Annotated in this window: 111 protein-coding genes (2 of these 111 running past the window's edge); 83 read left to right on the forward strand and 28 right to left on the reverse strand. The window is 56.3% G+C overall.

The annotated features are described in order from the left end of the window. From AC2Q8J_RS15745 to AC2Q8J_RS15790, 10 genes are all read left to right on the forward strand, one after another. Window positions 1–1,114, forward strand: partial view of an insulinase family protein gene (locus AC2Q8J_RS15745; RefSeq protein WP_486451764.1) — the 3' portion only. The gene continues 1,730 nt to the left of window position 1, outside the view; the window shows 1,114 of its 2,844 coding nt (coding positions 1,731–2,844); its start codon lies beyond the left edge, outside the window; its stop codon occupies window positions 1,112–1,114. A 335-nt stretch (window positions 1,115–1,449) separates the two neighbouring features. Beyond that, window positions 1,450–4,095: a pyruvate dehydrogenase (acetyl-transferring), homodimeric type gene (gene aceE / locus AC2Q8J_RS15750; RefSeq protein ID WP_286696203.1), complete on the forward strand. Its 2,646-nt coding sequence runs from the start codon at window positions 1,450–1,452 to the stop codon at window positions 4,093–4,095. 15 nt (window positions 4,096–4,110) lie between these two features. Then, window positions 4,111–5,790 carry a dihydrolipoyllysine-residue acetyltransferase gene (gene aceF / locus AC2Q8J_RS15755; RefSeq protein WP_486451765.1) on the forward strand — a complete coding sequence of 560 codons (1,680 nt, stop codon included), beginning with the start codon at window positions 4,111–4,113 and terminating at the stop codon, window positions 5,788–5,790. Between the two features lie 92 nt (window positions 5,791–5,882). After that, window positions 5,883–6,743 carry an SDR family NAD(P)-dependent oxidoreductase gene (locus AC2Q8J_RS15760; RefSeq protein WP_286695926.1) on the forward strand — a complete coding sequence of 287 codons (861 nt, stop codon included), beginning with the start codon at window positions 5,883–5,885 and terminating at the stop codon, window positions 6,741–6,743. Between the two features lie 148 nt (window positions 6,744–6,891). After that, entirely contained in the window at window positions 6,892–7,725 is an 834-nt protein-coding gene (locus AC2Q8J_RS15765) for an alpha/beta fold hydrolase (protein WP_204996000.1), read from the forward strand. Between the two features lie 3 nt (window positions 7,726–7,728). Beyond that, the gene (locus tag AC2Q8J_RS15770) at window positions 7,729–8,514 is read left to right on the forward strand and encodes a fumarylacetoacetate hydrolase family protein (RefSeq protein ID WP_204995999.1); all 786 of its coding nucleotides are present in this window, start codon (window positions 7,729–7,731) and stop codon (window positions 8,512–8,514) included. 73 nt (window positions 8,515–8,587) lie between these two features. Continuing rightward, window positions 8,588–9,496, forward strand: coding sequence for an acetaldehyde dehydrogenase (acetylating) (locus AC2Q8J_RS15775; protein ID WP_027873548.1), 909 nt, complete (start codon window positions 8,588–8,590; stop codon window positions 9,494–9,496). Between the two features lie 10 nt (window positions 9,497–9,506). Then, a complete protein-coding gene (gene dmpG, locus AC2Q8J_RS15780; RefSeq protein WP_027873549.1) occupies window positions 9,507–10,535 on the forward strand; it encodes a 4-hydroxy-2-oxovalerate aldolase in 1,029 nt (342 codons plus the stop codon). A gap of 190 nt (window positions 10,536–10,725) precedes the next feature. After that, window positions 10,726–11,850: a hypothetical protein gene (locus AC2Q8J_RS15785; RefSeq protein WP_204995998.1), complete on the forward strand. Its 1,125-nt coding sequence runs from the start codon at window positions 10,726–10,728 to the stop codon at window positions 11,848–11,850. A 33-nt stretch (window positions 11,851–11,883) separates the two neighbouring features. Beyond that, window positions 11,884–12,264: a hypothetical protein gene (locus tag AC2Q8J_RS15790; protein WP_486451766.1), complete on the forward strand. Its 381-nt coding sequence runs from the start codon at window positions 11,884–11,886 to the stop codon at window positions 12,262–12,264. 52 nt (window positions 12,265–12,316) lie between these two features. On the opposite strand, the gene AC2Q8J_RS15795 is transcribed toward AC2Q8J_RS15790, so the two are convergent. Together AC2Q8J_RS15795 and AC2Q8J_RS15800 are read right to left on the reverse strand one after the other, a co-directional pair. After that, entirely contained in the window at window positions 12,317–13,165 is an 849-nt protein-coding gene (locus AC2Q8J_RS15795) for a methylated-DNA--[protein]-cysteine S-methyltransferase (protein WP_486451767.1), read from the reverse strand. Window positions 13,166–13,330: 165 nt separating this feature from the next. After that, window positions 13,331–14,266, reverse strand: coding sequence for a sensor domain-containing diguanylate cyclase (locus tag AC2Q8J_RS15800; RefSeq protein ID WP_486451768.1), 936 nt, complete (start codon window positions 14,264–14,266; stop codon window positions 13,331–13,333). 283 nt (window positions 14,267–14,549) lie between these two features. Between AC2Q8J_RS15800 and AC2Q8J_RS15805 the strand changes: the two genes are divergently transcribed. The 6 genes from AC2Q8J_RS15805 (at window position 14,550) to pyk (ending at window position 21,179) form a co-directional block, all read left to right on the forward strand. Then, complete coding sequence (locus AC2Q8J_RS15805) at window positions 14,550–15,614, forward strand: 3-ketosteroid-9-alpha-monooxygenase, oxygenase component (protein WP_204995994.1); 1,065 nt, start codon at window positions 14,550–14,552, stop codon at window positions 15,612–15,614. Between the two features lie 46 nt (window positions 15,615–15,660). Beyond that, the gene (locus AC2Q8J_RS15810) at window positions 15,661–16,572 is read left to right on the forward strand and encodes a VOC family protein (RefSeq protein ID WP_286695919.1); all 912 of its coding nucleotides are present in this window, start codon (window positions 15,661–15,663) and stop codon (window positions 16,570–16,572) included. Window positions 16,573–16,665: 93 nt separating this feature from the next. After that, entirely contained in the window at window positions 16,666–17,814 is a 1,149-nt protein-coding gene (locus AC2Q8J_RS15815; protein ID WP_486451769.1) for an acyl-CoA dehydrogenase family protein, read from the forward strand. Window positions 17,815–18,031: 217 nt separating this feature from the next. Beyond that, the gene (pomA, locus tag AC2Q8J_RS15820) at window positions 18,032–18,802 is read left to right on the forward strand and encodes a flagellar motor protein PomA (protein WP_486451770.1); all 771 of its coding nucleotides are present in this window, start codon (window positions 18,032–18,034) and stop codon (window positions 18,800–18,802) included. After that, window positions 18,802–19,659, forward strand: a complete 858-nt coding sequence (locus AC2Q8J_RS15825) for a flagellar motor protein MotB (protein WP_204995990.1) — start codon at window positions 18,802–18,804, stop codon at window positions 19,657–19,659. Before pomA ends, AC2Q8J_RS15825 begins: the two co-directional genes overlap by 1 nt. 98 nt (window positions 19,660–19,757) lie before the next feature. Next, window positions 19,758–21,179 carry a pyruvate kinase gene (pyk, locus tag AC2Q8J_RS15830; RefSeq protein WP_424144716.1) on the forward strand — a complete coding sequence of 474 codons (1,422 nt, stop codon included), beginning with the start codon at window positions 19,758–19,760 and terminating at the stop codon, window positions 21,177–21,179. A 37-nt stretch (window positions 21,180–21,216) separates the two neighbouring features. On the opposite strand, the gene AC2Q8J_RS15835 is transcribed toward pyk, so the two are convergent. Beyond that, a complete protein-coding gene (locus tag AC2Q8J_RS15835) occupies window positions 21,217–21,996 on the reverse strand; it encodes an SDR family oxidoreductase (protein ID WP_486451771.1) in 780 nt (259 codons plus the stop codon). Between the two features lie 279 nt (window positions 21,997–22,275). Between AC2Q8J_RS15835 and npdG the strand changes: the two genes are divergently transcribed. From npdG to AC2Q8J_RS15870, 7 genes are all read left to right on the forward strand, one after another. After that, window positions 22,276–22,950, forward strand: coding sequence for an NADPH-dependent F420 reductase (npdG, locus tag AC2Q8J_RS15840; RefSeq protein ID WP_204995987.1), 675 nt, complete (start codon window positions 22,276–22,278; stop codon window positions 22,948–22,950). Between the two features lie 9 nt (window positions 22,951–22,959). Then, complete coding sequence (gene cofE, locus AC2Q8J_RS15845; protein WP_027873559.1) at window positions 22,960–23,730, forward strand: coenzyme F420-0:L-glutamate ligase; 771 nt, start codon at window positions 22,960–22,962, stop codon at window positions 23,728–23,730. Next, entirely contained in the window at window positions 23,730–24,686 is a 957-nt protein-coding gene (gene cofD / locus AC2Q8J_RS15850; protein WP_486451772.1) for a 2-phospho-L-lactate transferase, read from the forward strand. Before cofE ends, cofD begins: the two co-directional genes overlap by 1 nt. A 3-nt stretch (window positions 24,687–24,689) precedes the next feature. Further along, the gene (gene cofC / locus AC2Q8J_RS15855; protein ID WP_486451773.1) at window positions 24,690–25,412 is read left to right on the forward strand and encodes a 2-phospho-L-lactate guanylyltransferase; all 723 of its coding nucleotides are present in this window, start codon (window positions 24,690–24,692) and stop codon (window positions 25,410–25,412) included. Next, the gene (gene cofH / locus AC2Q8J_RS15860; protein WP_486451774.1) at window positions 25,412–27,862 is read left to right on the forward strand and encodes a 5-amino-6-(D-ribitylamino)uracil--L-tyrosine 4-hydroxyphenyl transferase CofH; all 2,451 of its coding nucleotides are present in this window, start codon (window positions 25,412–25,414) and stop codon (window positions 27,860–27,862) included. Before cofC ends, cofH begins: the two co-directional genes overlap by 1 nt. A gap of 24 nt (window positions 27,863–27,886) precedes the next feature. Further along, window positions 27,887–28,648, forward strand: a complete 762-nt coding sequence (locus AC2Q8J_RS15865) for an SDR family oxidoreductase (protein WP_286695912.1) — start codon at window positions 27,887–27,889, stop codon at window positions 28,646–28,648. Between the two features lie 83 nt (window positions 28,649–28,731). Further along, a complete protein-coding gene (locus AC2Q8J_RS15870) occupies window positions 28,732–29,619 on the forward strand; it encodes an AEC family transporter (protein WP_486451775.1) in 888 nt (295 codons plus the stop codon). A gap of 34 nt (window positions 29,620–29,653) precedes the next feature. Here the strand turns inward: AC2Q8J_RS15870 and AC2Q8J_RS15875 are convergent, their stop codons facing one another. Next, on the reverse strand, window positions 29,654–30,439 hold the full coding sequence (locus tag AC2Q8J_RS15875; RefSeq protein ID WP_486451776.1) for an enoyl-CoA hydratase: 786 nt from the start codon (window positions 30,437–30,439) through the stop codon (window positions 29,654–29,656). A gap of 118 nt (window positions 30,440–30,557) precedes the next feature. Continuing rightward, on the reverse strand, window positions 30,558–31,043 hold the full coding sequence (locus AC2Q8J_RS15880) for a DUF3806 domain-containing protein (protein ID WP_204995981.1): 486 nt from the start codon (window positions 31,041–31,043) through the stop codon (window positions 30,558–30,560). A 184-nt stretch (window positions 31,044–31,227) separates the two neighbouring features. On the opposite strand from AC2Q8J_RS15880, the gene dapA reads away from it, so the two are divergent. The 9 genes from dapA to AC2Q8J_RS15925 all read left to right on the forward strand — a co-directional run bounded on the left by dapA (window position 31,228) and on the right by AC2Q8J_RS15925 (window position 41,530). Next, window positions 31,228–32,103, forward strand: a complete 876-nt coding sequence (gene dapA / locus AC2Q8J_RS15885; protein WP_027873567.1) for a 4-hydroxy-tetrahydrodipicolinate synthase — start codon at window positions 31,228–31,230, stop codon at window positions 32,101–32,103. A gap of 40 nt (window positions 32,104–32,143) precedes the next feature. Then, window positions 32,144–33,151 (forward strand): NlpB/DapX family lipoprotein, encoded by a 1,008-nt coding sequence (gene bamC / locus AC2Q8J_RS15890; RefSeq protein ID WP_288362229.1) that lies wholly within the window; start codon window positions 32,144–32,146, stop codon window positions 33,149–33,151. Next, a complete protein-coding gene (locus AC2Q8J_RS15895; protein WP_486451777.1) occupies window positions 33,151–33,909 on the forward strand; it encodes an MBL fold metallo-hydrolase in 759 nt (252 codons plus the stop codon). The genes bamC and AC2Q8J_RS15895 overlap by 1 nt, the downstream gene beginning before the upstream one ends. 18 nt (window positions 33,910–33,927) lie before the next feature. Beyond that, complete coding sequence (purC, locus tag AC2Q8J_RS15900) at window positions 33,928–34,647, forward strand: phosphoribosylaminoimidazolesuccinocarboxamide synthase (protein WP_486451778.1); 720 nt, start codon at window positions 33,928–33,930, stop codon at window positions 34,645–34,647. 161 nt (window positions 34,648–34,808) lie between these two features. Continuing rightward, entirely contained in the window at window positions 34,809–35,201 is a 393-nt protein-coding gene (locus AC2Q8J_RS15905; protein WP_286695906.1) for a putative signal transducing protein, read from the forward strand. A 96-nt stretch (window positions 35,202–35,297) separates the two neighbouring features. Continuing rightward, complete coding sequence (locus tag AC2Q8J_RS15910; RefSeq protein WP_486451779.1) at window positions 35,298–35,996, forward strand: VIT1/CCC1 transporter family protein; 699 nt, start codon at window positions 35,298–35,300, stop codon at window positions 35,994–35,996. Between the two features lie 67 nt (window positions 35,997–36,063). Then, window positions 36,064–37,164, forward strand: coding sequence for an efflux RND transporter periplasmic adaptor subunit (locus AC2Q8J_RS15915; RefSeq protein ID WP_486451780.1), 1,101 nt, complete (start codon window positions 36,064–36,066; stop codon window positions 37,162–37,164). Continuing rightward, window positions 37,161–40,217, forward strand: coding sequence for an efflux RND transporter permease subunit (locus tag AC2Q8J_RS15920; RefSeq protein ID WP_486451781.1), 3,057 nt, complete (start codon window positions 37,161–37,163; stop codon window positions 40,215–40,217). Before AC2Q8J_RS15915 ends, AC2Q8J_RS15920 begins: the two co-directional genes overlap by 4 nt. Next, window positions 40,214–41,530: a dicarboxylate/amino acid:cation symporter gene (locus AC2Q8J_RS15925; RefSeq protein WP_486451782.1), complete on the forward strand. Its 1,317-nt coding sequence runs from the start codon at window positions 40,214–40,216 to the stop codon at window positions 41,528–41,530. The genes AC2Q8J_RS15920 and AC2Q8J_RS15925 overlap by 4 nt, the downstream gene beginning before the upstream one ends. 290 nt (window positions 41,531–41,820) lie before the next feature. Here AC2Q8J_RS15925 and AC2Q8J_RS15930 read toward each other — a convergent pair whose 3' ends face one another. Next, on the reverse strand, window positions 41,821–42,870 hold the full coding sequence (locus AC2Q8J_RS15930) for an AraC family transcriptional regulator (protein WP_486451783.1): 1,050 nt from the start codon (window positions 42,868–42,870) through the stop codon (window positions 41,821–41,823). 230 nt (window positions 42,871–43,100) lie between these two features. Here AC2Q8J_RS15930 and AC2Q8J_RS15935 point away from each other — a divergent pair, with 230 nt between their 5' ends. The 10 genes from AC2Q8J_RS15935 (at window position 43,101) to AC2Q8J_RS15980 (ending at window position 53,896) form a co-directional block, all read left to right on the forward strand. Next, complete coding sequence (locus AC2Q8J_RS15935) at window positions 43,101–44,384, forward strand: DSD1 family PLP-dependent enzyme (protein WP_286840028.1); 1,284 nt, start codon at window positions 43,101–43,103, stop codon at window positions 44,382–44,384. A 40-nt stretch (window positions 44,385–44,424) separates the two neighbouring features. Continuing rightward, entirely contained in the window at window positions 44,425–44,790 is a 366-nt protein-coding gene (locus AC2Q8J_RS15940) for a c-type cytochrome (RefSeq protein WP_286840031.1), read from the forward strand. A gap of 2 nt (window positions 44,791–44,792) precedes the next feature. Then, a complete protein-coding gene (locus tag AC2Q8J_RS15945; RefSeq protein WP_204995969.1) occupies window positions 44,793–46,184 on the forward strand; it encodes a D-arabinono-1,4-lactone oxidase in 1,392 nt (463 codons plus the stop codon). A gap of 50 nt (window positions 46,185–46,234) precedes the next feature. Continuing rightward, entirely contained in the window at window positions 46,235–48,562 is a 2,328-nt protein-coding gene (locus AC2Q8J_RS15950; RefSeq protein WP_204995968.1) for a TonB-dependent receptor, read from the forward strand. Window positions 48,563–48,648: 86 nt separating this feature from the next. Further along, a complete protein-coding gene (locus tag AC2Q8J_RS15955) occupies window positions 48,649–49,224 on the forward strand; it encodes a Tll0287-like domain-containing protein (RefSeq protein WP_204995967.1) in 576 nt (191 codons plus the stop codon). 154 nt (window positions 49,225–49,378) lie between these two features. Next, window positions 49,379–50,455, forward strand: a complete 1,077-nt coding sequence (locus AC2Q8J_RS15960) for a 3-ketosteroid-9-alpha-monooxygenase, oxygenase component (RefSeq protein ID WP_286695896.1) — start codon at window positions 49,379–49,381, stop codon at window positions 50,453–50,455. Beyond that, the gene (locus AC2Q8J_RS15965; protein WP_486451784.1) at window positions 50,455–51,348 is read left to right on the forward strand and encodes a VOC family protein; all 894 of its coding nucleotides are present in this window, start codon (window positions 50,455–50,457) and stop codon (window positions 51,346–51,348) included. Before AC2Q8J_RS15960 ends, AC2Q8J_RS15965 begins: the two co-directional genes overlap by 1 nt. A 21-nt stretch (window positions 51,349–51,369) precedes the next feature. Next, window positions 51,370–52,554, forward strand: coding sequence for an acyl-CoA dehydrogenase family protein (locus tag AC2Q8J_RS15970; protein ID WP_204995964.1), 1,185 nt, complete (start codon window positions 51,370–51,372; stop codon window positions 52,552–52,554). Window positions 52,555–52,565: 11 nt separating this feature from the next. Further along, window positions 52,566–52,943, forward strand: a complete 378-nt coding sequence (locus tag AC2Q8J_RS15975; protein ID WP_372878327.1) for a globin domain-containing protein — start codon at window positions 52,566–52,568, stop codon at window positions 52,941–52,943. 92 nt (window positions 52,944–53,035) lie between these two features. Further along, window positions 53,036–53,896: an acid phosphatase gene (locus AC2Q8J_RS15980; protein ID WP_486451785.1), complete on the forward strand. Its 861-nt coding sequence runs from the start codon at window positions 53,036–53,038 to the stop codon at window positions 53,894–53,896. A gap of 23 nt (window positions 53,897–53,919) precedes the next feature. Here the strand turns inward: AC2Q8J_RS15980 and AC2Q8J_RS15985 are convergent, their stop codons facing one another. The 3 genes from AC2Q8J_RS15985 to AC2Q8J_RS15995 all read right to left on the reverse strand — a co-directional run bounded on the left by AC2Q8J_RS15985 (window position 53,920) and on the right by AC2Q8J_RS15995 (window position 58,750). Then, window positions 53,920–54,777: an alpha/beta fold hydrolase gene (locus tag AC2Q8J_RS15985; protein WP_204995961.1), complete on the reverse strand. Its 858-nt coding sequence runs from the start codon at window positions 54,775–54,777 to the stop codon at window positions 53,920–53,922. A 71-nt stretch (window positions 54,778–54,848) separates the two neighbouring features. Next, on the reverse strand, window positions 54,849–57,146 hold the full coding sequence (locus tag AC2Q8J_RS15990; protein ID WP_424143026.1) for a TonB-dependent receptor: 2,298 nt from the start codon (window positions 57,144–57,146) through the stop codon (window positions 54,849–54,851). Between the two features lie 167 nt (window positions 57,147–57,313). Next, a complete protein-coding gene (locus AC2Q8J_RS15995) occupies window positions 57,314–58,750 on the reverse strand; it encodes a sodium:solute symporter family transporter (RefSeq protein WP_486451786.1) in 1,437 nt (478 codons plus the stop codon). 150 nt (window positions 58,751–58,900) lie between these two features. Here AC2Q8J_RS15995 and AC2Q8J_RS16000 point away from each other — a divergent pair, with 150 nt between their 5' ends. From AC2Q8J_RS16000 to AC2Q8J_RS16010, 3 genes are all read left to right on the forward strand, one after another. Then, the gene (locus AC2Q8J_RS16000) at window positions 58,901–59,554 is read left to right on the forward strand and encodes a TetR/AcrR family transcriptional regulator (protein WP_036256060.1); all 654 of its coding nucleotides are present in this window, start codon (window positions 58,901–58,903) and stop codon (window positions 59,552–59,554) included. A gap of 21 nt (window positions 59,555–59,575) precedes the next feature. Next, window positions 59,576–60,349: a 3-hydroxybutyrate dehydrogenase gene (locus tag AC2Q8J_RS16005; RefSeq protein WP_486451787.1), complete on the forward strand. Its 774-nt coding sequence runs from the start codon at window positions 59,576–59,578 to the stop codon at window positions 60,347–60,349. 106 nt (window positions 60,350–60,455) lie between these two features. Further along, window positions 60,456–61,268, forward strand: a complete 813-nt coding sequence (locus AC2Q8J_RS16010) for a class I SAM-dependent methyltransferase (protein ID WP_486451788.1) — start codon at window positions 60,456–60,458, stop codon at window positions 61,266–61,268. Here AC2Q8J_RS16010 and dapE read toward each other — a convergent pair. Continuing rightward, window positions 61,265–62,401, reverse strand: a complete 1,137-nt coding sequence (gene dapE, locus AC2Q8J_RS16015; RefSeq protein WP_486451789.1) for a succinyl-diaminopimelate desuccinylase — start codon at window positions 62,399–62,401, stop codon at window positions 61,265–61,267. The two genes, AC2Q8J_RS16010 and dapE, sit on opposite strands and share 4 nt — an antisense overlap. Window positions 62,402–62,596: 195 nt before the next feature. On the opposite strand from dapE, the gene AC2Q8J_RS16020 reads away from it, so the two are divergent. Beyond that, the gene (locus AC2Q8J_RS16020) at window positions 62,597–64,210 is read left to right on the forward strand and encodes a class I adenylate-forming enzyme family protein (protein ID WP_486451790.1); all 1,614 of its coding nucleotides are present in this window, start codon (window positions 62,597–62,599) and stop codon (window positions 64,208–64,210) included. A gap of 172 nt (window positions 64,211–64,382) precedes the next feature. Then, window positions 64,383–64,571, forward strand: coding sequence for a hypothetical protein (locus AC2Q8J_RS16025; RefSeq protein WP_027873588.1), 189 nt, complete (start codon window positions 64,383–64,385; stop codon window positions 64,569–64,571). Here the strand turns inward: AC2Q8J_RS16025 and AC2Q8J_RS16030 are convergent. From AC2Q8J_RS16030 to AC2Q8J_RS16040, 3 genes are read right to left on the reverse strand one after another with little or no spacing between them, the layout of a single operon-like run. Further along, window positions 64,548–65,078 (reverse strand): CYTH domain-containing protein, encoded by a 531-nt coding sequence (locus AC2Q8J_RS16030; protein ID WP_486451791.1) that lies wholly within the window; start codon window positions 65,076–65,078, stop codon window positions 64,548–64,550. The two genes, AC2Q8J_RS16025 and AC2Q8J_RS16030, sit on opposite strands and share 24 nt — an antisense overlap. Then, window positions 65,078–65,401: a hypothetical protein gene (locus AC2Q8J_RS16035; protein WP_486451792.1), complete on the reverse strand. Its 324-nt coding sequence runs from the start codon at window positions 65,399–65,401 to the stop codon at window positions 65,078–65,080. Before AC2Q8J_RS16035 ends, AC2Q8J_RS16030 begins: the two co-directional genes overlap by 1 nt. A 27-nt stretch (window positions 65,402–65,428) precedes the next feature. Continuing rightward, on the reverse strand, window positions 65,429–65,875 hold the full coding sequence (locus AC2Q8J_RS16040; protein ID WP_486451793.1) for a DUF1499 domain-containing protein: 447 nt from the start codon (window positions 65,873–65,875) through the stop codon (window positions 65,429–65,431). A gap of 133 nt (window positions 65,876–66,008) precedes the next feature. Here AC2Q8J_RS16040 and AC2Q8J_RS16045 point away from each other — a divergent pair, with 133 nt between their 5' ends. Next, a complete protein-coding gene (locus tag AC2Q8J_RS16045) occupies window positions 66,009–67,517 on the forward strand; it encodes a transglutaminase domain-containing protein (protein WP_486451794.1) in 1,509 nt (502 codons plus the stop codon). Window positions 67,518–67,524: 7 nt separating this feature from the next. On the opposite strand, the gene AC2Q8J_RS16050 is transcribed toward AC2Q8J_RS16045, so the two are convergent. From AC2Q8J_RS16050 to map, 15 genes are all read right to left on the reverse strand, one after another. Further along, window positions 67,525–67,725, reverse strand: a complete 201-nt coding sequence (locus tag AC2Q8J_RS16050) for a hypothetical protein (RefSeq protein WP_486451795.1) — start codon at window positions 67,723–67,725, stop codon at window positions 67,525–67,527. A gap of 165 nt (window positions 67,726–67,890) precedes the next feature. Next, window positions 67,891–68,307, reverse strand: a complete 417-nt coding sequence (locus tag AC2Q8J_RS16055) for a VOC family protein (RefSeq protein ID WP_486451796.1) — start codon at window positions 68,305–68,307, stop codon at window positions 67,891–67,893. 27 nt (window positions 68,308–68,334) lie between these two features. Beyond that, window positions 68,335–68,889, reverse strand: a complete 555-nt coding sequence (locus tag AC2Q8J_RS16060) for a YaeQ family protein (protein ID WP_486451797.1) — start codon at window positions 68,887–68,889, stop codon at window positions 68,335–68,337. Between the two features lie 18 nt (window positions 68,890–68,907). Further along, a complete protein-coding gene (locus AC2Q8J_RS16065) occupies window positions 68,908–69,336 on the reverse strand; it encodes a YqaA family protein (RefSeq protein ID WP_286695881.1) in 429 nt (142 codons plus the stop codon). Next, window positions 69,333–70,010, reverse strand: a complete 678-nt coding sequence (locus AC2Q8J_RS16070) for a gamma-glutamyl-gamma-aminobutyrate hydrolase family protein (protein WP_486451798.1) — start codon at window positions 70,008–70,010, stop codon at window positions 69,333–69,335. The genes AC2Q8J_RS16065 and AC2Q8J_RS16070 overlap by 4 nt, the downstream gene beginning before the upstream one ends. A 29-nt stretch (window positions 70,011–70,039) precedes the next feature. Continuing rightward, complete coding sequence (locus tag AC2Q8J_RS16075; RefSeq protein WP_486451799.1) at window positions 70,040–71,056, reverse strand: amidoligase family protein; 1,017 nt, start codon at window positions 71,054–71,056, stop codon at window positions 70,040–70,042. Then, window positions 71,037–72,122: an AI-2E family transporter gene (locus AC2Q8J_RS16080; RefSeq protein WP_374973026.1), complete on the reverse strand. Its 1,086-nt coding sequence runs from the start codon at window positions 72,120–72,122 to the stop codon at window positions 71,037–71,039. The genes AC2Q8J_RS16075 and AC2Q8J_RS16080 overlap by 20 nt, the downstream gene beginning before the upstream one ends. Further along, window positions 72,115–72,567, reverse strand: coding sequence for an MgtC/SapB family protein (locus AC2Q8J_RS16085; protein WP_239547693.1), 453 nt, complete (start codon window positions 72,565–72,567; stop codon window positions 72,115–72,117). The genes AC2Q8J_RS16080 and AC2Q8J_RS16085 overlap by 8 nt, the downstream gene beginning before the upstream one ends. 9 nt (window positions 72,568–72,576) lie before the next feature. Next, window positions 72,577–72,765: a PLDc N-terminal domain-containing protein gene (locus AC2Q8J_RS16090; protein ID WP_027873600.1), complete on the reverse strand. Its 189-nt coding sequence runs from the start codon at window positions 72,763–72,765 to the stop codon at window positions 72,577–72,579. Between the two features lie 132 nt (window positions 72,766–72,897). Continuing rightward, on the reverse strand, window positions 72,898–73,935 hold the full coding sequence (gene dapD, locus AC2Q8J_RS16095; protein ID WP_286695879.1) for a 2,3,4,5-tetrahydropyridine-2,6-dicarboxylate N-succinyltransferase: 1,038 nt from the start codon (window positions 73,933–73,935) through the stop codon (window positions 72,898–72,900). A gap of 20 nt (window positions 73,936–73,955) precedes the next feature. Then, window positions 73,956–74,315, reverse strand: a complete 360-nt coding sequence (locus AC2Q8J_RS16100) for an ArsC family reductase (RefSeq protein WP_286840069.1) — start codon at window positions 74,313–74,315, stop codon at window positions 73,956–73,958. A gap of 96 nt (window positions 74,316–74,411) precedes the next feature. Further along, a complete protein-coding gene (gene nth, locus AC2Q8J_RS16105; protein WP_027873603.1) occupies window positions 74,412–75,092 on the reverse strand; it encodes an endonuclease III in 681 nt (226 codons plus the stop codon). After that, window positions 75,089–76,279, reverse strand: coding sequence for a succinyldiaminopimelate transaminase (gene dapC, locus AC2Q8J_RS16110; RefSeq protein ID WP_486451800.1), 1,191 nt, complete (start codon window positions 76,277–76,279; stop codon window positions 75,089–75,091). Before dapC ends, nth begins: the two co-directional genes overlap by 4 nt. After that, window positions 76,279–78,942, reverse strand: a complete 2,664-nt coding sequence (locus AC2Q8J_RS16115; RefSeq protein ID WP_486451801.1) for a [protein-PII] uridylyltransferase — start codon at window positions 78,940–78,942, stop codon at window positions 76,279–76,281. The genes dapC and AC2Q8J_RS16115 overlap by 1 nt, the downstream gene beginning before the upstream one ends. 5 nt (window positions 78,943–78,947) lie before the next feature. Then, window positions 78,948–79,739: a type I methionyl aminopeptidase gene (gene map / locus AC2Q8J_RS16120; protein WP_286695874.1), complete on the reverse strand. Its 792-nt coding sequence runs from the start codon at window positions 79,737–79,739 to the stop codon at window positions 78,948–78,950. Between the two features lie 289 nt (window positions 79,740–80,028). On the opposite strand from map, the gene rpsB reads away from it, so the two are divergent. From rpsB to bamB, 35 genes are all read left to right on the forward strand, one after another. Then, a complete protein-coding gene (rpsB, locus tag AC2Q8J_RS16125; RefSeq protein WP_027873607.1) occupies window positions 80,029–80,775 on the forward strand; it encodes a 30S ribosomal protein S2 in 747 nt (248 codons plus the stop codon). A 108-nt stretch (window positions 80,776–80,883) separates the two neighbouring features. Next, window positions 80,884–81,747, forward strand: coding sequence for a translation elongation factor Ts (gene tsf / locus AC2Q8J_RS16130; RefSeq protein ID WP_027873608.1), 864 nt, complete (start codon window positions 80,884–80,886; stop codon window positions 81,745–81,747). Between the two features lie 83 nt (window positions 81,748–81,830). After that, a complete protein-coding gene (pyrH, locus tag AC2Q8J_RS16135; RefSeq protein WP_286695873.1) occupies window positions 81,831–82,562 on the forward strand; it encodes a UMP kinase in 732 nt (243 codons plus the stop codon). Window positions 82,563–82,627: 65 nt separating this feature from the next. Further along, the gene (frr, locus tag AC2Q8J_RS16140; protein WP_239547723.1) at window positions 82,628–83,149 is read left to right on the forward strand and encodes a ribosome recycling factor; all 522 of its coding nucleotides are present in this window, start codon (window positions 82,628–82,630) and stop codon (window positions 83,147–83,149) included. Window positions 83,150–83,169: 20 nt separating this feature from the next. Further along, window positions 83,170–83,928 (forward strand): polyprenyl diphosphate synthase, encoded by a 759-nt coding sequence (gene uppS, locus AC2Q8J_RS16145; protein WP_239547692.1) that lies wholly within the window; start codon window positions 83,170–83,172, stop codon window positions 83,926–83,928. Between the two features lie 20 nt (window positions 83,929–83,948). Further along, the gene (locus AC2Q8J_RS16150) at window positions 83,949–84,785 is read left to right on the forward strand and encodes a phosphatidate cytidylyltransferase (RefSeq protein ID WP_374972870.1); all 837 of its coding nucleotides are present in this window, start codon (window positions 83,949–83,951) and stop codon (window positions 84,783–84,785) included. Beyond that, a complete protein-coding gene (ispC, locus tag AC2Q8J_RS16155; protein ID WP_486451802.1) occupies window positions 84,785–85,960 on the forward strand; it encodes a 1-deoxy-D-xylulose-5-phosphate reductoisomerase in 1,176 nt (391 codons plus the stop codon). The genes AC2Q8J_RS16150 and ispC overlap by 1 nt, the downstream gene beginning before the upstream one ends. Before the next feature lie 11 nt (window positions 85,961–85,971). Then, window positions 85,972–87,330 (forward strand): RIP metalloprotease RseP, encoded by a 1,359-nt coding sequence (gene rseP / locus AC2Q8J_RS16160; protein ID WP_486451803.1) that lies wholly within the window; start codon window positions 85,972–85,974, stop codon window positions 87,328–87,330. A gap of 84 nt (window positions 87,331–87,414) precedes the next feature. Continuing rightward, a complete protein-coding gene (gene bamA / locus AC2Q8J_RS16165) occupies window positions 87,415–89,997 on the forward strand; it encodes an outer membrane protein assembly factor BamA (protein ID WP_486451804.1) in 2,583 nt (860 codons plus the stop codon). 30 nt (window positions 89,998–90,027) lie between these two features. Next, the gene (locus AC2Q8J_RS16170) at window positions 90,028–90,537 is read left to right on the forward strand and encodes an OmpH/Skp family outer membrane protein (protein ID WP_027873616.1); all 510 of its coding nucleotides are present in this window, start codon (window positions 90,028–90,030) and stop codon (window positions 90,535–90,537) included. Beyond that, window positions 90,537–91,598, forward strand: coding sequence for a UDP-3-O-(3-hydroxymyristoyl)glucosamine N-acyltransferase (gene lpxD / locus AC2Q8J_RS16175; RefSeq protein WP_486451805.1), 1,062 nt, complete (start codon window positions 90,537–90,539; stop codon window positions 91,596–91,598). The genes AC2Q8J_RS16170 and lpxD overlap by 1 nt, the downstream gene beginning before the upstream one ends. 2 nt (window positions 91,599–91,600) lie before the next feature. Further along, window positions 91,601–92,041, forward strand: coding sequence for a 3-hydroxyacyl-ACP dehydratase FabZ (gene fabZ / locus AC2Q8J_RS16180; RefSeq protein WP_027873618.1), 441 nt, complete (start codon window positions 91,601–91,603; stop codon window positions 92,039–92,041). Continuing rightward, complete coding sequence (gene lpxA / locus AC2Q8J_RS16185) at window positions 92,041–92,838, forward strand: acyl-ACP--UDP-N-acetylglucosamine O-acyltransferase (protein ID WP_486451806.1); 798 nt, start codon at window positions 92,041–92,043, stop codon at window positions 92,836–92,838. Before fabZ ends, lpxA begins: the two co-directional genes overlap by 1 nt. Before the next feature lie 42 nt (window positions 92,839–92,880). After that, window positions 92,881–94,053 carry a lipid-A-disaccharide synthase gene (gene lpxB, locus AC2Q8J_RS16190; protein ID WP_486451807.1) on the forward strand — a complete coding sequence of 391 codons (1,173 nt, stop codon included), beginning with the start codon at window positions 92,881–92,883 and terminating at the stop codon, window positions 94,051–94,053. Next, on the forward strand, window positions 94,040–94,666 hold the full coding sequence (gene rnhB, locus AC2Q8J_RS16195; protein ID WP_288362468.1) for a ribonuclease HII: 627 nt from the start codon (window positions 94,040–94,042) through the stop codon (window positions 94,664–94,666). The genes lpxB and rnhB overlap by 14 nt, the downstream gene beginning before the upstream one ends. A gap of 80 nt (window positions 94,667–94,746) precedes the next feature. Next, complete coding sequence (gene dnaE, locus AC2Q8J_RS16200; RefSeq protein ID WP_486451808.1) at window positions 94,747–98,229, forward strand: DNA polymerase III subunit alpha; 3,483 nt, start codon at window positions 94,747–94,749, stop codon at window positions 98,227–98,229. Between the two features lie 83 nt (window positions 98,230–98,312). Continuing rightward, on the forward strand, window positions 98,313–99,263 hold the full coding sequence (gene accA / locus AC2Q8J_RS16205) for an acetyl-CoA carboxylase carboxyl transferase subunit alpha (RefSeq protein WP_286695866.1): 951 nt from the start codon (window positions 98,313–98,315) through the stop codon (window positions 99,261–99,263). Between the two features lie 19 nt (window positions 99,264–99,282). Continuing rightward, window positions 99,283–100,602 (forward strand): tRNA lysidine(34) synthetase TilS, encoded by a 1,320-nt coding sequence (gene tilS / locus AC2Q8J_RS16210; protein WP_486451809.1) that lies wholly within the window; start codon window positions 99,283–99,285, stop codon window positions 100,600–100,602. A 53-nt stretch (window positions 100,603–100,655) separates the two neighbouring features. After that, entirely contained in the window at window positions 100,656–101,438 is a 783-nt protein-coding gene (trmJ, locus tag AC2Q8J_RS16215) for a tRNA (cytosine(32)/uridine(32)-2'-O)-methyltransferase TrmJ (RefSeq protein WP_036255995.1), read from the forward strand. Window positions 101,439–101,583: 145 nt separating this feature from the next. Further along, complete coding sequence (iscR, locus tag AC2Q8J_RS16220; RefSeq protein WP_027873625.1) at window positions 101,584–102,060, forward strand: Fe-S cluster assembly transcriptional regulator IscR; 477 nt, start codon at window positions 101,584–101,586, stop codon at window positions 102,058–102,060. A 57-nt stretch (window positions 102,061–102,117) separates the two neighbouring features. Continuing rightward, a complete protein-coding gene (locus AC2Q8J_RS16225; RefSeq protein ID WP_486451810.1) occupies window positions 102,118–103,332 on the forward strand; it encodes an IscS subfamily cysteine desulfurase in 1,215 nt (404 codons plus the stop codon). A gap of 24 nt (window positions 103,333–103,356) precedes the next feature. Then, window positions 103,357–103,740, forward strand: coding sequence for a Fe-S cluster assembly scaffold IscU (gene iscU / locus AC2Q8J_RS16230; RefSeq protein ID WP_204995927.1), 384 nt, complete (start codon window positions 103,357–103,359; stop codon window positions 103,738–103,740). 20 nt (window positions 103,741–103,760) lie between these two features. Then, a complete protein-coding gene (iscA, locus tag AC2Q8J_RS16235) occupies window positions 103,761–104,084 on the forward strand; it encodes an iron-sulfur cluster assembly protein IscA (protein WP_027873628.1) in 324 nt (107 codons plus the stop codon). Between the two features lie 92 nt (window positions 104,085–104,176). After that, complete coding sequence (gene hscB, locus AC2Q8J_RS16240) at window positions 104,177–104,713, forward strand: Fe-S protein assembly co-chaperone HscB (protein WP_486451811.1); 537 nt, start codon at window positions 104,177–104,179, stop codon at window positions 104,711–104,713. Window positions 104,714–104,744: 31 nt separating this feature from the next. Then, complete coding sequence (hscA, locus tag AC2Q8J_RS16245) at window positions 104,745–106,595, forward strand: Fe-S protein assembly chaperone HscA (protein ID WP_486451812.1); 1,851 nt, start codon at window positions 104,745–104,747, stop codon at window positions 106,593–106,595. 10 nt (window positions 106,596–106,605) lie between these two features. Continuing rightward, window positions 106,606–106,944 (forward strand): ISC system 2Fe-2S type ferredoxin, encoded by a 339-nt coding sequence (fdx, locus tag AC2Q8J_RS16250; RefSeq protein WP_204995925.1) that lies wholly within the window; start codon window positions 106,606–106,608, stop codon window positions 106,942–106,944. A 28-nt stretch (window positions 106,945–106,972) separates the two neighbouring features. After that, a complete protein-coding gene (gene iscX, locus AC2Q8J_RS16255) occupies window positions 106,973–107,173 on the forward strand; it encodes a Fe-S cluster assembly protein IscX (protein WP_027873632.1) in 201 nt (66 codons plus the stop codon). Between the two features lie 126 nt (window positions 107,174–107,299). After that, complete coding sequence (gene ndk / locus AC2Q8J_RS16260) at window positions 107,300–107,728, forward strand: nucleoside-diphosphate kinase (protein WP_027873633.1); 429 nt, start codon at window positions 107,300–107,302, stop codon at window positions 107,726–107,728. Between the two features lie 12 nt (window positions 107,729–107,740). After that, on the forward strand, window positions 107,741–108,889 hold the full coding sequence (rlmN, locus tag AC2Q8J_RS16265; RefSeq protein ID WP_027873634.1) for a dual-specificity RNA methyltransferase RlmN: 1,149 nt from the start codon (window positions 107,741–107,743) through the stop codon (window positions 108,887–108,889). Between the two features lie 12 nt (window positions 108,890–108,901). Further along, entirely contained in the window at window positions 108,902–109,690 is a 789-nt protein-coding gene (gene pilW, locus AC2Q8J_RS16270) for a type IV pilus biogenesis/stability protein PilW (RefSeq protein ID WP_486451813.1), read from the forward strand. Window positions 109,691–109,695: 5 nt separating this feature from the next. Continuing rightward, window positions 109,696–110,472 carry a helix-turn-helix domain-containing protein gene (locus AC2Q8J_RS16275; protein ID WP_486451814.1) on the forward strand — a complete coding sequence of 259 codons (777 nt, stop codon included), beginning with the start codon at window positions 109,696–109,698 and terminating at the stop codon, window positions 110,470–110,472. Then, entirely contained in the window at window positions 110,469–111,581 is a 1,113-nt protein-coding gene (gene ispG, locus AC2Q8J_RS16280) for a flavodoxin-dependent (E)-4-hydroxy-3-methylbut-2-enyl-diphosphate synthase (protein ID WP_204995921.1), read from the forward strand. The genes AC2Q8J_RS16275 and ispG overlap by 4 nt, the downstream gene beginning before the upstream one ends. 30 nt (window positions 111,582–111,611) lie before the next feature. Next, window positions 111,612–112,886, forward strand: a complete 1,275-nt coding sequence (gene hisS, locus AC2Q8J_RS16285; RefSeq protein WP_486451815.1) for a histidine--tRNA ligase — start codon at window positions 111,612–111,614, stop codon at window positions 112,884–112,886. 25 nt (window positions 112,887–112,911) lie between these two features. Beyond that, window positions 112,912–113,598: a YfgM family protein gene (locus AC2Q8J_RS16290; protein ID WP_204995919.1), complete on the forward strand. Its 687-nt coding sequence runs from the start codon at window positions 112,912–112,914 to the stop codon at window positions 113,596–113,598. An 8-nt stretch (window positions 113,599–113,606) separates the two neighbouring features. Then, on the forward strand, window positions 113,607–114,013 hold the 5' portion of the coding sequence (gene bamB, locus AC2Q8J_RS16295; protein WP_204995918.1) for an outer membrane protein assembly factor BamB. 745 nt of this gene lie beyond the right edge of the window; 407 of the gene's 1,152 nt are visible here — the first part of the coding sequence; it begins with the start codon at window positions 113,607–113,609; its stop codon lies off the right edge, out of view.

Consider the following 114,013-nt stretch of genomic DNA (forward strand, 5'->3'; position numbering starts at 1 on the left):
GCTGAACGAAGAGGCCTATGCCGCGCAATTGGCGGGCTTAGATTACAGCTTGTCGAGCAGTTGGCGCGGTGTTGAGTTGCGCTTGGGAGGGTTTGATCAGAAGCAGGCAGAGCTGCTGTCTCAGGTGCTGAATACCCTGCGTCACGTCGACTGGGATGAGCAGCGTTTTGCCCGCATTAAGCAGCAGCGCCTGCGCGAGTTGCAAAATGTTCGGCGCCGTTCACCCTATCAGCAACTTTTTGCCGAACTGCCGCGCTTGCAGCAGCGACAGGAGCCCGCCCTCGAGTCTCTGCTATCAGAGACCGAAGCGCTGGGGCTTGCCGATGTTGCGCGCCAGGCTGAGCGGGTGCTGGCGGCCTTCCGCTATCAGGTGTTGCTCCACGGTAACTTCACCCAAGCGGACGCGCTGGACACGGTTGCGCAAATGATGCGAGCGCTCCCGCAAACGTCGCTGAGCACACGGCCGCAGCAACAGATTGTTAAGCTACCTGCGGGGAACGCGCTGGCGATTGTGCCCGCCGAGCACAACGATGCTGCGCTACTTCAGTATGTGCAGGCGCCTGACCAGGGAAAAATGGCCAGGGTTGCTTTGGGCTTGGCGGCGCAGATCATGAGTGCTGACTTTTATCATCAACTGCGCACGGAGAAGCAGCTCGGCTACATTGTTAATGCGGGTGTATACCCTCAGCGAAATGTGGGTGGCTTATTCTTTCTGGTGCAGTCACCGGTTGCTGACGCGGCGATGCTGGCCAAGGAAGTCGACGGGTATATCGACGCCTGGCTTAAAAATGGCGTTGATGAACAGACTTACGAACAGTTCCGGGCGACATTGATAAGTAAGTTAGCGGAGCAGCCGGAAAACCTGTGGGAGGCGGCAGACCGCGATTGGCGGGATCTGTTGGAAGGGTATTCGGGTTTTGACAGTCGAGACCAGTTAATCGCTGCGCTGAGGGGGCTGGAGTATACGCAGTGGTGGTCGCTTATGCGTCAAACCCTGCACGATGCAAACCGTCGCAGCTTGCTAGTGACGGTGCCAGGGCAGTGGCCGTCGGCATTGCCTGCTGGGGAGTCGCGCGCAGTGCTTGATAGGGCGGGAGTCTATTCCTTCGACTAGTATAAGTACTTGTTTTTATAGAGGTGAAACTATTTATTCATAATAAAAATATCTAGATTTTCTTGATTTATGGCGACAGGGCTGCGATGATTTCCGCGGCTCTGAAAGTGCATAGGCTTTCAGGGGCCCGAATTCTCATCGGCAGTTCTGCCCGACCCACAAGGTGGGGCAGCGCCAGATAGGCCAGGTGATCACCGTCACCAACGGCAGGCACACCCCGATTATTGATCATGGTCGGTGCGCCCGTTGACGCGGAACACATTCGAGCAAATCGCTTGCTGGTCTAGGCAGCCCACGGTATTGATAAGGACTGTGATATGTACCAAGACCCTGATTTGCGTGAAGATCTCGATCCACAGGAAACCCAAGAGTGGCTGGAAGCACTGGATGGCGTGCTTAGCCATGCGGGTAGAGCACGCGCCGCTTTTCTCCTGAAATACTTGGCAAAGCATGCTGCGCGCCAGGGAACCCAACTTCCGGCGGCCATCACCACCTCATTTCGCAATACCATCGAACCTCGCGATGAAAAACGCATGCCCGGCGACTTGTTTATGGAGCGCAAAATTCGCTCGTTAATACGCTGGAATGCGCTGGCAATGGTAATGCGAGCCAACGACAACGATGAGGGCTTGGGTGGCCACATCTCCAGCTTTTCCTCTTCCGCGACCCTTTACGATGTGGGCTTTAACTACTTTTTCCGCGGCGGTGATAAGGCCGATCTGATCTATTATCAGGGCCATAGTTCGCCGGGTATGTATGCGCGCTCATTCCTGGAAGGGCGCCTCTCGGAGCAGCAGCTCGACAGCTTCCGCCGCGAGGTCGACGGCGATGGCTTGTCATCGTATCCGCACCCCTGGTTAATGCCGGACTACTGGCAATTCCCCACCGTTAGCATGGGCCTGGGTCCCATTCAGGCAATCTACCAAGCCCACGTAATGAAGTACCAACAGAGCCGAGGGCTGGTCGATCACGGCGATCGGAAAGTGTGGTGTTTTATGGGCGATGGCGAGTGCGACGAGCCTGAGTCTCTCGGCGCAATTGCTCTGGCGGGGCGCGAGCAGCTCGATAATTTGTGCTTTGTGATCAACTGTAACCTTCAGCGCCTGGACGGCCCAGTGCGCGGCAATGGCAAAATTATCCAGGAACTGGAAGGGGTGTTCCGCGGCGCGGGCTGGAATGTCGTCAAGGTCATTTGGGGGCGCCACTGGGATCAGCTGCTGGAAAAAGACAAAACCGGCCTGTTGCGCCGTCGCATGAATGAAGTGTGTGATGGTGAGTTGCAGAACTACAAAGCCAACGGCGGGGCCTATACTCGCAAGCACTTCTTCGGGAAGTATCCAGAGTTGCTGGAGCTGGTTGAAGACCTCTCTGACGACGAAATTATGTACCTGAATCGCGGTGGCCACGACCCTTATAAAGTCTACGCTGCTTACGCCAATGCCCGAGAAACCAAAGGCCAGCCTACCGTGGTACTGGCAATGACGGTTAAAGGCTACGGCCTGGGTAGCGGCGGCGAAGCGCAAAACGAAGCGCATTCAGTGAAGAAGCTCGACTTGGATGAGCTGAAAAAATTCCGCGACCGCTTTGCCGTGCCGATTCCCGACGATGAACTGAAAAATGTCCCCTACTATCGGCCGCCGGAAGACAGCCCGGAAATGGTGTATATGCACAAGCGCCGCGAGGAGCTGGGGGGGTATTTGCCGGCGCGACAGGCTGACTTCGATGCCTTGGATGTACCGTCGCTGGAGAAATTTTCCGCGCAGCTGAAAAACACCGGCAAGCGAGAAGTGTCGTCGACAATGGCCTTTGTTCGCATGCTATCGACCCTGGTTAAGGACAAGGCGGTGGGCGAGCGTATTGTGCCGATTGTGCCAGACGAAGCGCGCACCTTCGGTATGGAGGGTATGTTCCGCCAGCTGGGCATATATTCTTCTCAGGGGCAGCGCTACACCCCCCACGATGCCGACCAAATTATGTATTACAAAGAGTCCAAGGACGGGCAAATTTTGGAGGAGGGCATCACCGAGGCCGGCGCCTTCTCTGCGTGGTTGGCGGCGGCAACCTCCTATGCGAATCACCGCTATCCAATGGTGCCGTTTTACATTTTTTATTCCATGTTCGGCTTTCAGCGCATTATGGATTTGGCTTGGGCCGCCGGTGACTCTCAGGCGCGCGGTTTCCTGATCGGTGCAACATCGGGGCGTACCACCCTCAATGGTGAAGGCTTGCAGCACCAGGATGGTCACAGCCACTTAATGGCCAATATGATCCCTAACTGTGTGTCCTACGACCCAACGTATTCTTACGAGTTGGCGGTGATTATTCAGGACGGCATGCGGCGCATGTATGCCGAGAAGGAAAATGTTTTCTATTACATCACCACGATGAACGAAAACTACTACCACCCCGATATGCCCGAAGGCAGTGAAGAGGGCATTATCAAGGGAATCTACAAACTCAAAGGCAGCACCGTTAAGAAGCCCAAGCTAAAGGTTCAGTTATTGGGCAGTGGCACCATCTTGCGTGAAGTTGAAGCGGCCGCTGAGCTGCTGAAATCCGATCACAAAGTGGAAGCGGATATCTGGAGCGCCACCAGCATTAACCAGCTGTATCGCGACGGCATGGAGTGTGACCGATGGAATTTGCTTCACCCTGAAGAGTCGCCACGCAGTGCGTATGTTAGTCAGCAGCTCAATGCGCAGTCCACGCCGGTTATTTGTGCAACGGATTATATTAAAGCCTACGGTGAACAGCTGCGCCCATATATTGATGGCCGCTATGTGGTGCTGGGTACCGACGGCTATGGTCGCTCTGACACGCGAGCGAAATTGCGCGAGCACTTTGAGGTGGACCGTTATTACGTGACGGTCGCGGCCCTAAAGGCGCTGAGTGATGAGGGCAAAATTGCTGCCTCTGTCGTGAGCAAGGCCATTGCAGACTACGGCCTGGATGCTGAAAAAATTAGCCCGATGCACCGCTAATACGAGGAGTTTTCTGTGACAAAAGAAACGATCAAAATTCCAGATCTCGGCGGTGGTGAAGGCGTTGAGGTGATAGAAGTCTGCGTTGCTGTTGGCGATGTTGTCGAGCAGGAAGACTCCCTGCTGGTTTTAGAATCTGATAAGGCGTCGATGGAAGTGCCTGCGCCAAAGTCTGGCAAAGTCGTGTCGATTACTATGTCGGTAGGCGATAGCGTTTCCGAAGGGGATGCCATTCTCGAGCTGGAAGTGGCTGAGGGCAGCGATGAGCCTGCTTCGGAATCAGCGGCCGAGTCTGCATCTGAGCCCGACGCGGCAGCCGAGCAAACGTCAGCCGCTGACGACGATACTGACGGTGGTAACGATACTGTTGGCGCTGCGCAGTCTGCGTCGACAGCGGAGCGCACCGAAACCGTTAAGGTGCCAGATGTTGGCGGTGGTGAAGGTATCGAAGTTATCGAACTGTGCGTTGCCGAAGGCGATGAGGTGAATGAGGGTGATTCACTGATCGTGCTGGAGTCAGACAAGGCCTCCATGGAGGTTCCTGCACCGTTCACGGGTGTGGTCAGCGCGATGTTGATCAAGGTGGGTGACGCTGCCAGTGAAGGTACGGCGATCGCAGAAATGCGTGTCGCAGGGGCGAACTCAGCGAGCGACGCGAAGGCTGAGCAAACAGCCGCGCCAGCGGAAAAGGCCGATGCACCGGTGAGTGCCGAGCCCGAGCCAAAAAACGAAGCCTCGACCGCTGCGCGCGAGGGCGCCAGCACCAGCTCACCGTCGCCTGCGCCAGCTGCACCAGGGGAGCAAGTATATGCTGGCCCCGCGGTGCGTAAATTGGCGCGCGAGTTTGGTATTGATCTGAGCAAAGTGTCCGGCAGCGGCCCGCGCAAGCGCATCGTTAAGGAAGACCTGCATGCCTATGTTAAGCAGTTGGCGAAAGCGCCCGCAGCGGCAGCTGGCGGCGGCATTGCGCCGATTCCTGATGTGGATTTTGCCAAGTTTGGCGAGGTGGATATTCAGCCTTTAAGCAAGCTAGATAAACTGACCGCGGCCAATATGCACCGCAGCTGGTTGAATCTTCCTCATGTGACGCAGTTTGATGATGCAGATATCACTGAGCTTGAGGACTTCCGTCGCGAGATGAAAAAAGAGGCTGAGCAGCGCGGTGTGAAGTTAACGCCTCTGCCCTTTTTATTAAAAGCGGCGGCGGCTGCGTTGCGCGGCAATGCCAAGTTCAACGCCTCCCTCAGTGCCGATGGTGAGAGCATTGTCTACAAGCACTATGTTCATATTGGTATGGCCGTGGACACGCCAGCAGGGCTTGTTGTGCCGGTGATTCGCGATGTCGATAAAAAGTCGCTTTGGGAGCTGGCAGAAGAAACCGCTGAGCTGGCCAAGAAAGCCCGAGAGCGGAAGCTTAAACCTGCGGAAATGCAGGGCGGCTGCTTCACCATTTCCAGCCTGGGCAATATCGGCGGTACTGGTTTTACTCCCATTATCAATGCGCCGGAAGTCGCGATCCTGGGGGTTTCCAAGCTGGCCGTAAAACCCGTTTGGGATGGTGATAGTTTCCAGCCGCGCAAAATGCTGCCGCTGTCCCTGTCATATGACCACAGGGTGATAAACGGCGCGGATGCCGGCAAGTTCTTTACCGAATTGGCGCAAATGCTGGCTGATATTCGGCGGCTGCTGCTGTGACACGCCCGCTCTAGTCATTTCGGAGGATGCATCTGCCGCCGCGGTCTGTCAGCCTATGCGGCCGTTGGTAGACACAATAATAGGAATCCATTGTGAAGCAGGATAAACGCATCATTCTCGTTACTGGCGCCAGTCGCGGCGCGGGCAAGGGCATTGCGCTGGCGCTGGCCAAGCCGGGGTCGACAATCTACGTGACTGGCCGCACTCAGTCCGAGGGCGATGCGGCCTTGCCGGGCACTGTCTATGCCACTGTCGAAGCCATAGAGGAGAGAGGTGCAAAGGCCATCCCCTTAATTTGTGACCACCGGGACGATGAGCAGGTACGCAAAGCGCTGGCTGTGATTGAAGCCGAGCAGGGACGTTTGGATATTCTCGTCAACAATGCCTTGCTGGTGCCCGAGGGCTTGACCCTGCCGGGGCCGTTTTGGGAAAAGCCGCTGGCTTTGCAGGATATTCTCAATGTTGGGCTGCGCTCTAGTTATGTGTCGTCGTACTACGCGGCGCCACTGCTGCTAAAGAGCGCAAAGGGGCTGGTGGTGAATACCTCCTCAGCGGGAGGGCGCTGCTATATGCACGGCCCGGCCTACGGTGCCGGGAAGGCGGGTGTGGATAAAATGGCCCATGACATGGCCGTGGATTTTCGCTCACATGGCGTCGCCGTTGTGTCGCTGTGGATGGGGTTGCTGAAAACCGAACGCAGTATGCAGGTCTTCGACGCGCAACCCGAACTCTACGCCGATGCGGTGGCGGCGGCCGAATCGCCTGAGTTTCCCGGTTTGGTGATAGACGCGCTGTACCGCGATGCAGCATTGATGTCGCGCAGTGGCAAAGTCTTCTACGCGGCAGAGCTGGCCGAGGAATACGGGCTGGTGGACATTGATGGCAAGCTGCCCCCGTCGCCGCGTGCCATGTTGGGTAAGCCCCCCAAGTTTAATGACGCGATCGTGGAGTGAGCCCGAAAAAGCTGTCATCCGTTTGGGGGATTAGTGTCTCGAAGGCCCTTCTATAAAATTTACACCACAAAAATAGCTCTCGGCAGGCGCTTTCTCTGCGCCTGCTCGGGCACATCATGTTTTTCTGTTTACCTGGGGGCGGGCAGCCATGAGTCAAATCGTAGCAGGATTACCCGAGGGGCAGTATGTCACCCTCGACAATGGCCACCGCATTCACTACCTGGATCAGGGTGACGGGCCTGTCGTGGTATTTCTGCACGGCAGCGGCAGCGGCGCCAGTGGGCACAGCAACTTCAAATACAACTACCCGTGGTTTGTTGAGCAGGGCTTCCGAGTGGTGGTGCCCGACCTGATAGGTTATGGGTATTCCGATAAGCCTGATGACGTTGACTACCCGCTGGACTTTTTCGTCGAGTGTGTTCACCAAACGCTGCGCCACATTGGCGTGGAGCAATACTGCCTGATCGGTAATTCCTTGGGTGGAGCCATTGCGCTGAAATACACCCTCGACTACCCAGAGCGGGTTAGTAAGCTGGTGCTGATGGCGCCCGGCGGAATAGAGCAACAGGCCGACTACTTTCATATGCCTGGCATGCAGATTATGAAAGAGGTTTTTACCTCTGGGCCGATGGCACCAGAGCGCTTGGAAGACTTTATTCGTCGCGGCCTGGTGTTTGATGATGCCGTCGTCGACGAGCAGTTGGTCAACGAGCGCTGGGGAATTTTTCAGCAACAGAACAGCCAGGTTATCACCACTATGACGGTGCCCGATATGACAGAGAGGTTGGGTGAAATCACCTGTCCAACCCTGGCATTCTGGGGCGTTAATGAGCAAATGATGCCCGAGACCGGCATTATGAAATTGGCGAAAGGCATCGCTGATATTCGCCTTACGTTGGTGTCTCGCTGCGGGCATTGGGTAATGGTGGAGCACCGCGAGCTTTTCAATCGCCAAACCCTCGACTTTTTGCAGAACGGATAAATTATGGATAGCGCCAAGATCAATGCATTGGGTGATGAGCTCTACAACGCCCTGCGCAGCCAGCAAAGCATTGCCCCGCTGACCGAGCGTGAGCCGGACATTACCATTGACGATGCCTACTACATCTCCCTGCGCATGCTTAACCGCCGTCAAGAAGACGGGGAGAAAGTGGTGGGAAAAAAAATCGGTGTTACCAGTAAAGTGGTGCAGGAAATGCTCGGCGTACACCAGCCGGACTTTGGTTTTTTAACCGACGCCATGACCTTTGCCAATGGTGCAAAAGTGCCGGTAGCCGGTCATTTGATTTCCCCCCGTGCCGAGGCGGAGATCGGTTTTCGGTTGAAGAAAGACCTGCAAGGCCCCGGCGTTACGGAGGCGGATGTATTGGCCGCAACCGACGCCATTATGCCCTGTTTTGAGATTGTTGATTCGCGTATCGACAATTGGAAAATTGCCATTCAGGACACCGTGGCGGACAACGCCTCCTGCGGTGTTTACGTGCTGGGTGAGCAAGAGGCAGACCCCAAAGACTTCGACCTGCCCGCATTGAAAATTCGCGTATGGAAAAACGGTGAAATTCTCAGTGAAGGCTTGGGCAGTGCGGTGCAGGGTAACCCACTAACCGCGGTGGCGTGGCTGGCAAATACGCTGGGGCGCTTCGGTATTCCGTTCAAAGCGGGAGAGGTGATTCTCTCTGGTTCTCTGGTACCGCTGGAGCCGGTGCAAGCAGGTGACAGCCTGCGCATGGAGCTGGAAGGCATCGGCGATGCAGAAGTGCATTTCGTCTAATTGCTAGATCTAGAACAACAACATCTACCTATTCGGAGCACATAGCGGTGCTCTACTGACAGTGAGAAATCTTATGGCTGAAAAAATTCGCGCGGCCATCATCGGGCCGGGCAATATTGGGACCGACCTGCTGATGAAGGCAATGCGCTCGGAGCTGATTGAACCCGTTTGGATGGTCGGTGTTGACCCCGAATCACCCGGCTTGGCCCGCGCCAAAGAAATGGGCATGAAGGTCACCTCGGAAGGTGTGGATGGTATGTTGCCGACCATGCGTGAGGACGGTGTGCAAATCTGTTTTGATGCAACCTCAGCCTATGTTCACGCCGAGAACTCGCGCAAAGTGAACGAGCAGGGTGCGTTGATGATCGATCTGACGCCGGCGGCGATCGGCCCATTTTGTATCCCCCCGGTCAACCTCAGCGATGCAGTGGCCGAAAAGTGCATGAATGTGAATATGGTGACCTGTGGCGGACAGGCAACCATTCCAATGGTCGCAGCCGTGTCGCGCGTGCAGTCGGTGAGCTACGGCGAAATTGTTGCCACAGTAAGCTCCAAGTCTGTGGGGCCCGGCACACGTAAAAATATCGACGAATTCACCCGCACAACGGCGGGCGCGGTAGAGAAAGTGGGCGGCGCTCGTCAGGGTAAGGCGATTATCGTGATTAACCCGGCAGAGCCACCGCTGATTATGCGCGACACCATTCACTGTTTGACTGACGACGAGCCGGATCAAGAGGCGATTCGCAAATCGGTGGATGACATGGTTGCCGAGGTTCAAAAATACGTACCGGGTTACCGTTTGAAAAATGGTCCCGTTTTCGATGGCAATCGCGTTTCCATGTTTATGGAAGTAGAGGGGCTCGGGGACTTCCTGCCCAAGTATGCGGGTAACCTCGATATTATGACCGCCGCGGGCCTGCGCACCGCAGAGATGTTTGCCGAAGAGATTCTGGCAGGCCGTTTTTCACCATCGGCCGCCTGAGGGGATAGTCATGGATATTCAAGGTAAGAAAGTCGTTCTGCACGACATGTGTTTGCGCGATGGTATGCACGCTAAGCGTCACCAGATTTCTCTGGATGAAATGGTCAGTATTGCCAGTGGCCTCGATGAGGCGGGCATGCCACTGATCGAAGTGACTCATGGTGACGGTTTGGGTGGTAGTTCGGTTAACTATGGTTTCCCAGCGCACAGCGATGAAGAATACCTGAAGGCCGTAATCGGTGCGGTTAAGAATGCAAAAATTTCGGCGCTGTTGCTGCCCGGTATTGGTACGGTCGACCATTTGAAAATGGCCGCTGATCTCGGTGTATCAACCATCCGCGTGGCGACGCATTGCACCGAAGCGGATGTATCAGAGCAGCACATTGGCATGGCCAGTGAGATGGGCTTGGATACCGTGGGCTTCTTGATGATGACCCATATGATTGGCGCTGAGGAAATCGTCGAGCAAGCCAAATTGATGGAATCATACGGTGCCAACTGTATTTACTGCACCGATTCCGCTGGCTATATGCTGCCCGATCAGGTGCAAGAGCGCATTGCGCTGTTGCGCAGCGAGCTGAAGCCAGAAACCGAGCTGGGCTTCCACGCTCACCACAACCTGAGCCTGGGCGTCACGAACTCGCTGGTGGCAATCGAGCACGGTGCTAACCGTATCGATGGCTCTGTAGCGGGCCTGGGCGCCGGTGCAGGCAATACGCCGCTGGAGGTATTGGTGGCTGTGCTTGATCGTATGGGCGCGGATCACGGTATTGATCTGTATAAAATTATGGATGTCGCCGAAGACCGCGTGACTCCCATTATGGATCATCCCATCCGTATCGACCGGGACTCCCTGACTCTGGGCTACGCGGGCGTATACTCATCTTTCTTGTTGTTCGCTAAACGCGCCGAAGCGAAGTACGGTGTGTCGGCCCGGGATATACTGGTTGAGCTTGGCCGCCGCCGCACCGTTGGTGGACAGGAAGATATGATTGAAGACTTGGCACTCGACATGGCTAAGGAACGCGGCTTGCTCTAAGCCCTGATCGCCAGACGCCAGTCCGGCAAGATGAAACGGCCCCAGCTGGGGCCGTTTTCGTGTCTGGCTGTTCGTTCCAGGTAAGTGCGGCGTTCGCGCAGCAGCGGCCAGGTGTTAAAGGCCTGTATCGCATACCCATCTCGGTTATACTCACTGCATGTAAAAAATAACAAGGCATACAGACGTTACGATGTTGATCGATCCAAAGTTTGACCGCCTCCTGGCTAGTGTTTATCAAGGGCCGTTGGAAGAGGAACCCTGGGAAGGCTTCTTGTCTGAGTTGTCTCAGGTCATGCAGGCGGTGTCGGTCACTCTGGTGTTAAACCCCCCGTCGGAGCAGGGCCGCGGCGTCCTGCGGGTGCTGGGTGGCAGCACCGTAGAGGGTATGGATCAGTACCAAAAACGGCTGTTTGCTATGGATCCCTTCCTGTCGCTTAAGCCGGGCGAGGTCAAAAGCTTGATGGAGCTGGTGTCTGTAGATGACTGGTTGACCAGCGAGCTGTACCTGATGTGTATGAAGCCCTGCGGGCTCTACGATACCCTCGGTGTCGATATCCATGTTCCGGGTGAAATGAATGCCGGCTTGCGCGTGGCGCGCAGTGAGTCTGCGCCGGTTTTTGATCAGCACGACCGGGACTTGATTCACGCGCTGATGCCCCATTTGGAAAGAGCCCTGCGCCTGCATGTACGGCTGAATATTATTGAGTCAGAGCGCGACCTCTACGCCGGTGCGGTGGAGAGTCTATCGCTGGCGACGATCATCCTCGATGAAAATGGCCGCTTGCTTAACTGCAACAAAATGGCGAAGAACCTGGTCGCACGTGAGCCCGAGGTGAAGATCGAGGACGGCTATCTGATGCTGGGTGATCAGGCCACAACCAAGAAGTTGCAGGGGCTGATTAACCGCATTCTTGATCACCGGGATCAGCACGAGCCCGCAGTGGTTGAGGCGATGCGGGTTCCCCGCGATGGCGACTTCGCCGACCTGGGGGTGATTGTTCGCCCCGTGCCATTGACCGAATGGTCGGAGGGACAGTCTGTACCGACGGTGGCAATTTTTATTAGCGATCCGGAATATGGGGCAGAGGCGCCGGTCAATATCATCATCCAACTGTTCGGCTTTACCCCAACTGAGGCGCAGCTGTCGTTATTGCTGGCGGATGGCTTGAGTCTGGATGAAGCGTCGGAAGCGCTGGGCATGAGTCGCAACACCGCACGCACCCATTTGCGCTCAATTTTCTCCAAAACCGGTGTTAGTCGTCAGACCTTGCTGGTGCGCCTGATTTTAAAGAGCGTCGCTCAGCTGGCAGATTAAACCTGCGGTTCCATTCAAGAAAGAGGGGCAAAGATGGAGAAAGTTGCCACAGGCCTGCTGGTGCTCGTAGGCATTATTCATCTCCTGCCCGTTGCCGGGGTGTTGGGCGCGGATCGCCTTGCCGCTTTGTATGGCATTGCCATGGGTGAGCCCAATATCGAAATCCTGATGCGTCACCGAGCCATTTTGTTTGGACTTCTTGGCCTTTTTTTAGTGTACGCCGCTTTCCAGCCATCGCTGCAAACATTGGCCATCGTCGCAGGCTTAGTCAGCGTTGTGTCCTTCATCGCTATTGCGTGGTCGGTTGGCGGTTACAATGAGCCCGTTCGCAAGGTCGTCATCGCGGACGTTATCGCTGCCGTTGCGCTCATTGCTGCAGGGGTGATCAATCTCGTTGGCCGCAATCAAATCTAACAAAGTAATCGGCCCGATGGGCCTCTACCGGGCGCCCGTATCTGAGCGCTGATTATTGCCGGCGATCGTCACTGCCATCCTCTCTCGTAATGCTGTTACAGGCCGCTTCGTGCAGCAGGATTGCGCGTTTGCGCGTGACACCCCAGCGATAGCCGCCGAGCGCACCTGTCTGCCTGACCACACGATGGCAGGGAATGAGTAGGGCGACGGGGTTGCTGCCAACGGCGCGGCCAACCGCGCGAGCGGCTTTGGCTTGGCCGATGCGCTGACCAAGCTGGCCATAGGTGCTCAACTGTCCAGGCCGGATCGCCAGCAGCGCCCGCCACACCTGTAACTGAAAATCACTGGCTAGCAGATGTAGCGAAAGCGGCTCACCATGGCTGTGACTGAATGCGCGACGCAGTAGTTCCTGAGAGTCTTTATGCTCCTCTGAGAACTGTGCCGCTGGCCAGCGCTGTTGCATCGCCATCAGCTCCTCGCGCCCATCCCCGAAGGCAAGCGAACAGATGCCGCGCTGAGTCTGTGCGATAAACACCTCGCCGAAAGGCGAGTCGCCGTTTCCCCAGCGAATGCGCAGGTTCTCACCGCGCGAGCGATAGTCTCCCGGCGTCATTGCTTCGATTCGAATAAAGTGGTCGTAGAGCCGAGAACTGCTGCTTAACGACAAATCCTCGCTGACATTCAGTAGAGGTTGGCCGGCAGATAGCAGCTGTTTCGCCCGCTCAACGGTGATGAGCTGGGAAAAGCGCTTGGGGCTAATGCCAACCCAGCGGCTAAACATGCGCTGAAAATGTCCGGTGCTAATGTCCAATTTGTTGGCAAGCTCGTCCAGGCTGAGCATGCCCTGCTGGCTGTCCAAAATATGAAGAGCGTGTTCAATGCGCTGGTAGTCGGAGGGCACGATGGGTTTCCTTTGTGCGAGCTTGAGACAAGCATAACGCTTCTATCGTACCGGTCGAGCTGATTCTTGCGCTTATTGGCGGCCCTAGGCGCATAGGCAACGCGGGTAAAGAATCGCCGCTCAAGGGGACGCTATGCGGCCAAGAGGAGGGGGGATGCGGCGGGCCTACGCGACGTCCAGCAACTCTGTGCCCTGCCGCACCAGCGTACCCACAGAGTGATGGGCGACCGGATTATAGGCAAGCCAACTGCTTTGCATCGCCATGGGTTTATCGAGTTGTTCGCGATTCAGTTGCTCCACGTCGTATTCGATGCGTCGCATGAAGTGCGCCACCTGTTCATAGGGGCAATCGTTGAGAAGGCAGCCAAAGTGCTGATCGTCGATGCGAGCAACCAAGTCCGCTTCGCGACAGGCTGCAGCCAGTTTTTGCGAAAACAAGGAAATGACATCGGGTGTCAGCGTGCCGTCTTCACCGTCGATGGGGGCGGTTAGGCGGAAAAAGACAGCGCTGATCGGCACGTCGCTGCGGGCACAGGCGTGCATCAGTTTATCAGCGAGCAATTCAAACCCCGATCGGTTGCACAGCCCGGTCGTTTCATCCGTTGTCGCCAGGTAGCTTGCGCAAAGTTCGCGCTCGGCAATTCGGGCAAGGTCCTCGAGGGTTTCAATTTCATCGCTGGACAAGTCCCGAGGCTGTTGATCGACGACGCAGAAAGCGCCCAGCCGCTCGCCAGTTACCGCGTACAGGGGAAAGGCGGCATAAAAGCGGATATTGGGTGCGTGTACCACCAGCGGGTTATCGACAAAGCGCTCGTCTTTGAGGGTGTCGTTCACGATGAACACGCCATCTTGCAAAATGGTGTGACCACAGAACGAAATATCGCGGGGTGTTTCCTCCACGCCCTCGAGTCCGGCGCTGGATTTGAACCACTGTCGGTCGTCGGCGACCAGGCTGACCAGAGCAACGGGGGTGTTAAGCATTTTGCACGCCAGTCGGGTCAGGCGATCAAAGCGCTCTTCCGCTGGTGTGTCGAGGATATTGAGCAATGAGAGCGCGGCCAAACGCTTCTCTTCGTTGTGGGGTTTTCCGGGCGCTTTCATCAGAGATTCCCGCTGCACAGAAACAGAATGGCAATATTGTAGCGCGTCGGGCGAGAATTCCAGTAAGGGTTTTAACCTAGCCTGATGCACCATCTTGTGGCGTTGTTAAACGGTGGTTAAACAATACTGAAAAATGGAGAAAAATCTAATAAAAACAGTGTGTTGTGATATTTTTTTGGTCGTCTAAACGGATTATAGAAGGCTTGCCTTGGCTGTGTGAGAATTTTCACCGTGATAGCAGGGCCCCGGCCAGAGGGTCTGCCGAATAACCGAGGAGAGAAAAATGAGCGAGCCCGCGCAGGCACCGCGTCAGCCCCATATTATCGAAGCTAAGGAATTGCCAGACCGCTATGGGCGGGGATGGTATTGTTTGGGGCTGGCCAGCGAATACGATGAAAAGCCGGTCAAGCTAAACTACTTTGGCACCCGCATGGTTGCGTATCGCGGGGAAGATGGTCAAGTCCATATTCTCGACGGCTACTGCCCTCACATGGGGGCAGACTTGAGCGAAGGTTGCGTGGAGGGTAACTCCATTCGTTGCCCATTCCACTCCTGGCGCTGGGGCGCCGATGGTGTGTGCGATGAGATCCCCTACGCCAAGCGCATTCCCCCGAAAGCGGTTATCCGCAGCTATCCAACGCTGGAAGAGAATCACTTGTTATTCATGTGGTACGACCCAGAGGGGCTGCCTCCTATCGAAGACCAGCGCCCGCCGCGCATCGATGACCTGTTCAGTCCGGACTGGACGATCTGGCAAATGGATCTGATGACCATCAATACCAACAGCCGCGAGCTGGTGGATAACATGGCAGATGTGGCGCATTTTGGGCCGATTCACGGCGCGCCTATCAAAGAGTTCAAGAACATTGTTCACAAGCATACCTATGAACAAGTACTGGTCGGCGGCAGCGAGCTGTTGGCGGAAGATGGCGAGCTAACTTCCAGTGCCAAATACTTCGGTCCGGCATACATGAACACATACATGACTGGCCAGGTAGAAGGTATGGACGTGGAGTCGCGCTTGCTGGTGACCCATGTTCCCATCGACCATAATAGCTTTGACCTGCGGTTTGGTGTGGCGGTTAAGAAAATCCCGGGTATGAGTGACGAGCAGAACAACGAGATGGCACGTCAGTACACGGAGCAGAACCGGACGGCGTTCTTCCAGGATGTACATATCTGGCATACCAAAACCCGTGTTGATAACCCGGTATTGTGTGACGGCGACGGCCCAATCAACCGCCTGCGTCAGTGGTACAACCAGTTCTACGTGGATCGTGCGGATGTACCTGAGGTCTTTAACGAGCGCCGTGAGTACACAGTGGATTACGCCATTCGCAATGGCTAATGGCATTGTGCAGCGAATTTAATAATCGATAACACAGGATAAACGCATGGATGTACGCAGTTTAGGCTACGTCGTAATCGAGTCGGCAGAGCCGTCGAAGTGGTTGGAGTACGGTCGGGACATTCTCGGCCTGATGCCTGCGCCGAATATGCCGGACGACGGCAATGTTTACTTGAAAATAGATGAGCGTCCGTTTCGCTTTGCCATTGTCAAAGGTGACGCGGAGCGACTGAGCCGCTGCGGCTGGGAACTGCGTGATGCGCAAGACTTTGCCGATGCCAAGCAGCGCTTGACCGAGGCGGGAGTCGCCTTTGAAGAGGGTAGCAGCGACGATGCCAAGGCGCGGCGCGTGCGCGAATTGATCGTATTGAAAGACCCCTCGGGTAACGAGCTGGAGCTTTATTGGGGCGGCGAACTGGACTTTGCTAAATTTGTTTCACCACTGGGTATCAGTGGCTTTGAAACGGGTTTCAATGGCGACATGGGCCTGGGGCATGCCGTGCTGCCAGCAGCTAAGCTCAGCGAAACGCACACGTTCTACAAAGACGTGCTCGGCTTTGGTGACAGTGACTACATGCACTTTCACTTCTCGCCAGATCCCAATGACCCCGGTCAGGGCTTGAACTTTATGCACGTGAATAACCCGCGTCACCACAGCCTTGCGCTATACGAAGACAGCAGCAACCCGGTGGGCTGTGTTCACCTTATGCTGGAAGTGAAAGACACCGATGAAGTGGGTTACTGCCTGGATCGCGTTGAAGCAGCGGGAATTCCCATTGTTTCGACCCTGGGGCGCCATACTAATGACCGGATGCTGTCGTTCTACATGGCAACACCAACAGGCTTTGCCATGGAGTTTGGCACCGGTGGTTTGCAGGTGGATTGGGACGATTTCACGCCAACCGTGACATCGCTGCCCAGCCTCTGGGGGCACAAGTTCAACATGCCTGACGCCTAAAGCCCGGTAAAATCCTTTGCCCGCTGCACCGCGTAATGAGGTAGTGGGCGGTAAATCATAAGATCAAAGACAGAATACAACAGGAGAGCGGTGATGAATTTTGAAACCATGATGGCTGCAATCAAAGAGTTGCAGCCAGTATTTCGTGAGCGTGCACCGCAAACGCGCCAAGAACGTAAAGTGCCTCAGGCCTCGATTGATGCCCTGCAAGATGCGGGCTTTTTCCTGAGCTTGCAGCCCAAGCGCTACGGCGGCTTGGAAATGAAGCCGCAAGAATTCTTTAAACTGCAAATCGCCATCGCCGAGGCGTGTATGTCTACGGCATGGGCCAGTGGCATTATCGCGGTTCACGCCGTGCAGCTGGCGATGATGGACGATCGCGCGCAGCAGGCCGTATGGAACGACTCGATCCATACACGTATTTCTTCCTCCTATGCGCCAATGGGTAAAGTGACGCCCGCCGAAGGCGGTTTTAAACTCAGCGGCCGCTGGGGCTGGTCAAGTGGTAGCGACCACTGCACCTGGGTGCTGCTGGGCGCAATCGTACCGGGCGAGGGCTACCGTACTTTCTTGGTGCCGCGCAGCGACTACGAAATTATCGATACTTGGCAGTCGATGGGCTTGGAAGGCACCGGCAGCAACGACATCGTGGTAGACGACGTATTTGTGCCCGACTACATGACCCACAAGCAAAGCGATGGCTTCGCGGGAACAAACCCCGGTTTGGCTGTGAACGACGCGCCCTTATATCGCCTGCCTTGGGCGCAGAGCTTTATTCGCGTTGTCTCGACCCCGGCTATCGGTGCCTGTAAGGCGACCGTGGAACTCTATAAGCATGCGGTGTTGAATAAAGCCAGTGGTGACCCCACTAAACTCGCGGGCGATACCCAGGTGGTAGAGCGCATTGCGGCGGCCCTAAACGGTATCGACGAGATGGAGACCATTCTCTTCCGTAACTTCGATGTGATGTTGGCGCAAATTGAGCGCGGCGAAGAGATTCCTCTGGAAGACCGTGTTCGCTATCGCTACCAGGCGTCTCTGGTTATCAGCAAGAGCATCGATATTGTCGATTCACTGTTTGAAGTGGCCGGTGGTCACTCGGTATTCAATAACAGTGAAATTCAGCAGCGTTTCCGTGATGTGCACACCGCCCGTGCCCACGTTGCTAACAACCCCACCGGCTTTGGCCGTAACTTCGGCGGCGTTGCTCTGGGTATGGAAAACGGCGACTTCTTCATTTAAGCGTCGCAAAGTTTTACTCCTACCGACAAGCCCGGCATTCGCCGGGCTTTCTGCTTTCTGGCCCTTAATTTGGCAAGGGCAAACCCGTATAGAAAATCTCCGCCTGCAGTCGCAAGCTGTGCAAAACCTCTAAAGGTCTTCTGGCTGCCGCCGATATATGCATTAAGGGGCCAGCTGTCAGGTCGAATTGGCAGAGTCTGTATAGCGGAGAAATATCTTGGATATAGCAACCCTGCTGGGAATGTTTGGCGCATTGGGCGTGATTATTGCGGCCATTGTTTTTGGCGGCAGTGCCGGTGGCTTCGTCGATATCCCCAGCCTGTTGATCGTAGTGGGCGGCGGAACATTTGCCAATCTGGTGAAATTTCCGCTGGATCAAACCCTGGGCGCCTTCAAGGTCGCCTCGCGCGCCTTCTTTCACAAGCCAACCAGCTCATCACAGCTAATTAACGAGTGCGTTGAACTGGCAGGTATCGCGCGCAAAGAGGGGCTGCTGGGTCTGGAGTCGCAGGAAATTACCAATGAATTCCTCAATAAAGGTGTGCAGATGGCCATTGATGGTCACGACCCTGCCTTTGTTAAGCGCTTATTAAACAAAGAAATCAATCTGACGATCGAACGCCAGGAAATGGGTGAGGCGGTATTTCGTGGTTTTGGTGATTCCGCGCCGGCAATGGGCATGATTGGTACCCTCGTCGGCTTGGTGCAGATGATGTCCAATATGTCTGACCCCAAGGCGATCGGGCCGGCGATGGCGGTTGCGCTGCTTACTACCCTGTATGGCGCTGTGCTGGCAAATGCTGTTGCGCTGCCAATGGCGGACAAGCTGAATTTCCGTACCCAGGAAGAGCGTCGCAATCGCCACCTGATACTGGAGGCGGTTGACGGCATACAAGAGGGCTTGAACCCGCGGGTGCTCGAATCACTGCTGTCGACCTATCTGCCCGACAATGCCCGCGATAAAGAAGCAAAGGCTGAGGAAGCCTAGTGGAAGACGTCCCCGAGAAAAAAGCGGCGGCCGGAGCGCCCGCCTGGGTACTAACCTTTGCAGACTTAATGTCCTTGCTGCTGGCTTTTTTCGTTCTGTTGTTCTCATTCTCCGAGATGGACAAGCAGAAATTCAAAGAACTGTCGGGCTCTATGCGCGATGCCTTCGGGGTTCAGCGGGAGGTTCCCGCCTTTAAGCCACCGATTGGTACCAGTATTATCGCGCGAGACTTTAGCCCCGGTCGGCCAACGCCAACCGTCGAAAACCAAGTTCGCCAACAAGCTGTCAATGAGATGCGCATCTACGCTGAAATGGCAATTGACGAATCCGAGCGGATTAGCAAAGAGGAGCTGGAGGCTGATCTGCAAAAGGTAAAACGCCACTTGGATATCGAGATTCGCGATGGCTTTGTGGAGGTTGATGATGACGGGGAGCGGGTGATTACGATCCGCATCAAGGAGATGGGCTCGTTTCCCTCTGGCAGCGCCGAGCTCAACAATGACTTTAAACCGGTGATCAATAAAATCGCCGAGTTGGTGGGGGATATTGGCGGCCATGTGGTGATTGCCGGCCACACCGATAATCTGCCAATCAGCACCTCGCGCTTCCGCTCAAATTGGGACCTGTCTTCCGCGCGAGCCGCAACGGTGCTGGAGAGTATTGCAGAGCGCAGTGGCCAGCCAGCCGAGCATTTCCGCTTAGCCGGGCACGCCGATACCCGACCCTTAGATACCAACAGCACGGCGGAAGGGCGGGCGCGCAACCGCCGTGTTGAGGTTATTTTGCTGAGAGGGGGTGTCCACGACTCCGCTGTTGGTCCGGTCTATGGTGGTCGCGAAGCATCGGTGCTTGAGTAGCGCCAGAAATATTCTCTCCTGACGTCGAACCGCAATCTTCGGCGGTGTAACATGGTGAGCGGCAACTTAGCCGTTTCAGGGAGTGTAAAGAGATCACCATGCGTCGTACTAAAATCGTAGCCACTGTCGGTCCCGCCTGCGATTCAGAAGCGCTCTTGCGAGCAATGATATCCGCGGGCGTGAACGTGTTCCGCTTAAATTTTTCCCATGGCAGTGCCGAGGAGCACAAGGCGCGCTGTCAGATGATTCGGGAAATCTCTGCCGAAGAAGACCGCTACGTCGCAGTGCTTGGCGATCTACAGGGGCCAAAAATCCGTCTGCGCACACTTGCCGTCGATGCCATTGATTTAGCGCCGGGCGACGAGCTAATTCTCGATACTCGCTTAGCGGATGGCGAGGGCGATGAGCGTCATATCGGGGTCGATTACCAACCGCTTGCCCGTTCGGTGGCGGCCGGTGATACCTTGCTTATCGACGACGGCCGGCTGCAATTATCAGTGGTAAGTGTGGAGGGCGAAGCGGTGCATTGCCGAGCGGAGAGCATCGGTATATTGCGCTCGCGAAAGGGAATCAATCGCCTGGGGGGTGGCCTTTCGGCCCCGGCACTGACAAACAAAGACTTAGCCGATATCAAACACGCAGCGGAAATGGATCTGGATTTTATTGCCATCTCCTTTCCCAGCAGTGCGGCTGATATCAATGATGCGCGGGACAAGCTTCAGAGCGCGGGTTGCCACGCGCAGATCATCGGCAAGATTGAACGCGCCGAAGCGGTTGCCGAGGACGAACATCTCGATGCGCTCATTCGCGCTTGCGATGGCGTGATGGTGGCACGTGGCGACTTGGGGGTTGAAATTGGTGACGCCAGCCTGATCGGCTTGCAGAAGCATATTATCAAGCGGGCACGGGTGCTCAATCGGCCAGTGATCACCGCCACCCAGATGATGGAATCGATGATCAGCAATCCCATTCCCACTCGCGCCGAGGTGTTTGATGTCGCCAATGCGGTGCTCGATGGTACCGACGCGGTGATGTTGTCTGCCGAAACAGCTGCGGGCCAGTATCCACTGGAAACCGTTAAAGCCATGTCGAGAAACTGTATGGGGGCGGAGCGCTATCCCTCGGCGCGAAAATCCAGTTACCGGATCGAGCGCAGCTTTGAGTCCGTTGAAGAAACCCTGGCAATGAGTGCCGTGTTTGCCGCCAACCATCAAGTTGGGGTGAAGGCCATTGTGTCCTTAACCGAAACCGGGCGAACGGTGTTGTTAATGTCGCGACTGACCTCGGGCATTCCGATTTTTGCGTTTAGCCGCAATGCCGCAACCTGCCGCCGGGTGAGCCTCTATCGCGGGGTGTTTGCGGTATCCAGCGCAGGACCGTCGCCCGCGGTGCACGACTGTATTGAAACGCTGAAAGCGGGTGGCCATGTCGATGCCGGTGATTTGATCATTATGACCATGGGTGACCAGGTTGGCGTGGATAACCACACCAATACCATGAAGATCGTTCGCGTGCTGTAAGCAGGGGCCAGTCTGCTGGCCCCATTCAAGGCATCACTTATTTTTCGTTGTCGGCGTTAGCGGCGCCCAAAAACGCGGGCTTTTCACCGCCGCCGTGCACAGTGAGCGCTGCACCGCTCACGTAGCTGGCCATGTCACTGGCCAGGAATAAACAGGCCTCGGCAATATCGTTGGGAACCGCCATTCGTCCCAGTGGGATCGTTTCGCCCACTGCCGCAATACCGGCTTCGTCGCCGTAGTGCAAATGGGACTGTTCGGTGCGGATCAGGCCGGCAATAATTGTGTTGCTACGCACCTTGGGCGCCCACTCCACGGCAAGGGAGCTGCTCAGGTTCAACAGGCCGGCTTTTGCTGCGCCATAGGCGGCGGTACCCGGCGACGGGCGCTGGGCGCTCACTGAGGCAATATTGACGATGCTGCCGCCTTCCTGCTGCTGCATCACCGCATTGCAGGCCTGGGCAAAGAAGAGTGGCGCGAGCAGATTGAGACGCACGATGGATTCAGAAAACCGTGGCGAGGCGGTGGCCGCATCGGCATAGGGGGCGCCGCCAGCGTTGTTGATCAGCACGTCGATGCGACCAAACTTCTCTTTCACGCTGTCGACAAAGGCCTGGACCGCGTCCGGGTCGCGAACATCCAGCGCGCTGAACCACGCTTCTCGACCCTCAGCACTGGGTAGGCTGTCGGGTTTACTGCGACCGCAGATCGCTACGTCTGCCCCGGCAGCCAAAAACCGTTCGCTGATACCGCGGCCAACACCTTTCCCGCCGCCGGTAACGATGACGACTTTACCCGTAAAATCCAGTGCGTTTTGCATTCCTTTTTACCTACCTTGTGCCCTGTCATGTTAGTGTTTGCGGCGGCTTGGCTTCTTGCGAGCCAATAATCGCCGCGAAATTTTTGGGCGACAGTTTATCGCTTTAGCCCACGATTTAATATGACCGTATTTTTATGCGTAAATGACTTGTTTTGTCAGTACCAGTTATAGTGCCCACGTTATACTGGCGATCGGTTTGATGTGCTGGGAGCCTGCCGCTGTGTTAGTCGGCGATAGCGTCCAGTCGTGAGTTTCAACATAAAGATAAAGGTATGTGATATGTCCAACAGTGCAGTAATTGCGATTTTAGGCGGTACCGGTAATTTGGGTACAGGCTTAGCCAGACGCTGGGCCCAGGCGGGTTACCGCGTGATCATCGGTTCTCGCACCCAAGAGAAGGCTGAGCAAGCGGTTGCTGAGCTAAAGGCATTGATGGATGAGCGCGGGGTCGACGCCGTCGCAGTCGAGGCGATGGATAATCAATCGGCGGCTGAGGCGGCAGATATTGCCGCATTGACCGTACCTTTTGCCCACCACCGCAGCACACTGGAGTCACTGCGCGGCGCGCTGCAGGGCAAGATCTTGATCGATGTGACGGTTCCCCTGGTGCCGCCCAAAGTGGCGCGGGTGCAACTGCCTGAGGAAGGCTCTGCTGGACAGATCGCGCAGGAAATTCTCGGCGACGACGTCAAGGTGGTGTCGGCCTTTCAGAATGTGGCGGCCGTACATCTGCAGGAGGGCTCCGAGCTCGATTGTGATGTCCTGGTTTGCGGCAACAATAAAGAAGCGCGGGCAACGGTTATTAACCTGGTTGAAGCCGCCGGGCTGCGCGGTTTCCATGCCGGCAGTATCGCCAATGCGGCGGCAGTGGAGGCGATGACCTCTCTGCTGATATTTATAAACAAACAATACCAGTGTCATGCGGGCATTAAACTCACGGGTGTCGACGAGTAAGTTGCATAGATGGCCAGTTCGCAATTACAGCTAGTTGCCTTACAGAATTTCCCACTGGTGGAGCCAGGAGACGATTTGAGCGCCATGGTGGCTGATTCGCTGCTCGGCAATCAGCTAAGCCTGCAAGATGGCGATGTGCTGGTGCTTGCGCAGAAGATCTTCTCCAAGGCGGAAGGGCGCTATGTTCGCTTGTCTGACGTCTCACCCAGTGAAGAAGCGCTGGCACTGGCGCAGCGCTGCGACAAGGACCCGCGGCAAATGGAGTGCGTGCTCCAGGAGTCACGGGAGGTGCTGCGGGCGCGTCCGGGTGTGGTGATTGTGGAGCATCGCCTCGGGGTGGTTCACGCAAATGCTGGCATCGACAAGTCGAATATCCCCAATACTGAAGACGACCCCCAGTTGCTGCTATTGCCCATTGACCCCGATGCCAGTGCGCGGCGTTTAAAGGCGGCGCTGGACGCACGTTTTTCGGCAAATATTGCGGTGATCATTAACGACAGCGCGGGCCGGGCCTGGCGCAATGGCACGGTGGGCTTTGCGCTCGGTACTGCCGGCTTCGAGGTTGTTGAAAACCGCATAGGCGATGCCGATTTGTTCGGCCGCACTCTCGAAGTCACTGAAATTGCCGTCGCCGACGAGCTTGCTGCGGCGGCGTCTTACCTGATGGGGCAGGCCGATGAGGGCTGCCCGGTGGTGCTGCTGCGCGGTGCTAACTTGCGCCCCTCTGACGAGGGCTCGCAGGGCTTATTGCGCGACCGCGACCGGGATATGTTTCGCTAATGGCGACGTTATCGGGAAAATTTCTCGCACTGAGCGGGGGCGTTGGCGGCGCCAAATTAGTGAGGGGCTTGGCCGAGTGCCTGCCACCATCGCAGCTGCAAGTGGTGGTGAATACGGCCGATGACTTCGACTACTGGGGCTTACGAATTTGCCCCGACCTCGACTCCAATCTATACGCCCTGGCAGACCTGAATGACGAACAGCGCGGCTGGGGATTGCGCGATGAAAGCTGGGTAACGCTGGAAGCGATGCGTCGACTCGACGACGGCCAGTGGTTCCAGTTGGGCGATCGCGATTTGGCGACGCATTTGTACCGCACTCAAGCGCTGGCGGCGGGGCAGTCGTTAACGGATGTCACTCGTCAGTTGGGCGAGCGCCTGGGCTGTCCCGCGGCGCTGCTGCCCATGACCGAACAGCGCGTAGCAACGCGAGTGTTTACTGATATGGGTGAACTCGCCTTCCAGGAATATTTTGTTCGCGAGCGCTGTGAGCCCCGAGTGGAGAAAGTCGTTTTCGACGGCCTCGATACGGCGCAGCTCAACCCGGCGATTATCTCCGCGCTTGCCGACCCTGCCTTGCGCGGTATCATTATTTGTCCATCTAACCCATTTCTGAGCGTCGACCCGATTCTATCCTTGCCGGGGTGTCGCGAGGCGCTTATGCAAGTGAACGTGCCGGTGGTTGCCATTTCGCCCATTGTATCCGGCGCGGCGGTGAAGGGCCCTGCTGCAAAAATGATGCACGAGCTCGATATACCCCGCAGGGCGGCGGCGGTGGCTGAGTACTATGGCGACCTGCTGGACGGCTTTATCATCGACAGTGCCGATGCTAAGCAGTGCGATGACATCGCCCAGACGGGGGTCGCCTGCCGAGCTGTGCCAAGTATGATGACCACTCTTGATAGCAAACGGCGTTTGGCCGAGGAGACGCTGTCGTTGATTGAGGAATTGGTGTAGGGCATGTGGTTAATACTCCCACTGAAGGATTTTGTTAAAGCGAAACAGCGCTTGTCCGGGTGTTTGAGCATATCTGAGCGACGGGCCTTGTTTCAGCACATGGTGGAAGATGTATTGGCCCAGCTATCGGCGGTCGATGAAGTGGACCAGCTGTTGATTGTGTCTGACGACCCAGCGGCGCATTTGCTTGCCGAGCACTTTCACGCACTTTGCTGGCCGGAATCGCAGCTGGGCAGCGGTTTGAATGCGGTGTTGGAGGCGACCCTGGATCGAATCTCCTCCCTGGATAAGCCTCCGCAGCACGTCATGATTGTGCACGGTGATTTGCCGTTATTGAGCGCGACTGAGCTGCGTGACCTTATTGCGGTGCAAGGCGGGGCAAGCGAACAAGTGGTTATCGCCACGGATCGCCACGGCGGCGGCAGTAATGTTGTGTTGATGCCCTTAGCAAGCCGAATCCGCTTGCGCTATGGTGAGGGCAGTTTAACTGCCCACACCGCAGAGGCGGCGGCTCGTAATCTGTCGCTTCAAGTGTTCCACGCGCCTGGCTTGGCCAACGATATCGACACCCGAGAGGACCTGCTAGCGCTGGTGAGTGCAGGCACCTCCAGTCGCGCTCCGCAAACGATGCACTACCTGAGTGAAAGTGGTATTGCGCGCCGCTTATTGCAGATGAATCCTCGTGAGTGCGCGGCGGTTGAGCCGCCGCGAGTAGTGAGAAGCTGATGATGAATTCTATGTCGATTGACGCCCTTCTAGAGGCGGCCATGCACGGCTCGCTCAGCGATGAGCAGGCTCGACAACTCAGTCGCTGCGAAGATACCGCCACGCTGGCGGCAGCGGCAGCGACCTTGCGAGACTGGGGCTTCGGGAGCGGCGTGAGTTATTCGCGCAAAGTCTTTATTCCCCTTACCCAGTTGTGTCGCGACGTATGCCACTACTGCACCTTCGCCAAAACTCCCAAGCGTATCGAGCAGGCGTATATGCCGGTCGAGCAAGTGATTGAGCAGGTGCGTCAGGCCGAAAAACTGGGCTGCAAAGAAGCCTTGTTTACCCTGGGTGAGCGCCCTGAGCTGCGTTATAAGGCCGCGCGTGAAGCGCTCGCGGAGATGGGGTTTGCAAGCACTCTGGAATATCTCGCCCATGTTGCGGGGCGGGTCTTGGCGGAAACATCGGTTCTACCGCATATCAATGCGGGCTGCATGAGCGAAGATGAGATCGCTCTGCTGCGCCCGGTCTCTGCGTCTATGGGCATTATGTTGGAGTCGGCATCGGAGCGCCTGTGTGAAAAGGGCATGCCTCACTACGGTTCGCCCGATAAAACGCCTGAGGCGCGATTGCAAACCCTGCGCCGCGCTGGCCAAGCGAGGGTGCCGTTTACCTCGGGCATCTTAATCGGTATTGGCGAGACCCGTGCTGAGCGCATTGATTCTCTGCTTGCCCTGCGAGACGTTCACCGCGAGTTTGGCCATTTGCAAGAAGTGATCGTGCAGAATTTTCGCGCCAAGGAAGGCACTAAAATGGCGTCGGCACCGGAGCCCGATCTCGATGACTTGCTATGGACGATCGCCGTCGCTCGGTTGATATTTGGGGCGGAAATGAGCATTCAAGCGCCACCAAACCTCAGCCCCGGTGTGCTGCCGCAGATCGTTGCTGCCGGGATCAATGACTGGGGAGGCGTGTCGCCAGTGACGCCCGACTTTGTGAATCCCGAAGCGCCGTGGCCACATGTGGAGCGCTTGGCCAAGGAAACGGCGCTAAGTGGTAAATACCTGCACGAGCGCCTGACAATCTACCCCTCTTATGTCCGACGGGCGCAGCATTGGCTGGACCCCGCATTGGTGCCGCGCCTACTTAGTCGTGTGGATGGCCAGGGCCTGCCGAGGGTGGACGAATGGCTGACCGGGCAGGCCGCTGATGCGCCCGCGGCGGAGCTTGCATTGCTTGCTAAGCGCCGGCCTGTTGCAAGTGCCGCTGTTGCCGATATTTTACAGCGAGCAGAGGCTGAGCAGCGGTTAACTCAACAGGATATTGTCAGCTTGTTTGAAGCGCGCGGTGAAGACTTTGCCGCCGTTTGCCAGGCAGCGGACCGCCTGCGTGAGCGGCGCTGTGGCGATACCGTTAGTTATGTTGTCAATCGCAACATCAATTACACCAATGTCTGTTATTTCAAGTGCCAGTTTTGCGCTTTCTCTAAGGGCAAGCTCAGTGAGAATTTGCGTGGCCGACCCTATGACCTGAGTGCCGACGAAATCGCCCGGCGCGCTAAAGAGGCCTGGCAGCGCGGTGCCACCGAAGTGTGTATGCAGGGTGGCATTCACCCTGAATATACCGGGCAGACCTATCTGGATATATTGGCGACGCTGCGCGAAGCGGCGCCGGCAATGCACATCCACGCCTTCTCGCCACTGGAAGTCTGGCAGGGTGCTCAGACGCTGGGTATGCCGCTGGAGGATTACCTGCGGCAATTAAAGGCGGCGGGGTTGCACAGTCTGCCTGGAACCGCTGCAGAAGTGTTGGATGACCGGGTCAGGGCGGTGTTGTGCCCCGATAAAATTAATACCGAGCAGTGGCTTCAGGTCATGGAAGTTGCTCATGGGGTTGGTCTGCCAACAACCGCCACGATTATGTTCGGCCACGTTGACGGCTATGAGCACTGGGCCAATCACCTGCTGGCAATACGCGCGTTACAGCTGAAAACAGGCGGTTTTACTGAATTCGTGCCGCTGCCTTTTGTCGCCGCAGAATCGCCAATCTATTTGAAAGGGCGCGCTCGTCGCGGGCCAACGTTCCGCGAATCGCTGCTGATGCATGCGGTCGCACGCTTGGTCTTTAATGGCTTGATCGACAATATTCAGGCGTCCTGGGTGAAAATGGGCGCGGAAGGGGTTATGGCCTGTTTGAATGCCGGGGTTAACGACCTCGGCGGGACGCTGATGAATGAAACCATCACCCGGGCCGCTGGTGCTAGCCATGGCGAAGAGACATCGCCTCAGGAAATGGAGCAGCGCATCGCGGCGATGGGACGCGGTGCTCGTCAACGTAACACCCTCTACGGCGAGGCCGATACGACGCAGATGGAACGGGCCCGGCATGCCGAGCGTTTGGCGGTTGCGGTCAATACGCCGGCGAGCAAGTATGAACGCAGTAAGCGTCAATTAATTGCCAGCGGCTAATAACAATAAAATAGGAATAACATCATGGCAGTCTATGCAATGACAGGCGGTGCCACAGGCATCGGGGCAGCGATTCGCGAGCAGCTCTGCGACGCGGGGCATCGCGTTGTGTCGGTGGATTTACGCGATGCCGATATCTGTGCGGACCTGAGCGACTACAATGGCCGTCAGAGAGCGATCGACGGTATTCGCCAGCTTTGTCCGGAAGGCATAGATGGTTTTATCCCTTGCGCGGGTGTCGGGCCATCGGTGAAGCCGCCGTCGCTGATTGCGCGCATCAATTATTTTGCGGCGGTCGCCGTGACCGAAGGCGTGCTGGACTTGCTGGAAGCACGTGGCGGCCGCGTGGTGATGATTGCCTCGAACTCCGCGCCGATGGTGCCTCTGAACGATTACGTGGAATTGCTGCTCGACGGCGAGGAGGAAGCGGCTTGCGAACTGGCCGATAGTCGCGATACCCATTCCGCCTATGCCGGTTCCAAGCACGCCATCTGCTGTTGGCTGCGTCGCCGCAGTGGCGAGTTGGCGCGACGTGGTATTCGCATCAATGCGGTTGCGCCGGGTATTGTGCAAACGCCTTTGAGCGAAAAGGTACTGGCCGATGCCGAGCTTGGTCAGGCAATGCGAGATTTCGGTGACAGTGTGCCGCTGGGGTGTATTGGTCAGCCTCAGCAAATTGCCGATGTGGTGAGTTTTTTACTTGGGCCGGGTGCCGACTACATGACAGGCGCTATTATTTTTGTCGATGGCGGACACGACGCCATGCTGCGCCCCGACGGCTTCTAGCTTTTTGCCATTTACCCTTGGCAGCGCGCATAATGCGGCCCGAGCACTTTTACTGAACCGCCATACCTGCTGCTAGGGCCGCCATGCTTTCTGTTGTATCTCCCTTACTGCCGATAATGTTGCCGGTGCTGCTGTGCGCCGCCTTGGGCGTTGTTTGGGTGCGCTGCAAACAGCCCTTCGACCAGGAATTTGTGCGTCGCATGGTGATGTGGGTCGGTGCGCCCGCGTTGATTGTGTCAACGCTCGGCAGCGTGGAGATTGCGCCGGCTGTGCTGTCTGAAGTGCTGGCCGCAAGTCTTTTAATGCTGGCCTGGACGGCGCTGCTCGGTTCGGCATTTTGCGCCCTTGCGGGGCTTTCCATACGCAACTTCCTGGTGCCGCTGACCTTTGGTAATTTCGGGAATATGGGCTTGCCGATATGTCTGTTCGCCTTTGGTCAGCAGGGCCTGGCGTTGGCCCTGGGGGTATTTTTAGCCACGATGGTTTGCCATTTTTCACTTGGCGTTGCGGTGCTAAATGGCTCAAATGCAGTGCGCGCGGTGCTGCGCTCCCCAATCATTTACGCCGGTGCCCTGGCGGCGTTACTGGTATTTTGTGATTGGACGCTGCCAGCGACGGCAAGCAATACCCTGAGTATTCTCGGTGGCATGTCGATTCCCTTAATGCTGATAACACTGGGTGTTTCCTTAGGCTCATGGCGGGTTGCTGTGGCCGGGCGCGCGGTGATTCTCGGCGTTGCTCGCTTGGCGCTGGGCTTAAGTGCGGGTTTTCTTACAGTGTGGTCGCTGGAACTCGATGGACTGGTACGTGAGGTTGTGTTGTTACAGTCGGCCATGCCTGCGGCGGTGTTTAACTACCTGCTGGCGGTGCAATATCAGCGTGAGCCAGCCACGGTGGCGGGCATGGTGGTTAGCTCAACGCTGATAAGTTTTATCAGTATTCCGGTGCTGCTGCTTTACTTAAACGTTTGAGGTCAGTGATCTGCTGGGTCAGCGGGAAAGCACGCTAGCGCTGTTGGGCGCGGCCGCGGGCCATAACCTGCAAGCGCCGGGCTTCGACATCCTCGCTACTTACCTGTCGATTCCACTCACTGGATACGCGATGCTCCAGCGTTAATGCCGATGCCAGTGTTTGCTTCGCACCGTCGTCGATCAAGTTGCGATAGCGGCTAAGCATGCCGGGCTCTACAAAGGCAATATCTTCGGCCAGGGCGATCGCTTCGCTAAGCAGCGTGTCCTCGGGATACACTCGGTTCACAAGGCCCCATTCGGCGGCGGTGTCAGCACTGATAAAGCGACCGCTCAGCGACATCTCTTTTGCGCGGGACAGGCCGATAATCCTCGGCAGTTTCTGCGACAGCCCCCAGCCCGGCATGATGCCCACCAGCGTGTGGGTGTCGGCAAAGCGTGCCTGCTCAGAGGCGAGCAAAATATCGCAGGCCAGGGCGAGCTCGAAACCGCCAGTAATGGCAACGCCATTAATCGCGCCGATAACGGGCTTGCCGCATTCGGCAATGGCGGTTACCGGGTTGGACATCGGGTCCTGATCGTTTGCCGCACTGAGGTCGTCTCCGGCGCCGAGTTCTTTCAGGTCCAGACCAGCGGTGAAGGCCTTGTTGCCCGCGCCAGTGAGCACCACCGCGCGCACTGTATCGTCGTCTCGGATGCACTGCATCTGTTTACATAGGGCGCTGCGCAGCTCGGCGCTGAGCGCATTCATCGCATCGGGGCGGTTGAGTGTGACAACGGCAACGCCGCTGTCATGGCGCTCGAGTAATACTGTATCGCTCATGGGCTGATCCTTATTATTTATGTTGTTCCGTTGAGCTAAGTGTACTGCCGGCAAAGGGCCAAGATAGCGCTTGGTTACCCGTGTGGAGGAGGCCGGTGGTCGGGCACCGGCTCAGCCCTTAGCGGACGATAATTTTCTTCTTAATGCGCTTAATTTCCTGTTCTAAGCGCTGGTAGATCGCTTGAACATCAACCTCGGCACCCACCCGTACGCGACTGGAAATTTGCGTGACAGGAAACAAAAACTCATCTTTCGCGGGCACCTCTAACGCGCGGCTGCGACCTTTGGCATCGCTGTAGATTACCCACCTCAGGCCATTTTCCCGGCGCAGGTGCTCGCCCATAATAATACCCATTGCCTGCAGTTGTGCAGTTTCATCGGGTTTCACCAGCTTGCGGTCGAGAATGTCTTGAATCAGACGGAGGTCGCTGTCGCGGCCGTGGCCAAAGCTACGTCCCATGGAAATTTGCACCAGGCTGTTGAGCTCTTGGCGGCGCTCTTCCATATAGCGCTGGTCCAGTGGTGTCAGTGGGTCGGTGCGCCACTGCGCGGCGCTGGCAACGGTGGTGACAAGCGCCAGCAGAATGGGCATGAGCATTTTCATTGTCGGTTCTCCTGACTTTGTTAATCAGTGATGGCTTGTCGGCATTATACGGCTTTGGACCGACCGATTGCGGCAATGTTTCTGTCGCGGGTAGAGAATGTGCCGAGGCCGCGAAATCTCCCTTGAGCTGGGCCTCTCTGGCCAGTACCATTGGCGGCTTGCAGAAAATTCTGGAGATTCAGGCATGATTACCGGCAGCATTGTCGCCCTAGTTACCCCAATGCACAGCGATGGCAGCATCGACTGGCAGGCGCTGTCTCGCTTGATTGAATGGCACATTGATCAGGGTACCGATGGCATTGTGGCTGTGGGGACCAGCGGTGAGTCAGCGACCCTGGGTATGGATGAGCACAAAATGTTCATCAAAGCCTGTGTCGACCAGGTTGCCGGACGTGTCAAAGTGGTTGCTGGCACGGGCGCGAACTCCACCAGCGAGGCGATTGAGCTTACGGAAGTGGCGCGTGAAGTCGGGGCCGATGCCTGCCTGTTGGTAACGCCTTACTACAATAAGCCCACTCAGGAAGGGCTGTATCGTCACTATATGGCGATCGCCGATGCTGTTGATATCCCGCAGATTTTATACAACGTGCCGGGCCGCACCGCCTGCGATATGCAAAATGCGACCACGGTTCGACTGGCCGATCACCCTAATATTATTGCCATTAAAGATGCGACCGGCGATATTGCACGCGGCCGGGAACTGATTGATGCTGTGGGCGACAAAATAGACGTGTTGTCCGGAGATGATGCCACCGCTATGGAGCTGATGTTGCAAGGGGGTAAAGGCAATATTTCAGTTACCGCGAATGTTGCGCCAGCGGCCATGAAGGCGGTGTGTGACGCCGCGATGGCCGGGGATCGCGCAGCGGCTGAGGCCGCGAATGCGCCACTGCTGGCATTGCACGAGCGACTGTTTGTTGAATCCAACCCTATTCCCGTTAAATGGGCCTTGTATGCCATGGGCAAAATGGAAGAGGGCATTCGCCTGCCGTTGACCCCGTTAAGCGAGGGGGCTCAGCCTCAGGTCCGCGAGGCCTTGGAACACGCCGGGCTACTGTAATCCGCCCCACAAGGGCGCTAACTAATAAGTGAAGAAACGAATGCGTTTTAGCTCCGTCCGTTATGCCGTTATTATTTTGAGTCTTGTCGCGGTCAGCGCCTGCAGTGCCTTCCGCGACCGCTCCCACGACTATCGTCGCGCTCAACTCAGTGAAGCGCTGGTTCTGCCCACCGGGGTGAGCGATGAAGCGCTCGACGACCTCTATGTGGTTCCCGGTATCCGCGACCACCAACCCCTGCCGGGCGAGTTTGAAGCGCCGCGCCCGGAACAGCTCACCAAGAACGTTGGTACAGCTGAGGTCAAAATTCAGCGCCTGGATGATGACCACTGGATTCTGTTAGACGGTGAGCCCGGCCAAGTGTGGCCGCGAGTGCGCGTTTTCCTGGATCGAGCGGGCGTGCAATTGGCCACAATCGATAACGAGCAGGGCATACTCGAAACGCAGTGGCGCGACATTGAACAGGGTGCGCCCCAGGAGCGTTTTCGCCTGCGTTTGGAGCACGGCGTTCAAGTAGGGACCAGCGAAATTCATTTATTGGTGCAACAGGGGATTGCCAGCCAGCCCTGGCCTGCACAGTCCACCGACCCTCAGCGTGAGCGGCAATTGGCGCGGGTACTCGCGCAGTTTTTGGCGGATAGTGAAAATCAGGGGTCTGTTTCTATCCTTGCCAAACGCGGCAGCAAGAGCAAAGGAAAGATCTTTATCGAAGGCGAGGGCAACAATCGCTACCTGCGGCTTTTCCTGCCCTATGATCGGGCGTGGGCAGCATTGGGACTGGCGCTGAACAAAGCGGGTTTTGAAATTGAAGACGAAGCGCCGGCGGTCAACAAATACTGGCTCAGCTATATCGACCCTGAAGACAAAGACGACGGTTGGCTGAGCGGCTTCTTCGGTGCCAATCGTGCCAAGCGCAGTCGTTACGTGGTGGAGTTGAAGCCAGTCGCTGAAGGACAGTCTGTCATCATTTTGAATTATCAAAAGGGACGTCGTTTGCGCAGTGAAGAACGGGAGATCCTGCTCAATCGGATTATGGGATACCTGCACTAATGCGCTTTGCCTCGCTCGGTAGTGGCAGTAAGGGCAACGCCACACTGATCGAGTCTGACGGGGCCTGCCTGCTGGTGGATTGCGGCTTCACCATTGCCGAGACTGAAAAGCGTATGGCCCGTCTCGGGCGTTCGCCCAGCGAGTTGAACGCTATATTGGTCACCCACGAGCACAGTGATCATATCAAGGGCGTGCTGCCCCTGGCGCGAAAGTACGACCTGCCGGTGTACAGCAGTTTTGGCACCGCAGAATACAAGCAAATGAGAGCTTATAAACGCTGGCAGCAATTGTCCCTGGGCAAGCCAGCGGACATTGCCGGCATTGATGTTTCCCCGGTCGCGGTGCCGCACGACGCCCGTGAACCCTGTCAATTTGTGTTTCGTTACCAAAAAAAGACCTTCGGCTTACTCACGGACTTGGGTAGTATTACGCCCGTCGTGCAGGAGCAGTACGCGCTGTGCGATGCCCTGTTGTTAGAGTGCAACCACGACATGCCGATGCTACAGCAGGGGCCGTATCCGCCATCACTAAAGCGGCGAGTGGGCGGCGATTGGGGGCATCTCAACAACGTACAGGCGGCGCAGCTGTTAAGCCGTGTTGATGTTGCGCGCTTGCAGCACGTAGTGATGGCGCACCTGAGTGAACAGAACAACACCCCTGACCTGGCGAGGTCAGCGGTGGAACCTATTTTAGTGAACAGCGAAGCATTGCTGTCTGCAGATCAACAAGCCGGTTTCGACTGGTTAGAAATCGCATAATAGCGAAAGAGGCAAACCATGGAAAAACGCGAGGAATTGTATTCGGGTAAAGCAAAGTCGGTATATAAAACCGACGATCCGGATCGCTTCATTCTCACATTCAGAAATGACACCTCGGCGTTCGATGGCGTGAAGGTTGAGCAGCTTGACCGCAAGGGCATGGTCAATAACAAGTTCAATGCGTTCATCATGGAAAAGCTGCAGCAGGCGGGCGTGCCGACGCATTTTGAAGGCCTTCTCAATGACAATGAGGCGTTAGTAAAGCGCCTTGATATGTTCCCCATTGAGTGCGTGGTGCGCAATATCGCTGCGGGTTCAATCGTCAAACGTCTGGGCGTTAAGGAAGGCTTGGAACTGACGCCACCGACCTTTGAAACGTTTTTGAAAGACGACGCCCTGCACGACCCGATGATCAATGAGTCACATATCCGCAGTTTTGGCTGGGCGACCGACGAGCAGATGGCGCGGATGCGTGAGTTGACCTATCAGGTAAACGATATTCTCAAGGCATTGTTCCTGGATGCCGGTATGCTACTGGTCGATTACAAGCTTGAGTTCGGCGTGTTTAGCGACGGTGAGATTTACCTGGGTGATGAGTTTTCACCCGATGGCTGCCGTATCTGGGACAAAGACACTCGCGAAAAGCTCGACAAGGACCGCTTCCGTCAAGACCTTGGTAATGTCGTAGAGTCTTACGAGCTGGTAGGCCGCCGTTTGGGCATGAATTTCGACGATTAATTACCCCCCCCACCTTTCTGGCCTGCCTCGGGCAGGCCAAGCCCCCGATTTTGGCATTCAGCACAGGCGCGCTAGACTGTTAGCGATAACGTCGTTCCCCTATACCGGCGGTTGAGTTTCACTCTGAAGCGATGCAACCAGTAAATTGAGGAGTGTTGCCTGTGTTGGTCACAGTTGCCCGCTATTCCTTTCCCTGGGAAGCCCAGATAAATCGCGCTCGGCTGGAAGCTGAGGGCATTCCCGCTTTTGTCGCCGATGAACAGACCATCAATATGCAGTGGCTCTACTCCGATGCCTTGGGGGGCGTGCGCTTGCAGGTGCCGTCCGCCTGCGAAGAACGTGCCCGAGAGTTACTAAGCGAAGATCGAAGTGCAGATCTGGAAACGTCACAGGGCAGTGATGTGCCGCTGTGCCCAGTGTGTTGTGCTGAAATGCAATCTGAGCGGCGAGGTCGTCGCTGGGCCTTTCTCGTGTTCCTGGGCATTGATTTCCCCCTGTTCCCCACGCGAAAAATATTGCGCTGTGGCCGCTGTGGTTATGAACAACCGAGCTGAGTAATGCGGTAGAATTTGAGACAGAGCTTTTGCGTTAGATCAACGCCGCTCTGACTGGTTAACGATAGTCTTGTGCACGCTTTGCTAAGGGTAGATATGGAGCATCGACACCACTACGAGCAGCATCGAATGGGCCGTATCGCATGGCTGCGCGCGGCGGTGCTCGGTGCAAACGACGGCATAGTCTCCACCGCCAGTTTACTGTTGGGTGTCGCCGCCGCTGGAGCGAGCAGTCATACCCTGTTGCTTACCGGCTTGGCTGGCGTGGTTTCCGGCGCGATGTCGATGGCCGCTGGCGAGTATGTGTCGGTGAGTTCTCAGGCCGATATAGAACGCGCCGACATCGAGATTGAGCGGCGCGAGTTGGCGGAAAATCCAGTGCAGGAGCATGAAGAGTTGGCGCAGATATATATCCAGCGCGGCCTTAATGATGCACTGGCAGAGCAAGTTGCCTCGCAGATGATGGATCACGATGCCCTGGCTGCGCACAGTCGCGACGAGCTCGGCTTGTCACCTTACCATCGGGCGAAACCACTGCTCGCGGCGGTATCGTCTGCAGCCAGTTTTGCCTTGGGGGGCGCGTTGCCGCTGGGTTTGGCGATTGCGCTGTCTCCGCCCCTGTTGCTCACCGTGATGCCTGTGGCAATTTTATTATTCCTGGCCCTGCTCGGTGGCAGTGCGGCCTATGTGGGCGGCGCGCCAATTCGTGCTGCGGCCTTGCGCGTTACCTTCTGGGGGGCGCTGGCCATGCTGCTAACCGCTGCGGTTGGCAGCGCCGTTGGCACGGTGCTTTAGCGGCCTTTTTGCCGTGCTGTTTATTCTCTCCTGCGCTTCTGTAGCGCGCTGATTAAGATATTAACTCATGCCTAAATTATTCTTTGCTGTTGTGATAAGTGCGCTGCTGATTGGCTGTGCGAAACCTGCCGATAATCGCGAAATGCCGCCGCGGGGATTGAAGGTATATCAGGTTATGGATTCAGCGAAGATGGTTCAGCGGCGCTTTCCCAGTGTTCTTGCGGCCCACGATGAAACGCAGTTGTCGTTTGATATCGGCGGTCAGCTGGGGCAGGTCGAGCTTCAGGAAGGGCAGCGAGTCGCGCGTGGAGAGTTGCTATTGCAGCTTGATACAGCGCGTATTGCATTGCACCGTCAGGATGCAAAAGCCGCGCTCGCCCAGGCGCAGGCAGGCTATCAGAATGCCCGCAGTAATTTCACTCGCCACGAGGCCATGTGGCAACAACGCGTGATACCGCGTGCGCGTTACGACGATGCAGAGGCGGCGCTGGCGACCGCCGCGGCGCAGCTTGAGCGCGCCGAACAGGGCCTGGCCTTGGCTGAGGAAAACTTGCGCAAGTCGGCACTGCGCGCCCCGTTTGACGGCATTGTTGCCAACGTGCGTGCCAAGGCGTTTGCAACGGTAGCGGCAGGACAGACACTGCTGACCTTGTACTCCGAAAATGGCTTTGAGGTGGCCTTCAGTGTGCCATCGTCAGTGATTAACAGTATGTCGGTGGGGCAGGCGGTTGCCGTGCAAATGGCAGAGCTTGGCGACGTACAGTTCGAGGGGCAAATTAGTGAAGTGGGCAGCCGTGCCGCGAGTGTCTCGGCCTTTCCGGTCGTTGCTGTGCTGGACGCTGTCCCGCAAACACTCCGAGTAGGTATGTCGGCTGAGGTGATTGCCGATATCGCCTTGCCCGCCGATTACCGCGGTTTCCTGCTGCCATTGAATTGTTTGGTATTTGACAATGCCAGTCGACTGACCGCAAAGCACTTCGAAGCGCTGGTGTATGTTTACGACGCCGCCAGCCAGTCCGTTGTCGCTCGCCCGGTAACGGTATCCGAGGTACGCGGTAACGAAGTGATAGTCAGCAAAGGTTTGTCGGCGGGTGATCGAGTGGCCGCGGCGGGCGTGTCGTATCTGCGCGATGGTATGAAAGTGAAACTGCTGGAGCCGCAGTTATGATGTCGCTGATTCGCCTGGGGCTTGAGCGAAATCGCCTAACCGTATTTGTAATGCTCGCACTGCTATTAAGCGGTGGTTTGACCTACACTGATCTGGCCAAACGGGAAGAACCAGAAATTACCATTCGCACCGCCATGGTCACCGTTTTGTTTCCCGGTATGCCGCCAGCAAGAATGGAAACGCTTATTGCTGAGCCAGTCGAACGCAAAATCCGTCTTATCCCCGAGGTGGAAGAAATAGAGACGCTGCTGGTTACCGGTCAGGTGAGTTTTCGCGTGACGCTCTACGACCGCTACGATGACCTCGAAGATATTTGGCAGGCGCTGCGCGATAAAATGAGCGAAGTCACCCGCGAGCTGCCGCCGGATACCCTTGGCCCGTTCGTGAACACCGACTACGGCGATGTCAGCATTGCGACGATCGCGATGACTGCCGAGGGCTTTGACTACGCTGAAATGCTCGATACGGCAGAGGATTTGCAGCGCCGTTTGTACACCATTGCCGGCATTTCCAAAGTGAACTTTTACGGGCAGCAGGCAGAAAAGATATGGCTGGAGTTCGATGCCAACCGTCTCGCTGCCGTCGGCATGCAGTTGGCTGTGGTTATAGATGAGTTGCGAGAGCAAAACATCATCCTGCCCTCAGGGCAGCTCAATGCCGGCGGTAAACGCCTTTTGCTGGAAACCAGCGGCGATTTTCGCAGTGAGCAGGATATTGCCGCGTTACTGAGCAAAACGCGCATTGGTGACAACTTCGTGCGTTTGGCCGACATTGTTCACGTGAGGCGAGGCTTTGCCGACCCATTGATGCGACCGGTATACGCCAATGGCGAGCCGGCGATCGCTATCTCTGTCGAAATGCAAAGCGGCGAAGATATCCTCAAGGTGGGTAAGCGTATTCGCGACGAGGTTGCCGCCTTTGAGCAACAGCAGCCGATAGGCTACGCCTTTGACTTTGTCAGCTTTCAGCCCGATGAGGTGCGCCGTTCCGTGCGCGGTGCCTTGCTCAATGTCGCCGAGACCTTTGTGGTGGTCTTGCTGGTGGTGATGGTCTTTCTCGGGCTAAGAACCGGGGTGGTTATTGCCGCGATTGTCCCCTTTGCGGTGTTGTTTGCGCTGATGGGGATGCGCGTACTGGGGATTGCGCTAGAGCAGGTGTCGATAGCGGCGGTAATTATCTCGCTGGGCTTACTTGTCGACAATGGCGTGGTCGTCGTCGAGGACGTGTTGCGCCGGGTCGAGCAAGGGCAGGCGCGGACGCTGGCGGCGCGCGCCGCAGCCAAGCAGTTTGCCATTCCACTGGCGATCGCCTCGGGTACAACCGCGGCGGCGTTTCTGCCGTTCTTTTTGCTGGAGGGGCCGGAGGGCGAGTACGCCTATTCACTGGCCAGCGTGGTTGCCCTGAGTTTGCTTGGCTCGTGGCTGAGCGCGATGTATTTTCTACCGTTGATTGCGGCGCGCTTCGTGCAGCCTAAAACCTCGCGCGTGGATAAACCCGCGGCGGGGGCGAATTACTATCGGCGCCTTTTAGCATTCTGCCTGCCGCGTGCGCCCTGGGTATTGGCGTCTACTGCACTTCTTGTCGTTGCTGGAGCCGTACTGTTCTCTCGTTTGCCCAGCCAGTTGTTTCCGCCCTCTGATCGCGGTGAGGTGCTGGTATATATGGAGCTGCCAATGGGTAGCAATATCAACGAGACACTGCGGCTGTCCAAGGCGTTTGGCGACTGGCTCGCTGACGACGAGGCCAACCCCGAGTTGCGCAACTATACCGCTTACATCGCCGACGGCGGCCCGCGTTTTTATCTTACGCTCAACCCCGCCGAGCGCTCCCCAACCAGCGCCTTCTTTTTGCTGAATACCGATGATATGCAGAGTTCGCTGACGGTGCAGGAGCGTGTTCGCCGCCATGCTCATCAGTACTTTCCGGAAGCGCGTTTTACGGTAAAACGCCTGGCGATGGGGGCCAAGGAATCGGGGGTTTTGCAGCTTGAGTTGACCGGCCCAGACGCCGACCGGCTTTTGGAATTGGCGCGTGATGTTGAAGCGGTGTTTTACCCGGTGCCCGCAATGGTGGACAACCGAAACGACTGGGGCGAAAAAATCGTCAAGGTGATGATCGATGTCGACCAAAATAAAGCGCGGCGCTTAGGCGTTAGCTCGGCGTCGTTGAGCCGGGTACTCAGCGCCTACTTTGATGGCAGTGCGATCTCTGTGTTTCACGACCACGACCGTTCTCTGCCCATCGTCCTGCGTGCCAGCGAGAAGGACCGCGATAGCATCGACGATCTGCGCGATATCTCTGTACTCTCTGACAGCGGAGCCGTGGTGCCGTTGGGGCAGCTCGCGGTTATCCGGCCCGAACTCGAGTTTTCACAGCTGCGCCGAAAAGATCAACAGCGCATGATTACGATCACAGCGAAGAGCGAGGCCTTCACCGCCGAAGCGCTGCTGGAGCGTGTGCAAAATGACTTGGACAGCATCGTCCTGCCCGAGGGCTACAGCCTGTCAATCGCCGGGGAAATTGCCGATAGCCATGAAATCTATGGAAAGTTGGCTGCCGGTTTGCCCGCGGCTTTTGCCTTAATGGTGCTGTTGGTGGTATTTCAGTTTAACTCTTTCCGCCGTGCGGCAATCGTATTTACCACGGTGCCACTGGTGATTATCGGTGCCCCTCTGGGCCTTATGGCCAGCGGGCAGCCGCTGTCTTTTATGGGCACACTAGGCTTAATAAGTTTGGCCGGTATCATCATTAATAATGCGATCGTGCTGATCGATCAGATTGATATCGAGCGGGCGAACAGCGACCTGAAAATGGCGATTATCGAGGCGGCGCAGCAGCGTTTTCGGCCGATTTTGTTAACCTCGGTCACCACTGTTGTGGGCTTGTTGCCATTGTTCTTTTTTGGCGGGCCGCTGTGGACGCCGCTGGCGGCAGTGATTATCGGTGGGCTGTCCTTGTCGTCGGTGCTCAGTTTGGTATTTGTGCCTGCGTCATATTACTTGCTTGAGCCGCCAGTCAGCGCGCCCTCTGGTAACAACGGAGCGTTGTCATGAGTCTGTTCCCTGCGGCACTAACACCCAGCAGCCCGCATCGCCTGGCTTCGCGGCTCGACTACTTGCTGCGGGGGCGACTGTGGGCGCAGATTCTGCTGGCAATGGTGCTCGGCGTGGCGCTCGGCTTGTGTCTGTCACCCAGCGGTGGCGCGCTGGTAGCCAGCGATACGGCCAGCTTACTCGCCGCATGGCTGGCCCTGCCGGGGCGGCTTTTCCTCGCCATGATTCAAATGGTGGTGGTGCCACTGGTGCTGTCCTCCATTATTTTGGGGATTACCAGTAGTGGCGACCCCAAATTTCTGAAGCAGATAGGCCTGCGCATTGCGCCGTATTTTATTCTTACGACCAGCGTGGCGGTTTTCATTGGCTGTCTTGTGGCGCTGTGGTTACAGCCTGGTCAGTACATCGATGTCGGCGCAGAGCTGGCCACGGCTGTGGCGCCTGAATCTGCCGTTGCCGTGGCCTCGTTGCCAGACCGACTGATTGAAATTATCCCCGCTAACCCGACCAGTGCGCTGTTGTCGCGATCAATGTTCCAGATTGTTGTACTGGCTATTTTTATCGCTGTGGCGATGGTGTCGATCAGCGAGCGGCGTGCAAAACCCCTACTGGACTTATGTGTGTCGGTGCAGGATGTGTCGATGAAAATCGTCAGTTGGGCGATGGCGTTGGCGCCGATTGCGGTATTCGGCTTGCTGGCGCAAATCAGTGTGCAGGTGGGTTTCGATGCCATTATTGGCGTGGCGACCTACGTGGCAACGGTGCTGTTGGGCTTGGTGATATTGCTGGGCTTCTATCTGCTGATTGTCACCGTGCTGGCGCGCCGCTCACCCCTGGCGTTCCTGCGGTCAATTTCCAATGTTCAGCTGTTGGCGTTTTCCACCTCCAGTTCGGCAGCGGTAATGCCCCTGTCGATGAAAACAGCGGAAGAATCACTGGGGGTAAAGCCGGCGGTGTCACAGTTTGTGGTACCCCTGGGCGCTACGGTGAACATGGACGGCACGGCGCTTTACCAAGTCATAGCGGCGGTTTTCCTTACACAGGTATATGGCATTGAACTGAGCATTGCCCAGTTGCTGTTGTTGTCGGTGACCACCGTGGGTGCGTCTATCGGTTCGCCGAGTACGCCGGGCGTCGGTATTGTGATATTGGCGACAATCGTTCAGGGAATGGGGGTACCGGCCGAGGGGCTGGCACTGATCTTAGGCGTGGATCGCATTTTAGATATGAGTCGCACGGCAGTGAATGTAAGTGGTGACCTGACGGCCTGTGTGGTGATGGAAAGGTTTCTCGATGACAAGGTCAGCGACTGAATTGCCTAGGGCCTGTTCACACTAATCCGATTATTACTGTTGTGGCTAAAAAAGCACCAATCTAGGCGCGAAGAGCGTAGTTTGGTTATTCCAAATAAGCGATGAGCAACGACGAGTGGTGCTTTTTTAGCCGCAACCAATAGGGCTGGGGCCATTTTTGCCCCCAGCGTTGTTGCCAGCCACTTGTTTAGAGTGACTAAACGGCGCGTCTGGCGCCTAGCTGGAGGCAAAAATGACCTCCAGCAGTGACAATTGGATTAGTGTGAACAGGCCCTAGCACACGCCCGGGCTTATTCACTGCGCGCCGAGCGGCGACTTTTCCCCGGTGACTCGCCTGTCCAGCGGCGATAGGCGCGCTGGAATGCGCTTTGTTCTGAGAACCCCAGCAGTGCTGCGACATCCGCCAGGCTCAGTTCCGGGTCAGCCATATACTGCTCGGCCAGGGTTTGACGCAGTTCGTCGATCAATTGCCGAAAGCTCAACTCTTGCTCAGCCAGCAGGCGCCGCAGCTTGCGTGGGCTGACCTCCAGTTTCTGTGCGATGTGGCTTAGGTCCGGGGTGCCGTTATGCAGTTGCTCGGCAATGCTGCGTTTGCAATCTTTCAGCCATTGCGGCGGCTGCGCCCGGCTTAGCTGCTTCAGTTGCTGTTCACAAATGTTGTCGAGCATGGCCAGCGCCTGAACATTGGCCATTTGTATCGGCAAATCCAGTGCCGCCTCCGGGAAGGCGAGGCTGTCGACGTCGGCATCGAAATATACCGGGCAGCCGAAGAAGCGTTGCAATTCTTCGCTGTCTTCGGGGGCTGGATGCCGAAACCGGATCCACGTGGCGCGAATATCGCTGCCGGTAAACTGAGGAGCAAGGGTTTTGACAACGGCGAAGTTGAGCTCGGCATGGTGGTGGCTAAGGGCGATTTCCGGCGGCAACAGACAATGCCAGCGCAGCACAACATCGCCGTTTTCGTGCACCACCTCGTCCCGGAAAGCGTCGTAATCTAAACCCGAGTAACGCACTAAGCGCTGTACTTGCTGTTCTACATTGGCGCAGGCGAACTGCGCCAGCGCACCCACCCCCACATGTCCTGGCCGCACGAACTGGCCCATATGCAAGCCCAGGTGCGGGTCGCGCAACTGCGCTGCGGCACTGTCGAGCATGCTTGCATAACAGAGGTAGGGGATGCGTTTTTCGGGTTGTTCCAGCAGTTCAACAGGCAGGCCGTGGCTTTCCAGTAGCTGTGAGGCAGGCAGACCGTTAGCGTCGCAGTAATCGGTGAGCAATCGCAGGAAGTGCACCGCAACGGTGTACTGCATTGCATCGTTGTCTGGGCTGGCCTTGTGCATGGTTTGGCGTGTGTGGACTGTGAATCGTTGCCTTAAGGTACTACAGTCCGGCGCGCTGATCATCTGCCAACCGTGGACAGTTGGGTCAATTTCCAGGCATTAAGGTCAAGATGCCCTTGTCAGAGCGAGCTATGCTATGCACTAACTACCCCTTGTGCAGCCAGCAACGGAGAGGCAATGATAATAATGAATACAGTGTGGACGTTCGGGCAATTTCAGGAAGGCAGGCTATGAAGCGCCGCCGGGTATTAGCGGCCGCTGGCGCCACAATGGCGGCAGGGCTGGGCGGCTTGTGGTTGCGCCCCGGTGACAACGGCGAGCCTTATAACGCCTATTTTCGCCGCCTTAACGACGAGTTACAGCGCAATGGTCCTATGCGCCCGGTGATGGTGATAGACCTGGATCGCGTTGACTATAATTTGGCCTTGGTCACCGACAGTCTGGCCAAAACCGGTAAGCACTATCGCATTGTAGAAAAGTCACTGCCCAGCATGAAACTCCTTGACTATGTGTCAGCTAAGTCTGGGAGTAAGCGATTCATGAGTTTCCACCAACCCTTTTTGAATCACGATGCACGAAATATCCCCGACGCTGATCTACTGCTGGGTAAGCCATTGCCGGTTAAGTCGGCCGAGGAATTTTACGCGCGCCATCGCGGTAGTTTTGACCCCTCTCGCCAGCTGCAGTGGTTAATAGATACCCCTCAGCGTTTGCAACAATACCTGGAGCTGGCAAACCGTTTGGGCACCTCCATGTTGGTAAACGTTGAGATCGACGTTGGCCTTCACCGCGGTGGTGTTGATAGTGATGAGGCGCTGATCGCTATTCTCGACCTGATCCACGCTCACCCCGAGCAACTGACCTTTAGCGGCTTTATGGGTTACGACGCCCATGTTGGCGCGGGGGTGCCGGGTATTTTGGGGAGCCCCGAGGAGCTGCTCGATAAAGCCATGGCAAGCTATCAACACTATGTTGACCTCGCCCGGCAACGCTACCCGGCGATGTGGCAGGGCAGTCTTACCTTAAATACCGGCGGCAGTCCGAGTTATCGCCTGCACGAGCGGGAATCATTGAGTACCGAAGTGAGTGTGGGAACGGCGCTGCTCAAGCCCAGCCACTATGATCTTGCCACCCTGGAAGGGCATCGCCCCGCGGCGTTTATTGCCACGCCGGTGCTCAAGGCAGAAGGGCCAATTCGCCTGCCTGCACTGGACGATAAGTCGGCTATTTTCTCGTGGTGGGATGTCAATCAGCGCCAGACGTATTTCGTTTACGGCGGCTATTGGCGCGCAGACTACGAAGCGCCGCAGGGGCTGCAATTCAACGCTAACTTTGGCCACAGCGCCAACCAGGAAATCGTCAATGGCTCCCCGGCAACCAATTTGCAGGTGGATGACCACGTGTTCTTAAGGCCGATGATTAGCGAGAGTGTACTACTTGAATTTGGCGATCTACTGGTACTGCGCGGTGGCAAAATCATCGACCAGTGGCCGGTAATGTCGCAAAACGTTTGACGCGCTGGCGAGCACCCCGGCGGATTAAGAGGAAAAAACAATGAAAAAACGTATCGCATTGCTGCTGCTTGCCGGTTTTTCCGGCCTGGTTGCCTGCAGTTCAGAAACGGGTGAAAGTGCCGCCGAGGCAGCCGCACCGATTGCAGCGCTACAAATTAACGACCCGGTGTTGCGCCGTACCTACGAAAGCTCCTGCATGAATTGCCACGGTGTTGCCGGTACCGGCGCGCCGATCAGTGGTGATGTCCAGGCCTGGGCGCCGCGAATGGCCAAGGGGATGGACACCCTGTTGGATCACAGCATAGATGGCTTTAATTCCATGCCGCCGATGGGCATGTGTCCCCAGTGCTCAGAGGATGACTTTGTCGCACTGATCGAACTGATGGCTGGTGTACAGGGAGAATAGTTGTGGCTGTTACTCGCAGAACCGTTCTTAAGCAACTCTCAACGGCCGCCGCCCTGGGTGCGGTGACAAGTTGGAGCCCCGTATCGGCGGCCGCGCGGCGTCGAAGACTGATTCCGTGGTCGAACTGGTCCGGTGGCCAGCGCTGTATTCCCGCGCAACGGGTCGCGCCCACCAGCGAAGCGGCCATTGCCGACTTGCTGGAAAACAGCCGCGGCGTGGTGCGGCCGGTTGGGGCCTCACACTCCTTCTCTGCGTTGGTTCCGACCGATGGCACGCTGGTGTCACTGGCGCAACTGACGGGCATGATCGGCCATAACCCTGACACCCTGGAAGCGGAATTTTGGGCGGGAACGCCCATGTCGCAGATGGGGCAGCCCCTGCATGAGGCGGGACAGGCGCTGGTCAACATGGCGGATATTGACTACCAAACGCTGGCGGGAGCCATTGCAACGTCTACCCATGGAACCGGCATCGACTACGGTTCCTATTCGGCGTATGTCAGCGGTCTGCGCTTAATTACCGCCAGTGGTGACGTACTCGATTGCGATGCGGAAAATAATCCTGAGATTTTCTCCGCCGCTCGCGTTTCGTTGGGCGCCTTGGGGGTAATTACCCGCATTCGCATGAAAAACCGGCAACCGTTCCGCGTACATGAGCAAACCTGGGTGCAGGACACCAACGAACTGCTCGAAGATGTAGACCGCTTGCGCAAAGAGAATGATCGCTTTGAATTTATTCCCATACTGCATTCGGATGTTTCGCTGTGCGTGACACTGAACGAAACTAACGATCCGAACACGCTGCCCAAAGAGGGCGGTGGTGATGGCGACAAAGTGAGCTTGTTGCGCAATGTGCATAAATACGCAGGGGGCTTTCCGAATGCTCGGGCATCGCTGGTGAATACGCTGGCTAAGCAGATGGATTTTCCCGACGTGATCGACCAGTCATACAAGGTGTTTGCCAATGTGCGCGATCAGCGGTTTAACGAAATGGAGTATACCGTGCCCGCCGAGGCTGGCCCGGATTGCTTACGAGAGATCATGGCGCTGGTGCGCAAGAAGAACTTGAACAGCTTTTTGCCGCTGGAGTACCGCTATATCAAGGCCGATGATATACCGCTGTCAATGTTCAGCGGTCGCGACGGCTGTGCGATCTCTGTGCACCAGTCTTACGAGCTGGACTACCACAATTTCTTTGCCGCGGTTGAGCCCATATTCTGGAAGTATGAGGGCCGCCCGCACTGGGGGAAACTGCATAGTCTGAATGCGGCGCAGCTTTCCAAGCTATATCCCCAGTGGCAGGACTTTACGGCGCTGCGTGAAGAACTCGATCCCGATGGGCGCTTTTTGAATGGTCATCTGGCCTCTGTTTTTGGGACGCGCATGCGCGACTAATACGGCGTGCTAAACGGCTTAGCTAGCTGCTGCTAATAAGGAAATTATTGATGAAATCCGCATTTATTCGCCCTCTGCTGTGCATGGTTGGTATTGCCTCGGCTGGCGTCGTGCAGGCTCAGTCGCGGGTCTTGGAAGAAGTGATTATCACCGCGCAAAAAACCGAGCAGAGTCTGCAGGACGTGCCTATTTCGGTGACCGCTGTCGACGGCGAGTTTATGCAGGATGCCGCAATCGGCGATTTGCAGGAACTGTCGGTTTTTGTTCCCAATGTTCGCATGGACGATAACGACCCAGGTTCTCCGCAGATTTTTATTCGCGGTTTCGGTACCAATACCTTTAATCCGAGTTTTGAAAGCTCCGTGGGGCTGGTGCAAGACGAGCTGTTTATGGGGCGGGCCGGTTATTTTACCGAAGGTATGTTTGATGTCGGTCGCGTTGAAGTGTTACGCGGCCCACAGGGCACGCTGTTTGGTAAGAATACCGTGTCAGGTGTTTTCAACGTATTCAGCCGCCCCGTCACCGAGGCGTTCAGCGCCAACGCCGAGCTGCGCGCAGGCGAGTTTGGTGAACAGCGAGTAGAGGTGGGTGCCGGGGGCATGGTCAACGATTGGTTTGGCCTTCGTTTTGCCGCGATGGATACCCAGCGCGACGGCCAATTGCATAATCAGTTTAGCGGGCGCGACCAAGAGGCTTCTGAGCAGGATGCTCAGCGCTTAAAACTGCTATTTGTTCCCAGCGATGCCATGGAGATCGAGCTCATTGCGCTGGAGTCACAAACCGAAATGGCCTATTGGCCGAAGCAGCTAAAAGCACTGGATGCGGATACGCGCGACTATCTGGCCGATTTTGATGCCAATATTGAAGATGACCCGGAAGACTTCACCACTAGCATGAACCGAGACGGCGAGCTGGAGAAAGGGTCAACAACCTACAGCGCCAAGTTGTCATACAGCTTTGGCGAAGTTGGCGCACTGCGCGACTTGAATATGGTTGCCGTATTGGGGCGCAGCGATTTTTTTGTTGAGCAAGACCAGGATATGGATGTTTCACCGGCAGATCTGCTCACCTTGTTTAACCGTGAGGACTACCGTCAGGACACCCTGGAATGGCGCTTTACGGGTAACGCCGAAAGCTTGTTTGGCTTGGGGAATGACTTGCAGTTTGTCGCTGGATTGTTCTACTTCGAGTCGGACTACGAACTTAATGCCAAGCTCCAATTAGGGGATGACATCGGCAGCTGGCTGGGAACCGACGACGCCCAACAAATGGCAGGCAGTGATGCGATCTTGCTGCCCGCGCTACGACTACTGGCCCAAACAACCACCGACGACCATTTCCGTTTTCACTACTTGCAAAACACCGAGTCGCTGGCGCTGTTTGGTCAATTCAGTTTGAGCCTTGGCGATAACTGGGTGGTGACACCGGGGCTGCGCTTTAATCGCGAAGACAAGCGCATTGATAGTTTGGGAGAGTCGGCCTGTAGCAGTACCACCATGCTGCCCGCGTTGGCCTGTGTCACGCCGCTGTTACTGGATACCCAGGACTACAACAAGCGTGGGCTCGAGCGTAACGAACGCGACGTGTCGCCCAAACTCTCTGTTATGTACTACCTGAGCGAAGAAACCAATGTCTTTGCAACCGTGAGTCGCGGTTTTAAAAGCGGCGGTTTCAATGCTATTTCGTTCACCGGCGAAGACATTGAGTTCGACGACGAAAATGCAACCACGGCGGAGCTGGGAATCAAGGGGCGTTTCTTCGACCGCAGTCTCAGCGTGAATGCCACCTTGTACCGCACCGAGTTTGAGGACCTACAGGTCCTGGCATTTAATGGCGTGTTCTTCGACGTTAGTAATGCCGCTACGGCAACCTCGCAGGGCCTGGAGGTGGATTGGCAGTGGCTGACGCCTTGGGAGCCGCTGTCAATGTCGGGGTCGTTGGGTTTGCTTGATGCGCGCTACGACGAGTATCAAGGCGCGCCCGCGCCGGTCACGGATGGCATTGATCAGCGCCAGGACCTCAGTGGCGAGCGCATCGCCTTTGCCCCCGAAGTGAGCGCGACACTGAGCCCCAGCCTGCACTTTACGCTGGGCGATGCCTTCAGTGTGAATATCGCGGCGGATATCATCCATCAAGGTGAGCAATACACCGATGTCGACCTCGACGACAACACCCGTGTACCTGCTAACACCAAGCTTAATTTGCGCCTGTCGCTTGCCAGCGCAGATGAGTGGTGGAGTGCCACCGTGGGTGTGAAGAATGCGAGCGATGAGCGCACTCAGAATCAGGTGATAGACTCGGTGCTGTTCCCGGGAACCTACTATGCTCAGCAAAACCCTGGACGCCAGGTATACGGATCGCTGCGCTTTAACTGGTAGCTCCGGCGTCACTGCGACGATATGTCCCGCCCACTTGCTCGCCTAAACGGCGATAATGGTGGGGCATGTCACCTCGGAGCGCGTTTATGTCTGTTAAAACATCCCTCATCGCCATACTTGCTGGCTCTCTTGCCGTATCGGCCATCGCCGAGCCCCAGCAACCGTCCCAGCCCAGTGCTGCTGAAATGCAAGCGCAGGCCCTGCCTATCGTGAAGCGCTTTGGTGCCACCTTGAAGCCGCAGTTGCAGGCAGCAGTGAAGTCGGGAGGCTTTGCCCATGCCATCAACGTATGTGCGGATATTGCACCGGCCATTGCCGCGCAAATTAGCCAGGACACGGGTTGGACAGTTAAGCGAGTCAGCCTCAAAGCGCGCAACCCCAATGCGGTGCCCGACGCCTATGAGCGCGGCGTGCTCGAAGACTTTGAGCGGCGTAAGGCTGAGGGAGAGGCGGTCGCGGCGCTAAACGATGGCCAATGGCAGGATGGTCGCTATCGCTTTATGAAGGCGCAAGGCGTGGAAGGTTTATGCCTGAATTGCCACGGCAGCAATTTGGCGCCACCGGTAGTAAAAGCCTTGTCTGAACGCTATCCCCAAGACCGTGCGACGGGCTATGCGGTGGGAGACATCCGCGGTGCTATCAGCCTGATCGCCCCGGAATAGGCGGTGTTCGACTCGTCTTTTTGGAGGTCGTCCATTCGGATGGGCAGCTGAGCGCAGTTGATCTATATCAAATTCCAGTAGCGGGGCGCCCCTTACTCTGTGTGCCATGAGTTGTCACAAGTGGTGACAACAGCGAACACAGAGGACAGCCGCCATGAACAAGCCCCTGCGCGAACCCTACATCATCGAAACCAAGCCCCTGCCAGAGCGCTACGCGAGGGGCTGGCATTGTCTGGGTAAAGCCAGCAGTTTTGGCAGCGAGCCTACGGCATTAAATTATTTTGGCAGTAAATGGGTTGCGTTTCGGGGAGAGGAGAGCGGCGAGCTATTTGTCGTCGGCTCGTATTGCCCGCATATGGGGGCGGACTTGAGCCGTGGCAAAGTGTGCGGAAACTCGCTGCGCTGCCCCTTCCATGAGTGGAGCTGGGGTGGCGATGGGGTCTGTGACGATATCCCCTATGCCGACCGCATTCCCCCGAAAGCAGTGATTCCCTCGATGCCGGTTATGGAAGAAAACGGCCTCGCCTTTGTCTGGCACGACCCGGAGGGTCACCCACCCATTCCCGAGCAGCGTCCACGCCGCAACAGTGATTATTTTTCTGGCGAGTGGTCCGATTGGAATATTGCCGAATTTACCATTCACTCCAACTGCCGTGAGCTGGTCGATAACATGGCCGATATGGCGCACTTCGGCCCTGTTCACTACTCCCAAGTGCAGACCTTCAAAAACATTCAAGACGGGCACACCTACACGCAGGTGATGTCGGGTGGTCACGATATTCTGGCCGACGAGGGCCAGGGCTTTACCTCCGTTGCGACCTACGAAGGGCCCGCGTATATGACCACCACCATGGTCGGTTCGATGGACGGGCGCGAAGTCACGACCCACCTGCTGGTGAGCCACGTGCCGGTAAACATGGAGGAGTTCATCATTCGCTTAGGCGTCATGGTTAAGAAAGACCCCAGCCTGAGTGAAGAGGAAAATACCGCCTTAGTGCAGGCCTACACGCAGATGTCGGTCGACTCCTTCGTGCAGGACGTTGAAATTTGGAACAACAAAGTTCGCATTGATAACCCACTAATGTGCGACGGCGACGGCCCGATTAATATGCTGCGCAAGTGGTACAGCCAGTTCTATATGGACGTTGCAGACATCCCGGATAACATCACCGCGCTGAAAGAGCACGAAACGCGAATCAAGTATCCCCACGCTCAGGCGGGGTCAGAGTAATGTCACTGACACGCATTAACGCTCTCGGTTATGTGCTGATCGAGACCCGTGACACCGCCCAGTGGGCCCACTTTCTCACGCAGGTTGTTGGCCTGCAGGCGGCGGGTCGCTCGGTGGACTGGGACCTCTATAAAATGGACGCTTACTGCTGGCGAGTGGCTGTCGTGCACGGCGAGCGTGAGTGCTTTCATACAGCGGGCTGGGAGCTTGCTGCCGATGAGGACTTGGAGGCACTGAGTACACGTTTGGCCGAGCAGGGCGTGCACGTCAGCCGCCTAAGCGAGGCGGCATGTGCGCAGCGCAAAATACGTGACGGACTGGCCCTTAACGACCCCAGCGGTCAGCGAGTTGAACTGGTGAAAAGCTGCGCGCTGGACTGTTTAGCCTTGCAAAGCGAGGTCGGCGTGCCCGCGTTTGAAACCGGCTTCAACGGCGACATGGGGCTGGGGCACTATGTGTTGCCAACCCGAGAGTTTGACGCCTGTATCGATTTTTATCACAGGCTGTTGGGTTTTGAGTTTACCGATTCCATGCAGCTGGGCGAGCAGGGCCTGCACTTTCTTCATGTCGATAACCCCCGGCACCACAGCCTGGCCATTTACCAAGATCCGAATCCGGCGGCGAGTGGCTGTGTGCACCTGATGTTTGAGGTGCCCGACCTCGATCAACTGGGACTGTTTATGGACCGTTGCCGCAGCCACAACGTTGGTGTGGCCGCGTCGCTGGGCAAACACTGCAACGACCAGATGGTATCGGTGTATGTAAATAGCCCAGGCGGTTTTGCGATTGAGTTTGGCTGCGGCGGATTGCAGCTGGATTGGCAGCACTACCGCCCCACCTTTAGTACGCGCCCCTCACAGTGGGGCCATCACTGGCAGCACGCCGACAACTAGCAAGAATTGAGGTAGAAAATAATGAGTGATTTTAACCGTAGTAAACAGCTGTTGCTCGACGCCCGCGCCATGGTTCCCGCCCTGCTTGAGCGTCAAGACGAGGCAGCGTCACTGGGTCGCCTGCCGGATGCCACCATTGCCGAGATGCAGCGCAGCGGATTTTTCAAGATTATGCAGCCCGCCCGCTACGGCGGCTATGAGCTTCCTCCCCAGCAATTTTTTGATGTGCAGCAAACTCTTGCCGAGGGCTGCATGTCGACCGCGTGGGTACTCGGCGTAGTCGCTATCCACAATTGGCAGCTGGGTATGTTTGACGACCGCGCACAGCAAGATGTGTGGGGCGACGACGATTCCACGTTGATCTCGTCCTCATATATGCCAGTGGGTAAGGTAAAACGTGTCGAAGGGGGGTATATGCTGTCTGGACACTGGGGTTTTTCCTCGGGTTCCAAGCACTGTAAGTGGGCGTTTTTGGGGGGCATGGTGCCACCCGCGGCCGACGGCGAAGCCCCTGACTACCGGACCTTTTTGGTGCCGTTGGGTGACTATGACATCGTCGATAACTGGGATGTGAGCGGCCTCCAGGGAACGGGCTCGAACGACATCGTGATCAAAGAACCGGTGTTTGTACCCGAGTACCGCACCCACCGCAGTGCGGACGGTTTTAGCGGCGACAATCCGGGTTGTAAGGAAAACACCAATGCTATTTTCCGTTTGCCCTTCGGCCAGATTTTCACTCGCGCGGTTGCCTGCTCGTCCATTGGTGCCTTGCAGGGCGTGGTGGACAGCTACGTTGAGGTGAATCGCAATCGCGTTGGTTTGAACGATGGTGCACGCGCAGCCAAAGACCCCAATGTGCAAATGGCACTGGCCAATGCCGTGTCGGCAATTACCGAGTGCCGGGTAATGCTCAAAGATGATCTGGCGTATTTTGTGAATACCGCCGAGGCCGGTGACACACCCGCCATTGAGCAGCGTATTCAGCGCCGCTTCCATGCCGCCAGCATTTCCCGCAAGTGCGCCGATGCCGTGAACGAGCTTTTCATCGCCTGTGGCGCACAGGGAATCTTTTGCGGTCACCCGCTCAATCGCGCGTGGTTGGATATTAATGCTGGCCGCCAACACGTGGCGAATAACCCCTTCAAGTTTGGCCGCAATTTGGGCGCTACAATGCTGGGGCAGCCGAATACGGACTTCTTCCTTTGAGTGAGGTTGCCATGCAAACGCCATACGAGATTTTGGGTGAACGTGGCATTCGCGATGTTGTTGCCGAGTTCTATCGCTTGATGGACAGTGAGCCAGCCTATGAAGAAATTCGCGCCATGCACACGCCGGACCTCGGTCCGGTAAGCGAGCAGCTAAGTCTGTACCTGATCAGCTGGATGGGCGGGCCACCCGTGTATACCGAGCGCAACGGCAGTATGTGCATTACCGCGGCGCACCGGGGCCTGGGGCTGGCATCCAGACACAGTCAGCAATGGCTGGACTGCTTCGCGCAGGCGCTGCAGCCGCGCGATGATGCCGAATTATTGCAAAAAATGCTGTTGCCAGCCTTGCGACGAATCACCGATATGTTGGAGCGCTCAGCGGCTTAATGACAAAATGGCAATGGCGCGATAGGGCATGATGGCGTAGCGTTTGTGGTGGGGCCTGCCCCCACTGCCAATAATAACAACAGGAACTGCCCATGAAGCGATTTAGCTGCCTCCACCGCGCTGCCGCGCTGGTGTTTGTACTGCCTTTTTTTGCCGCCTGCTCACCGGCCACCACAGTGCCTTCGCTGGCGCCCGTAGCAGAGCTTCGGCCCGGTATTTTGCAGGGCTATTTATCGCCGCAGGCGGTGCCGAATAGTCTGGCCTTGGTGTCGCCGCCACCCGCCCAAGGCAGTGCGGCAGAAGCCCTGGATCGAGCGATCAATGAACAGGTGTTGACGCTGCGCGAATCACCGCGTTGGCAACAGGCGCGCCGCGACGCAGAGTTGCGCTTTCCCGCTGCCGCAGACGTCTTTTCCTGCGCCTTGGATTTACCCATCAACACCGAACAAACCCCTCAGCTATATCGCTTGCTTCGCCGCAGCCTGACCGATGCGGGCTTTGCGACCTACGCAGCGAAGAATCACTATCAGCGCCAGCGTCCCTTTATGGTGAATGGCCAGGCCAGCTGTACCCCTGAACAAGAGAATTACCTGAGGAAGGATGGTTCTTTTCCCTCGGGGCACGCGGCGCTGGGCTGGGCCTGGGCGCTGATTCTCGCCGAGCTAGCGCCCGAGCGACAGGACGCGATTTTGGCCAGGGGGCGCGCCTTTGGCCAGAGCCGGGTGGTGTGCAATGTGCATTGGCAAAGCGATGTTCTAGAGGGGCGGTCGGTCGGTGCAGCAGCGGTCGCCGCGCTTCACAATAACCCTGAATTTACGCAGGCTCTGGCAGCCGCGCGTAAAGAGCTTGTCGCCCTGCGATCCGCTGGTGCGGTGAGTGCCAATGATTGCGCCGCCGAGGCCGCGGCGCTGTCCGCGTTGCCGCAGGCAATGCCCTGGCCGGCGAACCGATAGCATAGGTTGCCGGGTGGCTAAGCCTATTGCTCTGCCAAAAACGCGCGAATGGCCGTGAGCGATTCGGTTTCGGTTAGCAGGGGTGCGTGCCCGGTATTGGCGACCTCCAAGACGTGAAGATCGGGTTTAATGGCTTGCATGCGCGCCACACAGTCTCGGCTGAGCAAGTCGGATAACTCGCCGCGCAACAGTAACATTGGCGTAGCGGCGGCGGCCTCAAACAGGGGCCACAGGTCAGGGGGGATGCCGTCGCTGTCCGCTTGCAGGGGGACGGCAATGTTGGGGTCGTAGTTCAATACCGGCTGGCCGTCGCTGTTTTCCACGTAAAGGTTGCGGGTAAAGGTTTGCCAGTCTTCATCATTAAATAGCGGGTACTCACGTTGTTGCGTATCGCGGGTACGCTGCACAGCCTCCTGCCAGGTGGTGACCGGTGGTGGACTTGCACAGACATAGGCCTTAATACGGGCAATGCCTTCGGGGTTGGCTTCGGGGCCGATGTCGTTAATCACCGCGCCACGGATGCGCGCACCCGATGTTGCGCACAATATCATCGAGGTTAGCCCGCCCAGCGACGTGCCGATCAGCTTCACCCTGTCCAATTGCTTGGCGTCCATCAGCGCCAGTACATCGGCGGCATAGGTGGCGGGTTGGTAGTTGTCTGGGTTGCTGTCGTAGTCAGAGCGGCCGCGACCGCGCAGGTCAACGGCGAGCAGGTGGTAGTGTGACGAGAGCTCCTCGCACAGCAGGGCAAAGTCTGCTGAGCTTCGCGTTAGTCCCGGAATACAAATGATACTGTCTGCGTTTTCATCGCCATATTCCCTCGCATACAGTTTCAGTCCGTCGCTACTGGTATACCAATAGTCTTTATAGTTTTTAGACATAATTGCTAGCTCATAGAGTAAAAAGGCCCGGAGGCAGCCAACGTGTCTGGCTCCGGGCAACGGGGCGCGTATTAGAAGGCGTAGCTGACGCTGGCAGTCCAGGTGCGCGGCGCGCCGTAGAATGCCAGCTCGCCTGAGGCGAGGTTGTAGCCACCGGTTTTGTATTCCTTGTCTTCGATGTTTTTCACAAACACACTCACCGTCCAATGCTCGTCGGCGGAGTACCAGTTGGCACTGGCGTCGAGCAGGGTATAGGACTCGTCCTGGTCGCAGCTGCACTCAACGTTGTTGAAGTTGCGCGATGCATCGCGGTAAGACAGGGCGCTGTTCAAGGCGATACGACCGGCGTTGCCAAGGTCCTTCTCATAATTCAGCGCAAACTGGCCCGTCCAGTTGGGTGCATTGAGCATTTCCCAGCTGTCGGAAACATCCTGCCCGCCCGATTGCACCTCGGTGAGCTCGGCATTCATGTATCCCAGTGCGAGAGAGCTGCTCAGACCATCGGTAATTTGCAGCAGTGACTCCAGTTCTGCCCCGCGTATCTCGGCGGTACCGGCGTTCACAACGTCAGAAGAGAAGAATACCGGTGCGGGTTGGGCCGTCTGCACCGTGAGTTGCATGTCGTCATAGGCCATATCGAAAACGGTGGCATTAAGGCGAATGCGGTCGTTCCACAGCTGTGATTTAACACCGAGTTCCCAGGTCTCAACGGTTTCCGGATCATAGCCTTTGGCGATATCCGGGTTTTTGCTGGCGTCGCCGCGCATATCAAAGCCGCCGGACTTAAAGCCTTCGGCATAGCTCACATAGAACATCACGGCATCGTTCATCTGCCAGTCGAGCTTGATACTGGGGCTAATCTCATTCCAGTCTTTGTCGGCGTCTTTATCGCTGATGTCGGTAAAGGTTGCCAGCAGGGTATCGTTGGCCGGGTCACCGTGGGTAAAGCCGGAGCCCTGCTGCGTGCTATAGGGGAAGGAGTTAGTGGTGTTATACGCCAGGCGCTGAATGTTTGAGTTCTTTTCGTCATTGGTCCAGCGCATACCGGCCGTTAGGGTCAGGCTGTCGCTGAGGTCATAGTTCACATTGGCGTAGACCGAGGTGCTGGTGGTATCCACATCACCGCCGATCGCCAGATCGTAGTGGTCGCCATCCATGTATGGGGTGCCGCCGAGTCCATTGAGTACCACGTCGAAGGCACCGGCTGAGTTGCCGGTGAAATAATAGAGGCCACCGACGAAGGCCAGACGGCCGCTGCCGTAGTTAAATTGCAGCTCGTGGGACTCCTGCTCATCGCTGTACTTGGCGGGTACGTCGAAGGCGTCCAGCGGGGTTCCGTCAAAGTCGATGAACTGCTGGGTTTCACCTTCGCGGTTGGCGTAGATGTACTTCACCACCACGTTGTCAGACAAGTCGTACTCGGCGGTTAAGGAGAAGCCGCTGTTCTCCACATTGGATTTATGAGTGGTGCCGCAGGCGCCGTCGTAGGGGTTGCTCGAGCTTTCAAACGGCTGGCCGTTGGCGGGATGCGTCAGGGCGGTGGGGCTGGACTGTGAACCGCAGCGCTGGTTGCTGTTGTCATCGGTGCGATCGCCAGCGACGCGAATAAACAGTCGATCACTTGGCGTGTATTCAGCGCTCAGGCGTGCGACAAGCACATCCTTGTTGTAGTTTTCCTGGCTGCTGCTATAGGTGCCGGTGTTGATGTCATAACCGGTATCAACGTCGCCAAAACCGTCGCGAGTGAGTTTCGCAATAGCCGCACCGACATAGAGCTGTTCGTCGAGAATAGGCAGCTGTGCAGACAGCATCATGTCGCGTTGGTTGTAGGCGCCAACGGCAGTGGTGATCTTCGCTTCGGCATCGCCCGTCATTCTGCGAGTGATGTACTTGATCGCGCCGCCTACGGTGTTTTTGCCATACAGGGTACCTTGCGGGCCGCGCAGCACTTCTATGCGTTCAACGTCGAAGACATCTAGCACCGCTGCCTGTGGACGAGCGTAGTAAACATCGTCGACATACACGCCGACACCGGGTTCAAACCCCCACAGCGGATCCTGTTGGCCCACGCCGCGAATATACGCAGTGAGTGTAGAGTTGGTGGCGCGGCTGGCGCGCATTTGCGTGTTGGGGACATTTTTCTCCAGTTCGGTAACTGAAGTAATTCCCTTGTTTTCCAGCTCCAGTGCATTGAGCGAGGTGATCGATACCGGTACCTCTTGGAGGTTCTGTTCACGCTTTTGCGCGGTAACCAGTACTTCTTCCAGGGCGACGGCCTGCTGGGCCAGCGCCGATTGATGGATGCCAGCAACACTGCACAAGGCGATGAGGGCGGCGAGGGGCTTTTTGTCACTTTTTATACTTATCATAGAAACACCTGTGGCTTGAATATTTTAGGGTAGTCGCTTTCTTGGCTCCGACTGATTTGTATAAGTTGTTATTCAACGGTTGTTGAATTCAGTTTCGACGTTATTCAACGATTGTTGAAAAGTCAAATGAATTTTCTCCTTATGTATGGCGCGCTGCGCGAGGCCAGTTAGTTTTTCGCGTTGCGAATACGTAAGTAAGCCAGGCCGAGTAGCACGTAGGCGATGGACGTTAAAATGGCATAGCTCGCCGACACGGCGGGGTTGGCAATGCCGCCAAATAGATTGAGGTAAAAGTGGATAAGCAGCGCGCTGATCGACGCGCTGGCAATCAACGGTAGCGGTAAACTGCCGCGAAACAACACGCCAAATAGCATCGGCACGAGTGACGCTGCCGCTAAACCATAAACACCTTTCTGGGCGAATAAACCGATTAAGGGAGGTGGGTTCCAGGCGAGGGTTAAGCCAATGATTCCCACCATAATCAGGGTCCAGCGGGACCAGGCCAGGCCCTTGCTGCGGTTTTTGCTCAGCGGGGAGACAATATCATTCACCACCATTGCAGAGAGCGAGACAAGAATGCCGTCGAGGGTGCTCATCCCCGCAGCGAGCAGGGTGATAAAAATAAACGTCAATGTCAGCTCGCCGACCACACTGCCACTAAATTGATGCAACAGGTATTCGCGAACGACAGTGTCTTGTGCGCTGATTTCCAAGCCGTCGAGTCGCGCGTAAAGGCCAACCATGAGAATAAGCGTGAACAGCGTGCCAACCACAACTGTGGTGCCAATGAATTTGCCGATGTCCGCTTCGCTGCGTAAATACAGCACTTTAGTGAGAATATGTGGCTGCAACATCAGTGCAAAGGTGATGATAAAACCCGCGCCGAAAACTGAGAAAAAATCGTAGTAAAGATTGCTGTCGGTGTTCATTACTGCGGCGTAGCCTTCGCCAATATCGCGCAGTGAGGATAAAAAATCGCCGTTGAAATAGTCCGCGCCCTGGGCGAATAGCAGCAGGGTGACCACGATCATCATTATGCCTTGCAAGGTGTTGGTGTAGGCGTGGGCATAGGTGCCGCCCATCAGCACATAAGAGAATACAAACAGCAACACAATGACCAACGCTGGCTTTTGCTCGATAGGGAAGATGCCCGTCATTAACAGACTGCAACCGACCAGAATAAGCACCACGAAGCTCACCGATAATAAATTAATAAAGGCGAAAAACAGGCTGAAGCCGCGGTGTTGGTAGCGGTGGTATATCCAGTCTGGAAGCGTCAGTGCCTGCTTCTCTTCGCCAAGGCGCAAGAAGCCGCGTGACAAGACCAAGAATGCGCTAAGAATGCCGGCCGACCCCGCGACGGCGTAGTGCATATAGGCAGAAACGCCGTGCACATAAACAAAGCCGGGATTGATAACAAAGGTCGCCGTGGAGGCGATCGAGGCTGCCAGCGTAATGCCGATGATATAGGGGCTCATGTCTTTGTTGCCGATGGCGAAGCCGCTAATGTCCCGCGTGCGGCGCATGCCTATCCAGGAGAGCCAGTAGACCAGCGCAACATAGCCACCAGTCAGCACATATTTAAAGACCTCTGTCGATATCATGTACCATCCGCCTTGTATTTTATTTATTGGTGAGCCACTATATTCAACAAGCGTTGAATATACAAGCGGTGGCAAAACACTGTCTACATCACAAGCAAACGCGAACACTGCAGCGGGCAATTTGCAGTGTTAGAAAAACTGGGTGGCACAATGACAAGAAAAACAAATGCGGTGAAGAGCGAGCGAATACTGGACGTGGCAGAGGAGCTCTTTGCCCGTCACGGCTATGACGGCGTCACCATGCGGCAAATTTCCACGGGTGCAAAGGTGGATGTTGCATTGGCCAATTACCACTTCGGCAAGAAGTTAGATGTTTTCTACGCGGTGTTTAATCGCCGTGCAGAACACCTCGGAAGCACCCGCCGCCAGGTACTGCAGGAGCAGTTTACCGATGGAGAGCCGCAACGCTTAGAACAGGTAATCGAGGCATTTTTGTTGCCGCTAAAGCTGGCTCAGGAGAGCGGTGATCCAGGCTGGAAAAACTACATGGCGCTGCTCGCCTATGTAATGACATCGCCGGTGTGGAGCCGGGAAATGATGGAAAACACCTTTGACAAACACGTGGGCGATTTCATTGCCGCGCTGCGGCAGATTTTCCCGACGGCGCGGGATGAAGACCTGCACTGGTGTTATCACTATGTATCGGGTGCCCTGGCGCTAACCTTAGCGCAGACCGGTCGTATAGACCGCTTGTCGGGTGGCAAGTGCTTGTCGTCGGATTTTGATGCCGCCTACGACCGAATGATTCCCTTTATGGCCGCGGGCTTTCGCGCGGTATGTGGTGAAGAGCGAACTCCCCAATAACTCAAATACGATGAGGCAAACATGCGACACAAAACAGTGTTAGTTACCGGCGCGGCCAGCGGCATTGGGCTGGCCCTTGCGGCTGATTTATCGAAACAGGGTTTTCGAGTTTGCCTCACTGACGCTGATGAACAAGCGGTAACTACCGCTGCCCAGTCACTGAACGGAGCGGCGGCTGAGGTATTGGCCCTGCCGCTGGATGTTACCAACCAAGAGCACATCAGCGGTGCGGTATCGCGTTTGGAGAACGAATGGGGCGGCGTCGATGTACTCATTAATAATGCGGGCATTCAACACGTGGCCTCCCTGGAGGACTTTCCCGTCGACCGCTGGAAATTGTTAACAGAGATTTTATTGGTCGGCCCAGCCCTGCTGAGTCGCGCCGTATTACCGAGTATGCGAGCGCGAAACTTTGGCCGTATCGTCAATGTGGGCTCCATCCACTCGCTGGTGGCGTCGCCCCATAAGAGCGCGTACGTGGCGGCCAAGCACGGTTTGTTGGGCTTTTCCAAAACTGTCGCTCTGGAAACCGCAGATTGTGATATCACCATTAACACCCTGTGCCCGTCCTACGTAAAGACGGCGCTGGTGCAAAAGCAAATCAGCAGCCAGGCCTTGGCGCACGGTATTTCCGAGGATGAGGTGATCAATAAAATTATGCTCGAGCCAATGCCCAAAAAGAGCTTCATCGACATGGATGAGCTGTGCGGCGCGATGAATTTCTTGCTCAGTGATGCGGCGCGAAATATGACCGGCCAGGAAATGGTCATCGACGGTGGCTGGACTATTCGTTAATGCCAGAGGTGACGCGCTAGGCGCAGGGCCGAGAGCCACGGTACAATCGCTGCTCAGATAATCGCGGACCAGAGCGGCAGACTCCATAACAATGACGAGCAAAAAAATGGCGACGGGATCGTCTACCGTCGTGCGTCCCCCGCAGGTGGTTAGCCAGGGCAACCCCCAACTCGATGCCTTGGCGCGTGCCTTGTCATTAGAATGCATCACACAATTCTCGGCAGATGCCGATCAGCAATATCTCTATGACTACCAGGGCTGTTTGAGTTTGGGCCTGGCGCCCAGTGCCCGTGAACACCCGGTGTATGTCGATTTTTCTCAGCAGTGGCGAACGCGTCACCGCGGCAAAGAGCTGTTATTAAAAGCGATTGGCGGTCGCCGCGAAGGCTTGCGGGTGATCGACGCGACGGCAGGGCTGGGGCGCGACAGCTTCCTACTGGCAACGTACGGCGCGTCGGTGGAGCTGTGCGAGCGTCACCCTGTGGTAGCGGCGCTGCTCACCGACGGGCTCAAGCGGGCGGCACAAGACCCTGACGTGGCGGGCTTTGTACAGCGTATGACGCTGCACGAAGGCAGTGCTATCGAGCGATTGAGCGGTTGTCTGGGTAGTGCTGATCAGGCCCCGGATGTGGTGTATGTGGATCCGATGTTTCCCGACTCGGGCAAGTCTGCGCTGGTGAAAAAAGAAATGCGTCTGTTCCATCATTTGGTTGGCAAAGACGACGATGACGACGCCTTACTCGCCGCGGCGCTGGCGGTTGCCCGCCACCGCGTGGTGGTAAAGCGCCCGCCAAAAGCGCCGATTATCGATGGCCCGGCACTCAGCGCCTTGGGGGCCAGGGGCAGGCCGCAATTTGCTGTGACCGGCAAGGCCGTGCGCTTTGATGTGTACCCAATAAAGGCCTTTGGCAATAATTAACGCGCCAGCAGGTCGTCCATCATTGCCTGGTACATGGCGCTGAGCTGGTTAAGGTCTTCAGCATTCACGCATTCATCCACTTTGTGAATCGTCGCGTTAACGGGGCCGAGTTCCACAACTTGTGCACCGGTCGGGGCAATAAAACGCCCGTCTGAGGTGCCACCGGCGGTCGACAATACCGTGTCGCGCCCGGTGACTCGGCGTATTGCGTTTTGTGCCGCTTCCACGAGTGGGCCTTCCGACGTTAAGAAAGGCTGACCGCTCAGGTTCCACTCCAGAGCGTAGTCTAAGCCGTGTTTATCCAGGATGGCCTCAGTGCGCTGCTGGAGTATGTCTGCCGTTAACTCGGTAGAAAAACGAAAGTTGAAAACCACCTCAAGCTCACCGGGAATCACATTGGTCGCGCCGGTGCCGCCGTTGATATTTGAAATTTGAAAAGACGTGGCGGGGAAGAAGTCGTTGCCCTCATCCCACTGCTCAGCAGCCAGTTCGGCAAGTGCCGGCGCCGCAAGGTGGATGGGGTTTTTCGCCAGATGGGGGTAGGCCACATGGCCCTGAATACCCCTGACTTTCAGCACGGCGCCAAGGGAGCCGCGACGGCCGTTTTTGATCACGTCGCCCACCGCGTCGGTCGAGGAGGGCTCGCCGACAACACACCAGTCAATTTTTTCGCCCTGAGACTCCAACCACTCAACCACTTTTACAGTGCCGTTTTTTGCCGGGCCCTCTTCGTCGCTGGTAATCAAAAAGGCAATGCGACCGCGGTGGTCGGCGTGTTCACTCACAAAGCGTTCGCAGGCAGTTACCATAGCCGCCAAGCTGCCTTTCATATCGGCGGCGCCACGGCCGCGCAGCATACCGTCGCTGATCTCTGGCTCAAACGGGGGCGTTTGCCAGTCGCTCTCGGGGCCGGTTGGCACTACATCGGTATGGCCGGCAAAGCACAGCAGCGGGCCCTCGTCGCCGCGCACCGCCCAAAAGTTGTCAACCTCGCCAAATCGCAGCGGCTCGCAATGAAAGCCAATGGCGGCAAGACGCGCCATCATTAGCGCTTGGCAGCCCTCGTCCTCAGGGGTAACCGAGGGGCGCTGGATAAGGTCGATGGCAAGGTCCAGGGTAGGGCTGAGGCTCATAATTCGGGCTCTAAAATCAAAAGCGGCATTTTAACAGAGAACGCTGGGAAAATCGGCGGCGGCAGTTCGCTGGCTGCGGCTGCTCAAAATGTCAGTGGAGTGAGTGTTTTTGTCATAGAGAAGGTCTTGGCAGCTCGGTAACATCGGGCTCAGTTATACGCCAATCGAATGCCTAACGATGATAAAGGAGTGGCTATGAGTGTTGACCTGAACGTGGCGGCCGCCGCCGCGCAGTTTGATTTTGCCGACCAGGATATTCCGCAGCGCCTGCGGCACTGGGCCGAAGTGCGGCCTGATCACCCCTTTATGATTTGGGAGCCGCGTTCGGGCGAAGAGCGCAGCTGGAGCTACAAGGCCTTTGACGAAGAAACCGGCAAAATCGCTGCGGGTCTCTACGCCAAGGGCGTGCGCAAGCACGACAAGGTTATGATTCACGCCGAGAACTGCCCAGAGATGGTATTGGCATGGTATGCCTGTGCCAAATTGGGTGCGGTGGGTGTCACCACCAACACCCGCTGTGTGGGCGGCGAAATTGAGTACTTTGCCGCGCACACCGAGGCAGTGGGGGTAATCACCCAGCCCAAGTTCGTGCAGGAAATTAAGAATAACGCCAAAAATATCCAGTGGCTGGTTGTTACTGAAGACAACTCCGGCGAAGCCGCAGAGGCGGACCAGCAGCACGACGAACAGCTATTCGAAACCCTATATGGCGATGCCAGCACCGTGCCCGAGCGCCCAGCCGAGCCCATGCTGCCAGCGGGGATTATGTTTACCTCTGGTACGACATCACTTCCGAAGGCAGTAGTGCACACTCATGCCAATGCCCTGTGGTCTGGCACCATGGGCTCACAGAGCATGAATATGGACCGCGACAGCGTCTACCTGGGCTTCCTGCCGTTCTTTCACGTGAACTGTCAGAGCTGGGCATTCTGGGGCTCATTGGGTGTAGGCGGCACCGCAGTGTTGTTACCCAAGTTTTCTGCCAGCCGGTTCTGGGAAATTATCGACAAACACCAAGTGACTCACTGCTCAATGATTCCCTTCGTCTTTAAGGCAATTGGTGCCCAGGCCGTGCCCGAAGAGCACAGCCTGAAAGTGATGCCGATGGGCATTATCTGGAAGGAAATTGAAGGTTGGCTGAAGGCCAAGCCTTTTGCTAGCTGGGGCATGACAGAAACCGTTACCCACGCAACGCGCTCAGACTTCGTGCAAGAGTGGCCGCAGGGCAGTATCGGTAAACCGACGCCGGGCTATCACTTGGCGGTGGTTAACCCCGAAACCGGCGAGCCCTGTAAAAAAGGCGAAATCGGTGAGCTGTGGGTACACGGGGTACGCGGCGTAAACATCTTCCTGGAGTATTACAAAAACCAGGAAGCCATGGACAAGTCGTTCACTGAAAACGGCTGGTTCAAAACCGGTGATATGGTTCACGTCGGCGATGAAGGCCACTTCTACTTTACCGACCGGGATAAAGATGCCCTGAAAGTCGGTGGCGAAAACGTCTCAGCCCGCCAAGTGGAAGAGGTTGTCATGCAGGTTCCCGGCGGCGGCGTCGGCGAAGTGGCGGTGGTTGCTAAGTCTCACGATATGCTGGACATGGTGCCGGTTGCCTTCGTTATTAAGGGTTGGGGCGCGCCAGAGGACGACGACGCGTTCGCCCAGGCCATCATCGATCACTGCAAAGCCAATATGGCAGACTTTAAAGTGCCGCGCGCTGTGTACTTTGTCGACGAGTTTCCGCGTGCAACCCTGGAGAAGGTCGCCAAGAACAAACTCCGTGAAATGGCTGACGAAATGCCTGCTTTCTAAATTTTAAGGTGTTTGAAAAAGGTCGCTTAGGCGGCCTTTTTTTGTTCCCCAATAAACGCAGTGGTGTTGCACAGTTGTCATAAAATCATCCCGATTTTGTCACGGGGGCGGCGTAGTCTTCTGGCTGTCGGCGGCGCTTGAGCGTTGCCCAATGTCCATAAGAGGAATTGCGATGAACCGTTACTACAAAGCTCAGGCCTCACAATCCGAACACCATCAGCGCCAAATTCGCGCTGAGCTTTCTCGCCAAGTAGAGGATTTCCTAAAAAAAGGTGGGCATATAGAACAACTGGATGGCCCCAACTTCAAACCGCATCGCAGTGTAAGAGTCAGCAGTTCAGCCTTCACCGAAATGCTGTGAGCGCAGTGCCTGCGGCCATTTGCTAAACGGCTGTTGCGACAAGCTACTGTTGTAGTAATGGACCTGGCCGGTTACCTCTTTACCCAGCCAGCTGGCGGAGGGGACTGGCTGCTTGTCGTGATCGAGCTCAATTTCGGCGATGATAAGGCCGTGGTTGTCACCGGCAAATTCGTCAATCTCCCAGTACCGAGTGTCATTGGCAATAGGCAGGGTATAGCGGGTTTTTTCAACCAGCGGCCCCTCACACAGGACGAGCATTGCGCGGGCGTCGTCGAGGGGAATGGCGTATTCAAACTCGACGCGGCTCGCGCCTTGGCTGATGCCCTTAATGGTTAGCCAGGCGGCATCACCGGCAATGCGTACCCGAACATTGCGGTGCGGGTCTCGGCTAAGATAGCCCTGCACCATATGGCAGCCTTTGACGCCCAGCGCCTCGGTCTGTAAACGCCAGTCGTTATTGCTGACCAGGTATTTACGTTCTATCTCGATGGGGGCAGGGCTAGTCATTATCGTGATTTCTCGCTGAGTTGGCGTCTGTTGAGCGCGGGCTCGCTCAGGCAGTGAATTTGTGTTTTGCGGATTTGCCAGCCCTCTTCAGCCAGCGCGCGAATAATGGCGTCTCTCAACCATTCCTCCCCGATCCATACGCCACCCTGCTCCATCGATTCCTCGACGACGCAATAGACCTGTAAGCTGTTGGGAAAACGCTGATAGTCAACGGTGTGTGTCAGCCAGCAAAAGCCCGGCAGGGGTTTGGCCAGCGCGGTTTCGCAAACGTCGTTAAGGCGGTGGACCAGTTGTTTTTCGCGTTTTTTGTCGGTTTTTCGCATAGCGCCTTATGTAAACGTAGAGTGCGGTCAGGGCGTCGCTGTAGCGTCCAGGAAGCGCAAACGCAGTGCTTCGATGCGCTCGCGATTTACGCCGAAGTCATAGTAGCCAATTTTAGAGGCGCTGCGCACATCGACGCGATTTTTTTCCGGTGTATACAGCAGCTCAACATCGTCACGGTAGCGCATTATTTTACTGCGGACCTCCACGTGGAGGTAGTGCGGGGATTGTGCGATGACCTGGGTTCTCGGCAGTGAGCGCAGCAGTGATTGCAGGGTTTGCCACTGCTCGGCAGAGGTGACTTTAAATGGTGAAGTGAAAGCATCCAGCTCTTCACTCTGACTCGATACGCAGCGCGGCGCTGACGGGCAGCTTGAGAGTGCACTGGGGGTATCGACCTGCTCAGGCGATTGCTGCGGTGCTGCGCAGCCGAAAAGAAGGGCGACAGTCGATGTAATAAGAAATAAGCGGCGCATGATGAGAACTCCCGGGCTGATGAATAGCATTGTATACGCTGTAGTGAAAATTCGGTTGTTGTGTCATCGAGTTTTACGCGAACTCTGGTAGGCTGGCGCAGGGTAAGGGCTTCAAAATACGATGGAAGGGCGTGTGCGTAGTCGATTATTGGTTTTGGTATTGCTCGCGCTGGTGGCGTCTTGTGCTGCGGTGCCGCCGCATGCAGCCGGCGAAGACTCATTTATTCCTGCGGCGTCGCAGGCCACTACCCGCTGGCAGAAATTAAGCGTCGATGGCGTGCCCGTGGGGCTGAGGAAGTTAGTGAGTTTTTGCGACGACACGCGCTGCTCGACCGAGCAAACGCTCCGTGTTCAAATTCAGCAGCCGGGGGAGGCCGCTGAGCAAACAGAAACGCGACTTCGCTACGTAGAGGCGCGCGATGGCAGGCCGCTTCAGGCAACTAAGGTGCAGCAGTCGCGGGCGGCGAGTCACAGGTTGGCCATTGAATACCGTGGCCAGCGTCTATGGTTATCTCAGGGGCAGGCCTTCACGCCTGTTACTGGTCAGGCTGTGGCGCAGTTTCCTCATCAGCGGCAGCGCTTGTTCGCGCAGCATGCCAAGAGCGGTGAGTTGCTTACCCAGGAATGGAGTTTTGCGCAACAGGCGGTGGAAGCGGTGCGCTACCGGTTTACACCGCTGAATGCGCCGTTGACGCAGGCCCTGTCTACAGCATTGACGCCTTGGTTGACGGTGCTGCGCTGGAAAATTAGTAAAGATGTTCAGCGCCAGGGAGCGTGGCAGCACAGTGCGATTTACTACGCCGACGGCGATTTTACGGTGTTGGCGCAGTACAGCGAATCTGCCGGCAAGTCGATGTGGTTGTTGCCCTGTGATGAAGCCTGCCGCGCTGAGCCATTAGAGGCGATGAGTCATGTATACCAACGGTTATTACGCTCTCCCTATCGCATAAGCGACCAGGCGTTGAATGGCAAAGTTCGCTACCAGCTTCGCGGTGCGCCCTCGCATTGGCAGCCGCCGGGCACCGGCCAGCAATCCGTGCAAAAAGAGGGTAATGATTGGTTGGTCACTGTATGTAAGCACTGTGAGCTAGCCTCGCCTGAGGCGGCGCCCATGGATGATTACCTTGGCGCGAGCTATTGGTTACCCGCGAAGGCCTCGGCATTCGCCGCCGTGGTGGATGAGTTGATAGGTCAGGCGCCCATAGCGCCAGCGGTAAAAATGCAGCGCCTAACCCGTTTTGTCAGTGCCCATATGAACGAGGTGGCCACATACAGCGGCTACGCGACAGCGCAGCAGGCAATGGAGAATGCTCGGGGCGATTGCACAGAACATGCGCTGATGTTGGCGGCCCTGGCGCGGGCCGCCGGCATTCCCAGCCGGGTTGTTATGGGAGTGGCTTACAACAACGAACGCTTTTTAGGCAGGCGTTTTGTGTTTGTGCCCCACATGTGGGTAGAAGCCTGGACGGGTGAACGCTGGGAAAACTTTGACAGTGCGCTGGGGCCATTTAGTGCCGGACACATTGCCCTGGCCGTCAGTCATGGTGATCAGGCTGACTTTTTGGCGATGAACGCGCTGCTGGATGGGCTACGCATTGTATCGGCCGTGCAGCTAAAAAGCCGCGTGGCCGATACCGAGTAGAGAGGGCTTATTCGTAGGCGACTGGCACGTCGGCAAGGCTGTCGTCGCCGGCCATATCAATGTCTGCAACGGTGACGGCATCGCTGCTGTGAACCGCACCAATAACGGTAACTTCTTCAAGAAGAAGCTGAGGCTCGTCGGCGCTGGCAGCGCCCGCTACGAAAAGTGCTGCGGCGGCCAAAACTGCGCGAAAACTATTGAGTGACATATTCGATCCCCTTGACGAGTTTGCAAGCAGCGACACTGTGCTGCGGTGGTCTTTTAATGGTGGGCAGTATGCCCATGCATTGTTACAGGGGTATGACGAATTTATTTCAAAACGCGATATTAGATGAATTTGTCATGAATTTTTGATCTGGAGGAAATGTGGGTGTCACGTTTGTGCTGCGGTTTCAGGCGGGCCCTTCAATTCCACGCGGTTGCCCTCGGGGTCTTGAATATAGATGGATGGACCGTACCCCTGCGCGCCATAGCGCCGTTGAATGCCCTCATGGACAATGCCCTGGCCGTCCAGGTAGGCCAGCACAGCGTCGCCGTCGAAGTTTTCCAAGGTCAGGCAGAAATGGTCCATATTGTGGCCATCTTGCCCCGGTGCTGGGCCGCCCTCCTGGCCTAGCGGGGCCTCCACAGGGACGATATCGATAAGACTGGCACCGGCGCGCAGTTGATAGAGGCCCAGCTGTGCTTCCTCGCGCTCGATGTGACAACCAAGGCGCTGGTAAAAGTCGATCATCGCGGCGAGGCGCGTTGTACGCAGCACCACATGGTCCAAACCCAGGATTTGAATCATGGTGACACCTTCGTTTTCAGGGGCTCGTTACTGAGCACGCTGTTCACTATGCAGCCATTGCGGGTGGAGGGCAATACTGTCACTGCTGCTCGACACCCACACACTGTCTTCATCCAGCGTGAATTGTAGTTGCATTGAACGCTGCGTGAGCGCGCTCAAGGCTCGCGATTCGTCTTCCGGAATTTCGACGACACTCAGCCAGCTTTGCTGGCTCAGTTTGCCTTGGTTTTCCTGCCACCATTGGGCTGTGCTGCGGCCGCCGTAGCAAACCACGACAACGTGCCGGGCTTTGGAGCGCGCTCTGCGCAAGCGTTTTTCACTGGGCTGTCCCAGCTCAATCCACAACTCGGTTTCTCCGCTCAGGCTGTGGCGCCACAGGTCTGGCTCATCATCATTGCTGAGGCCGCGAGTAAATTGCAGCGTGGGGTCGGCAAATAGCGCAAAGCTAAGGAGTCGCAGCATCATGCGCTCGTCTGTTTCAGAGGGGTGGCGTGCCAGGGTGAGTTGATAGGGCTGGTAATGGTGGCGCCGCAGGTCACTAATCTCGATATCGGCTTTGAAAATACTGGCTGTTAACGCCATTGCGGTCACCTCTGTTGTTTATACCGCGGCATTGTACCCGAGTATGAGCAATGCGTAGCGCAGGCTTTTGCCAATGGCGACCAAGGTAAAAAAGCTCAGTGCGGGCACGCGCATAATGCCGCCGACCACGGTAAGTGCGTCACCGCCGATTGGCAGCCAGGACATCAGCAAGGTCCATTTGCCGTAGCGAGCAAACCAGCCCTGCGCGCGTTCCAGGTCTTTTTTACGTGCGGGAAACCAGCGGCGGTCGGCATAGTGGCTGAGCTTGCCTCCCATCCACCAGTTGACGCCCGCGCCGAGGGTATTGCCGCTACTGGCTGCAAGCCATAGCCAAAAGGGCAGTAGCCCGGCTTCGAGCTGGGCGATCAACAGCACTTCCGAGTAAAACGGCAGCAGTGTTGCTGCCCCAAAGGCGGCGGCGAACAGGAGTAAATAGGCGCTGATCATTGCGTGGCCGCCTGGCAAAGTTGTGCAAATAAACGGCGCTGGCGCGCGTGCTGGGGCAGATATTCGGGGTGCCATTGTACCCCCAGCCGAAACGGCTGTTGCGGGTCTTCAATGGCTTGGGTGATGTTATCAAGGTCGCGAGCGCTGACGCGCATGCCTTCGCCCAGTCGATCAACCGCTTGGTGGTGCAGGCTATTAATTCTGCATTGCTCTTCGCCCAGCACGTTGAAAAGTTGCGTGTCGGTATCGACGTGGAGCGTTTTGTGGGGAAGCAGCATGCGCCGGTTGCTGGTGCGTTTTCGCAAGGGCGTTAGGTCGACATGCAAGCTGCCGCCCAGTACAACGTTGAGCAATTGCGCGCCCCGACAGATCCCCAGGATTGGCAGACCGCTTGGCAATAGTCGCTCAAGCGCGCCGATCTCAAAGCGGTCTCGGCGGGGATTCATAGGGGCGACTTCGGGGGCATCTGGCAGATACAGGCCCTGGTCGATATCGTCGCCGCCACTGATGATAATGCCGTCGATATGGCGCGGCACGTCGCCGTGCTCAGGGGTGAGGTGAATGGCCTCGGCACCCGCTCGGCGAAGTGCCCAGCGAATAAACCACCACGACACGGGGAAGCGTCTGTCCTCGCCGGTAACGGCGATAACAGGGTGTGAGTCACTCGAACGCATTTTGCTGATAACCGTCGTCCTTTATGAATTTACAAGAGTTCGGGGATCAATCTGCTATCGACATGCTGTGTCCAGTCGCTGAATAGACTGCTGGTCGTGCTTTCAAGGTGCGCTCGGTAGGCCTGACACATTGCTTGTAAGCGCGCCTCGTCACAGGCCAGCGCATCGACTTGCAGCCAGTCGCGCCAGGGGTGGATCAGGCCCCAGTTTGGGTCGTCGATCAGGCTATTCGGCAAGCGGTAATGCAGGGTGGGGCGGGCCTTCACCCGCGGGTCGTCGATATGCTGGCGCAGCAATGTTTCGTTCATATGGGCAAACAGTGGCAGCATGTCCAGTGCGCGGTTGCGTGTTGGGTTGAAATGGATGTAATCCTCGATGAGTTCATCCGCGCTGGGCTGGTAGTTTGCTGCCAGCACCTTGCGCATATAATCGCGCTTAAATGGGTCGATATAGCTGGTCAGGCGCCGGCTTAAATCGACTCTGCTGCGCTGCTTGAGCCAGTCGTATAAACAGATAAAGGCGCGAAAATAGTTGAGTACCGTCGCGGGCTCGCAATCGGGCATCTCTGGATTTAAGTGCAAGCCAAAGGCGTTTTTGGCCGACGCTTCTGTGCCCTTGGCGCCGGCGAGGCGCAAGCGAAGAAACAGATCTTCCAACTGCCAAAGCTCACTCAGCGCGATGGGCGGGGCGACGATCTCAAAGGGCACCAGCTGTTTGGCAACGAGCCCAACTATCGACTCGGTGAGTTCCTCAAAGTCATTGCCGGCACCGGCCTGTTCTCTGTCTCGCCCAAGCTTTTTAATATACGCGGAGTCGAGCTCGACCCCGAAGGTGCCAAAGGGCGTGTCAGTCACTTGGTATTCGTAGTCGGACTGACGTTCGATACGGCCGCCAAAGCAGTCGACGATTGTCTCGGCAATGGCATCCATTTCCATTCCGGTAAACTCAATTTCCACACCCAGCCTGCGCTCGCTGCCGCTTTCGGCAGTGCGGGCGGATGGCAATGGCCACAGACTGGCGCGGTAGTCATTGGGTTTTGATGTCATTCGCGTCTCCGATAATGTTGGCGATAGGCTTCAGTGAATCTACGTGCTTGCAGACCACTTGGAACAGGGTGAGCAGGGGGACGGCCAGCAGGACACCAGGGGCACCCCACAGCCAGCCCCAAAAAAAGATCCACAGGAAAACAATAATCGGGTTCAGGCTGAAGCGCATACCGTGAATAAAGGGGTCGACAAACTGCCCCACCAGCGCGGTGAACAGGGCATAGCCCAGCGGCGCGACAAGTACCAGAGCCGGTGTTTGAAAGCTGACGGCACTGACGATGGTCAGCAGCATGACCGTAATGCTCACCCCGAGATAGGGGATGTAGCGCAGCAGCGCGGCAACGGCGCCCCACAGCGCAGGGTCGGGGAAATCCAATAACCACAGACAAGCGGTGGTGATAGCCCCGACGCCAACGTTGACCAGAGTGATGGTCAGCAGGTAGCGCGACATTTGCTCCTGGGCGTGGCGAGCCAGTTGGGTGGCTGCGGCCTTATCCTGCTTGTTGGGCAGGCTATTAATAAACCGCTGCATCAGGGCATCGCCTGAGCTGAGCAAGAAAAATAGCAGGATGATGCTGAGCGTACCGTAGACGCCGAAGTTGCGCGCGATCTCCCAAATCTCGCCACGCCAGCCGGTGTCGGCGATTACCACCTTGTTTATCTTGGGGTTCGCGGGGCCGGAGAATTCCTCGGCCAAACTGTCGATGCTCGCGGTGGCGGCATCGACATTGCTGCGCTCACTGTTGACCTCGCGCAGGTGGTCGCGGATCACCTCTGCCGCTTCGGGGGCGCGCTGCAACCACTCGCTGGCTGGCGATGCCAAGGCATAGAAGCCAGCGCCAATACTGCCGATGCAGGCCGATAAAATCAGTAGCGCGGCTGCACTGCGGGGCAGCCGCCAGCACTGCAAGCGACTCACAGCAGGTGCTAACAGCAGGGCGAAGATAAGCGCCAGCGTAATTGGCAACATGACGTCGCGCGCAAGCCTAAGCGTATAAAGTACCGCTAAGACCGCCAGCAGGCGCAGGGCCCAGTCGCTGTGTTTCGAAGATTGTGTGTTATGCATTTTCTGAGTCTGTATTTGCCCAGTGTTTGAGGGGGCGCAGAGCGCGAAGGGTTAAAAAGGTCATCAGGCTTACCACGATCGCGATTTCGTAGCGCTGCCAAGCCACCGCCGTGCCAATGGCGCCGGTTGCCCAGATTGCCGCGGCCGTCGCGGTGCCACTAACAGAGCCACCCTGCTTAAGAATGGCGCCGCCACCGATAAAACCGATGCCACTCATCAAACCATACATTAAACGCGCGTGAGATTCCGAGCCACTTAAGATGTCTCGGCCAATAAGCAGGTAGGCGCAGCAAGCAATGGCCACCAGTGGGAAGGTTCTCAAGCCGACGCCGCGCGACTCAACTTCGCGGTTCCAGCCGATTGGAATAGCGAGTAGGTAGGCGATAGCCAGCTGCGTTAAGTGGTGGCCGATCAGCGGCCAATTTATATCAGCGATTATGGGCATGGCGCGGTGTTACTTTGCCGGCTCTCGCGGCCCGAATAGCCACCAGATGATTAGCCCGAGAAGGGGTAGCAGTAAAATAAGCACGATCCACAGCAGCTTATTTGCAGAGCTGTTGCGACTTTGAACGATGTTTAGAATGGCCCAGATGTCGGCGATAAAAATTAATAAGCCGAAAAAACCGGTGATCTGTAACTCCATGTTGGCCCCCGTTATTTTTAGGCCCGGCGATGCCCGGCCACTGAATAATAGAGTAGTTTGTCGACGCAGAGTTCACCAATACAAAAACGCCGCCCGAAGGGGCGGCGTTCTCAAACTGCTGTTTACCCAGGTTTAGTTGTGGGCGTGCAGCATGTCATTGAGGGCGATCGCTGACTTGTTTGTCAGCACCTCAATGGCACCATTTTTGGAATTGCGGCGGAACAACAGGTCCGATTGACCAGCCAGGTCGCGGGCCTTGGCAGTACCTGCGTGCTCACCTTTTTCATCGATCATGGTGACGACTGATCCAGCGGTAATGTACAGGCCGGCTTCTACTGTGCAGCGGTCGCCCAGTGGAATACCCACACCAGCATTGGCGCCAATCAGGCACTCTTTGCCGATGGAAATAATAATATTGTTGCCGCCGGACAAGGTGCCCATGGTTGAACAGCCACCGCCCAAGTCGGAACCGGAACCAATCATGACACCGGCTGAGATGCGCCCTTCAATCATACCGGGGCCTTCCGTACCGGCATTAAAGTTTACAAAGCCTTCGTGCATGATGGTGGTGCCTTCGCCGAGATAGGCGCCTAGGCGCACGCGCGCGGTGTGGGCAATACGAACACCGGAGGGCATAACGTAGTTCGTCATTTTGGGGAATTTGTCGACGGACATGACCTCAAGCAATTCACCGTTCAAGCGGGCTTCCAATTGGCGCTGGGGCAACTCACGAAGGTCGATAGCGCCTTGGTTGGTCCAGGCAACATTGGGCAGAACGCCAAACAGGCCGCTCAAGTCCAGAGAGTGTGGCTTGGCCAGGCGATGAGAGAGCAGGTGCAGCTTCAAGTAACCCTCGGGTACCGAGCTGGGGGCAGCGTCCTCAGCCAGCAAGGTAACAACCAGCGCCTGCTTGGCGGTTGCCAGCTGTGCAGCGATATCGGCCTGGGCGCTGTCGCCTGCGGCCTTCAGTGCTTCAGCGACGCGGCTCATTTGCTCGCTGTTTACGGTAATTGCCGCATTGCCGCCTTTGTACTCAACAATGGGGGCGATCGCCGCGCACAGGGCTTCGGCGGGTTGTAGCAGTGGCTGGGGGTAGAAAATATCCAGCCATTCGCCTTTGCTGTTTTGGCTGCCTAGACCCAGGCCCAGGCTAAATAGTGCGTTACTCATTAAGGTTCTCTCTTACAGGCTTAAAGCGTGTGGTGGGTAAATAATTGCTCGTAGTGCTCGGCTTTAAAGCCGAGCTGACGCGCGCTGCCGGTGTCGAGCAGCGGGCGTTTCATTAATGTTGGATGCTGCAGTAGCAGCTGCACTGCCGAGGCGTCGTCATCAATTGTGCGGCGCTGTTCATCATTTAGCTGTTTCCACGTGGTGCTGCGCTTATTGATCAGGCTGTCGCCCAGCTCTTGCAGCCAGTTGTGCAGTTGCTCGGCGGTAAGGGCCTGTTCGCGGACGTCGTGGAACTGATAGTCGACATTGTGATCATCCAGCCAGCGGCGCGCCTTGCGCACCGTGTCGCAGTTTTTTATTCCGTATAAAGTCGTTGTCATGGCCAATGCTGTGTTCTGAAAAGGCTCGGCATCATAGCAAAAAGCCGCGCTGCGTTCACGGCGCGGCCGCGCTCGGCCGCCGCGCCATTGATGTATTTAGGCCTTGCGGGTTTTCTTGGGGTGTTTTCGCTGGGGATAGCAGGTGGTGCATATCTCACAGACGGTGCCGTCGCAGCCACGCGCGCTGCAAAATTCGCGGCCGTAGTAGATGATTTGCAGGTGCAGGGCATTCCAGCGGTCTTTGGGGAATAGCCTTTTCAGGTCTTTCTCGGTTTGGGCAACGCTTTTGCCGTTAGTCAGCCCCCAGCGCTGCGCCAGGCGATGAATATGGGTATCGACCGGAAAAGCGGGCACGCCGAAGGCCTGCGACATGACGACGCTTGCCGTTTTGTGGCCGACTCCGGGCAGGGTCTCCAGTGCTTCCATGTCTTCCGGCACCTGGCCATTGTAGTCGGCAAGCAAAATTTCCGAGAGCCGCTTGATGGCTTTCGACTTCTGCGGAGACAGGCCACAGGGGCGGATGATCTCGCGAATGTCGTCGACACTTTGCTGGGCCATGTCCGCCGGATTGTCGGCGAGCGCAAACAGTGCCGGGGTCACTTGGTTGACACGCTCATCGGTACACTGGGCCGACAGCAGTACCGCCACCAGCAGAGTGTAAGGGTCTTTGTGGTCCAGTGGGATTGGCTGGGTGGGGTAGAGCTCGTCGAGACGGCGCAAAATAAAGTCGACGCGCTCAGCCTTCAGTAAGTTACGCCCTGGTTCGCCTGCGTTCATGTGTTGAGCGTCTCCACATAGCGGCGAATACGCTGGGCGGCCTCGACACAGTTTTCAAGCTCGGCGACCAGCGCCATGCGCACATAGCCACTGCCGGGGTTGCTGCCATTCACTTCTCGCGAGAGGTAGGAGCCGGGCAGCACGGTGACATGCTGTTGATCAAACAGCTGTTTGGCAAATTCCGTGTCGGCGATGGGCGTTTTTGCCCACAGGTAGAACGAGGCTTCGGGCTGTTGTACGTCTAAGCAGCCGCCCAGCTCCTCTAAAACCCGAGCGAATTTCTCGCGATAGAGATCGCGATTTTCTTTTACATGGGCCTCGTCGTTCCAGGCAGCGATGCTGGCAAGTTGGTGTTGAATGGGCATGGCGCAGCCGTGATAGGTGCGATACAGCAGGAAGTCGGCCAGCACTTTGGCATCCCCTGCGACAAAGCCTGAGCGCAGGCCGGGCAGGTTGGAGCGTTTCGACAAGCTGTGGAACACGACGCAGCGCTCGTAATTATCGCGCCCCATTTCCGCACAGGCCTGCAACAGGCCTGCGGGCGCGTGTTGCTCGTCAAAATATAGTTCGGAGTAGCATTCATCGCTGGCCAGGATGAAGTCGTACTTATCTGCCAGACGAATCAGCTTTTGTAGCGTGGCGACGCTGGTGACGGCGCCGCTAGGGTTGCCCGGGGTGCATAGGTACAACAACTGGCAGCGCTGCCAAACTTCCTCGGGCACGGCGTCGTAGTCAGGAATAAAACCATTGCCGGCGTTACAGGCGAGAAAGTGGGGTTGTGCTCCGGCTAATAGCGCCGCGCCTTCATAGATTTGGTAGAAGGGGTTGGGGCTGCATACCAGAGCGTCATCACTGGGGTTGACGACGGCTTGGGCAAAGGCGAACAGGGCCTCGCGGGTGCCATTGACCGGCAGCACCTGCGTTTCAGGATCTAAAGTCTTCAGGCCAAAGCGGCGCTCGGTCCAGTGCGCAATACTTTGGCGCAACTCGGCTATTCCCTTGGTTGTGGGGTAGTTGCTGAGTCGGCCGAGCTCATTGGCCAGGGTGTCGGCAACAAAGCGCGGCGCAGGGTGACGGGGTTCGCCAATGGATAGCGGAATAGGCGGCAAGTCGCTGCTGCTGGTGCCTAATAAGGCACGCAGTTTTTCAAAGGGGTAGGCCTGTAGCGTTTGTAGGCGCGGATTCATTAGGCTGATTTACTCGCTTTTTCATCCAGCTCGGAACAAATCGCGTGTTGAATTTGTTCACACAGTTGGGGGTCATTAATCGGGCGGTTGTCTTCGTCGGTGACAAAGAACACATCTTCAACGCGCTCGCCGAGGGTGGCGATTTTGGCATTTTGCAGGTGCACGCCGTAGTCATTGAAGATCAGTGCCAGCCTGGCCAATAGGCCTGGGCGGTCTGGGGTAATGACTTCAAGCATGGTGTGACCTTTATTAAGGTCGGTGGCCATACTGGTGCGCGTGGGGGTGGAGAATAGGCGCATTTGTCGCGGCATGCGGCGACTGCTGAGGTCAGGGGAGTCGTCGGGTTTCTCAAGTTGCTGAGTTAAAAACTCGGTGATCTCACGAATGCGTTCGGGGTTGTCGCCAATGGGTTCACCATCCACACCGAGTACGTAAAAGGTATCCAGCGTGTAGTTGGTCCCGGTATTGTAGATCCGCGCATCTTGTATGCTGAGGTCAAGTTGTTCCATGGCGCCAGCGAGTACCGCAAATGTGCCTTTACGCGACGGTGTGTGCACAAAGATTTGCGTTGCGCCTTCGTGGTCCAGCAGTCCGCCTTCCTTCACCAATACCAGTGAGTCCTCGGGCGAGGTGCGCTGAGCGATAGCGCGGCAGTGCCAAACAATATCGTCGACTTGCTCGCGAATAAAATAGTCTTCACCGGTGCTTTTCCACAGCTCGCGAATTTCTTCTTCGGTAAAGCCGTAGTCTTCGAGCTTTTCGATAGCACCAAGCTGGGTCTCTGCAATCCACTCCTGCTTATCGATGGGGTTTTCCAGGCCGCGTCTCAGGGCGCGGCGCGTTTCTGCATAGAGCTGGCGCATCAGCGAGGCGCGCCAGGAGGTCCACAACGTGGGGTTGGTCGCATTGATATCGGCAATGGTTAAACAGAACAGATAGTCCAGGTGCTGCTGGTCACCCATTTCCAGGGCGAAATCGCGGATCACATCGGGGTCCTGGATATCTTTGCGCTGTGACACCGAGGACATCTCTAGGTGTTTTTCCACCAGCCAGGCAACGAGGTTGGTGTCGCGCCGGTTTAGCCCGAGGTATTGGCAAAATTCGCGCGCATCCACTGCGCCCAGGGTGGAGTGGTCGCCGCCGCGCCCTTTGGCAATGTCGTGGAAGAGTCCGGCGAGGAACAGTAATTCGGGCTTGGGCAGGCGCTGCATGATGCGGCAGGCCATTGGGTAGACCTTCACCATGTCCGGGTAGCGGAAGCGGCTGAGGTTCTTGATGAGTTCCAGGGTGTGGGCGTCGACCGAGTAAATATGGAAAAGGTCGTGCTGCATTTGACCGGTGATTTTGCCAAATGCCGGGATAAATTTTCCGAGTACGCCAAAGCGCTTCATTCGACGGAGGTTGAGTGCGACGCGCTGTGGAGCGCGCAATAACTCCATAAAAAACCGCTTATTGCGCGGATCGGCGCGAAACTCGTCGTCGATTAAGTGACGCGATTTGCGGATCAGCCGAATGGTGCTGGCACGCACGCCGTCGATAGCGTCGTGATGGGCCATTAGCACAAAAATTTCCATCAGCGCGGAGGGCGTTTTTTCAAACACCTTTTCGTTGCTAACTTCGATATGGCCGTTGCGGATGCGAAAGCGCGGATTGAGCTCAAGTACGGTCTCCGCCTCGCAGGCGCGGAGAATGGTTTCGTCGAAGTGCTGCATCAGTACGTCGTTGAGCTCACCCAGGTGCTGCGCCCAGCGGTAGTACTGTTGCATGAAGCGTTCTACGGCGAGTTTGCTGTCGTCGTCTTCGTAACCGAAACGAGCGGCCAGGGTTCGCTGGTGATCAAACAGCAGGCGGTCTTCTTCACGGCCAGTGATTAAATGAAGGGCGAAGCGCAGGCGCCAGAGGTAATTCTGGCCGTCTTTTAGCGTGTCGAGCTCTTCCTGGCTTAAAAAGAGTTTTTCACGCAGCTCGTCGATGGATTGGGCGCCAAAGTGGCGTTTTATCACCCAGCCGATCATTTGAATGTCGCGCAGGCCACCGGGGGAGCTTTTAATATTTGGCTCGAGGTTGTATTCGGTATTGGCGTACTTGCGGTGGCGACTGATTTGCTCGTCCCACTTTGCCCGGAAAAACTCGGCGCTGGGCCAAATTTGGTCAGGGCCGACTTCGTTCATCAACAGCTCGTGCAGGTCGGCATTGCCCTCAAGCGGGCGCGACTCCATCAGGTTGGTAACCACGGTGATGTCGTCAATGGCGGCTTGGCGGCATTCGTCGATGCTGCGCACGCTGTGACCGATCTCCAGGTTGATATCCCAAAGACGGGTGATAAAACCTTCGATATTTTCGCGGTAGTTGTGTTGATCATCGCGGCTGAGAATCAGCAGATCGATATCCGAGCAGGGGTGCAGTTCGCCGCGCCCATAGCCTCCAACGGCAATTAGGGAGATGTCGTCCCCCCACTGATACTGCGACCATAGGTTGCGCAGCAGAATATCGATTTTTTCTGAGCGCAGTTTTACCAGCGTATGTACAGCCTCGTCGGCGTCAAAGCGTTCCCGGAGCTCATCCTGGAGCTCGCCGAGGTACTGTTTATAGGTCGCGATTAAATTATCGGACTGGGCCGTGGCATCCTGCAGGGCCTCTGCATTCAGAAGCGTGCTGCTCATAGTGATTAACCTTTATAGAAGGGCTCGTCGGGGCGGGCGGTAAGAACTTCCACGCCATCGGCGGTAACCGCCATGGTGTGCTCCCACTGTGCCGAGAGCCGGCGATCTTTGGTGGTAACGGTCCAGCCGTCTTTCAGATTGAGCTTGGTGTGTTTTTTGCCGGCATTGATCATCGGCTCAATCGTGAAGGTCATGCCCTCTTTTAATACCAGGTCGTTGCCGCGATTGTAGCCCTCGCCATAGTGGAGAACCTGAGGGTCTTCGTGGAAGCCTCTGCCAATGCCGTGGCCGCAATACTCTTCCACCACGCTGTAGTGGTTGCTCCGTGCATGTTTGGCGATCACTGCGCCGATATCGCTCAGGCGCGCGCCCGGTTTAACCAAGGCAATGGCTTTATACAGGCATTCCTGAGTCACGACGCACAGGCGTTTTGCATGCTCGGGCACATTGCCGACGTAGTACATGCGGTTGGTGTCGCCGTGCCAGCCATCTTTTATAACGGTGACGTCAATATTGAGCAGGTCTCCATCCTTCAACACCTTTTTATCCGAAGGGATGCCGTGGCAAATGACTTCGTTTACCGAGGTACAAATGGATTTCGGGAAACCGTTGTAATTAAGGGGCGCCGGAATGGCTTGTTGTACATCGACGATATAGTCGTGGCAGATCTTATCGAGTTCAGCGGTGGTAACGCCGGGGCGAACGTGCTCGGCGATCATGTCCAGCACTTCGGCGGCCAAGCGTCCTGCCACGCGCATGGCGGCGATTTCCTCAGGGGTTTTGATAGTTACATTCATAGTGGGGTGATCTGCCCGGATAGTCGTTAAACTGAAAACAGCGCATTGTAGACTATCGCCGCAGCAGACGCGATTGCTCAGCCGTGTCATTGCCGTCAGTCGCGTGATTTCTGCTTTATGTCGCTGGGGCCTTGTGGTATAAATACGCGCCCCGAAAGCAGGCCCTCCTGCCGAAAGGGCATAAACGACGCGCATTCGTCGACACGTAATCCCGGGTGCTGCAGCATGGCTGTGGTTGGGTTGCGGGGCGGGTGCAAGTTCCTAACCCGATGAAAATCAAGGAAAAATCATGTCTCATGTAAGCATGCGTGAAATGCTGCAAGCCGGCGTTCACTTCGGTCACCAGACGCGTTACTGGAACCCCAAAATGGCACCCTTCATCTTTGGTGCCCGCAACAAAATTCACATCATCAACCTCGAGCACACTGTTCCTGCGATGAACAATGCCTTGGACGCGCTGGCTAAGCTGGGTGCGAACAAAAACAAGGTGCTGTTTGTTGGAACCAAGCGCGCTGCCGGTAAAATTATTGCCGAGCAAGCTAGCCGTGCCGGTATGCCCTATGTGAGCCACCGCTGGTTGGGCGGTATGCTGACAAACTACAAAACTATCCGTCAGTCTGTTCGTCGTCTGCGTGAGCTGGAAACTCAGGCTCAGGACGGTACTTTTGACAAACTGACCAAGAAAGAAGCCCTGATGCGTCACCGCGACATGGAGAAGCTTGAGCGCTCCATCGGTGGTATCAAAGAAATGTCAGGCCTGCCTGATGCGCTGTTTGTTATCGACGTTGATCACGAGCGCATTGCTATCCAAGAAGCTAACAAGCTGGGTATTCCGGTATTTGGCATCGTGGATACGAACAGCAACCCCGATGGCGTTGATTACGTAATCCCCGGTAACGATGATGCGATCCGTGCGATCAAGCTTTACGTTACTGCGGTAGCTGATGTGATCATCAATGCTGGCGCTAACGCCGCAGTTGCTGCCGACGAGTTTGTTGAAGTAGCGCAGGAAGAAGGCGACGCAGCGGCCGAGTAATTGGCCTGTGTAATCGCGTAAAAGGGGGCAAGGCCCCCTTTTTTTGGATATTTATTGAGCAGGCCCGCAGGGTGGGCCGAAATCAAGCCCAAACAAGAGGATTTTAAGATGGCTGTTTCAGCAGCAATGGTTAAAGAGCTTCGCGAGCGCACTGGTCTTGGCATGATGGAGTGCAAAAAAGCACTTAATGAAGCCAATGGTGACATCGAACTGGCGATTGAAGAGCTGCGTAAGTCAAGTGGTATGAAGGCGGCTAAAAAAGCCGGCCGTACTGCTGCTGACGGTGTTGTTGCAACAAAAGTAGCCGAAGACGGTAGCTATGCTGTGGTTGTGGAAGTGAACAGTGAGACCGACTTTGTCGCTCGCGATGAAGGCTTCCTGAGCTTTGTTGACTTGGTTGCTAACAAAGCCTTTGCTGAAAAGCAGGACGATGTGGCTGCGCTGATGGCGGGTGAGCTGGAAGTTGCTCGCGAAGCGCTGGTACAAAAAATTGGTGAAAACATCTCGGTTCGCCGCATTCAGGTGCTCAGCGCTGAAGCGGGTGTTGTGGACAGTTATGTTCACTCTAACAACCGCATCGCTGTGTTGGTGGCCCTGAAAGGTGGTGATGCTGAATTGGCGCGCGATGTTGCCATGCACGTGGCTGCAGTAAACCCCCGTGTTGCCAAGCAAAGCGATATGCCCGAAGAAGAAGTTGCCAAAGAGCGTGAAATCTTCACTGCGCAAGCGCAGGAAAGTGGCAAGCCAGCTGAGATCATCGAGAAGATGATTGAAGGCCGTATCCGCAAGTTCCTGTCGGAGAACGCTCTGGTTGATCAGGCTTTTGTTAAAGATCCTGAGCAGACAGTGGGCAAGTTGCTGAAGAATGCCGGTGCCGACATTCAAACCTACATTCGTTTCGAAGTAGGTGAGGGCATCGAAAAAGAAGAAGTCGACTTCGCAGCCGAAGTGGCTGCACAGCTCAAGGGCTGAGTCGCGGAAGCGGGGCCTCAAGGCCCCGTTTTTCTATGCGATGATTAAAGTGTGTGCGGAAAGTTGATTTGCAGGGGTGAAATATGTCCACTCAAAGTCGGGACAAAAAATACAAGCGCATTCTTCTTAAACTGAGTGGCGAGGCCCTGATGGGGCAGCTCGGTTTTGGCATTGACCCCAAGGTGCTCGATCGCATGGCACTGGAAGTGGGGCAGCTCGTGGGTATTGGTGTACAAGTTGGCCTGGTTATCGGCGGCGGAAATCTATTCCGTGGTGCAGCACTGCAAACGGCAGGCCTGGATCGTGTAACCGGCGACCACATGGGTATGCTGGCCACCTTAATGAACGCACTGGCCATGCGCGACGCGCTCGAGCGCAGTAATATCAAGTCGTCGGTAATGTCGGCGATCCCGATGAGCGGCGTGGTTGACCACTATGATCGCCGCAAGGCCATCCGCGCGCTGAGTCGCGGCGAGGTGGTGATTTTTGCCGCGGGGACAGGTAACCCCTTTTTCACGACCGATTCTGCAGCGTGCCTGCGGGGTATTGAGGTCGATGCGGACCTGGTGCTTAAAGCCACCAAAGTGGATGGCGTGTACAGCGCTGACCCAATGATTGATCCCGATGCTAAGAAATACGACCATTTGAGTTACGATGAGGTCCTGGACAAGAAGTTAGAGGTCATGGATCTCACGGCGATTTGTCTGTGTCGCGACCACGAGATGCCGCTGCGCGTCTTCGCCATGGAGCAGCAGGGTGCGCTGTTAAATATTGTGGTCGGTGGCAACGAGGGAACTTTGGTATCAGCGGGCTAGTGCCGCGGTGCCAATTGAGGAGAGAAAAAGTGATAGACGAACTCAAGCAAGATGCCGAAGAGCGCATGGCAAAGGCCATTGAGGCGCTGGGTGGCAATTTTAATAAAATTCGTACTGGGCGCGCGCACCCAAGTCTTTTAGACAATATTCGCGTCTCTTACTATGGTGCCGAAACGCCGCTTTCGCAGCTGGCAAATATCGGTGTTGAAGATGCCCGAACGCTCACGGTTACGCCCTGGGAAAAAAACGTGGTGCCCGATGTTGAGAAGGCCATCATGAAGTCGGACCTCGGCTTGAACCCCAGCACCGCCGGTGCGGTTATTCGTATTCCAATGCCTGCCCTGACGGAAGAGACCCGTAAGGGCTATATCAAGCAGGCTCGCCAAGAGGCCGAGCGCGCGCGGGTTTCTGTGCGCAATGCGCGCCGCGACGTGTTGGCGGATATTAAAGAGCTGCTGAAAGAGAAAGAGATCAGTGAAGACGAAGAACGTCGCGCTCAGGATGACGTGCAAAAAATCACTGATAAATACGTCGCAGAGGTTGATAAAGCGCTCGCGGTGAAAGAAAGCGATCTAATGGAAATTTGATCGACTAAGAAGCAGTTTTCATGGCAGTTGATATGGCCCATCGAGGCTCAGAACCTTCCGCGGCGCCTCGGCATGTTGCCATCATTATGGATGGCAATAATCGCTGGGCGAAAAAGCGCGGGCTCAAAGCGGCAGGCGGACATCGCGCCGGTGTGGAAGTGATTCGCGGGCTGCTTAAATGCAGTCGCGAGCGCGGCGTGAAGGTGATTACGCTGTTCGCGTTCTCCAGCGAAAATTGGCAGCGTCCAAGCATGGAAGTCCAGGCTTTGATGCGGCTGTTTGCCAGTTATCTGGATAGCGAGACCAAAAAGCTCCACGAAGATGGTGTGCGAATGCGCTTCATCGGTGAGCGGGGCCGCTTCTCCGCTGGCTTGCGCAAACAGATGGACTACAGCGAGCAGCTCACGCGCTTTAACACTGAAACGACTCTGGTGATCGCTGTGGATTATGGCGGTCAGTGGGATATTGTCAGCGCCGCACGCGAGCTTGCTCAGAAAGTTGAAGACGGGCAGTTGCGCGTTGACGACATCGATATTACTTTGTTTGATCAACATACGGCCCTGGCGGACCTGCCCAAGCCGGATTTGTGCATACGCACCGCCGGTGAGCAGCGCATTAGTAATTTTATGCTTTGGCAGCTTGCCTACAGCGAGTTTTATTTTTGCGATTGCCTGTGGCCAGATTTTGATGAAACGGAATTGCATAGGGCGCTAGATGCCTATGCCAGCCGTGAGCGCCGCTTCGGGGGCCGCGATAATGATAATGACAACGGCGAATAGACACCGGAGATTACCCCCTTATGCTTAAGCAGCGGATTATTACCGCCGTCGTGATTGTGGCTGCGCTACTTGCTGCCATGGCCTATCTGTCGGCGGGTCAACTGTCGTTACTGTTCGCTGGCATTGTGCTGGTGGCCGCGTGGGAGTGGGCTGACCTCAGCGACCTGCGGCCCCAGGTGGCAAGACTGGCCTATGTCCTGGCCATCGGTGCTCTTATCGCCAGTGTGTACGCGCTATTGGGCGATGTCGCCTCCTGGTCGACGGCAGCGTTACAGGAGCTGTTTGTCGCGGCTTGTGTATGGTGGGCGGTCGCGTTGCTCTGGGTGAAAGGTTATCCGGTGAGTGCTGGCTTGTGGGGTTCTCGGCCGGTTCGCATCGTTATGGGGGTGGCGGTACTGCTGCCAACGTGGCTGGCGTTGAGCTACCTACGTAACCTTCCCAATGGTGCCTGGCTGTTGTTAATGCTGGTGGCCTTGGTTGCCATCGCCGACATTGGGGCCTATTTCTTTGGTCGCCGCTTTGGCAAAGCGAAATTGGCGCCGGCGGTCAGCCCGGGTAAATCCTGGGCCGGGTTCTGGGGCGGCTTGGCGTGTAGCGTGTCGTTCATGGCTGCGCTCTGGTACTTCTGGCCCGGCGGCATGCCCGTGAGCCTGCCAGCCATGCTGGTGTTGGCCGCAATCACTTCATTGGCTTCGGTGCTGGGCGATCTGTTAGAAAGCATGGTTAAGCGGCACCGCGGTATTAAAGATAGTAGTCAGTTGTTGCCGGGTCACGGCGGCGTAATGGATCGCGTTGACAGTTTAACGGCGGCATCGCCGGTATTTGCCCTGGGATTGATGTCGGTGGGCTGGCAGTAATGGAGCGCGTGACGGTATTGGGGTCTACCGGCTCTATCGGCGTCAGTACCTTGGATGTACTGTCGCGTCATCGCGACACCTTCGAGCTGTATGCCATCACTGCAAATAGCAGCGTAGAAGCAATCCTGCAGCAGGCGTTGGCTCACCAGCCTCGCTATGTTGTGCTGCGCGATGAGTCTAGCGCTGAGCAGCTGGCGACGCAGTTGCGCCAAGCGGGCAGTGAATGCGAGGTGCTTGCCGGCGAGGCGGGGCTGTGTAAGGTCGCCGCTGAAGCTGACACGGTGATGGCGGCGATAGTGGGGGCGGCCGGTTTGCTGCCTACATTGTCGGCCGTTGAGGCGGGGGCTAAAGTCCTGCTGGCTAATAAAGAGTCATTGGTTATGGCGGGCCAGCTGTTTATGGATGCGGTGGAACGCAGCGGTTCGACGTTGTTACCCATCGACAGTGAGCACAATGCCATCTTTCAATGTATGCCCGGCGTGCATCGCCAAGGTCTCGATGCGCAGGGGGTGCGACGTATTTTGCTGACCGGCTCCGGCGGGCCCTTCCGGCAGCGCTCGGTAGAGAGTTTGGCGTCGGTGACGCCCGATGAGGCCTGCGCCCATCCGAATTGGTCCATGGGGCGAAAGATCTCCGTCGACTCTGCCACCATGATGAACAAAGGGCTCGAGCTTATCGAGGCGTGCTGGTTGTTCCACTGCCCCCCGGAGCGCATCGACGTGGTGGTTCATCCGCAAAGCGTTATTCACTCGATGGTGGAATATGTCGATGGCTCCGTGCTGGCGCAAATGGGCCAGCCCGATATGCGCACGCCGATCGCCCATGCCCTGGCTTGGCCTAAGCGCATGGAATCCGGCGTTGCCTCTCTGGATTTGATTGTGCAGGCGCGGCTGGATTTTGAGGCCCCGGATGAGCAGCGTTTCCCCTGTTTGCGTCTGGCAAGAGAGGCCGCAGAGCTTGGCGGCAGTGCCAGCGCCAGTTTGAATGCAGCGAATGAGATTGCTGTCGAGGCGTTTTTGGCCGAGCAATTGCCGTTCACCGCGATACCGACACTGCTGGAGCGCGTGATGGCTGACGTTGAAAATGTTGAACCGCTGACGCTGGGCGATGTCCAAGCTGCGGACCTTCAGGCGCGTGAGCGCGCGCGGTCTCTCGTTCGCGAATTTGGATTTTGAGGTAGCTGGCCGTGCTGGGACTTCTGCAAACGATATTCATCACGGTACTGACGCTGGGTATCCTGGTGTCAATTCACGAGTTTGGTCATTTCTGGGTGGCACGTCGCTGCGGTGTCAAAGTGCTGCGTTTTTCTGTGGGCTTTGGCAAGCCGCTGCTCAGTTGGCGCGACAAGTTGGGCACGGAGTATGCCGTAGCGGGAATTCCGCTGGGTGGCTATGTAAAAATGCTGGACGAGCGCGAGGGCGAGGTTCCCGAAGACCAGCGCTACATGGCCTTTAACCGGGCAACGCCGATGAAGCGCATTGCGATTGCCGCTGCCGGCCCCTTAGCGAATTTTGTACTGGCCATATTTGTATACTGGCTGGTTTTTCTCAATGGCGTTAGCGGCGTTGCGCCGGTCATTGACCACGTTGCTCCCGGTTCGCTGGCTGAGCAGGCAGGTCTCATTGAAGGTCAGGAAATTGTCGCTGTCGATGGCGTGGAGACCCCGACGTGGGAAACGCTGCAAATGCAGTTGCTGGAGCGCATTGGCGAGAGCGGCGAACTCAGTATCAGCGTGAAAACTGCGGGCTCGAGTCTGCGCTACGAAAACCGCGTTCAGATCGACAAGTGGATGCAAGGCCTGGAAGAGCCGCGCCCTCTGGACGAGTTAGGCGTGACATTGTTTGTGCCTGAATTAGTGCCTGAAATTGGTGAGCTGGTCGCAGGCGGAGCCGCACAGCAAGCGGGTTTGCAGGAAGGCGATATTATCGTTGAGTCCGACGGAAAGGCGGTGTCGACCTGGCAGGATTGGGTGCAAGTTGTTCGCGCCAGCCCCGATAAGGCGCTGTCTTTGCGAGTTAAGCGCGATAACCGCTTGCTAGATCTTGTGATGACGCCGCAGAGAAAGCTTGAAGACAACGGCATGGCTGTCGGTTTTGCTGGGGTAGGGGTTAAGCCACCGCAGTGGCCCGAGAACATGCTCCGTAAGGTGGATTACGGCCCCGTGGCCGCCCTGGTTGCTGCCAGCGAAAAGACGTGGCGCATGAGTGTGTTTACGCTGGAATCGATAAAAAAAATGATCACCGGCTTGTTGTCGCCGAAAAACTTGAGTGGCCCGATAACGATTGCTAAAGTGGCCGGCTCTTCCGCTCAGTACGGCTTTTTTTCGTGGCTGAGTTTTCTGGGCTTGCTGAGTATCAGTTTGGCGGTATTGAACTTGCTGCCAATTCCGATCCTTGATGGCGGACATATTGTCTATGCCGCGATTGAGGGCATTATCGGTCGCCCGGTAACGGAACAAGTGCAGGCATGGGCTAACCAATTGGGTTTGGCGTTGGTGGTGTGTGTCATGTTTTTTGCTTTATATAACGACGTATTGCGCCTCTGATTTTAGGGTTTAGCGATATATTTTACCCAGTGCTCTTGCACCCTCGTTTTGGTGCCGAGCCCTAGCCGTGGTTGCTGGTTTTTGATGAAACGCTTTTTCCTGTACGCATTGTTTTTTTGTTTGGCGAGTCCGCTGGTGTCTGCGCAAACGCGCATCAACGATATCCGCGTTGAGGGTTTGCAACGTATTGCGGCCGAAACGGTGTTTTCGGCGTTGCCGCTCAATGTTGGTGACCTGATCACTCAGCAAGCCGTTGCCCAGTCGTCCCGCGCGCTGTTTGCTACCGGTAATTTCGATGACATCCAGATCGGCGTAGACAAAGACGTTTTAGTTGTCCGGGTAACAGAGCGACCCGCCATCAGTAAAATTAATATCGAAGGTAACAAAGCTCTGGCAACCGATGCCCTGTTAGACGGTTTGAAAGGGGCTGGTCTGGCCGAGGGCCAGGTGTTCAAGCGGGCAACGCTTGAAAATATGCGAATGGAATTGACCCGTCAGTACGTGTCACAGGGTCGTTACGATGCCGGTATTGAAACCGATGTGGTGGCTGAGCCGCGCAACCGGGTGTCGATCTCGATCAATATCGATGAAGGCAGTACCGCGTCGATCAAGCACATCAATATTGTCGGCAACAGTGTTTACGATGATGAAACCCTGCTCGACGAATTTGAGTTAAAGCCCAGTGGCTTCTTCTCTTTCTTCAGCAGCAGCGACAAGTACGCGCGGGAAAAGTTGAAAGGCGACCTGGAAACGCTCAACTCCTACTATCTTGACCGCGGGTATCTACGCTTTAACACCGACTCAATCCAAGTCTCGATCAGCCCTGACCGTAAATCGGTGTACATTACCGTCAATGTCACCGAGGGTGATAAGTACACCGTCAGCGGCGCTGAGCTATCGGGTGATCTGGTCATTCCCGAGGATGACCTCAAGCGCTTTATTTTAGTACGGGAAGGTCAGGTGTTCTCGCAGGCCTTGGTTACCAGCACTGAAGAGTTTCTTGTCAAACGCCTAGGTAATGAAGGCTATAACTTCGCAAAGGTGCGCGGTATTCCTGAGGTCGATGAAGACGCCGGCACCGTCGCCCTGAAATTCTTTATCGATCCGGGTAAGCGCACCTACGTTAGACGGATCAGCTTCGAGGGCAATGAGCGCACCGCCGACGAAGTACTGCGCCGGGAAATGCGTCAGATGGAGGCGGCCCCCGCATCGGCAGACAAAATTGAATTGTCGCGTATTCGCCTGGAACGCCTGGGCTACTTTAAGGGGGCGAAAGTCGAAACCCTTGAAGTGCCGGGTAGCGACGACCTGATTGACCTGACTTACTCTGTAGAAGAACAGAGCTCCGGCAGTTTGGGTGCCAGTGTTGGTTTCTCGCAAGACAGTGGTCTGTTGCTCAGCGCAAATATCCAGCAAAACAACTTCCTGGGTACCGGTAAACAAGTGGGCTTTGGTGTATCACGCAGTGACTTCCTGACCAGTGCCAGCTTTAATTATCTCGACCCATACTTTACCGAAGATGGTGTTAGCCGCGGTTTCTCGGTGTTCTACCGCGCTACCGACTTCGAAGAGGTCAACGTTGCCAGTTATACCACCGATACTTATGGCACCAGCGTTAACTTTGGTTACCCCATTTCTGAAACCGAGCGTTTAGGGTTTGAACTGGGCTACAACTTAACCTCCATCGAAGCCGGCGTCCGCGCGGTGAAAGAGATTAAAACCAGCCCCCGTATTTTCGATGCCGTGGATAACTACTTTGTCAGCACGCGCGACCCCAGTACTGGTCGTTACACGGTTGCTGAAGTTCTCGAGGACATTGCCAATCTGCCTGCTGGTGCCCTAACAGAAAGTGACGAGCCGGGCTTCCTGGATGAATATGGCGATGAGTTTGGCAACTTCACTGCGGGCATTTCGTGGCGCCAGTCAACACTGAACCGGGGCCTGTTGGCAACGCGGGGTGCTTCGCAGTCTGTGTCGCTGGAAGCGTCAATCCCAGGCTCAGACCTGGAGTACTACCGACTCACTTATAACGGCCAGTTGTACGTGCCGATCAGCAATAGTTTTACGCTGCGCTTTAAGACGGAGCTCGGATATGGTGATGGCTACGGTAACCTGGATAAATTGCCTTTCTATGAGCATTTTTATGCAGGGGGCTTCAGCTCGGTTCGGGGATACCGCAGTAATACACTTGGGCCGCGCAGCTCGCCAGCTGACGTCTATCGTATTTCGCAGGCGGCAACAGCCATAGACAGTAACGGGAACGCGACGGCGCTGTCGGCTCAGGCCGCCTACGTGCTCGATCCGGCAACCGGGCAGTTGGTGGTAGATACCGCATCCTCTCTGGGAGATGAAGCCGATCCCTTTGGCGGCAATGTGCTGATGGAAGGCAGTATTGAATTGCTGTTCCCACTGCCATTCGTGAAGGATCAGCGCTCCGTTCGCAGTGGTCTGTTCCTAGATGCGGGTAATGTATTCAGCACTAGCTGTAGCTCTACTCAGGTCAACTGTTCGTCTCCCAGTGTCGACGAGCTGCGATACTCTGCTGGCTTTGGTGTTACCTGGATCACCGGTTTCGGTCCGCTGACCTTTAGCTTGGGCCGGGCGCTGAATGACGAAAAAATTGACGAGACCGAAATATTCCAATTCTCTCTCGGTCGGACTTTTTAACCTACATAGAATAATGTTTAGGAGTGTTACATGAAGGTAGTTAAATTTGCCGTTTTAATGGTAGCAATGCTGTGGGGTTCCGTTGCCCTGGCTCAGGGACGCATCGCGGTTTTTGATTTGGAAGCAGCGGTTCTCAATACTGATGTTGCTAAGCAGCGTTTGAACGCCCTGCGCAATCAGAAAGAGTTCAAAAACAACTTGTCCGAGCTTGAGACGGTGCGCAAGGACTACGAAAAGCTCGTGCAAAAACTGCAAAAAGATATTGAGATCATGAGTGCGGAGCAGCGCCAACTGGCCAAGAATCAGATCGATTCAAAACGCTCTGACGGCGAGCACTTGGCTCGTAAGATCGAAGCTGCACAGCAGCAGGAAGTGCAGACCATCATGAAAGAAGTTGGCCCCAAACTTCAGAAGCTGCTGCCCGAAATTATTAAAGAAGAAAACATCGGTTTACTGCTGCCAGCTAAGGCGGTAATGCACGCCGATGCGGGATATAACATTACTGCTAAAGTTGCCGACAAGCTCAATCAGGCAAAATAATGGCTGAGCAAAAGTCTTTGCGCCTTGCTGATTTAGCGGGCTTACTGAAGTTGCCGTACGAAGGAGACGGCAACTTGGTATTGACCGGCATGGCGGCGCTGGACACTGCGAGTTCCTCGCAGCTGAGTTTTCTGGCCAATGCCAAGTACCGCAGTCAGTTGGCTGAGACGGCAGCGGCGGCGGCGATTATTCACCCCGATATGGTCAGACATGCAAATGACATGCGGCCAGAAATGGCGGTGATTGTATCGGCGAACCCCTATCTTGCCTACGCGGAAGCCAGCGCATTATTCGACCCCCTCGAGAAGCCCCGCGCCGGTATCCATCCCTCTGCCGTTGTTATGTCGGAAAACGTTCACGCCAGTGCCAGTATTGGTGCCAACTGCGTTATCGAAGAGGGCGCGACCATCGGCGAAAATGTGGTGATTAGCGCCGGGACGATAGTGGGGCGGGGCAGTAGCGTGGGTAAATACAGTTACCTTCACGCCAATGTCACTGTCTACCACGGTGTCAGTATCGGTGAGTCCTGCGTTGTCCACTCCGGCGTGGTCATTGGCGGCGACGGGTTTGGCTTTGCGCCTTCTGAGCAGGGCTGGGTGAAAATACATCAGCTCGGTGGTGTGCGCATTGGCGACCGAGTGGAAGTTGGTGCGAATTCCTGTATTGATCGGGGTGCACTCAACGACACGGTCATTGGCGACGGCGTCATCATGGATGACTTCACCATGATCGCTCACAACGTCGAAGTCGGCGCGGGCACGGCAATGGCAGCCTGTTGCCAGGTTGCGGGCAGCGCCGTTATTGGTAAGAACTGTACCTTGGCGGGCAATATTGGTGTGGTTGGGCATATCCGTATTGCCGATGGCGTTCACCTTACCGCCCGAAGCCTGGTCACAAAATCGATTAGTGAGGCCGGCTCCTATTCCAGTGGTGGCAGTCCTCTAATGCCGTCTGCGCAGTGGCGAAAGAACACTGCCAGACTGTCCAAGCTTGATGATTTGTATCGCCGTGTTCAGGCGATGGAAAAAGAACTGCGAACGCCGCACGAGGAAAGAGATTGAGCATGGTTATGGATATCAACGAGGTTCAGGAATACCTCCCTCACCGCTACCCCTTTTTATTGGTGGATAAAGTCGTTGAGTTGACGCTTGGTGAGTCGATTGTTGCGATAAAAAACGTCACCGGAAATGAAAACCACTTCAATGGCCATTTCCCAGGCCTGCCGATTATGCCAGGCGTGTTGATCATTGAGGCAATGGCGCAGGCAGCGGGTATTCTGGGGTTTAAGACGCTCGACAAAAAGCCTTCCGATGGCTCGATCTACATGTTTGCTGGCGTCGATAATGCGCGTTTCAAGCGACAGGTTGTCCCCGGTGACCAGCTGATCCTGAAAGCTCAGTACGTTTCCGATCGTAAAGGGCTGTGGAAATTTGAGTGTCAGGCTTATGTTGAGGATACGCTGGCCTGCTCGGCAACCATTTTATGTATTGATCGGAAGAAGTGATGCCAGGCCATATTGATGCCAGCGCGGAGATCGACCCGCGCGCGATCATTGACCCCACGGCGGTCATTGGCGCGAATGTAAAAATCGGCCCGTGGACGATTGTTGGGCCAGACGTTGAGCTGGGCGAAGGCTGCGACGTGCGCTCGCACGTAGTGCTCAAAGGGCCGAGCCGTATCGGCAAGAACAATACGATCTACCAATTTTCCACGGTAGGCGAGGACACGCCAGACCTGAAGTACAAAGGCGAACCGACAGAGCTGATCATCGGTGACAATAACGTGATCCGCGAAGGCGTTACCATTCACCGCGGCACGGTGCAGGACCTGGGTAAGACTGTGATCGGCAGCAACAACTTGTTGATGGCCTATGCGCACGTGGGGCACGACTCGGTGATTGGCGATCATTGCATTATGGTCAACAACGCTGCGTTGGCAGGGCATGTTGTTGTCGGCGATTGGGCGATTCTCAGCGGTTATTCGCTGGTTCATCAGTTCTGCTCGATAGGTGCCCATAGTTTTTCCGGGTTCGGTTGTCATATCAGCAAAGACGTTCCTGCCTATGTTACCGTCAGCGGCAGCCCGGCTGAGGCCAAGACCATTAATGTGGAAGGCCTGAAGCGCCGTGGTTTCAGCGCCGACGCGATCAGCGCTATTCGTCGCGCATACAAGATCATCTACCGCCAGGGCCTGACCGTCGACGAGGCGCTGAATGCGCTGCAACCGCTGATTGCGGAGCACCCGGAAGTGGAATTGATGGCAGCCTCCCTGAAACAGTCACAGCGCGGTATTGTTCGATAAGCGCTATCAACCAAGGGCCGGTGCGCCGGCATTGATTGCGATATGACTCCTCTCAAAATCGGTTTGATCGCCGGCGAGGCCTCCGGCGATATTCTCGGCGCCGACTTGATACGCGCCATTCGCCAGCGTTTTCCTCAGGCAGAGTTTGAGGGCATCGGCGGCCCCTTGATGATCGCTCAGGGCTTTCACTCTATTTGCGATATGGATCGCCTGTCGGTCATGGGCTTTACCGAACCCTTGAAGCGCTTGCCGGAGCTGTTGCGTATTCGCCGCCACCTAAAGCGCCACCTTATTGCATGGCAGCCAGATGTGGTGGTGGGTATTGATTCGCCGGACTTTACGCTGAATGTCGAGCGCAGTATGCGCGAGCGCGGTATTCGCACTGTGCATTATGTCAGCCCCTCTGTGTGGGCCTGGCGTCAGGGGCGAATCAAAACCATTGCGAAAGCGGTGGATCATATGCTGACGCTGTTCCCGTTTGAGCAAAGTTTTTACCAAGAGCACGGTGTGCCAGTGAGCTGCGTGGGTCACCCCTTGGCCGATCAAATTCCGTTTGACGATCAGCGTGAAGCCTCGCGGCAATCCCTGTCGATAGAAGGCGATAACCCAGTGGTAGCGCTGTTGCCGGGCAGTCGCGCTGGCGAAGTGTCTCAATTGATTCCCATCTTTTTGGAAACCGCGCAGTGGCTTCGTCGATCGCTTCCCAATATCGAATTTATCGTGCCTGCTGCCAATGCTGACAGGAAGCGCCAGATATTGGATGCCATTGCCCTGCAAACTGCCGACTTGCCGGTGCGCGTGGTGTTGGGTGAGTCTCGTACGGTAATGGCGGCCGCCGACGCGGTATTGATGGCGTCTGGGACAACCAGTTTGGAAGCGCTGCTGCTGCAGCGCCCCATGGTTGTGTGTTATCGCTTTAGTAAAATGAGTTACGCGCTGCTGTCACGTCTGGTCAAAACGCCGTTTTTCTCGCTGCCCAACCTGCTCGCACAGCGGGCATTGGTGCCGGAGTTGTTGCAAGACGAAGTGTCGGCGGAGGTGATAGGGCCGCTGATTCTTGAGCAGTTAAGTGATGAAAATCACCGGGAGACCCTACTGGCTGAGTTTCGGCGCATTCATCAGGACCTGGCGCGCAATGCCAGTGAGCGTGCGGCCAGCGACATTCTCGCCATTGCCGGTGTGCCTCAACAGGAGCCTGTTAATCGTGCAGACTGATGACCTGTTTGCCGATGCACCGGATTACCCGCGACTCACGGCGGGTGTCGACGAGGTCGGCAGGGGGCCGCTGTGCGGCGATGTGGTTGCCGCCGCGGTGGTGCTTGACCCGCTGCAGCCGATTGACGGCCTGAATGACTCTAAAAAATTAAGCGAGAAAAAACGCGAAGCTCTGTTTGATATCATCCGCGAGCGCGCCCTAAGTTATTGTGTTGCAAGGGCAAGCGTGGAAGAAATTGATCGCTTGAATATTCTGCACGCCAGTCTGCTGGCGATGAAGCGTGCGGTGGAAGGTTTGCGCTACCAGGGCGCCGAGTTAGAGCCCGAATTGGTGCTGGTCGATGGCAATCGGCTGCCGCAGTGGCGCTACCGCGCCGAGGCCGTGGTCAAAGGTGACAGCCGGGTAGCCGCCATTGCCGCCGCCTCGATCCTTGCCAAGGTTGTTCGCGACCGGGAAATGCAAGCGATGGATGCCCAATATCCGGGCTACGGTCTTGCCGGCCACAAAGGCTACCCGACAAAGGCGCATCTTGAGGCGCTGAAACGCCTTGGCGTCAGTCCAATACATCGGCGTAGTTACGCGCCGGTCAGGGCGCTTTTAGACGAATCCTAAATAAGGCAGCTGATTGCGCTGGGGTAATTGCCGGCGAATCAGCGCAAAGCCATCAGTGTTACAGGCTCCAGGACGCTACGATGTTAAACGAGAAATTTGTCCACTTGCGCGTTCATTCCGAGTACTCCTTGGTGGATGGCCTGGTGCGGGTCAAGGACCTGTGTAAGCACACCGCGGCAATGGGGATGCCAGCGGTTGCGTTGACCGATATCTGTAATTTCTACGCGCTCATCAAATTTCAAAAAGCCGCGCAAGGCAACGGAATCAAGCCCATTTACGGTAGCGACCTGTGGGTGCGTGACGACAACGACCCCGAGCAAATTAGTACGCTGTGTTTGCTGGTACAGAATGAAACCGGCTACCGGAACTTAACTGAATTAATTTCCCGGGCCTATCTGGAGGGGCAGTGGCAGGGTAAGCCCTATGTTTATCGCAGCTGGATAGAGCAAGCCAATGACGGCTTGATTGCGTTGTCGGCGGGTCGCGACGGTGATGTGGGCCAGCTATTGGTAAACAATAAGCTGGAGTTGGCGCGCCAGCGGCTCGATCGCTGGTTGTCAGTATTTGGTGATCGCTATTACCTCGAGCTGCAGCGCACCGGGCGTGCCAATGAAGACGACTATATCCATGCCGCTGTTCAGCTTGCGGCCCAGGCGGGGTGCGCGGTAGTTGCCACCAATGATGTGCGTTTCATTCGCAGTGATGAGTTCGAAGCTCACGAGGCGCGGGTGTGTATTCGCGATAGCCGAGTGCTGGACGACCCGCGCCGTCCCCGCAATTACAGCGATGAGCAGTACCTGCGCAGCGCTGAGGAAATGCTTGAGCTGTTTTCCGACATTCCTGAGGCGCTGGAGAATAGTGTTGAAATTGCCAGGCGTTGCAACCTGACCGTTAAGCTCGGCACCTACTACCTTCCGGAGTACCCAATTCCGGAGGGAATGACCCAGGAGCAGTTCTTCCGCGAGCTTTGTCACAAGGGCCTCGATGAACGCTTGGATTTCTTGTTTGATCGCAGTGCTGAGGGCTTTGCGGAAACAGAAAAGGAGTACCGCGACAGGCTGGATTTTGAGCTCGATATCATCCTCCAGATGGGCTTCCCGGGTTACTTCCTGATCGTGATGGACTTCATCCAGTGGGCCAAAGATTATGATATCCCCGTTGGCCCTGGGCGGGGCTCCGGGGCGGGCTCGTTGGTTGCCTACGCGCTAAAAATCACCGACCTCGATCCCATTGAGTACGACCTGCTGTTCGAGCGCTTCCTCAACCCTGAGCGGGTTTCCATGCCCGACTTTGATGTTGACTTCTGCATGGAAGGCCGCGACCGGGTTATCAGTTATGTTGCCGACAATTATGGCCGCGATGCGGTTAGTCAGATCATCACCTTTGGCACCATGGCGGCGAAGGCGGTTGTTCGCGATGTGGCGCGGGTGCAGGGCAAGTCCTACGGATTGGCTGACAAGCTTTCTAAATTGATTCCCTTTGAAGTGGGAATGACGCTGGCAAAAGCGTTGGAGCAAGAGCCGGCCCTCAAGGAGTTTTTAGACAGCGACGAGCAAGCCCAGGAAATCTGGGATATGGCGGTACAGCTTGAAGGGGTCGTGCGCGGTGTTGGTAAACACGCGGGTGGTGTGGTGATTGCCCCCAGTAAGCTCACCGAGTTTGCGCCACTGTTCTGCGACGAGAGTGGCGGTGGCCTGGTAACGCAATTCGACAAGAATGATGTTGAAGATGCCGGGTTGGTCAAGTTTGACTTCCTGGGGCTGCGTACCCTGACCATCATCGACTGGGCCTTGAAGATCATCAATGCTCAGCGCGACAAGATTGGCGAGCAGCCGCTGGATATCATGGCGATTCCGCTGGAGGATAAAAAGACCTTCGACTTGTTGAAGTCAGCGGAAACCACGGCGGTGTTCCAGTTGGAATCCCGAGGCATGAAGGAGCTGATTAAGAAGCTGCTACCAGACTGTTTCGAAGACATCATCGCACTGGTGGCATTGTTCCGTCCGGGGCCGCTGCAGTCGGGCATGGTTGATGACTTTATCAACCGTAAGCACGGCCGCGCCGAGTTGGCCTTCCCCCACCCGCAGTACCAGCACGAGTGTCTGCAGCCAATCCTGCAGCCCACCTACGGCATCATCCTGTATCAAGAACAGGTTATGCAGATCGCACAGGAGATGGGTGGCTATACCCTGGGTGGCGCTGACTTGCTGCGGCGGGCAATGGGTAAGAAAAAGCCCGAAGAGATGGAAAAGCAGCGCGGCTTGTTCCTTGCCGGTGCCGTCGAGAAGGGTTTTGATAAAGACTTGGCGTCGAATATTTTCGACCTCATGGAGAAGTTTGCTGGCTACGGCTTTAACAAGTCGCACTCCGCTGCCTATGCCTTGGTTTCCTATCAAACCGCGTGGCTGAAAACGCATTACCCAGCGCCCTTCATGGCGGCGGTGATGAGTTCGGAACTGGATAACACCGACAAAATCGTTATCTTCATCGAAGAATGCCGCGAGATGAAACTGGACTATAAGCTGCCCTCGGTCAATGAGGGTGAGTATATGTTCACCGTCAATGATCGCGGCCAGATTGTCTACGGCCTCGGCGCGATCAAGGGCCTGGGCGAAGGCCCGGTGGAGAGCATTATTGCCGCGCGCAACAGCGGTGGTCCCTTTAAAAACCTGTTCGATTTCTGCGAGCGCACTGATCCCCGAAAAGTCAACAAACGGGCGATTGAGGCGCTTATTCGCAGCGGCGCCTTCGACGACCTGGGCGAGGACCGGGCCGTACTGATGGCTGCTATGCCGGAGGCTGTGCAGGTTGCTGAGCAAGCGGCGCGCAACGTCGAGAGCGGTATGGTCGACCTGTTCGGCGACACCCTGTCGGTTGAGAATCGCGATGTCTACGCCGCGTTTCGCGATGCCAGGCGCTGGACGACCAAAGAGCGATTACAGGGCGAGAAAGATACCCTGGGGCTGTATGTTACCGGGCACCCGATTGACGATTACGAGGCAGAGCTCAGGCGCTTTGTGCCGCGCCGCATCGTCGACCTGAATCCGGAAAAGCACCCGCAGACGGTGGCCGGTTTGGCGGTCAATATGCGCACCATGAAAAACAAGCGCGGCGATACCATGGCGTTTTTGCTGCTCGATGACCGCAGTGCTCGCATTGAAGTTGCCTTGTTCTCTGATGTCTACGAGGAGTGCCGCGAAAAACTGGTCAAAGATGCGGTGCTGGTTGTCGAGGGCGTGTGCAGTTTCGACGAATACAGCGGCGGCAAGAAAATGCGCGTAAAGTCACTGCGCAGCCTGGCGGAGGCGCGAGAGCACCACGCCAAGGAATTGGAAATTGCCCTGACTGCCGAGCACAGCAGCAGTGAACAATTGCAGCGGGTAAAATCGGCCTTGAGTGCGGTGCGCGGTGGCAGTTGCCCAGTGGTGATCCGCTATAGCCGGCCTGAAGGGGAGGGCCTGTTGCGGTTGGGGTCGGAATGGCGAATTCTGCCTCAGGAGGATATGTTAATCCGCTTGCGCGAAGACTGTGGAGCAAATAACGTGGTGATCAAATACGATTAACGTATAATCACCGCCATGAATGGTCCCATATTGAAAAATGATAAAATATGGGCGGACGTCAACAGAGCGAATAAAACAGAGCGATGAACCCGAATTATCTCGATTTTGAACAACCGATTGCCGAACTGGAAGCCAAAATTGAAGAGCTTCAGTTGGTGGGTAACGACAACGATATCAATATTGGCGAAGAGATAGCCAAGCTGAAGGATAAGAGCAGCAAGCTGACAGAAAAGATTTTTTCGTCACTGCGTCCTTGGGATGTCGTAAAGATCGCGCGTCACCCTATGCGCCCTTACACCCTCGACTACATCCGGCGCATCTTTACCGATTTCGACGAGCTGCACGGCGATCGCCATTTTGGTGATGATTCCGCCATTGTCGGGGGGATTGGCAAAATCGATGGCAAGCCCGTGATGGTGATCGGTCAAGAAAAGGGTCGCGGCGTTACCGAAAAGGTTAAGCGTAACTTTGGTATGCCAAAGCCAGAGGGGTATCGCAAGGCGCTTCGACTGATGGAGATGGCGGAGCGCTTTAAGCTGCCCATCGTTACGCTCATTGACACCCCGGGGGCGTATCCTGGTATCGACAGTGAGGAGCGCGGTATCTCCGAGGCCATTGCCCAGAATCTGGCGGTAATGTCGCGGTTGAAAACGCCTATCATTTGTATCGTGATTGGCGAGGGCAGCTCGGGTGGTGCACTGGGTATCGGCGTCGGCGATCATATTGCCATGCTGCAATACTCTACCTATTTCGTGATCTCCCCTGAGGGCTGCGCCAATATTATTTGGAAGAGCACCGAGTTTGCGCCCGATGCCGCTGAAGCAATGGGTTTGACGTCTACGGTGTTGGAGGAGCTCGGCATCGTTGATGCTACCATTCCTGAGCCCCAGGGCGGCGCGCATCGCGATATTGATGCCAGCGCCGAGCGGGTAAAAGAGCACATCCTAAAGCAGTTGGAGTCTCTGCAGGCACTGCCAGAGCCCGAGTTGCTGGATATTCGCTACCAGCGTTTGATGTCATACGGCACTGTGTAGTGAGAGAGGCCGTCGTTTCATGACGGATCATCTCGACCTCGTCAGCGAGGTTCAGGCCGCTCTTGCTTTGCTCGAGCGGCCTGAGCGTTATTGGCTGGCTTACAGCGGTGGCCTGGATTCCCGGGTGCTGCTGGACATTCTGCTGCGACTGCGCGAGCAGTGTCGCGACTTCCCCCCCGTTCACGTTGTCCATGTTAATCACGGTTTGCAAGATGCCGCTGATCAATGGGAGCAGCATTGCCGTGCTCTCTGTGATGCCCGTGATATTCCTTTGCTCGTCCACCGGGTGGTGGTCAGCGAAGACGGTGAGGGTCCGGAAGCCGCAGCCAGACGGGCTCGGTACTGCGCTTTTGAGTCGACATTGCAGCGCGGCGACGTGTTGTTGCTCGCCCATCATCTCGATGACCAGGCTGAAACCGTGTTGCAGCGCATGTTAAGGGGGGCGGGATTGCAGGGCGTGGCGGGAATGCCGCCGCTGCGGTCGCTGGGTGCGGGGCGCTTGTTTCGCCCATTATTGGCAGTTCCCCGAGAGCGTTTGTCAGTATTCGCGCAGCGGGAGGGGCTGGATTGGGATGAAGACCCCAGCAATGCCCAGGCGAATTATGACCGCAATTACCTGCGTCATCACGTCATGCCTTTGCTGGCAGCGCGCTGGCCAGCGTACCGGCGGAGCTTTGCTCGCGTGGCGGAGCTCAGCGCGGACAGTGCAGCCCTGCTCGATGAGTATCTAGAGGCGGATCTTGGGGCGCTGATGGACGGTGCCACACTGGATCTGTCGCGACTCTTACACATTTCCGCCCACAAACAGCTGCCACTGCTCAATCATTTCTTGCGCAGTCGCTGTCAGCTGCGCCTGGAGCAGGCGCAGCTTCATATGTTTGCCGAGCAGTTTCTTAAGTCCCGGGCTGATGCTCAGCCGCAAGTCGTGCATGGCCCGTTGCGGTTTTATCGTCACCGGCAGCGCTTGTATGTTGAGCCCAGAGATATCGCCGAACAGCCCCATGCTCAGGCTGTGCAGTGGTCGCTGACGGAGCCCCTTCGCCTGACGTGCGGGGTGTTGTCCGCGCGTCCTGGTGGGGGGTTTTTGCCAAGCGGTAAGGTGACTGTCGAGTTTCGCCGCGGTGGGGAACGTTGTCAGCTTGCCGGTGAGGGGCACCACCGCTCGCTCAAAAAACTGCTCCAACAGTGGGATTTGCCGCCGCTGCAGCGCGCTCGTTTGCCTCTTATCTATTGCGATGGGGAATTGGCGGCAATTGCTGATCTGGCGGTGTGCGAGGGCTTTTCCGCGCCGAAGGGCGACGGTTGGCAAGTATGTTGGCAGGATGTCGCCGGGCACTGACTCCCTGCGCTGGCCTCTGGTAGAATGCGCGGCTTGTAATCAAGGCGCCAACCATGACAGATACTCATTCTCTCGATAACGTCCGCATTGTGCTGGTCAATACTTCTCACCCGGGTAATATCGGTGCGGTTGCCCGCGCCATGAAAAATATGTGCTTGTCGCAGCTGTATCTGGTTGCGCCGCGCAAATTTCCCCACGATGAGGCAACGTGGCGTGCGGCGAGTGCCGGCGATATTCTCGACAATGCTGTGGTTTGTGAAACCCTCGATGAGGCGATTGCCGATTGTCATTTGGTCGTTGGTACAAGTGCCAGGGAGCGAACGGTGCCCTGGCCCCTGCTTAATCCGCGCCATTGCATGGAAGAGGTGTATCGCGAGGCCGGTGCTGGCCATCGCGTTGCGCTAATGTTTGGTCGCGAGGACAGGGGGCTGACAAATGAAGAGCTCCAGCGCTGCAACTTGCATGTACACATCCCCTCTAACCCCGAATACAGCTCACTTAACCTGGGTATGGCCGTGCAGGTTATGGCTTACGAGTTGCGCATGTTGCAGGTGGCGGGCGAGTTGGATGCCAATGCGATGGCTGAGTGGGACCAGCCGGTAGCCGAGGCTGAGGCACTGGAGCGTTATCTGGTGCACCTTGAGGAAACTCTCTACGACATCAACTTCCTGCGCGCTGAGGCACCCAAGAAACTGATGCTTCGCCTTCGGCGCTTGTATCAGCGCACCCGTCTCGATGAGATGGAGGTCAATATTCTGCGCGGCATACTCACGTCCACCCAGTATTGGGTGCGCAAAGCCAAAGAGCGTGGAGAGGATGGCGGGCAGGAAGGCTAGAAGGTGGAGTACGCGGCCCCCAGGGGCTATAATGCGCCGCCGCTCCGTCGCGTTCCTGCGACATACCCGACTAAATTAATCGGGTAAATAGTTGATAGAAATACTAGGTTATTGCATAATCTCCCTACGGAGATTAGGTACGTTTATGCGATTAACGACGAAAGGACGATACGCAGTTACTGCGATGCTCGACTTGGCGCTGTATGGCGACCGAGGCCCTATCAGTCTGGCTGATATTTCCAGTCGTCAGGATATTTCTTTGTCGTACCTTGAGCAGCTGTTTGCAAAGCTTCGGCGCCGGGAGTTGGTGCGGAGTATACGCGGCCCTGGCGGTGGTTATCGCTTAAGTCGGCCGGGTGAAGAGATTTTTGTGGCCGAAATTATCGACGCCGTGGACGAGCGGGTCGATGCCACGGGTTGCTCTGGGCAGAGCGATTGTCAGGACGGTCACACCTGTTTAACGCATCACCTGTGGTCTGATTTAAGCGAGCAGATTCATCATTTTCTCAGTGATATCAGTCTAGCGAGCTTGGTACAGCGTAGAGATGTACAGGCGGTATCGGCGCGGCAACGGCTGCGCGGCGAATCCGAGCAAACTATCGTGCTTACCGCCATCGATTAAGCATTCAAACGCGCTGTGGCGCGAGGGGCGATACCGCCCCGATACGAGGAGAGAAATATGCAGTTGCCAATTTATCTGGATTATTCCGCAACCACGCCGGTAGACCCGCGTGTTGCTGAAAAGATGATGGCGTGCCTGACCACTGAAGGCGTGTTCGGCAATCCCGCGTCGCGATCTCACCTGTTTGGTTGGAAGGCGGAAGAAGCGGTAGAAAATGCGCGTCGCCAAGTGGCTGATCTACTCAACGCTGATCCGCGAGAAATTGTTTGGACGTCGGGTGCGACTGAGTCCAATAACCTGGCGGTTAAAGGTGCGGCACACTTCTACAGCAAGAAGGGCAAGCACATTATTACCTCGAAGATTGAGCACAAGGCGGTTCTTGACCCCTGTCGCCAGTTGGAGCGCGAAGGTTTTGATGTGACCTATTTGGACCCGAATGCCGATGGCATTATTACGCCAGAGGCAGTGGAGCAGGCGCTGCGCGACGACACTGTGCTTGTCAGCATCATGCACGCCAATAACGAAATCGGCACAATTAACGACATCGCGGCGATCGGCGAATTATGCCGCGAGCGCAAAATTGTCTTTCACGTCGATGCCGCGCAAACCGCGGGTAAACTGCCTATCGATTTGGCGGAAATGAAGGTCGATTTGCTGTCCATTTCGGCTCACAAACTATATGGCCCCAAGGGCATTGGTGTGCTCTACGTGCGCCGCAAGCCGCGTGTGCGTCTGGAAGCGCAGATGCACGGTGGTGGCCATGAGCGCGGTATGCGGTCTGGTACCCTGCCGACCCACCAAATAGTGGGTCTGGGTGAAGCGTGCGAAATTTGCCGCCAGGAAATGGAAAAAGATGCCGCGCACTCGCTGGCACTGCGCGAGCGCTTTTGGAATGGCCTCAAAGATATTGAGCAGGTTCATGTGAACGGCTCTATGGAGCAGCGCTTGCCGGGCAACCTCAACATTAGCCTAGCTTTTGTTGAAGGGGAGTCACTGATTATGTCGCTGAAAGACTTGGCGGTGTCTTCAGGCTCGGCGTGTACCTCGGCCAGCTTGGAGCCCTCATATGTGCTCCGCGCGTTGGGTTTGAATGATGAGCTGGCGCACAGCTCACTGCGGTTCTCGTTTGGCCGTTTCACCACCGACGAGGAAGTGGACTATGCCGTTGAGCAGGTGCGCAAAGCGGTAGACAAATTGCGAGAGCTGTCTCCTCTTTGGGATATGTACAAAGACGGCGTTGATTTAGACAGCATTGAATGGGCTGCCCACTAAGGTAGCTCCGGAGGAGGACGACAAATGGCTTACAGTGAAAAAGTACTCGACCATTACGAGAACCCGCGTAACGTCGGTAAGTTTGATGATGCCAGTGATGAAATTGGCACCGGCATGGTGGGTGCGCCTGCCTGTGGTGATGTTATGCGTCTGCAGATCAAGGTCAACGACGAAGGCGTTATCGAAGACGCCAAGTTTAAGACCTACGGCTGTGGTTCGGCCATTGCCTCTAGTTCACTGCTTACCGAGTGGGTGAAGGGCAAAACGCTCGATGAAGCCGAGCACATTAAAAACACCGAGATCGCACAAGAGTTGGCGCTGCCGCCGGTGAAGATCCACTGCTCTGTGTTGGCGGAAGATGCAATCAAAGCTGCCATTTCGGACTACCGCAAGAAGAAGGGTGCTTAAGTCGCATGGTGGCTGAAGCAATGAAAATATCGCTGACAGAGTCTGCCGCTGAGCATATAAAGCGCCAGCTTGCTGGCAGAGGGCGCGGCCTGGGAATTCGCTTAGGTGTGCGCACGTCAGGCTGTTCCGGTATGGCTTACGTGCTTGAGTTCGTCGATGAAGTGCAGGCGGAAGACAAAGTATTTGAGGCCTTTGGGGCGTCGGTGTTTATTGACCCCAAGAGCTTAGTCTACCTCGACGGTACGGAGTTAGACTTCGTTAAAGAAGGGCTCAATGAGGGCCTGAAGTTTAATAATCCGAATGTGTCTGCAGAGTGCGGTTGCGGGGAAAGTTTTACCGTTTAACAGGCTTGTCGGCATCTGCTGGCGCGTTTCGGTTTATGCCGATCGCGCCTTTTGCGTATTTGGGGCGGCGTTTTTTCGCCATGGGGTGAATCGTGAGTGAGGGCTCTCAACTGGATTTCTTTACTTTGCTTGGGTTGGAAAAGTCGTACGACATTGACCAGGCCGCGTTGACGGCAAGCTATCGGCAGTTGCAGCGCAGTGTTCACCCAGACCGTTTTGCCGGTGGTGACGAGCGCCAGCGCTTGTTGGCTGTGCAGAAGTCGGCGCAAATCAACGAAGCTTACGAAACGCTTCGCTCGGCAACCCGGCGGGCGGCCTATATGCTCAAACTCGCGGGGCATGCCGTCGACACCAGTGCCACCACCTTCCAGGATCCTGAGTTTCTAATGCAGCAAATGCAGCTTCGAGAGGAGTTGTCGGACTTGCATGACGCGGAAGACCCTGAGCAGGCGCTCGATCGTTTTTATGCCGATGTGGATAATGCCTTGAGGTCTCAACGGCAAGAATTTCAAGGCTTCTATGAGCTTGGTGACTACGACGCAGCAAAGTCGAGTTATGCCAAGCTGCAATTCTTAGAAAAGCTGCGCTACGAAGCGGAACAAAAAGAAGGCGAGTTGCTGGATTTTTAGTTCCTTTCACCGCAGCAAATGGAAAGACAATATGGCGTTAATGCAAATCTCTGAACCGGGGCAGAGCCCCGAGCCCCACCAACGCAAACTTGCAGTGGGTATTGATTTGGGGACGACGAATTCCCTTGTTGCCACCTTCCGAAACGGCAGCCTGCAAGTGTTGGCTGACGAGCAAGGGCGTGCACTGCTGCCCTCCGTGGTTCACTACGCGGACAGCGGCAGTGTGATTGTGGGGGACGAGGCGCAGTCGTTTGCGGCAGAAGATCCCAGCAATACCTTGGCGTCAGTGAAGCGTTTAATGGGGCGTAGTTATGCCGACGTCAGTGCCACCGAACAGTTGTCAACGTATGAGTTGATCGATACTGAGGGAATGGTGAGCTTGAACACGCGCGCGGGAGTGCGCTCGCCTGTGCAAGTGTCTGCAGAAATCCTTCGCGCGCTGGCTGAGCGCGCTCAGCAGAGTTTAGGTGGTGAGCTTCAGGGGGCTGTGATCACGGTGCCTGCGTATTTTGATGACGGTCAGCGCCAAGCAACCAAAGACGCGGCCAAGTTGGCCGGGCTGAATGTGCTGCGCCTGCTTAACGAACCCACTGCGGCCGCTGTTGCCTACGGCCTGGATGAAAAAGAAGAGGGCGCCATTGCCGTTTTCGATCTGGGTGGTGGCACCTTCGATATTTCTGTGTTGCAGATGAGTAAAGGCGTCTTTGAAGTGCTTTCCACGGGGGGCGATTCTGCTTTGGGCGGTGACGACTTTGACCAAGTTATTGCTGCCTGGGCAATGGAGCAGACCGGCGAGTCGAACCTTGATGCGCGCCAGCGCCGCCAATTACTCGATGCCTGCCGCGCCGCCAAAGAATGCTTGACCAGCGCAGAGACGGCAGAGCTGCGTGTTGCTGAGCAGACGCTGTCATTAGCGCGAGAGCAATTCAATGCGCTGGTGGACCCCTTAATTGACCGCGCGATTCGTGCCTGCAAGCGAGCCTTGCGTGATGCCAAGCTAAGCAGTGACGATATTCTTAACGTGGTGATGGTCGGCGGCTCGACGCGGGTACCGCGTGTGCGCGAACGTGTCGCCCAGTGGTTTGGCCGTGAGCCGTTGGTCGACCTTGATCCGGACAAAGTGGTGGCGCTGGGAGCGGCCTCGCAGGCGGACCAGTTGGTGGGTAATCGCAGCGGAGACGAAACCCTGCTACTCGATGTCATTCCCCTGTCTTTGGGTATTGAAACCATGGGTGGCTTGACCGAAAAGGTGATTCATCGCAACACCACTATCCCGGTGGCGATGGCCCAGGAATTTACCACCTTCAAGGATGGTCAAACGGCCATGGCCATTCACGTGGTGCAGGGCGAGAGAGAGCTGGTCGACGACTGCCGGTCACTGGCGCGCTTCGAGCTTGGCGGTATTCCGCCGATGGTAGCCGGGGCTGCACGGATACTGGTGACTTTCCAGGTTGATGCCGATGGTTTGTTGCAAGTATCGGCCCGAGAAGAAACCACCGGCGTGGAGAGTCAGATTCAAGTTAAGCCCTCTTACGGGCTAAGCGACACCGATATCGCCGATATGCTGACGGCGTCGTTCGATGCCGCTGGCGAAGACAAAGAAGCGCGCGCGCTTCGCGAGCAGCAGGTTGAAGCAGAGGCGCTGTTGCAGTCGCTATCTGCGGCATTGCTCGCCGACGGCGAGGCTTTGCTCAGTGAAGAAGAGCAGCGCGAGCTGCTGGCCAAGATGGAGCAGCTCCACAATGAAAAAGCCAGTGGCACTGCGGCGAGTATCGCCCGCCAAATAGAAATTGTAGGCGCTGCGAGTGAAACCTTCGCCGAGCGCCGCATGGACGCGAGTATCAAAAAAGCCCTCGCCGGACGGCGAGTAGACGAACTGTAAGGAGCGCATCATGCCGCGCATAGTTGTATTGCCAAACGAGACGCTTTGTCCAGAAGGTGAGGTGCTGGAAGTTGCCAGCGGCGAGACCATCTGCGACGCCATGCTAGCCAATGGTATCGAGATTGAACACGCCTGCGAGAAGTCCTGTGCCTGCACGACCTGTCACGTTGTCGTTCGCGAAGGGTTTGAGTCACTCGATGAAGCTGACGAGCTTGAAGAAGATATGCTGGATAAGGCCTGGGGGCTGGAGCCGGAATCCCGGCTCAGTTGCCAGGCAGTAGTAACGGATAAAGACCTCGTGGTCGAAATACCGCGTTACACCATCAATATGGTGTCTGAACGCCACTAGACTTTCTGTGTCGCAAGGGGAGTAAACCATGGGTATAAAATGGACGGATGTACTGGATATCGGCATTGAACTCGCCGAAAAACACCCTGATATCGACCCAACATACATTAACTTTGTGGATCTGCACCGCCTGGTTGTGGAGCTGGATGAGTTCGATGATGATCCTAAGCGCAGTGGCGAGAAAGTGCTGGAGGCGATTCAAGCGGCGTGGCTGGACGAGCGCGACTAGCCCTCGGTAATTGTGCCTGAGCCCAGCGCAGCGAGTGCGTACCTATTTCGGGCGAATACGCGTATAATTCCGTCGATTTTTCGGGGGCTTGCCCCAATTTTTGAACTTTAAGCTGGAGATACTCAGATGGGCGTTGAACGCACCCTTTCCATTGTAAAACCCGATGCAGTTGCCAAAAACGTTGTCGGTGAGATTTACAGCCGCTTCGAAAAAGCGGGCCTGCAAATCATCGCGGCAAAAATGCTGCGCTTGAGCCGCGAGCAAGCCGAAGGCTTCTACGCTGAGCACAAAGGGCGTCCATTCTTTCCCGCTCTGGTTGACTTCATGACCTCTGGTCCTGTCACTGTGCAGGTGCTTGAAGGTGAAGGCGCGATTTTGAAAAACCGCGAGCTGATGGGTGCGACTAACCCGAAGGAAGCGGAAGCAGGCACCATTCGCGCGGATTTCGCCGAGTCTATCGATGCCAATGCAGTACACGGTTCTGACTCTGAGCAGTCTGCTGCGCGTGAAATTGCTTACTTCTTCGCCACTAGCGAGCTCTGCGAGCGCGCATAAGAGGGGTGGGGCATGGAAGTGCAAGAGGCAGTCACTCAACACACTGAGCGGGTAAACCTGCTTGGAATGACGCGCTCAAAAATGGAGGCTTGGTTGGTCTCCATTGGCGAGAAGCCCTTCCGTGCCCAGCAAATCCTGAAGTGGATTCACCACTCCGGTGTTGACGATTTCGAGCAAATGAGCAACCTCGGTAAGGCGCTGCGTGCCAAGCTGGGTGAGCTTGCCGAGATTCGTCCGCCAAAAGTGGTGCGCCAGCTCGACTCCAAAGACGGCACGCGAAAGTGGGCGATTGAAGTCGGCGGCAATAATTTAGTTGAAACGGTGTTTATTCCCGACGGCCAACGCGGCACATTGTGCGTGTCATCTCAGGTCGGCTGCAGTCTCGATTGCAGTTTTTGTTCAACGGGTAAACAGGGTTTCCAGCGGGATCTCACCGCCTCAGAGATCCTCGGCCAGGTGTGGCTCGCAATCAAATCCTACGATGCCTTTGGCCCCGGTAAGAATCGCGTCGTCACCAATGTAGTGATGATGGGCATGGGTGAGCCGCTGCTAAATTTTGAGAATGTGGTGGATGCCACCAACCTGATGATGGACGACTTCGGTTACGGTTTGTCCAAGCGCCGGGTTACGCTCAGCACATCGGGTGTGGTGCCGATGCTGGATAAGCTGGGCGACGTATCAGAGGTGTCACTGGCGGTGTCACTTCACGCCCCTAATGACGCGCTCCGCAATGAGTTGGTGCCCATCAACCGCCGCTATCCTATTGCGGAATTGTTGGCGGCATGTCGTCGTTACCTCGATAAGCAGCCCGACAAACATCGTGTGGTCACCGTAGAGTACACCCTTATTGCAGGGGTTAACGACAGCATGGATCAGGCAAGAGAGCTTGCTCAGGTCTTGCGTGATTTACCCTGTAAGGTCAATCTTATCCCCTTTAACCCTTTTTCTCTGTCAGACTATCAGCGGCCGTCGAAGTCGGCGGTATCACGATTTTGGCAGGTGATGACCGACGCCGGTTACGTGACGACGGTGAGAACGACGCGTGGCGACGATATTGACGCCGCCTGCGGCCAGCTAGCCGGCCAGGTGCAAGACCGCACTCGTCGCGCAGAGCGTCATCGTCGAAAAGCGGAAGAAACACAAATCATTCGGGTGATGTAAAGGGGGGCACAGGTGCCAGCAGGACCGAAAAAGTACCCATTAATCGTGAGCTGTGCGTTGGCGGTGCTACTGTCCGCGTGTGTAACGACTCACAAGGGCGGCTTCGCCGAGAAAGCCGACGAGCAAAAAGCTTACGAGACCTCACTCCAGCTCGCGAAAAGTTATATCGCCCAAGGCAATTGGGAGCAGGCAAAGCGCCACCTTCAATACGTTGAAGAGAGCAACCCCCATAACGCCGAAACCATGGAAGCCCTCGCTCTGGTATACCAGAATACCGGAGAGCTGGAGATGGCTGAGAAGTATTACCGGCGCGCAGTGGCTGAAGCACCTAAATCGATGCGCATCCGCAACAATTTTGCGGCGTTTTTGTACCAGCAAGAGCAGTATCGCGAGGCCGCTGAGAACCTCGAAATTGTTACCGCTGAACTACTTTACGAACGCCGTTTGGAAGCCTTTATCAACCTTGGGCGCTGCTACCTGAAGCTGGATGAATTGCCCAAGGCTGAAGCCGCCTTTAAGCGTGCACTCCTGATGCAAAGCAGCAATGCGCAAGTTCTGCTGTCGATGGCTGAAGTGACCTATCGTCAGAAAAAATATCCGGAATCCCAGCGCTTTTACGATGCGTTTCGCGAGCAGGGCGTTCGCCCCTCAGCGGCATCGCTGTGGCTGGGAATTCGCCTGGCTCAGATCTTTGACGACCGCGATGCCTATGCGAGCAATGTACTGGCGTTAAAAAATCTTTACCCTAAATCAGAAGAATATCTGCTGTATAAAGCCTCGCTAAACTCGGTGGGGCAGTAAGGGCTATGGGCCAAGGTTCAAACGACAACTATACCGCGCCGCCCGGGTCCGTGTTGCTCGATGCACGGCTGAGCGCCGGCAAAAGCGTTGAAGAGGTGGCTGAGGCGCTGAACCTGTTGAAGACCCACGTTGAGGCGCTAGAAAGTAACGACTACTCCCGTTTTAACTCGCCAATGTTTGCCCGGGGATATATACGCAGCTACGCGCGTTATTTTGGGCTGGACGAAGCACCGCTGCTCAATGACTGCGAACGTATTTGTCGCCGCGATGAAGAGCAGGCCGCCAAAAAGCGCCCCCAGGGACAAACGCGTGCGCCGGGTCAGGCAAAGTTACTGTTTGCCCTGCTGGGAACGCTGCTGATTTGGGGGTTGAGCGTGTTGCTCTTCAACGGCCAAAAACAGCCGGAAATACAGCTCAGCTTGATTGAGGAGCGCTATGCGCCGCTGGTAGAGTTGCGCGCAAGGCCATCGCTGGGTGAGTCGCTGCTACAACTTCCGGACAGCGGCACGGCCCAGCGAGTCCCGCCCGAACTATTGCATGATGTCAGCATGACGCTGCTCGCCGACGAAACGGTCTGGGTGGAAGTGCGCGATGCCAACAATGCTATGCAGTTCAGCGGCAATATTGACGCTGGGCAAAAGCAGGAACTCGACCTCCAAGGGCCAGTGCAAATCGCCATAGCGTATTGGCCGGCACTGGAAATTACCTACAACCAGCAGGCTGTTGACCTCAATGGCTTGGCAGAAAGCAACGCCGTGCGTGTGCAGATTGGTGAATTATGAAGATGGAATCACCCATTAAACGCCGCAAGTCTCGCCAGATATTTATCGGCGATGTCGCTGTGGGCGGCGACGCACCGATTTCGGTGCAGAGTATGACGAATACCGACACCTGTGATGTCGACGCGACGGTGGCCCAAATTCGGCGTCTGGAAGATGCCTGTGCAGATATCGTGCGGGTTTCGGTGCCGAGCATGGACGCCGCAGAAGCCTTTAAGAAAATCCGCGAGCAAGTCAATGTGCCGCTGGTGGCCGATATTCACTTCGATCACAAAATTGCCTTGAAGGTCGCGGAATACGGCGTGGATTGTCTGCGCATCAACCCGGGCAATATCGGCAGGGAAGATCGCGTGCGCGCCGTTATCGACGCCGCAAAAGCACGCAATATACCCATTCGTATTGGCGTGAATGCCGGGTCATTGGAAAAAGAGCTGCAGCGCAAGTATGGCGAGCCCACTCCCGAGGCATTGGTGGAGTCGGCGATGCGCCACATCGACATTCTCGATCGTCTCGACTTTCAAGACTACAAGCTGAGTGTGAAGGCCTCCGATGTCTTTATGGCGGTGGCGGCCTATCGGCAAATAGCCAGTCAAATTGAGCAGCCTCTGCACCTGGGTATTACCGAGGCCGGTGGCTTGCGCGGCGGTACCGTCAAGTCTGCCGTGGGCTTGGGTATGCTATTAATGGATGGCATCGGCGATACAATTCGAGTGTCGCTGGCTGCCGATCCGGTAGAGGAAGTAAAAGTTGGTTACGAAATCCTCAAGAGCCTGAAGCTGCGCACCAAGGGCATCAATTTCATCGCGTGTCCGAGTTGTTCCCGCCAAAACTTTGATGTTATTGGCACCATGAACGAACTTGAATCGCGCTTGGAAGATGTCACCACGCCTCTCGATGTCGCCGTGATCGGCTGTATTGTTAACGGCCCTGGTGAAGCGAAAGAAGCGGAAATTGGCCTGACTGGCGGTACGCCCAATAACCTGGTGTACGTTAACGGCCAGAAAGATCACAAAGTGCAAAACCCCGAGTTGGTGGATCACCTTGAAAAACTGATCCGCGAAAAAGTGGCTCTCAAAGAACAACAAGACAAGGACCTGATCGCCCGCAGCTAAGCATCGGGTGCAGTGGTAATAGGTAAACACTTGGCTAGAATTCAATCGATCCGCGGGATGAATGACATCCTCCCCGAGGACTCGCCGTTATGGCAGTACCTGGAGTCCACAGTGGCGACGCTGTTGGCGCGCTACGGCTACCGGGAAATTCGCTTCCCCATTTTGGAGCAAACCGAGCTGTTTAAGCGCTCTATTGGCGAGGTTACTGATATCGTCGAGAAGGAGATGTATACCTTCGAAGACCGCAACGGCGATAGTCTGACTTTGCGCCCGGAAGGCACCGCAAGCTGTGTGCGCGCCTGCGACCAAAATGGTTTGCTGCACAATCAAGTTCAGCGGCTGTGGTATGCCGGGCCGATGTTTCGTCACGAGCGCCCGCAGAAGGGGCGCTTGCGTCAATTTCATCAAATTGGTGTCGAAACCTTTGGCTTAAATGGCCCCGACATTGACGCCGAACTGATTTTGCTCAGCGCACGTCTATGGCAGCACTTGGGAATCAGCGACGCCCTGACGCTGGAGTTAAACAGCATTGGCAACAGCGAGTCCCGCGGCCGCTATCGCCAGGCCTTGGTGGATTATCTCAGCCAGTATAAAGACCAGTTAGACGCTGACAGCCAGCGTCGTTTGGACACCAACCCGATGCGGATTCTCGACAGTAAAGTGCCCGAAACTCAGGCTTTGCTGAGTGATGCGCCGTTATTGTCTGACTATTTAGACGATGCCTCCAAGGCACACTTCGACGGTCTTTGTGCGCGCTTGGACGCGGCTGGCCTGAGTTACACCCTGAACCCGAAACTGGTAAGGGGGCTGGATTACTATGGCCTCACAGTGTTTGAATGGACGACGACGGCGCTGGGGGCGCAGGGAACGGTTTGCGCTGGCGGGCGCTACGATGGCCTGGTGCAACAATTGGGCGGCAAAGCGACCCCGGCGGTGGGCTTTGCAATGGGCTTGGAGCGGCTGTGTCTGCTGCTGGAAACCCTAGAGGCGCTGCCGGAATCAAAACCCCTTGCTGATGTCTATATCATCGCCAATGGCGAAGCCTGCGAAATTCGCGCTCTGAGCCTGGCGGAGTCTCTGCGAGACGCGCTGCCTGCGGTGAAGGTCGTGCTTAACTGTGGCGGTGGCAGCTTTAAAAGCCAGTTTAAGAAAGCGGATAAAAGTGGCGCCGCCGTGGCCGTTGTTCTCGGTGAAGACGAGCTGGCCAACGAGCAGGTAACGGTCAAGGTCTTGCGTGGTGAACCGAACCAGCAACAATTGGCTATCAGCGATCTGGCTGAACATATTAAAACAACGCTGTTGTAAGACAGCTGAAGGCTTGAGGAAGAACGTGGAAACCTACCGTACAGAAGAAGAACAAGTAGAAGCTATCAAGCATTGGTGGCGCGAAAACGGCAAGTCTACCGTGCTGGGCGTGGCCATTGCGCTGAGCTTGGTATTCGGCTGGCGTGGCTGGAATAACTATCAGGCTGACCGCGCTGCTGAGGCCTCGGTGCTCTATGAGAATCTGCTGCAGGCCGACGCCGCCGTGCAAAGTAACGGCAGCAAGCGCGAAACCGCTGAGCACCTGGCGAATACGCTAAAAGACGGGTTTTCAGGCCATAGCTATGCCCAATACGCGGCGCTTATCCAGGCGAAATATGCTGTCAATGACGGCGATTACGACGCTGCAGAAGCTGAGCTGAATTGGGTGTTGGCGCAGGGGCCAGATGCGGCGATAAAGGCGCAAACGCAGTTGCGCTTGGCTCGCGTGCAATTTGCCAAGGGCGAACTCGATGCCGCGCTGGCGATTGCTGAGGGGCTGAAAGACGGCAGTGCTGCTGTGCAGGCTCTGGAATTGCAGGGCGACGTGATGCGTGCGCAGGGCGACAAGGCTGCAGCGCTTGAGGCCTACCGCCAAGCTGACGCGATTAATCGTCAACAGGAAAACCCGCTGAATAATCCGCTGTTAAAAATGAAAATTAACAGCCTGGCCGCCGAACAAGGCGCTGACAAAAATACCACGGCTCAAAACTAGGAATGGCTATGTCACTGTTGCGCCCACTCGTATTTATTCTGCTAGGCAGTGTGCTGGCGGCCTGCTCCTCGACCCCGAAAAGCAGCGACCCCGCGCCGCTGACAAGCTTTGACGAGCAAAAACGACTCAAAAAGGCTTGGTCTTACTCTCTGGGAGATGGGCAAGGAGAGTCTTACTACCGTATTGCACCGGCTATCGATGGCGATGAAATTTTCATTGCCTCGGCAGATGGTGGTGTAGCGGCCTTGAATAAAAAGACCGGCAAAAAACTCTGGAAGGAATACCACGAGCTGAACATCTCCGGTGGCGTGGGTGTTGCCTCGACGCAGTTATATGTGGGAACTGCCGACGGTGAAGTGGTCGCGTTGGACCGCCTCAGTGGCGACGAGCTGTGGCGCACGGCGGTCAGCGGTGA

The organism is Spongiibacter sp. C9W (assembly GCF_057370015.1).

Excerpts from the sequence above, each read along its gene's own strand:
- AC2Q8J_RS15765 (WP_204996000.1), top strand. The coding sequence starts at position 6,892 with ATGAGTCAAATCGTAGCAGGATTACCCGAGGGGCAGTATGTCACCCTC.
- AC2Q8J_RS15770 (WP_204995999.1), top strand. The coding sequence starts at position 7,729 with ATGGATAGCGCCAAGATCAATGCATTGGGTGATGAGCTCTACAACGCC.
- AC2Q8J_RS15775 (WP_027873548.1), top strand. The coding sequence starts at position 8,588 with ATGGCTGAAAAAATTCGCGCGGCCATCATCGGGCCGGGCAATATTGGG.
- dmpG (WP_027873549.1), top strand. The coding sequence starts at position 9,507 with ATGGATATTCAAGGTAAGAAAGTCGTTCTGCACGACATGTGTTTGCGC.
- AC2Q8J_RS15785 (WP_204995998.1), top strand. The coding sequence starts at position 10,726 with ATGTTGATCGATCCAAAGTTTGACCGCCTCCTGGCTAGTGTTTATCAA.
- AC2Q8J_RS15790 (WP_486451766.1), top strand. The coding sequence starts at position 11,884 with ATGGAGAAAGTTGCCACAGGCCTGCTGGTGCTCGTAGGCATTATTCAT.
- AC2Q8J_RS15800 (WP_486451768.1), bottom strand. The coding sequence starts at position 14,266 with ATGAAAGCGCCCGGAAAACCCCACAACGAAGAGAAGCGTTTGGCCGCG.
- AC2Q8J_RS15805 (WP_204995994.1), top strand. The coding sequence starts at position 14,550 with ATGAGCGAGCCCGCGCAGGCACCGCGTCAGCCCCATATTATCGAAGCT.
- AC2Q8J_RS15810 (WP_286695919.1), top strand. The coding sequence starts at position 15,661 with ATGGATGTACGCAGTTTAGGCTACGTCGTAATCGAGTCGGCAGAGCCG.
- AC2Q8J_RS15815 (WP_486451769.1), top strand. The coding sequence starts at position 16,666 with ATGAATTTTGAAACCATGATGGCTGCAATCAAAGAGTTGCAGCCAGTA.
- pyk (WP_424144716.1), top strand. The coding sequence starts at position 19,758 with ATGCGTCGTACTAAAATCGTAGCCACTGTCGGTCCCGCCTGCGATTCA.
- AC2Q8J_RS15835 (WP_486451771.1), bottom strand. The coding sequence starts at position 21,996 with ATGCAAAACGCACTGGATTTTACGGGTAAAGTCGTCATCGTTACCGGC.
- npdG (WP_204995987.1), top strand. The coding sequence starts at position 22,276 with ATGTCCAACAGTGCAGTAATTGCGATTTTAGGCGGTACCGGTAATTTG.
- cofE (WP_027873559.1), top strand. The coding sequence starts at position 22,960 with ATGGCCAGTTCGCAATTACAGCTAGTTGCCTTACAGAATTTCCCACTG.
- cofD (WP_486451772.1), top strand. The coding sequence starts at position 23,730 with ATGGCGACGTTATCGGGAAAATTTCTCGCACTGAGCGGGGGCGTTGGC.
- cofC (WP_486451773.1), top strand. The coding sequence starts at position 24,690 with ATGTGGTTAATACTCCCACTGAAGGATTTTGTTAAAGCGAAACAGCGC.
- cofH (WP_486451774.1), top strand. The coding sequence starts at position 25,412 with ATGATGAATTCTATGTCGATTGACGCCCTTCTAGAGGCGGCCATGCAC.
- AC2Q8J_RS15865 (WP_286695912.1), top strand. The coding sequence starts at position 27,887 with ATGGCAGTCTATGCAATGACAGGCGGTGCCACAGGCATCGGGGCAGCG.
- AC2Q8J_RS15870 (WP_486451775.1), top strand. The coding sequence starts at position 28,732 with ATGCTTTCTGTTGTATCTCCCTTACTGCCGATAATGTTGCCGGTGCTG.
- AC2Q8J_RS15875 (WP_486451776.1), bottom strand. The coding sequence starts at position 30,439 with ATGAGCGATACAGTATTACTCGAGCGCCATGACAGCGGCGTTGCCGTT.
- AC2Q8J_RS15880 (WP_204995981.1), bottom strand. The coding sequence starts at position 31,043 with ATGAAAATGCTCATGCCCATTCTGCTGGCGCTTGTCACCACCGTTGCC.
- dapA (WP_027873567.1), top strand. The coding sequence starts at position 31,228 with ATGATTACCGGCAGCATTGTCGCCCTAGTTACCCCAATGCACAGCGAT.
- bamC (WP_288362229.1), top strand. The coding sequence starts at position 32,144 with ATGCGTTTTAGCTCCGTCCGTTATGCCGTTATTATTTTGAGTCTTGTC.
- AC2Q8J_RS15895 (WP_486451777.1), top strand. The coding sequence starts at position 33,151 with ATGCGCTTTGCCTCGCTCGGTAGTGGCAGTAAGGGCAACGCCACACTG.
- purC (WP_486451778.1), top strand. The coding sequence starts at position 33,928 with ATGGAAAAACGCGAGGAATTGTATTCGGGTAAAGCAAAGTCGGTATAT.
- AC2Q8J_RS15910 (WP_486451779.1), top strand. The coding sequence starts at position 35,298 with ATGGAGCATCGACACCACTACGAGCAGCATCGAATGGGCCGTATCGCA.
- AC2Q8J_RS15915 (WP_486451780.1), top strand. The coding sequence starts at position 36,064 with ATGCCTAAATTATTCTTTGCTGTTGTGATAAGTGCGCTGCTGATTGGC.
- AC2Q8J_RS15920 (WP_486451781.1), top strand. The coding sequence starts at position 37,161 with ATGATGTCGCTGATTCGCCTGGGGCTTGAGCGAAATCGCCTAACCGTA.
- AC2Q8J_RS15925 (WP_486451782.1), top strand. The coding sequence starts at position 40,214 with ATGAGTCTGTTCCCTGCGGCACTAACACCCAGCAGCCCGCATCGCCTG.
- AC2Q8J_RS15930 (WP_486451783.1), bottom strand. The coding sequence starts at position 42,870 with ATGCACAAGGCCAGCCCAGACAACGATGCAATGCAGTACACCGTTGCG.
- AC2Q8J_RS15935 (WP_286840028.1), top strand. The coding sequence starts at position 43,101 with ATGAAGCGCCGCCGGGTATTAGCGGCCGCTGGCGCCACAATGGCGGCA.
- AC2Q8J_RS15940 (WP_286840031.1), top strand. The coding sequence starts at position 44,425 with ATGAAAAAACGTATCGCATTGCTGCTGCTTGCCGGTTTTTCCGGCCTG.
- AC2Q8J_RS15950 (WP_204995968.1), top strand. The coding sequence starts at position 46,235 with ATGAAATCCGCATTTATTCGCCCTCTGCTGTGCATGGTTGGTATTGCC.
- AC2Q8J_RS15955 (WP_204995967.1), top strand. The coding sequence starts at position 48,649 with ATGTCTGTTAAAACATCCCTCATCGCCATACTTGCTGGCTCTCTTGCC.
- AC2Q8J_RS15960 (WP_286695896.1), top strand. The coding sequence starts at position 49,379 with ATGAACAAGCCCCTGCGCGAACCCTACATCATCGAAACCAAGCCCCTG.
- AC2Q8J_RS15965 (WP_486451784.1), top strand. The coding sequence starts at position 50,455 with ATGTCACTGACACGCATTAACGCTCTCGGTTATGTGCTGATCGAGACC.
- AC2Q8J_RS15970 (WP_204995964.1), top strand. The coding sequence starts at position 51,370 with ATGAGTGATTTTAACCGTAGTAAACAGCTGTTGCTCGACGCCCGCGCC.
- AC2Q8J_RS15975 (WP_372878327.1), top strand. The coding sequence starts at position 52,566 with ATGCAAACGCCATACGAGATTTTGGGTGAACGTGGCATTCGCGATGTT.
- AC2Q8J_RS15980 (WP_486451785.1), top strand. The coding sequence starts at position 53,036 with ATGAAGCGATTTAGCTGCCTCCACCGCGCTGCCGCGCTGGTGTTTGTA.
- AC2Q8J_RS15985 (WP_204995961.1), bottom strand. The coding sequence starts at position 54,777 with ATGTCTAAAAACTATAAAGACTATTGGTATACCAGTAGCGACGGACTG.
- AC2Q8J_RS15990 (WP_424143026.1), bottom strand. The coding sequence starts at position 57,146 with ATGATAAGTATAAAAAGTGACAAAAAGCCCCTCGCCGCCCTCATCGCC.
- AC2Q8J_RS15995 (WP_486451786.1), bottom strand. The coding sequence starts at position 58,750 with ATGATATCGACAGAGGTCTTTAAATATGTGCTGACTGGTGGCTATGTT.
- AC2Q8J_RS16000 (WP_036256060.1), top strand. The coding sequence starts at position 58,901 with ATGACAAGAAAAACAAATGCGGTGAAGAGCGAGCGAATACTGGACGTG.
- AC2Q8J_RS16005 (WP_486451787.1), top strand. The coding sequence starts at position 59,576 with ATGCGACACAAAACAGTGTTAGTTACCGGCGCGGCCAGCGGCATTGGG.
- AC2Q8J_RS16010 (WP_486451788.1), top strand. The coding sequence starts at position 60,456 with ATGGCGACGGGATCGTCTACCGTCGTGCGTCCCCCGCAGGTGGTTAGC.
- dapE (WP_486451789.1), bottom strand. The coding sequence starts at position 62,401 with ATGAGCCTCAGCCCTACCCTGGACCTTGCCATCGACCTTATCCAGCGC.
- AC2Q8J_RS16020 (WP_486451790.1), top strand. The coding sequence starts at position 62,597 with ATGAGTGTTGACCTGAACGTGGCGGCCGCCGCCGCGCAGTTTGATTTT.
- AC2Q8J_RS16025 (WP_027873588.1), top strand. The coding sequence starts at position 64,383 with ATGAACCGTTACTACAAAGCTCAGGCCTCACAATCCGAACACCATCAG.
- AC2Q8J_RS16030 (WP_486451791.1), bottom strand. The coding sequence starts at position 65,078 with ATGACTAGCCCTGCCCCCATCGAGATAGAACGTAAATACCTGGTCAGC.
- AC2Q8J_RS16035 (WP_486451792.1), bottom strand. The coding sequence starts at position 65,401 with ATGCGAAAAACCGACAAAAAACGCGAAAAACAACTGGTCCACCGCCTT.
- AC2Q8J_RS16040 (WP_486451793.1), bottom strand. The coding sequence starts at position 65,875 with ATGCGCCGCTTATTTCTTATTACATCGACTGTCGCCCTTCTTTTCGGC.
- AC2Q8J_RS16050 (WP_486451795.1), bottom strand. The coding sequence starts at position 67,725 with ATGTCACTCAATAGTTTTCGCGCAGTTTTGGCCGCCGCAGCACTTTTC.
- AC2Q8J_RS16055 (WP_486451796.1), bottom strand. The coding sequence starts at position 68,307 with ATGATTCAAATCCTGGGTTTGGACCATGTGGTGCTGCGTACAACGCGC.
- AC2Q8J_RS16060 (WP_486451797.1), bottom strand. The coding sequence starts at position 68,889 with ATGGCGTTAACAGCCAGTATTTTCAAAGCCGATATCGAGATTAGTGAC.
- AC2Q8J_RS16065 (WP_286695881.1), bottom strand. The coding sequence starts at position 69,336 with ATGATCAGCGCCTATTTACTCCTGTTCGCCGCCGCCTTTGGGGCAGCA.
- AC2Q8J_RS16070 (WP_486451798.1), bottom strand. The coding sequence starts at position 70,010 with ATGCGTTCGAGTGACTCACACCCTGTTATCGCCGTTACCGGCGAGGAC.
- AC2Q8J_RS16075 (WP_486451799.1), bottom strand. The coding sequence starts at position 71,056 with ATGACATCAAAACCCAATGACTACCGCGCCAGTCTGTGGCCATTGCCA.
- AC2Q8J_RS16080 (WP_374973026.1), bottom strand. The coding sequence starts at position 72,122 with ATGCATAACACACAATCTTCGAAACACAGCGACTGGGCCCTGCGCCTG.
- AC2Q8J_RS16085 (WP_239547693.1), bottom strand. The coding sequence starts at position 72,567 with ATGCCCATAATCGCTGATATAAATTGGCCGCTGATCGGCCACCACTTA.
- AC2Q8J_RS16090 (WP_027873600.1), bottom strand. The coding sequence starts at position 72,765 with ATGGAGTTACAGATCACCGGTTTTTTCGGCTTATTAATTTTTATCGCC.
- dapD (WP_286695879.1), bottom strand. The coding sequence starts at position 73,935 with ATGAGTAACGCACTATTTAGCCTGGGCCTGGGTCTAGGCAGCCAAAAC.
- AC2Q8J_RS16100 (WP_286840069.1), bottom strand. The coding sequence starts at position 74,315 with ATGACAACGACTTTATACGGAATAAAAAACTGCGACACGGTGCGCAAG.
- nth (WP_027873603.1), bottom strand. The coding sequence starts at position 75,092 with ATGAACGCAGGCGAACCAGGGCGTAACTTACTGAAGGCTGAGCGCGTC.
- dapC (WP_486451800.1), bottom strand. The coding sequence starts at position 76,279 with ATGAATCCGCGCCTACAAACGCTACAGGCCTACCCCTTTGAAAAACTG.
- AC2Q8J_RS16115 (WP_486451801.1), bottom strand. The coding sequence starts at position 78,942 with ATGAGCAGCACGCTTCTGAATGCAGAGGCCCTGCAGGATGCCACGGCC.
- map (WP_286695874.1), bottom strand. The coding sequence starts at position 79,739 with ATGAATGTAACTATCAAAACCCCTGAGGAAATCGCCGCCATGCGCGTG.
- rpsB (WP_027873607.1), top strand. The coding sequence starts at position 80,029 with ATGTCTCATGTAAGCATGCGTGAAATGCTGCAAGCCGGCGTTCACTTC.
- tsf (WP_027873608.1), top strand. The coding sequence starts at position 80,884 with ATGGCTGTTTCAGCAGCAATGGTTAAAGAGCTTCGCGAGCGCACTGGT.
- pyrH (WP_286695873.1), top strand. The coding sequence starts at position 81,831 with ATGTCCACTCAAAGTCGGGACAAAAAATACAAGCGCATTCTTCTTAAA.
- frr (WP_239547723.1), top strand. The coding sequence starts at position 82,628 with ATGGCAAAGGCCATTGAGGCGCTGGGTGGCAATTTTAATAAAATTCGT.
- uppS (WP_239547692.1), top strand. The coding sequence starts at position 83,170 with ATGGCAGTTGATATGGCCCATCGAGGCTCAGAACCTTCCGCGGCGCCT.
- AC2Q8J_RS16150 (WP_374972870.1), top strand. The coding sequence starts at position 83,949 with ATGCTTAAGCAGCGGATTATTACCGCCGTCGTGATTGTGGCTGCGCTA.
- ispC (WP_486451802.1), top strand. The coding sequence starts at position 84,785 with ATGGAGCGCGTGACGGTATTGGGGTCTACCGGCTCTATCGGCGTCAGT.
- bamA (WP_486451804.1), top strand. The coding sequence starts at position 87,415 with ATGAAACGCTTTTTCCTGTACGCATTGTTTTTTTGTTTGGCGAGTCCG.
- AC2Q8J_RS16170 (WP_027873616.1), top strand. The coding sequence starts at position 90,028 with ATGAAGGTAGTTAAATTTGCCGTTTTAATGGTAGCAATGCTGTGGGGT.
- lpxD (WP_486451805.1), top strand. The coding sequence starts at position 90,537 with ATGGCTGAGCAAAAGTCTTTGCGCCTTGCTGATTTAGCGGGCTTACTG.
- fabZ (WP_027873618.1), top strand. The coding sequence starts at position 91,601 with ATGGTTATGGATATCAACGAGGTTCAGGAATACCTCCCTCACCGCTAC.
- lpxA (WP_486451806.1), top strand. The coding sequence starts at position 92,041 with ATGCCAGGCCATATTGATGCCAGCGCGGAGATCGACCCGCGCGCGATC.
- lpxB (WP_486451807.1), top strand. The coding sequence starts at position 92,881 with ATGACTCCTCTCAAAATCGGTTTGATCGCCGGCGAGGCCTCCGGCGAT.
- dnaE (WP_486451808.1), top strand. The coding sequence starts at position 94,747 with ATGTTAAACGAGAAATTTGTCCACTTGCGCGTTCATTCCGAGTACTCC.
- accA (WP_286695866.1), top strand. The coding sequence starts at position 98,313 with ATGAACCCGAATTATCTCGATTTTGAACAACCGATTGCCGAACTGGAA.
- tilS (WP_486451809.1), top strand. The coding sequence starts at position 99,283 with ATGACGGATCATCTCGACCTCGTCAGCGAGGTTCAGGCCGCTCTTGCT.
- trmJ (WP_036255995.1), top strand. The coding sequence starts at position 100,656 with ATGACAGATACTCATTCTCTCGATAACGTCCGCATTGTGCTGGTCAAT.
- iscR (WP_027873625.1), top strand. The coding sequence starts at position 101,584 with ATGCGATTAACGACGAAAGGACGATACGCAGTTACTGCGATGCTCGAC.
- AC2Q8J_RS16225 (WP_486451810.1), top strand. The coding sequence starts at position 102,118 with ATGCAGTTGCCAATTTATCTGGATTATTCCGCAACCACGCCGGTAGAC.
- iscU (WP_204995927.1), top strand. The coding sequence starts at position 103,357 with ATGGCTTACAGTGAAAAAGTACTCGACCATTACGAGAACCCGCGTAAC.
- iscA (WP_027873628.1), top strand. The coding sequence starts at position 103,761 with ATGAAAATATCGCTGACAGAGTCTGCCGCTGAGCATATAAAGCGCCAG.
- hscA (WP_486451812.1), top strand. The coding sequence starts at position 104,745 with ATGGCGTTAATGCAAATCTCTGAACCGGGGCAGAGCCCCGAGCCCCAC.
- fdx (WP_204995925.1), top strand. The coding sequence starts at position 106,606 with ATGCCGCGCATAGTTGTATTGCCAAACGAGACGCTTTGTCCAGAAGGT.
- iscX (WP_027873632.1), top strand. The coding sequence starts at position 106,973 with ATGGGTATAAAATGGACGGATGTACTGGATATCGGCATTGAACTCGCC.
- ndk (WP_027873633.1), top strand. The coding sequence starts at position 107,300 with ATGGGCGTTGAACGCACCCTTTCCATTGTAAAACCCGATGCAGTTGCC.
- rlmN (WP_027873634.1), top strand. The coding sequence starts at position 107,741 with ATGGAAGTGCAAGAGGCAGTCACTCAACACACTGAGCGGGTAAACCTG.
- AC2Q8J_RS16275 (WP_486451814.1), top strand. The coding sequence starts at position 109,696 with ATGGGCCAAGGTTCAAACGACAACTATACCGCGCCGCCCGGGTCCGTG.
- ispG (WP_204995921.1), top strand. The coding sequence starts at position 110,469 with ATGAAGATGGAATCACCCATTAAACGCCGCAAGTCTCGCCAGATATTT.